Origin of the sequence: Mesorhizobium sp. LCM 4576 (assembly GCF_001854815.1) — a bacterium.
Lineage (GTDB): Bacteria > Pseudomonadota > Alphaproteobacteria > Rhizobiales > Rhizobiaceae > Mesorhizobium > Mesorhizobium plurifarium.
Map to the genome: position 1 here is coordinate 1 of NZ_MDDT01000020.1, position 115,343 is coordinate 115,343.

At 64.8% G+C, this 115,343-nt stretch carries 109 protein-coding genes (1 of these 109 running past the window's edge); 40 read left to right on the top strand and 69 right to left on the bottom strand.

What is annotated here, in order from left to right:
* A partial coding sequence (locus tag LCM4576_RS11015; RefSeq protein WP_071032139.1) for a hypothetical protein occupies positions 1-1,116 on the top strand: 1,116 nt, incomplete at its 5' end.
* A 17-nt stretch (positions 1,117-1,133) separates the two neighbouring features.
* On the opposite strand, the gene LCM4576_RS11020 is transcribed toward LCM4576_RS11015, so the two are convergent.
* From LCM4576_RS11020 to LCM4576_RS11050, 7 genes are all read right to left on the bottom strand, one after another.
* Positions 1,134-1,637 carry a gluconokinase gene (locus tag LCM4576_RS11020; RefSeq protein WP_071032140.1) on the bottom strand — a complete coding sequence of 168 codons (504 nt, stop codon included), beginning with the start codon at positions 1,635-1,637 and terminating at the stop codon, positions 1,134-1,136.
* Between the two features lie 44 nt (positions 1,638-1,681).
* On the bottom strand, positions 1,682-2,668 hold the full coding sequence (locus LCM4576_RS11025) for an ABC transporter permease (protein WP_071032141.1): 987 nt from the start codon (positions 2,666-2,668) through the stop codon (positions 1,682-1,684).
* Entirely contained in the window at positions 2,665-3,645 is a 981-nt protein-coding gene (locus LCM4576_RS11030) for an ABC transporter permease (protein ID WP_071032142.1), read from the bottom strand. The genes LCM4576_RS11025 and LCM4576_RS11030 overlap by 4 nt, the downstream gene beginning before the upstream one ends.
* Positions 3,642-5,186 (bottom strand): sugar ABC transporter ATP-binding protein, encoded by a 1,545-nt coding sequence (locus LCM4576_RS11035; protein ID WP_071032143.1) that lies wholly within the window; start codon positions 5,184-5,186, stop codon positions 3,642-3,644. The genes LCM4576_RS11030 and LCM4576_RS11035 overlap by 4 nt, the downstream gene beginning before the upstream one ends.
* A gap of 73 nt (positions 5,187-5,259) precedes the next feature.
* A complete protein-coding gene (locus LCM4576_RS11040) occupies positions 5,260-6,387 on the bottom strand; it encodes a sugar ABC transporter substrate-binding protein (protein ID WP_040984125.1) in 1,128 nt (375 codons plus the stop codon).
* 453 nt (positions 6,388-6,840) lie between these two features.
* Positions 6,841-7,869, bottom strand: coding sequence for a LacI family DNA-binding transcriptional regulator (locus LCM4576_RS11045; RefSeq protein ID WP_071032144.1), 1,029 nt, complete (start codon positions 7,867-7,869; stop codon positions 6,841-6,843).
* Positions 7,870-8,132: 263 nt separating this feature from the next.
* Positions 8,133-9,359, bottom strand: a complete 1,227-nt coding sequence (locus tag LCM4576_RS11050; RefSeq protein ID WP_071032234.1) for an MFS transporter — start codon at positions 9,357-9,359, stop codon at positions 8,133-8,135.
* Between the two features lie 155 nt (positions 9,360-9,514).
* On the opposite strand from LCM4576_RS11050, the gene LCM4576_RS11055 reads away from it, so the two are divergent.
* Positions 9,515-9,802 (top strand): DUF3175 domain-containing protein, encoded by a 288-nt coding sequence (locus LCM4576_RS11055; protein ID WP_071032145.1) that lies wholly within the window; start codon positions 9,515-9,517, stop codon positions 9,800-9,802.
* A 250-nt stretch (positions 9,803-10,052) separates the two neighbouring features.
* Here LCM4576_RS11055 and LCM4576_RS11060 read toward each other — a convergent pair whose 3' ends face one another.
* The gene (locus LCM4576_RS11060; RefSeq protein WP_071032146.1) at positions 10,053-10,829 is read right to left on the bottom strand and encodes a FadR/GntR family transcriptional regulator; all 777 of its coding nucleotides are present in this window, start codon (positions 10,827-10,829) and stop codon (positions 10,053-10,055) included.
* 102 nt (positions 10,830-10,931) lie between these two features.
* Complete coding sequence (locus tag LCM4576_RS11065; protein ID WP_071032147.1) at positions 10,932-11,828, bottom strand: NAD(P)-dependent oxidoreductase; 897 nt, start codon at positions 11,826-11,828, stop codon at positions 10,932-10,934.
* Between the two features lie 150 nt (positions 11,829-11,978).
* Between LCM4576_RS11065 and LCM4576_RS11070 the strand changes: the two genes are divergently transcribed.
* Positions 11,979-12,917 (top strand): NAD(P)-dependent oxidoreductase, encoded by a 939-nt coding sequence (locus LCM4576_RS11070; protein ID WP_071032148.1) that lies wholly within the window; start codon positions 11,979-11,981, stop codon positions 12,915-12,917.
* A gap of 76 nt (positions 12,918-12,993) precedes the next feature.
* On the opposite strand, the gene LCM4576_RS11075 is transcribed toward LCM4576_RS11070, so the two are convergent.
* Positions 12,994-13,983 (bottom strand): sugar-binding protein, encoded by a 990-nt coding sequence (locus LCM4576_RS11075; protein WP_071032149.1) that lies wholly within the window; start codon positions 13,981-13,983, stop codon positions 12,994-12,996.
* 450 nt (positions 13,984-14,433) lie between these two features.
* Between LCM4576_RS11075 and LCM4576_RS11080 the strand changes: the two genes are divergently transcribed.
* The 11 genes from LCM4576_RS11080 to LCM4576_RS11130 all read left to right on the top strand — a co-directional run bounded on the left by LCM4576_RS11080 (position 14,434) and on the right by LCM4576_RS11130 (position 24,655).
* Positions 14,434-15,177: an ATP-binding cassette domain-containing protein gene (locus tag LCM4576_RS11080; protein WP_071032150.1), complete on the top strand. Its 744-nt coding sequence runs from the start codon at positions 14,434-14,436 to the stop codon at positions 15,175-15,177.
* Positions 15,178-15,219: 42 nt separating this feature from the next.
* On the top strand, positions 15,220-16,218 hold the full coding sequence (locus tag LCM4576_RS11085) for an ABC transporter permease (RefSeq protein ID WP_071032151.1): 999 nt from the start codon (positions 15,220-15,222) through the stop codon (positions 16,216-16,218).
* 189 nt (positions 16,219-16,407) lie between these two features.
* The gene (locus LCM4576_RS11090) at positions 16,408-17,235 is read left to right on the top strand and encodes an AraC family transcriptional regulator (RefSeq protein ID WP_071032152.1); all 828 of its coding nucleotides are present in this window, start codon (positions 16,408-16,410) and stop codon (positions 17,233-17,235) included.
* 105 nt (positions 17,236-17,340) lie between these two features.
* Positions 17,341-17,784 carry an SRPBCC family protein gene (locus tag LCM4576_RS11095; protein ID WP_071032153.1) on the top strand — a complete coding sequence of 148 codons (444 nt, stop codon included), beginning with the start codon at positions 17,341-17,343 and terminating at the stop codon, positions 17,782-17,784.
* Positions 17,785-17,799: 15 nt separating this feature from the next.
* Positions 17,800-18,594, top strand: coding sequence for a xanthine dehydrogenase family protein subunit M (locus LCM4576_RS11100; RefSeq protein ID WP_071032154.1), 795 nt, complete (start codon positions 17,800-17,802; stop codon positions 18,592-18,594).
* A gap of 56 nt (positions 18,595-18,650) precedes the next feature.
* Entirely contained in the window at positions 18,651-19,133 is a 483-nt protein-coding gene (locus LCM4576_RS11105) for a (2Fe-2S)-binding protein (protein ID WP_041012187.1), read from the top strand.
* A gap of 11 nt (positions 19,134-19,144) precedes the next feature.
* Positions 19,145-20,512, top strand: coding sequence for a xanthine dehydrogenase family protein molybdopterin-binding subunit (locus LCM4576_RS37490; protein ID WP_071032155.1), 1,368 nt, complete (start codon positions 19,145-19,147; stop codon positions 20,510-20,512).
* A gap of 1 nt (position 20,513) precedes the next feature.
* The gene (locus tag LCM4576_RS37495; RefSeq protein ID WP_071032156.1) at positions 20,514-21,518 is read left to right on the top strand and encodes a xanthine dehydrogenase family protein molybdopterin-binding subunit; all 1,005 of its coding nucleotides are present in this window, start codon (positions 20,514-20,516) and stop codon (positions 21,516-21,518) included.
* Positions 21,519-21,526: 8 nt separating this feature from the next.
* Complete coding sequence (locus LCM4576_RS11120) at positions 21,527-22,408, top strand: MoxR family ATPase (RefSeq protein WP_071032157.1); 882 nt, start codon at positions 21,527-21,529, stop codon at positions 22,406-22,408.
* A gap of 226 nt (positions 22,409-22,634) precedes the next feature.
* A complete protein-coding gene (locus LCM4576_RS11125; protein WP_071032158.1) occupies positions 22,635-23,768 on the top strand; it encodes a VWA domain-containing protein in 1,134 nt (377 codons plus the stop codon).
* Positions 23,768-24,655 carry an amidohydrolase gene (locus LCM4576_RS11130; protein WP_071032159.1) on the top strand — a complete coding sequence of 296 codons (888 nt, stop codon included), beginning with the start codon at positions 23,768-23,770 and terminating at the stop codon, positions 24,653-24,655. The genes LCM4576_RS11125 and LCM4576_RS11130 overlap by 1 nt, the downstream gene beginning before the upstream one ends.
* A gap of 42 nt (positions 24,656-24,697) precedes the next feature.
* Here LCM4576_RS11130 and LCM4576_RS11135 read toward each other — a convergent pair whose 3' ends face one another.
* From LCM4576_RS11135 to LCM4576_RS11160, 6 genes are all read right to left on the bottom strand, one after another.
* Positions 24,698-25,105 carry a carboxymuconolactone decarboxylase family protein gene (locus tag LCM4576_RS11135; RefSeq protein ID WP_071032160.1) on the bottom strand — a complete coding sequence of 136 codons (408 nt, stop codon included), beginning with the start codon at positions 25,103-25,105 and terminating at the stop codon, positions 24,698-24,700.
* Between the two features lie 389 nt (positions 25,106-25,494).
* The gene (locus tag LCM4576_RS11140) at positions 25,495-26,991 is read right to left on the bottom strand and encodes a sugar ABC transporter ATP-binding protein (RefSeq protein ID WP_071032161.1); all 1,497 of its coding nucleotides are present in this window, start codon (positions 26,989-26,991) and stop codon (positions 25,495-25,497) included.
* Positions 26,991-28,040: a hypothetical protein gene (locus LCM4576_RS11145; RefSeq protein WP_071032162.1), complete on the bottom strand. Its 1,050-nt coding sequence runs from the start codon at positions 28,038-28,040 to the stop codon at positions 26,991-26,993. Before LCM4576_RS11145 ends, LCM4576_RS11140 begins: the two co-directional genes overlap by 1 nt.
* On the bottom strand, positions 28,037-30,160 hold the full coding sequence (locus LCM4576_RS11150) for an ABC transporter permease subunit (RefSeq protein ID WP_071032163.1): 2,124 nt from the start codon (positions 30,158-30,160) through the stop codon (positions 28,037-28,039). The genes LCM4576_RS11145 and LCM4576_RS11150 overlap by 4 nt, the downstream gene beginning before the upstream one ends.
* 81 nt (positions 30,161-30,241) lie before the next feature.
* Positions 30,242-31,267, bottom strand: coding sequence for a sugar ABC transporter substrate-binding protein (locus LCM4576_RS11155; RefSeq protein WP_071032164.1), 1,026 nt, complete (start codon positions 31,265-31,267; stop codon positions 30,242-30,244).
* Positions 31,268-31,355: 88 nt separating this feature from the next.
* A complete protein-coding gene (locus LCM4576_RS11160) occupies positions 31,356-32,342 on the bottom strand; it encodes an ABC transporter permease (protein ID WP_071032165.1) in 987 nt (328 codons plus the stop codon).
* A gap of 517 nt (positions 32,343-32,859) precedes the next feature.
* On the opposite strand from LCM4576_RS11160, the gene LCM4576_RS11165 reads away from it, so the two are divergent.
* Positions 32,860-33,861, top strand: a complete 1,002-nt coding sequence (locus LCM4576_RS11165; protein ID WP_071032166.1) for an ornithine cyclodeaminase family protein — start codon at positions 32,860-32,862, stop codon at positions 33,859-33,861.
* Entirely contained in the window at positions 33,858-35,354 is a 1,497-nt protein-coding gene (hutH, locus tag LCM4576_RS11170) for a histidine ammonia-lyase (RefSeq protein WP_071032167.1), read from the top strand. The genes LCM4576_RS11165 and hutH overlap by 4 nt, the downstream gene beginning before the upstream one ends.
* A 6-nt stretch (positions 35,355-35,360) precedes the next feature.
* Here hutH and LCM4576_RS11175 read toward each other — a convergent pair whose 3' ends face one another.
* From LCM4576_RS11175 to LCM4576_RS11240, 14 genes are all read right to left on the bottom strand, one after another.
* A complete protein-coding gene (locus tag LCM4576_RS11175; RefSeq protein WP_071032168.1) occupies positions 35,361-36,164 on the bottom strand; it encodes a 3-methyl-2-oxobutanoate hydroxymethyltransferase in 804 nt (267 codons plus the stop codon).
* Positions 36,165-36,192: 28 nt separating this feature from the next.
* Positions 36,193-36,507 (bottom strand): MocE family 2Fe-2S type ferredoxin, encoded by a 315-nt coding sequence (locus LCM4576_RS11180; RefSeq protein WP_071032169.1) that lies wholly within the window; start codon positions 36,505-36,507, stop codon positions 36,193-36,195.
* 40 nt (positions 36,508-36,547) lie between these two features.
* The gene (locus tag LCM4576_RS11185; protein WP_071032235.1) at positions 36,548-37,633 is read right to left on the bottom strand and encodes a fatty acid desaturase family protein; all 1,086 of its coding nucleotides are present in this window, start codon (positions 37,631-37,633) and stop codon (positions 36,548-36,550) included.
* Between the two features lie 82 nt (positions 37,634-37,715).
* Entirely contained in the window at positions 37,716-38,897 is a 1,182-nt protein-coding gene (locus tag LCM4576_RS11190; protein ID WP_071032170.1) for an aldose 1-epimerase family protein, read from the bottom strand.
* A gap of 4 nt (positions 38,898-38,901) precedes the next feature.
* Positions 38,902-39,675, bottom strand: coding sequence for an ATP-binding cassette domain-containing protein (locus LCM4576_RS11195; protein ID WP_071032171.1), 774 nt, complete (start codon positions 39,673-39,675; stop codon positions 38,902-38,904).
* Between the two features lie 5 nt (positions 39,676-39,680).
* Complete coding sequence (locus LCM4576_RS11200) at positions 39,681-40,685, bottom strand: ABC transporter permease (protein WP_071032172.1); 1,005 nt, start codon at positions 40,683-40,685, stop codon at positions 39,681-39,683.
* 62 nt (positions 40,686-40,747) lie between these two features.
* Complete coding sequence (locus tag LCM4576_RS11205) at positions 40,748-41,692, bottom strand: substrate-binding domain-containing protein (protein WP_071032173.1); 945 nt, start codon at positions 41,690-41,692, stop codon at positions 40,748-40,750.
* A 69-nt stretch (positions 41,693-41,761) separates the two neighbouring features.
* Positions 41,762-42,676 (bottom strand): sugar phosphate isomerase/epimerase, encoded by a 915-nt coding sequence (locus LCM4576_RS11210; RefSeq protein WP_071032174.1) that lies wholly within the window; start codon positions 42,674-42,676, stop codon positions 41,762-41,764.
* A 55-nt stretch (positions 42,677-42,731) separates the two neighbouring features.
* Positions 42,732-43,817, bottom strand: coding sequence for a Gfo/Idh/MocA family protein (locus LCM4576_RS11215; RefSeq protein ID WP_071032175.1), 1,086 nt, complete (start codon positions 43,815-43,817; stop codon positions 42,732-42,734).
* A 35-nt stretch (positions 43,818-43,852) separates the two neighbouring features.
* The gene (locus LCM4576_RS11220; RefSeq protein WP_071032176.1) at positions 43,853-44,914 is read right to left on the bottom strand and encodes an ABC transporter ATP-binding protein; all 1,062 of its coding nucleotides are present in this window, start codon (positions 44,912-44,914) and stop codon (positions 43,853-43,855) included.
* A 3-nt stretch (positions 44,915-44,917) separates the two neighbouring features.
* The gene (locus LCM4576_RS11225) at positions 44,918-46,003 is read right to left on the bottom strand and encodes an ABC transporter ATP-binding protein (protein WP_071032177.1); all 1,086 of its coding nucleotides are present in this window, start codon (positions 46,001-46,003) and stop codon (positions 44,918-44,920) included.
* Positions 46,000-46,959 (bottom strand): carbohydrate ABC transporter permease, encoded by a 960-nt coding sequence (locus LCM4576_RS11230; protein WP_071032178.1) that lies wholly within the window; start codon positions 46,957-46,959, stop codon positions 46,000-46,002. Before LCM4576_RS11230 ends, LCM4576_RS11225 begins: the two co-directional genes overlap by 4 nt.
* The gene (locus tag LCM4576_RS11235; RefSeq protein WP_040984053.1) at positions 46,956-47,816 is read right to left on the bottom strand and encodes a carbohydrate ABC transporter permease; all 861 of its coding nucleotides are present in this window, start codon (positions 47,814-47,816) and stop codon (positions 46,956-46,958) included. Before LCM4576_RS11235 ends, LCM4576_RS11230 begins: the two co-directional genes overlap by 4 nt.
* 80 nt (positions 47,817-47,896) lie before the next feature.
* On the bottom strand, positions 47,897-49,510 hold the full coding sequence (locus tag LCM4576_RS11240; RefSeq protein ID WP_071032179.1) for an extracellular solute-binding protein: 1,614 nt from the start codon (positions 49,508-49,510) through the stop codon (positions 47,897-47,899).
* Positions 49,511-49,862: 352 nt separating this feature from the next.
* On the opposite strand from LCM4576_RS11240, the gene LCM4576_RS11245 reads away from it, so the two are divergent.
* On the top strand, positions 49,863-50,891 hold the full coding sequence (locus tag LCM4576_RS11245; RefSeq protein ID WP_071032236.1) for a LacI family DNA-binding transcriptional regulator: 1,029 nt from the start codon (positions 49,863-49,865) through the stop codon (positions 50,889-50,891).
* Between the two features lie 33 nt (positions 50,892-50,924).
* Here LCM4576_RS11245 and LCM4576_RS11250 read toward each other — a convergent pair whose 3' ends face one another.
* From LCM4576_RS11250 to LCM4576_RS11285, 8 genes are all read right to left on the bottom strand, one after another.
* Complete coding sequence (locus tag LCM4576_RS11250) at positions 50,925-51,989, bottom strand: ABC transporter ATP-binding protein (RefSeq protein ID WP_071032180.1); 1,065 nt, start codon at positions 51,987-51,989, stop codon at positions 50,925-50,927.
* Positions 51,989-52,777 carry an ABC transporter permease gene (locus LCM4576_RS11255; protein WP_071032181.1) on the bottom strand — a complete coding sequence of 263 codons (789 nt, stop codon included), beginning with the start codon at positions 52,775-52,777 and terminating at the stop codon, positions 51,989-51,991. The genes LCM4576_RS11250 and LCM4576_RS11255 overlap by 1 nt, the downstream gene beginning before the upstream one ends.
* Positions 52,777-53,646 carry an ABC transporter permease gene (locus LCM4576_RS11260; protein ID WP_071032182.1) on the bottom strand — a complete coding sequence of 290 codons (870 nt, stop codon included), beginning with the start codon at positions 53,644-53,646 and terminating at the stop codon, positions 52,777-52,779. The genes LCM4576_RS11255 and LCM4576_RS11260 overlap by 1 nt, the downstream gene beginning before the upstream one ends.
* A 28-nt stretch (positions 53,647-53,674) precedes the next feature.
* Entirely contained in the window at positions 53,675-54,739 is a 1,065-nt protein-coding gene (locus LCM4576_RS11265) for an ABC transporter substrate-binding protein (RefSeq protein WP_071032183.1), read from the bottom strand.
* Positions 54,740-54,778: 39 nt separating this feature from the next.
* A complete protein-coding gene (locus tag LCM4576_RS11270) occupies positions 54,779-55,753 on the bottom strand; it encodes a PfkB family carbohydrate kinase (protein ID WP_071032184.1) in 975 nt (324 codons plus the stop codon).
* Complete coding sequence (locus LCM4576_RS11275) at positions 55,750-56,781, bottom strand: ADP-ribosylglycohydrolase family protein (protein WP_071032185.1); 1,032 nt, start codon at positions 56,779-56,781, stop codon at positions 55,750-55,752. Before LCM4576_RS11275 ends, LCM4576_RS11270 begins: the two co-directional genes overlap by 4 nt.
* Positions 56,782-56,783: 2 nt before the next feature.
* Positions 56,784-57,509, bottom strand: coding sequence for a GntR family transcriptional regulator (locus tag LCM4576_RS11280; protein ID WP_071032186.1), 726 nt, complete (start codon positions 57,507-57,509; stop codon positions 56,784-56,786).
* Between the two features lie 171 nt (positions 57,510-57,680).
* Positions 57,681-58,451 carry an IclR family transcriptional regulator C-terminal domain-containing protein gene (locus LCM4576_RS11285; RefSeq protein ID WP_071032187.1) on the bottom strand — a complete coding sequence of 257 codons (771 nt, stop codon included), beginning with the start codon at positions 58,449-58,451 and terminating at the stop codon, positions 57,681-57,683.
* A gap of 102 nt (positions 58,452-58,553) precedes the next feature.
* On the opposite strand from LCM4576_RS11285, the gene LCM4576_RS11290 reads away from it, so the two are divergent.
* Genes LCM4576_RS11290 through pcaF form a run of 3 tightly spaced genes read left to right on the top strand, consistent with a single transcriptional unit; the run spans position 58,554 to position 61,417 of the window.
* Positions 58,554-59,411 carry a CoA transferase subunit A gene (locus tag LCM4576_RS11290; RefSeq protein WP_071032188.1) on the top strand — a complete coding sequence of 286 codons (858 nt, stop codon included), beginning with the start codon at positions 58,554-58,556 and terminating at the stop codon, positions 59,409-59,411.
* Positions 59,408-60,211: a CoA-transferase subunit beta gene (locus LCM4576_RS11295; protein WP_071032189.1), complete on the top strand. Its 804-nt coding sequence runs from the start codon at positions 59,408-59,410 to the stop codon at positions 60,209-60,211. Before LCM4576_RS11290 ends, LCM4576_RS11295 begins: the two co-directional genes overlap by 4 nt.
* The gene (gene pcaF / locus LCM4576_RS11300) at positions 60,212-61,417 is read left to right on the top strand and encodes a 3-oxoadipyl-CoA thiolase (protein ID WP_071032190.1); all 1,206 of its coding nucleotides are present in this window, start codon (positions 60,212-60,214) and stop codon (positions 61,415-61,417) included.
* Positions 61,418-61,430: 13 nt separating this feature from the next.
* Here pcaF and pobA read toward each other — a convergent pair whose 3' ends face one another.
* Genes pobA through pcaD form a run of 6 tightly spaced genes read right to left on the bottom strand, consistent with a single transcriptional unit; the run spans position 61,431 to position 66,235 of the window.
* A complete protein-coding gene (gene pobA, locus LCM4576_RS11305; RefSeq protein WP_071032191.1) occupies positions 61,431-62,603 on the bottom strand; it encodes a 4-hydroxybenzoate 3-monooxygenase in 1,173 nt (390 codons plus the stop codon).
* The gene (locus tag LCM4576_RS11310; RefSeq protein WP_071032237.1) at positions 62,603-63,655 is read right to left on the bottom strand and encodes a 3-carboxy-cis,cis-muconate cycloisomerase; all 1,053 of its coding nucleotides are present in this window, start codon (positions 63,653-63,655) and stop codon (positions 62,603-62,605) included. Before LCM4576_RS11310 ends, pobA begins: the two co-directional genes overlap by 1 nt.
* A gap of 11 nt (positions 63,656-63,666) precedes the next feature.
* Positions 63,667-64,281 (bottom strand): protocatechuate 3,4-dioxygenase subunit alpha, encoded by a 615-nt coding sequence (pcaG, locus tag LCM4576_RS11315; protein WP_071032192.1) that lies wholly within the window; start codon positions 64,279-64,281, stop codon positions 63,667-63,669.
* Positions 64,281-65,033: a protocatechuate 3,4-dioxygenase subunit beta gene (gene pcaH, locus LCM4576_RS11320; RefSeq protein WP_071032193.1), complete on the bottom strand. Its 753-nt coding sequence runs from the start codon at positions 65,031-65,033 to the stop codon at positions 64,281-64,283. The genes pcaG and pcaH overlap by 1 nt, the downstream gene beginning before the upstream one ends.
* Positions 65,026-65,430, bottom strand: a complete 405-nt coding sequence (gene pcaC / locus LCM4576_RS11325) for a 4-carboxymuconolactone decarboxylase (protein ID WP_071032194.1) — start codon at positions 65,428-65,430, stop codon at positions 65,026-65,028. The genes pcaH and pcaC overlap by 8 nt, the downstream gene beginning before the upstream one ends.
* Entirely contained in the window at positions 65,423-66,235 is an 813-nt protein-coding gene (gene pcaD / locus LCM4576_RS11330; RefSeq protein ID WP_071032238.1) for a 3-oxoadipate enol-lactonase, read from the bottom strand. Before pcaD ends, pcaC begins: the two co-directional genes overlap by 8 nt.
* A 92-nt stretch (positions 66,236-66,327) precedes the next feature.
* On the opposite strand from pcaD, the gene pcaQ reads away from it, so the two are divergent.
* From pcaQ to LCM4576_RS11370, 8 genes are all read left to right on the top strand, one after another.
* Positions 66,328-67,245 carry a pca operon transcription factor PcaQ gene (gene pcaQ / locus LCM4576_RS11335; RefSeq protein WP_071032195.1) on the top strand — a complete coding sequence of 306 codons (918 nt, stop codon included), beginning with the start codon at positions 66,328-66,330 and terminating at the stop codon, positions 67,243-67,245.
* 181 nt (positions 67,246-67,426) lie between these two features.
* Positions 67,427-68,743, top strand: a complete 1,317-nt coding sequence (locus tag LCM4576_RS11340) for an ABC transporter substrate-binding protein (RefSeq protein ID WP_071032196.1) — start codon at positions 67,427-67,429, stop codon at positions 68,741-68,743.
* A gap of 85 nt (positions 68,744-68,828) precedes the next feature.
* Entirely contained in the window at positions 68,829-69,503 is a 675-nt protein-coding gene (locus LCM4576_RS11345; protein WP_274534961.1) for an ABC transporter ATP-binding protein, read from the top strand.
* Entirely contained in the window at positions 69,500-70,228 is a 729-nt protein-coding gene (locus LCM4576_RS11350) for an ABC transporter ATP-binding protein (RefSeq protein WP_071032197.1), read from the top strand. Before LCM4576_RS11345 ends, LCM4576_RS11350 begins: the two co-directional genes overlap by 4 nt.
* The gene (locus LCM4576_RS11355) at positions 70,225-71,121 is read left to right on the top strand and encodes a branched-chain amino acid ABC transporter permease (RefSeq protein WP_071032198.1); all 897 of its coding nucleotides are present in this window, start codon (positions 70,225-70,227) and stop codon (positions 71,119-71,121) included. The genes LCM4576_RS11350 and LCM4576_RS11355 overlap by 4 nt, the downstream gene beginning before the upstream one ends.
* On the top strand, positions 71,118-72,179 hold the full coding sequence (locus tag LCM4576_RS11360; protein ID WP_071032199.1) for a branched-chain amino acid ABC transporter permease: 1,062 nt from the start codon (positions 71,118-71,120) through the stop codon (positions 72,177-72,179). The genes LCM4576_RS11355 and LCM4576_RS11360 overlap by 4 nt, the downstream gene beginning before the upstream one ends.
* Positions 72,180-72,181: 2 nt before the next feature.
* Entirely contained in the window at positions 72,182-72,967 is a 786-nt protein-coding gene (locus tag LCM4576_RS11365) for a coniferyl-alcohol dehydrogenase (RefSeq protein WP_071032239.1), read from the top strand.
* Between the two features lie 43 nt (positions 72,968-73,010).
* On the top strand, positions 73,011-74,456 hold the full coding sequence (locus LCM4576_RS11370; RefSeq protein ID WP_071032200.1) for an aldehyde dehydrogenase: 1,446 nt from the start codon (positions 73,011-73,013) through the stop codon (positions 74,454-74,456).
* 4 nt (positions 74,457-74,460) lie between these two features.
* On the opposite strand, the gene LCM4576_RS11375 is transcribed toward LCM4576_RS11370, so the two are convergent.
* From LCM4576_RS11375 to LCM4576_RS11395, 5 genes are all read right to left on the bottom strand, one after another.
* Positions 74,461-75,315: a sugar phosphate isomerase/epimerase gene (locus LCM4576_RS11375; protein ID WP_071032240.1), complete on the bottom strand. Its 855-nt coding sequence runs from the start codon at positions 75,313-75,315 to the stop codon at positions 74,461-74,463.
* A gap of 1 nt (position 75,316) precedes the next feature.
* Positions 75,317-76,093 (bottom strand): ATP-binding cassette domain-containing protein, encoded by a 777-nt coding sequence (locus tag LCM4576_RS11380; protein WP_071032201.1) that lies wholly within the window; start codon positions 76,091-76,093, stop codon positions 75,317-75,319.
* Complete coding sequence (locus LCM4576_RS11385; protein WP_071032202.1) at positions 76,090-77,076, bottom strand: ABC transporter permease; 987 nt, start codon at positions 77,074-77,076, stop codon at positions 76,090-76,092. The genes LCM4576_RS11380 and LCM4576_RS11385 overlap by 4 nt, the downstream gene beginning before the upstream one ends.
* Before the next feature lie 147 nt (positions 77,077-77,223).
* A complete protein-coding gene (locus LCM4576_RS11390; protein ID WP_071032203.1) occupies positions 77,224-78,213 on the bottom strand; it encodes a substrate-binding domain-containing protein in 990 nt (329 codons plus the stop codon).
* 60 nt (positions 78,214-78,273) lie between these two features.
* Positions 78,274-79,350, bottom strand: a complete 1,077-nt coding sequence (locus tag LCM4576_RS11395; RefSeq protein ID WP_040984007.1) for a LacI family DNA-binding transcriptional regulator — start codon at positions 79,348-79,350, stop codon at positions 78,274-78,276.
* 147 nt (positions 79,351-79,497) lie between these two features.
* Here LCM4576_RS11395 and LCM4576_RS11400 point away from each other — a divergent pair, with 147 nt between their 5' ends.
* The 8 genes from LCM4576_RS11400 (at position 79,498) to LCM4576_RS11435 (ending at position 88,435) form a co-directional block, all read left to right on the top strand.
* On the top strand, positions 79,498-80,529 hold the full coding sequence (locus LCM4576_RS11400) for a hydroxyacid dehydrogenase (RefSeq protein WP_071032204.1): 1,032 nt from the start codon (positions 79,498-79,500) through the stop codon (positions 80,527-80,529).
* 241 nt (positions 80,530-80,770) lie between these two features.
* Complete coding sequence (locus tag LCM4576_RS11405; protein WP_071032205.1) at positions 80,771-81,985, top strand: ROK family transcriptional regulator; 1,215 nt, start codon at positions 80,771-80,773, stop codon at positions 81,983-81,985.
* Positions 81,982-83,235, top strand: a complete 1,254-nt coding sequence (locus tag LCM4576_RS11410; protein WP_071032206.1) for a M20 family metallopeptidase — start codon at positions 81,982-81,984, stop codon at positions 83,233-83,235. The genes LCM4576_RS11405 and LCM4576_RS11410 overlap by 4 nt, the downstream gene beginning before the upstream one ends.
* 35 nt (positions 83,236-83,270) lie before the next feature.
* On the top strand, positions 83,271-84,329 hold the full coding sequence (locus LCM4576_RS11415; RefSeq protein ID WP_071032207.1) for a substrate-binding domain-containing protein: 1,059 nt from the start codon (positions 83,271-83,273) through the stop codon (positions 84,327-84,329).
* Positions 84,330-84,393: 64 nt separating this feature from the next.
* Positions 84,394-85,455 (top strand): substrate-binding domain-containing protein, encoded by a 1,062-nt coding sequence (locus tag LCM4576_RS11420; RefSeq protein ID WP_071032208.1) that lies wholly within the window; start codon positions 84,394-84,396, stop codon positions 85,453-85,455.
* Between the two features lie 43 nt (positions 85,456-85,498).
* Positions 85,499-86,470 (top strand): ABC transporter permease, encoded by a 972-nt coding sequence (locus tag LCM4576_RS11425; RefSeq protein WP_040983996.1) that lies wholly within the window; start codon positions 85,499-85,501, stop codon positions 86,468-86,470.
* Positions 86,471-86,482: 12 nt separating this feature from the next.
* Positions 86,483-87,682, top strand: coding sequence for an alanine racemase (locus LCM4576_RS11430; protein WP_071032209.1), 1,200 nt, complete (start codon positions 86,483-86,485; stop codon positions 87,680-87,682).
* 9 nt (positions 87,683-87,691) lie between these two features.
* Positions 87,692-88,435: an ATP-binding cassette domain-containing protein gene (locus LCM4576_RS11435; RefSeq protein WP_071032210.1), complete on the top strand. Its 744-nt coding sequence runs from the start codon at positions 87,692-87,694 to the stop codon at positions 88,433-88,435.
* Between the two features lie 15 nt (positions 88,436-88,450).
* Here the strand turns inward: LCM4576_RS11435 and otsB are convergent, their stop codons facing one another.
* The 4 genes from otsB to LCM4576_RS11455 form a co-directional block, all read right to left on the bottom strand.
* Entirely contained in the window at positions 88,451-89,233 is a 783-nt protein-coding gene (gene otsB, locus LCM4576_RS11440; RefSeq protein WP_041007688.1) for a trehalose-phosphatase, read from the bottom strand.
* A complete protein-coding gene (locus LCM4576_RS11445; protein ID WP_071032211.1) occupies positions 89,230-91,020 on the bottom strand; it encodes a trehalose-6-phosphate synthase in 1,791 nt (596 codons plus the stop codon). Before LCM4576_RS11445 ends, otsB begins: the two co-directional genes overlap by 4 nt.
* Positions 91,021-91,167: 147 nt before the next feature.
* Positions 91,168-93,330, bottom strand: a complete 2,163-nt coding sequence (locus tag LCM4576_RS11450; protein WP_071032212.1) for an amylo-alpha-1,6-glucosidase — start codon at positions 93,328-93,330, stop codon at positions 91,168-91,170.
* A 146-nt stretch (positions 93,331-93,476) separates the two neighbouring features.
* The gene (locus tag LCM4576_RS11455) at positions 93,477-94,535 is read right to left on the bottom strand and encodes a glycosyltransferase family 4 protein (protein ID WP_071032213.1); all 1,059 of its coding nucleotides are present in this window, start codon (positions 94,533-94,535) and stop codon (positions 93,477-93,479) included.
* Positions 94,536-94,755: 220 nt separating this feature from the next.
* Between LCM4576_RS11455 and LCM4576_RS11460 the strand changes: the two genes are divergently transcribed.
* Together LCM4576_RS11460 and LCM4576_RS11465 are read left to right on the top strand one after the other, a co-directional pair.
* Complete coding sequence (locus LCM4576_RS11460; RefSeq protein ID WP_071032214.1) at positions 94,756-95,961, top strand: ROK family transcriptional regulator; 1,206 nt, start codon at positions 94,756-94,758, stop codon at positions 95,959-95,961.
* Positions 95,962-95,964: 3 nt separating this feature from the next.
* Positions 95,965-96,462, top strand: a complete 498-nt coding sequence (locus tag LCM4576_RS11465; protein WP_071032215.1) for a peptide deformylase — start codon at positions 95,965-95,967, stop codon at positions 96,460-96,462.
* 10 nt (positions 96,463-96,472) lie between these two features.
* Here the strand turns inward: LCM4576_RS11465 and LCM4576_RS11470 are convergent, their stop codons facing one another.
* The 10 genes from LCM4576_RS11470 to LCM4576_RS11515 all read right to left on the bottom strand — a co-directional run bounded on the left by LCM4576_RS11470 (position 96,473) and on the right by LCM4576_RS11515 (position 108,239).
* Positions 96,473-97,270 carry an ABC transporter permease subunit gene (locus tag LCM4576_RS11470; protein ID WP_071032216.1) on the bottom strand — a complete coding sequence of 266 codons (798 nt, stop codon included), beginning with the start codon at positions 97,268-97,270 and terminating at the stop codon, positions 96,473-96,475.
* 2 nt (positions 97,271-97,272) lie between these two features.
* Positions 97,273-98,130, bottom strand: coding sequence for a 2-aminoethylphosphonate ABC transporter permease subunit (locus LCM4576_RS11475; RefSeq protein WP_071032217.1), 858 nt, complete (start codon positions 98,128-98,130; stop codon positions 97,273-97,275).
* A complete protein-coding gene (locus LCM4576_RS11480; RefSeq protein ID WP_083354747.1) occupies positions 98,123-99,271 on the bottom strand; it encodes an ABC transporter ATP-binding protein in 1,149 nt (382 codons plus the stop codon). Before LCM4576_RS11480 ends, LCM4576_RS11475 begins: the two co-directional genes overlap by 8 nt.
* Positions 99,272-99,302: 31 nt before the next feature.
* Positions 99,303-100,334, bottom strand: coding sequence for a 2-aminoethylphosphonate ABC transporter substrate-binding protein (locus tag LCM4576_RS11485; RefSeq protein WP_071032219.1), 1,032 nt, complete (start codon positions 100,332-100,334; stop codon positions 99,303-99,305).
* Between the two features lie 256 nt (positions 100,335-100,590).
* On the bottom strand, positions 100,591-101,601 hold the full coding sequence (locus tag LCM4576_RS11490; RefSeq protein ID WP_071032220.1) for a 2-hydroxyacid dehydrogenase: 1,011 nt from the start codon (positions 101,599-101,601) through the stop codon (positions 100,591-100,593).
* 5 nt (positions 101,602-101,606) lie between these two features.
* Complete coding sequence (locus LCM4576_RS11495) at positions 101,607-102,953, bottom strand: aspartate aminotransferase family protein (RefSeq protein ID WP_071032221.1); 1,347 nt, start codon at positions 102,951-102,953, stop codon at positions 101,607-101,609.
* On the bottom strand, positions 102,950-104,068 hold the full coding sequence (locus LCM4576_RS11500) for a TIGR03364 family FAD-dependent oxidoreductase (RefSeq protein WP_071032241.1): 1,119 nt from the start codon (positions 104,066-104,068) through the stop codon (positions 102,950-102,952). Before LCM4576_RS11500 ends, LCM4576_RS11495 begins: the two co-directional genes overlap by 4 nt.
* Positions 104,069-104,073: 5 nt before the next feature.
* The gene (phnY, locus tag LCM4576_RS11505) at positions 104,074-105,528 is read right to left on the bottom strand and encodes a phosphonoacetaldehyde dehydrogenase (protein WP_071032222.1); all 1,455 of its coding nucleotides are present in this window, start codon (positions 105,526-105,528) and stop codon (positions 104,074-104,076) included.
* A gap of 239 nt (positions 105,529-105,767) precedes the next feature.
* Positions 105,768-107,024 carry a phosphonoacetate hydrolase gene (phnA, locus tag LCM4576_RS11510; protein WP_071032223.1) on the bottom strand — a complete coding sequence of 419 codons (1,257 nt, stop codon included), beginning with the start codon at positions 107,022-107,024 and terminating at the stop codon, positions 105,768-105,770.
* A gap of 12 nt (positions 107,025-107,036) precedes the next feature.
* Positions 107,037-108,239, bottom strand: a complete 1,203-nt coding sequence (locus LCM4576_RS11515) for a 2-aminoethylphosphonate--pyruvate transaminase (protein WP_071032224.1) — start codon at positions 108,237-108,239, stop codon at positions 107,037-107,039.
* A 149-nt stretch (positions 108,240-108,388) separates the two neighbouring features.
* Here LCM4576_RS11515 and LCM4576_RS11520 point away from each other — a divergent pair, with 149 nt between their 5' ends.
* Positions 108,389-109,258 (top strand): LysR substrate-binding domain-containing protein, encoded by an 870-nt coding sequence (locus tag LCM4576_RS11520; RefSeq protein ID WP_071032225.1) that lies wholly within the window; start codon positions 108,389-108,391, stop codon positions 109,256-109,258.
* A 7-nt stretch (positions 109,259-109,265) separates the two neighbouring features.
* Here LCM4576_RS11520 and LCM4576_RS11525 read toward each other — a convergent pair whose 3' ends face one another.
* The 6 genes from LCM4576_RS11525 to LCM4576_RS11550 all read right to left on the bottom strand — a co-directional run bounded on the left by LCM4576_RS11525 (position 109,266) and on the right by LCM4576_RS11550 (position 115,180).
* Positions 109,266-110,612 (bottom strand): sorbosone dehydrogenase family protein, encoded by a 1,347-nt coding sequence (locus tag LCM4576_RS11525; protein WP_071032226.1) that lies wholly within the window; start codon positions 110,610-110,612, stop codon positions 109,266-109,268.
* Positions 110,599-111,051: a DUF2231 domain-containing protein gene (locus LCM4576_RS11530; RefSeq protein WP_071032227.1), complete on the bottom strand. Its 453-nt coding sequence runs from the start codon at positions 111,049-111,051 to the stop codon at positions 110,599-110,601. The genes LCM4576_RS11525 and LCM4576_RS11530 overlap by 14 nt, the downstream gene beginning before the upstream one ends.
* Positions 111,052-111,220: 169 nt before the next feature.
* Entirely contained in the window at positions 111,221-112,054 is an 834-nt protein-coding gene (fghA, locus tag LCM4576_RS11535) for an S-formylglutathione hydrolase (RefSeq protein WP_071032228.1), read from the bottom strand.
* Positions 112,055-112,164: 110 nt separating this feature from the next.
* Entirely contained in the window at positions 112,165-113,253 is a 1,089-nt protein-coding gene (locus LCM4576_RS11540) for an alpha-hydroxy acid oxidase (protein WP_244510778.1), read from the bottom strand.
* A gap of 64 nt (positions 113,254-113,317) precedes the next feature.
* Positions 113,318-114,409: an isocitrate/isopropylmalate dehydrogenase family protein gene (locus LCM4576_RS11545; RefSeq protein ID WP_071032230.1), complete on the bottom strand. Its 1,092-nt coding sequence runs from the start codon at positions 114,407-114,409 to the stop codon at positions 113,318-113,320.
* Positions 114,410-114,436: 27 nt separating this feature from the next.
* Complete coding sequence (locus LCM4576_RS11550) at positions 114,437-115,180, bottom strand: glucose 1-dehydrogenase (RefSeq protein ID WP_071032231.1); 744 nt, start codon at positions 115,178-115,180, stop codon at positions 114,437-114,439.
* 141 nt (positions 115,181-115,321) lie between these two features.
* Between LCM4576_RS11550 and LCM4576_RS11555 the strand changes: the two genes are divergently transcribed.
* Positions 115,322-115,343, top strand: the beginning of a protein-coding gene (locus LCM4576_RS11555) for an aldehyde dehydrogenase (protein ID WP_071032232.1). 1,475 nt of this gene lie beyond the right edge of the window; 22 of the gene's 1,497 nt are visible here — the first part of the coding sequence; its start codon is at positions 115,322-115,324; the stop codon falls past the right edge of the window.

Consider the following 115,343-nt stretch of genomic DNA (forward strand, 5'->3'; position numbering starts at 1 on the left):
AAATCCCGCAGGGCCAGCCGGCAGCCAACGTCGAACGAGATCTATCATACCGAGATCACCGCCGACGTGCCGGTGCCGGAGCGCAACGAGTCCGTTCGCTTCTTCAGTCGCAAGGTCATCCGCCCCGGAAAACTGCGCCGCTTCACCAACCGGGACCTGCGGGAGAGCCTGCTGTCCTGTTTCTATCTCGGCGTTGCGGCGATGCTGCCGGTCTCCTGGTGGGAACCCATCTGCGGTTGGGTGTCCAGGCTCCGGCGCAAGCGCCACCTTCGCAAGGAGTTCGCCCGCTATGACGTGGCGGTGAGGGCCGTGCTCGGCAATGCCGTCGACACGCGAGCGATGTTCGACGCGCAACTCGCCGCCATTCACCGCCGGCGGCTGACGCTTGCGGCGCATCTCGTCGCCGGCTGGCGCTGGTCGCCGGCGATCCGGCTGGAAGGCCTCGAGGCTCTGCAACAAGCCCTGCGCAACGGGCGCGGCGTGATCGTATGGTGCGACCAGTTCACGGCGCAGACGATCATGGGCAAGCGCGCCCTGCATGAGGCAGGCGTCGATACCCATCAGGTGAGCGCGCGGTATCACGGCTTCACCCCGAGCCAATTCGGCTTCCGCGTGATCAATCCGCCATTGGTCAAGGTCGAGAACCGCTTCTTGAAAAGCCGGATCGTCTTTGAGCGCACCGACGCCTATCAGGTCACCACGCGCGTCCAGAAGGCGCTGAAGGCAAACGGCGTCGTGCTGATGACCAACACCATCTATGCCGGCTCCGCCTTCGCCGAGGCTGCCATGGGCGAGCGCGGCTGGACCCACCTCGCCTCGGCGCCGGCAAACTTCGCCGCGCGCGCGGGTGCGGCGCTGTTTCATATGGCGACGATCGAGACGGTCCCCTTTCGCCAATATCGGGCGATCGTCGGCGAGCTGAGCGCGCGTCCAGAGGCACCTGCCAAGGACACGGCAGGGAAGAACCTCGTCGTTCAGGCGGGATTTATCCTGTCGAAGCGCGACCATATGCTGGAAACGCTCAAACTCTGTCCGGAGCAGATGATGGCCTGGTCGAGCGCCGTGCGGCTGACCGAGCGGCCGACCGAAGCCGCGATCGGCAACGAGGGGGCATGAAGCTCCGGCAATTGATGCTAGCCGACGATCTCTTTTAGAATCCCGGCAACGCTTCGGGTTCCGTCGACCGTCACCGCCCGCTCGTCCGCGGCGGGCTCTTCCAGCGTGGCGAACTGGCTGTCGACGAGGCTAGCGGGCATGAAATGGCCTTTGCGGTTGGCGACCCGCCGCCAGGCGGTCTCGCGATCGATCTTCAGATAGAGGAAGATGATCTCCGGACAAAAGCGGCTCAGCCGCTCGCGATAGGCCCGCTTCAGCGCCGAGCAGGCCGCCACCGCTTTGCGTTTGCCCGCAACTGAGGCCGTGATGTGCTCGCCTATGGCGTCGAGCCAGCCCTCGCGCAGCGCGTCCGTCAGCGGCTCGCCGCGTGCCATGCGCGCCACGTTCTCCGGCGGATGCAGCCGGTCTCCTTCGATGAAGTCGGCGCCAAGCGCCCCGGCGAGCGCCTCGCCGACGGCCGTCTTGCCGCAACCGGCAACACCCATCACGACGACGGYCGGCGCGGTCCGAAGATCGTTCATGCGAAGCTCCGGGATCTGCGGTCCTGCGCTTGCCTCATCCACGGTCAGCGRCTTGCCGGCGCGCGCCCGTAGAGCAGAAGCATGGCGACGATAACGACGCCATAGATGATCTGCCGTCCGGCCTCGGGCATCTGCATGACCGAGAGAATCGACTGCAACAGCGTGATCAGGATCACGCCGGCCACCGTCCCGAGATAGGAGCCGCGCCCGCCGAGGATCGACGTGCCGCCCAGCACGACGGCGGCGATCGACGGCAGCAGATAGGCGTCACCCATCGACTGCGCCGCTTTCGACGCATAGCCCGCCAGAAGCACACCGCCGAAAGCCGATAGGCCGCCGGAAACGGCGAAGGCGATCATCACGATGCGGCGCGTGTCGATGCCCGAGAGATAGGCGGCGCGCTCGCGGTTGCCGATGCCGTAGACGGCCCGGCCGAAGCTGGTGYGGGTCAAAACGAAGACCATCGCGGCGCCGATCAGCGCCCAGATGATGACGGCATTGGGAACGCCTGGAATGGTGAAGCCCGTCGCCAGATAGCGCATCGCCGCAGTCGCGGAATCCTGTGGCGAGAAACCGCCGGTATAGACCACCATCAGGCCTTGCGCGACGGCGTTGGTGGCCAAGGTGATGATCATCGAGGGAATGCGCAGATAGGCGACACCGATGCCRTTGACGATGCCGATCGCCACACCGCACAGCACGCCGAAGGGAATGGCCAAAGCGATGCCGACCGGYCCGTAGGCGGCCGCAGCGCAAGCCATCATGGCGCCTGCGGCGACGGACCATGGCACGGAGAGATCGATCTGGCCGAGCAGGATGACCAGCATCATGCCGGTGGCGATGACGCCGAGGAAGGACGCGACCTTCAACTGCTGCAGCAGATATTCCGGCGACAGGAAGCTGCGCGAATAGAGGCTGCCGAGCAAAAGCAGGATGACGATGCAGGCGAAGGCCGTGAGCACCGCCGGGTCGGCRCGGCGGATGAATTTCGGCATGCGGCCAGCGATGCCGCCAAGCGTTGTTTCGCTCACAGGAACCACTCCAACCGGTTGCGTACCCGAAACAGCGCGAAGGCGCCGAGGCTGACCGCGATCAGCAGGATAACGCCCTGGAACAGCGGCTGCCAGAGCGGATCGAAGTCGAAGACGAACAACAGGTCGCCGATGGTGCGGAAGGCGAGCGCGCCGAAGATCGCGCCGATGGCGCTGCCCTTGCCGCCGAAAAGCGAGACGCCGCCGAGCACGACCGCCGCGATCGAGAACAGCGTGTAGGAATTGCCGCTCGCATAGGCCGCCTCGCCCGTATAGGTGAAGAAGGTGAGGAACAGGCCGCCGACCGAGGCCAGCACGCCGGCCAGCGCATAGGCGATGAACTTGCCGCGCCGGATCGGCACGCCCGACATATAGGCAGCCGTTTCGGACGAGCCCGCGGCGTAAGCCGCGCGGCCGAATTCCGAACGGCTGAACGGCACCCAGACGACCAGCACGACGACGAGCAGCGCGACCAGCGAGGTCGGGATCACGTCGAAAAGCTTTCCCGTCAGCGCGTCGGCCAGGTCCTCATTGACCGATCCGCCCGGAAACGGCCGCAACAGGAGCCCGATGCCGTAATAGACAGCGCCGGTGGCGATCGTGGCGACGATCGGCTGCAGGCGCCCGTAGATGACGATGGCGCCGTTGATCGCCCCGCAGACCAGTCCCGCAGCGAGGACCGCGATCACGCCGAGCGTCGTCTCCAGCGGCGTGCCGACCACCAGCCAGGACGCCAGGYAATTGGTGAGAAGCAGGATCATGCCGACCGACAGGTCGATGCCGGCGGTGATCACCACCAGCGTCTGCGCCATGGCGACGAAGGCCAGAAGCACGCCCTTGTTGGCGGCCGTCTGCACGACATTGGCGGTGAACCCCGCGGGATGGTTCGTCGTGTAGATGATGAACATGACGATGAAGATGCCGAGCGCCAGCAGCGTTCCGCGCTGCTCGGCCAGTAAGTAGCGCCAGTCCTTCACGCGCCCGCTCCCTGCTTCATGTCGGCGCCTTCGCCATGGATATTGAGCGCGCTGGCGATCAGCGCGTGCTCGGTGATGTCGGCGCCGACAAGCTCGCGCTTGACGCTGCCGTCATAGAGCACGAGCACGCGGTCGCAGCAGCCGATCAGTTCGTCATAGTCGGTCGAATAGAACAGGATCGCGGCGCCTTGATCCGCCAGCTTGCGCATCAATTGGTAGATTTCCTGCTTGGTGCCGACATCGATGCCGCGCGTCGGGTCGTTGAGCAGGATGATGCGCGGTTGCCGCATCAGCCATTTGGCGATGACCACCTTCTGCTGGTTGYCGCCCGAGAGCGCGCCGACGGGAATGTCGAGCCCCGCCGTCTTGATCGCCAGCAGCCCGACCATGTCGTCGATCAGGCGCTGTTCGGCGGCGCGATCGATGATGCCGCCCTTGGCCAGCCGGTCGAGCGCCGCGAAGGAGAGGTTTTCGCGCACCGTCATCGGCAGCATCAGCCCCTCGGTCTTGYGATCCTCGGGGATCAGCGCCATGCCGATGCCGTCGTCGCTGGCTGCCTTCGGGCTGGAGATGGAAGCCTGCTTGCCGTCGATCAGCACCTCGCCGCGCAGGCCGCGCAGCACGCCGAAAAAGGCAAGCAGCAATTCGCGCTGGCCCTGCCCGTCGAGGCCACCAAGGCCGACGACTTCGCCGGCCCTGACGCTCAGCGAAATATTGTCGAGCCGGTCGGCCCAGGAGAGATTGCGCGCTTCGAGCACCGGCGTGGCAGCCGGTGCGGCAGCGGGTTTCGGCGGGAAGATGTGGCTGTATTCGCGGCCGATCATGAGCTCGACCACCTCATTGTAGCTTTTGGTTCCGGCCTTGTAGCTCGCGACATTGCGGCCGTTGCGGAAGACAGTGCAGTGATCGGCCAATTCGGCGATCTCGTTCATGCGGTGCGAGATGTAGAGCAGCGCCAGTCCTTCCGAGCGCAGCCGCTTCAGCACCTCGAAGACCTTGGCGACATCCGCTGCCGTCAGCGCAGAGGTCGCTTCGTCGAGGATCAGGATGCGCGGCTTGCGGGCCAGCGCCTTGGCGATCTCCACCATCTGYCGGCGCGACAGCGGCAGGTCCTTGACCAGGGCGCGGGGATGGATGTYGGAGGCGCCGGCGCGCGCCAGCGCTTCTTGCGCGATCTGCCGCTGCGCCTTGCGGTCGATCATGCCGAAGCGCTTCGGTGGATCGGAAATGACGATGTTGTCGGCGACGCTCAATTCCGGGATGAGCGACAGTTCCTGGAAGATGCAGACGATGYCGGCCTGGTTGGCGGCGGCCGGCGAGGCAAAACTCACCTCGCGCCCGTCCAGCGTCATGCGGCCTTCGTCGGGCGCCACGACGCCCGCCATGGTCTTGATCAGCGTAGACTTGCCGGCGCCGTTCTCACCGAGAATGGCGTGGATGCTGCCGGCGGTGACTTCAAGATCGGCCTTTTCCAAGGCTCTGACGCCGCCATAGCGCTTGGATATGCCTTCCATGCGGAAGAGCGGAACCGCACCGTCCATTGAGCCTCCAGGTAATATCTGCACGAAGCGGCGCCGCGGCTGATCCGCGGCGCCAAGCCATCGATTTGGAAGCTTACTGGTCCGCCTTGGTCTGGCCCATGATTTCCTGCGCGCTGAAATTGATGCCGCAGGTCGGGAAGGAATTGCCGACGAAGAAGTTGTCGGATTCCTTCGGGAAGTAGTCGGTCCCTTCCTTCATGTCCGGATCCGAGGCGATCGCCAGCGGCAGTTTCACTTCCTGCGGCACCACCTCGCCTTCCAGCGCCGCGATCGCGGTCTTGATGGCCACCGCGACCTGCGCCGGGCCGGAGCCGGCCGAAGTGCATTTCAGCCCATCGGCCGAATGCTGGGCGCAGAATTTGCGGAAGCCGTTCTCGGTCTCGCCRCCGAACGGCACGAAAGGATGCTTGGCGTCGATCATCGCCTGCACGATGCCGGTATCGCCGCCCTGGCCGGTGATGCCGTCGAACGGGCCGTTGGTCGCAATGGCGTCGGCGGTCACTTTCTGCGCCACGCCGTCATCCCATTTGCCGGCCACTTCGGTGACGTCCCACTTCTTGCCGGAAGCATCCAGCACCTCATGGATGCCGTTGTGGCGGTCGGTGTCGACCGAGGTGCCGGCGACGCCGCGCACTTCGAGGATCTTGCCGCCGTTCGGCACCTTCTCGACCAGCCACTTGGCCCACAACTCGCCGAGACCCTTCTGGTCGACATTGACGTTGATGGCATCCTTGGTGTCGAGGATGTTGTCGAAGGCGACCAGCACGATGCCGGCTTCCTTGGCGCGCTTGATGACCGGGCCGAAGGCGGTCGGGTTCTGCGCGTCGGTGACGATCGCGTCATAGCCGGAATCGATGAAGTTGTTGATCGCCGAGATCTGCGCCGGCACGTCCTCGCCGGTCGAGACCACCTTGAATTCCTTGATCTTGGCCTTCACGTCCGGCTGCGCCGCATAGGCCTTTGCCGTCTGCACCATCTGGATGCGCCAGGTGTTGGCGATATAGCCGTTCGAGAAGGCGATGCGGAACGGACCTTCCTTCTTGGGATATTTGAAGAATTTGGTGTCCGCCGACCACGGCGCGAAGCAATCCGGCTGCGCGGCGGGACCGGAGACGACTTCCGGTCCGGCGGCCATTGCGGCCGAATGGAGCATGACGAATGCAGTGGCGGCAACGACGCCRCCAACGAGTGACTTGATCATCGGTATTCCTCCCAAATGGTGATCAGCTGAACTGTGAAGTCCTGATGCTGTCGGCGGCACCCTCCTGCCCAACCGAAGCACTTGCCGGGCGACGTGAGTCGCTCTGCTTTCTCCTCTCCCCTCTTCCTCCGGGGCATTCAGAAAACTATCATATTATACATAATAAACAAGCATGAGCTGTTGCTTATGTATAATAAACAGACCTGACCTTTGCCGGATGTTGATTTTACAGACAAATGGTAGCGCTACCATCCAAGGCTGTAAAGCGCCGCCTTCGTCATTTTTCCGTGTTCTTCAGAGCGCTTCAAGGAACCCTGCGCAGCGGTTGGCCCGGCGTTCCGCCGCAGCCCTGAAGCGCGTCGCGATCTTTCAGATTCGCTCCATGCGCTTTAGGTTTTGATCTTTACGCATGTCTTTGTCCCGAAACCGGTTTCCACTTTCGGGAGACATGCTTTAACGCGCGGTGCTCTCGCGCCGAATGAGCTCGAAACCGAGGTCGACGATCCGCTGGTCCGGCCGGTTCCCGGCGATCGCCGCCAGCRCCATGGCGACGGCGCGCGTGCCGATTTCATAGCGATGCGTACGCACGCTGGTGATCGAAGGAAACGACACCTGCATCATGTCGAGATCATTGAAGCCGACAATGCCGATCTGCTTCGGCACGTCGAGCGATGCCCGATGGCATTCGAACAGGACGCCGAGCGCGATATCGTCGTTGTTGCAGAACACGCCGTCGAGCGTCGGCATCTTGGCCAGCGCGTCGCGGAACAGCTCGCGTCCGAGGCTCACGCTTGACGGCACCGGCGTCGTGGTGATCAGGCGCGGATCGAATAAGCCCGCGGCTTCCATGGCAGCGCGATAGCCGGCAAGGCGCCGCTGCGAGCGCGGATCCATCCTGGCGCCGATGAAGCCGATCTTGCGGTATCCGGCTTCAAGGAGGTGCTCGGCGGCCGTCCTGCCGCCATCGAGATGCGAGAAGCCGACCATCATGTCGACCGGGTCCGGCCCGGTCTCCATCACCTGCACCACCGGACAGCCGGCGTTCTCCAGCAGTCGCCGTGCGCTGGGCGTCTGGTCGATGCCGGCCACGATCAGCGCCGCCGGGCGTTGCGATCCGAAGACCTGCAACAGCCGCTCTTCCTCGAGGCCCGAATAATGGGTGTTGCCGATCTGGATGCGGAACGGACTGTCGGAAAGACTGTCATAGATGCCGCGCACCACCTCGGCGAAGACGTTGTTGGTGAGCGAGGGCACCAGCACGCCGAACACCTCGGCGCGCGCCGAGGCAAGCGCGCGGGCGTTCGGGTCGGGCACGTAGCCAAGCTCGTCCACCGCGGCCTGTATCTGCCGTCGAAGATCCTCCGACACCCGCCCGGGCTCGCRCAGCGCGCGCGACACGGTGATGGCGCCGACACCGGCCTTGCGCGCCACATCGGCGATCGTTGGACGGCCGCCGCCGCGACGGGAGCGCGGCTTGCTCAAGGGCGAGCCTCGCGCGGCAAACCCCGCCCGCTGCGCGCCTGCAATGCCATTGACCCTGGTGTCGCCATCCCGCAGGCCTGTACCGCGTTCATCAAAGCATGTCTCCCGAACCGGTTTCGGGACAAAGACATGCGCAGAATCAAGAGCCTAAAGCGCAGAGAGCGAATCTGAAAGATCGCGACGCGCTTTAGCCTTGGCGTCGCGCAGCCGCGATTTGTTGTCAAGCCGAAGCGTCTTCCTGGAAAAGCGCCGGCGCGAGCTCGTCAGGCCATGGCGACGCCGCCGCGCCTTGCTTTCCAGAACACCAGAACCATCACCAGGATGTTGAGCAGGTTCCAGGCAATCCCGTTCAGGAAGGCGGCCGAATAGGAACCAGTGAGGTCGTATATCCAACCCGACATCCAGCCACCGATAGCCATGCCGAAAATGGTCGCCATGATGACGATGYCCACGCGTTGGCCGGCCTCTTTGGCGGGCATGTATTCCCGCACGATGATCGCATAGCAAGGCACGATGCCGCCTTGCGAAAGGCCAAACACCAGCGAGACGGCGTAGAGCGAGGCGAGCCCGTCGAAGGGAATGTAAAAGAACAGCGACAGGCATTGCAGCACCGAACCGATCAGCAAGGTCTTCACCCCGCCGATCCGATCGGCGACGAAGCCGGAAGCGAGGCGGCTGACGACGCCGGCGGCCATCATGATCGAAAGCATGTCGGCGCCATGCGCGACGCCGTAGCCGAGGTCCATGCAATAGGCGACGATATGCACCTGCGGCATCGACATCGCTACGCAGCAGCCCAGGCCGGCTATCACCAGCAGCATCTGAAGTGCCGCCGGCGACAATGCAATCGGCTGGACCGGGCGCGTGCCTGGCGAGCCTGCCACAACCACTGGAGCACGACGGCGCAGCATCAGGACCAGCGGCACCATCGTCACCAGGCACGCGATGCCGATCGCCAGATAGCTGAAGCGCCAGCCCTCCGCCCTCATCAGCGGCGGTATGATCGCCGGCCAGACCGTTCCGGCGAGATAGCTGCCGGACGCAGCCGCAGCCACCGCAACGCCGCGCCGACGATTGAACCAGTGCGAGATGTCGGCGATCAGCGGTCCGAAAATCGCCGATGTCCCCAACCCGATCAGCAAGCCTTGAGCGAGCGTGAATTGCAGGATCGAACCGGAGAGCGACGCCAGCAGGAAGCCGGCAGCCAGCGCCGTCGAGGAAACAAGCGCCGGGATCCAGTAGCCGACACGATCGATGGCGCGCCCGACCAGCACATTGCCGGCCGCGAAGCCGACCATGGTCGCGGTGTAAGGCATCGAGGCCGCGGCGCGATCGATGCCGAACTCGGCCTGGACCGCCGGCAGGACGACGACCACCGCCCACATGCCGACGCCCCCTATGGTCGCCAACAATACGGAAATGGCCAACCTCGTCCAGGCATAGCTACTGTCTATGCCTGGGAGCGCTGCATTGCTGGAGATCGTCGTCAAGGCGTTCCTGTCCGCTGTTCTCGAAGTCGGCGGTTCGGCCTCCACTATCGGCGCATTTGCCGAGCCGAGCAGCGCCAGGACGCACAATTCGGTGACTCCAGAGCCTGGAACCCGTCTCTCCTCCTGGAGTTTTGCCTTGAGGAAGGAGTTTTGCCATGACCGCCAAAAAGAAATGGTCGGCCGACGTGACCGAGCACAGCGATGCGCTGGATCTCGAGGAGCACGTCTTCGAATCCGACGACGCCAAGAAGATCGCCGCCTCGCTCAAGCRCTCGGCCGAGCACAGCGACCGCCGCAAGGCCGAGCCGTTCCAATCCGCTATGTCGATGTTGAATTTCTACATCAACCGCGCCGGCAGGAACCTGCCCGAAGAGCGCAGAAAAGTGCTGGAGAAGGCGAAGGACGAGCTGCGCGTCGCCTTCGGCCGCGAGAAGCAGGATTGAGGGTTGCTGAAACCGGCTGGCACCAGTTCCTCAACACAGGGATCTGGAAAGATCGCAGGCTTGTCGGGTAAGGCTATCAACGTCCGTTTGGGGTAGTCAGCGCAAACGCTGGCGATGACGTGAAGGCTCCTGAACCTCGTCATTCCAGGGCGATAGGCGTCTTAGCCAATCGCMAAGGCATGGGGTCTGCCAACGCACGCATGGGCGGCGGCAAAGTTTCTGTGCTGGACAACTGGCCCGGTAGAAGGCCTTAACGCGACTGGATCACGTCGTCCGTATTGGCGAGCAGCTTGCGGACAGCGCTGCGCGCAGCATCCGGCCTTTGCAGGCGGATATTCCTCTCGATCGCCTCATGCAGCTTCTGGGCATGCTGCAGATTGTCGAGCTCGCGGGTCGTGTAGGTGAAGAGATGGTCGAAGGCGGATTCGATCAGCACGCCGAGCGGCACCAGCAAGTCGTTGCCCGAGGCCCTGAGGATGGCGAGATGGAAGCGCGTGTCGGCGCGGGTGCGCTCCTGCAGGTTGGTCGCTTCCCCCATCTCGCGGCAGGCCTGGCTGATTTCGGCCATCTGCTCGTCGGTGCGCCGCATCGCCGCGAAGGCTGTCGCCTCCGGCTCGATGATGTGGCGGAACTCCTGCACAGTCCTGAGGAAAACCTCGCGGTCCGGCGACGTCGCGTACCAGGACAGCACGTCGCGGTCGAGCAGGTTCCAGCGTTCCTTCGGTTCGACCCAACTGCCGATCTTCGGCCGCGACGCCAGCAGGCTCTTGGCCATCAGCATCTTGATCGCCTCGCGCACCGCGGAGCGGCTGACGTCGAAGGTCTCCGACCATTTCGCTTCATTGGGCAGAATGGTGCCCGGCGGATAGTCGCCGCGCACGATGCGAAGCCCGATTTCGCTGGCCAGAGACGTGTGCACGCTGGCGCCCGGGATGCGTGGCGCGTCGGCCCGGCGGAARCCGGCTGGACGCTCCGCAGCCGTCGTCTTCGTCGGCTTTTTTTCGTTGTTCGGCTTCGCGTCCCGCATAGGTCCAGAAAATCCGGTTTTCAGAGYCTGTCAAGCACGGCAGGCCCGCTTTGCCGCAACCTGCGCAGATGTGCACAGCTCAACCGGCATTTGGGCGTCGCCTCAGGCCGATTTGACGTATTTGCGCCAGCTATGCTCAGGTCGGAAGCCGAGCATGTCGCGCGCCTTGCGGTTCGACAGCAGCGTCTCATATTCGCCAAGCTCGGCCTTGACCGGCACGCCCGGATAAAAGCGCTTCAACAGTTCCGCCGTCGGCAGGTCGGACGAGGTATCGTCATTGGCCGCGTTGAACACCTGATAGCCCAGGCCATCCTTCTCGATGGCCCGCAGGGTGATCTGGCCGAGATCGCGCGCGTCGACGTAGCTCCACGCGATTCGCTTGCGGAAGCCGGGATCGGCGAACCATTTCGGGAACAGCGAATATTCGTGCGGCTCGATGACGTTGCCGATGCGCAGCGCGTAGATGTCGGCGCCGCTGCGCAGCGCGAAGGCCCGGGCCGTCTTCTCGTTGACGATCTTCGACAGCGCGTAGGAGTCCATCGGGTCGACATCATAGTCCTCGTCGAGCGGAAAATGCGTCGGATTACGCGGCTCGTTGGCGAAGACAAGGCCGTAGGTGGTCTCGCTGGAAGCGATGATCACCTTGCGTATGCCGAGCTTCACCGCCGCCTCGACGACGTTGTAGGTGCCCATCGCGTTGATGCGGAACACCTCGTTGTCCGGCGTGATCATGATGCGCGGGATCGCCGCGAAATGCACCACGGCGTCGACCGGCTGCGCCCGCAGCGACGGGTCGAACTCGTGCAGGCCCATATAGCTCGACAGCGCATTGAACACCTGCCCGCTGTCGGTGATGTCGGTGATCAGAGTGCGCACCTTCGGATTGTCGAGCGGCTTGGTGTCGATGTTGAGCACCTGACAGCCATGTTCGACCAGATACTGAACGACATGCCGGCCGGCCTTGCCGCTGCCGCCGGTGAACATGATCCGCTTCGTCATTTTACTCTCCACAAGGCTCGGGAATTATGTGTATTGTCAGACAATATGGCATTCCGCAATCGCCCGCCACCCGCGATCCGCGGAAACCTTCTCGACAATCGCCCGCCGCGCGGGCGCGCCCATCACCATGAAAGACAGGGAAGAGACGACATGAGCACCACCGCTGCCCGCGAAAAAATCGGTTTCATCGGCCTGGGCCTGATGGGGCACGGCATCGCCAAGAACATCGTTGACAAGGGCTATCCGCTCACCTTCCTCGGCCGCAAGAACCGCAAGCCCGCGGAAGACCTTCTGGGCCGCGGCGCCAGGGAAGCGGCCACGTCCAGGGATGTGGCGGCGGCATCCGACATCGTCTTCATCTGTGTCACCGGCTCGCGAGAGGTGGAGGCGATCATCCGCGGCTCCGGCGGGCTGAAGGAGGGCCTGAAGCAAGGTTCGGTCGTCGTCGATTGCTCGACCTCCGATCCGGTCTCGACCGTGGCGCTGGCCGCCGAGCTCAAGACGCTCGGCGTCGACTATGTCGATGCCCCGCTCAGCCRCACGCCCAAGGAGGCCTGGGAAGGCACGCTCGACGCCATGGTCGGCGCGCCGGACGCGGTGTTCGCCAGGCTGAAGCCGGTGATCGAGACATGGGCCGGCCGCATCGTCCATATCGGCGACACCGGCGACGGCCATCRCATGAAGCTGCTCAACAACTTCGTCTCGCTGGGCTATGCGGCGATCTATTCGGAGGCCCTGGCGCTGGCGCAGAAGGTCGGCATCTCGCCGCAGCGCTTCGACAGCGTCATCCGCAACGGCCGCATGGATTGCGGCTTCTACCAGACCTTCATGCGCTGGACGCTGGAGGGCGACCGCGACGCGCACAAGTTCACCATCGCCAATGCCTTCAAGGACCTTACCTATCTGGAATCGATGGCAGGCGCCGCCGGCATCGCCAACCCGCTCGGCAACGCCACCAAGAATTCGTTCGCGACGGCGCATGCCACAGGCCCTGCCGAGCAATATGTGCCGATGCTCGCCACCCATATCGGCAAGCTCAACGGCGTTGACCTGATGCCCTCGAAGGACGGCGTGAAGCAGAAGATCTGACAGCAATTCCATGAAAAGTGCAGGGGGCGCCTTGTGGGCGCCCCCTGCTTTTCGATGGCCCGGATGCAGCCTCCGCCTACTTCTGGATGCAGGTGTCGGCCGTTTCCTTGGTGCATTCGTCGAGGCCGGTGAAGACTGGATCGTCGACCTTCTTGTTGCCGATGAGGTCGAGCATCACCGACGGCGCCTTGTAGCCCATTTCGAACGGCCGCTGGCCGACCAGCGCGGTCACCAGGCCTTCCTTGGCGATCGCCACCTCGTCGCCGATCGTGTCGGCGGCGCCGATGACGAACTCGTTCTTGGCGATCTTGTCGGCCATCGGCTTGAACAGGTCGCGATAGGGTTGCGGGGCGCCGAACAGCGGCCAGCCGCCCATGATGCCGAAGGCGTCGAGCTTCGGATTGGCGGCGAGGATGTCGGTCATCGCCTGCACGCCCTTGGCGCCGTCGTCATTGGTGAACACCGGGCATCCAGGGGCTTCGGTCCAGCCGCCCTCGCCTGCCAGCGCCGCGAGGCCTTCCTTGCCCGACAGCGCATCGCGCATGCCTTGCGCGCGGCGCAGGATGTTGTCGGCCGCCGGATTGCCTTCGATGGTGCAGATCGTRCCGCCATTCGGCTTGGCCTTCTTGATGTATTCGCCGATCTTCTTGCCCATCAGGTAGTTGTYGGTGCCGAGATAGGTCTTGCGAAGGGCGGCATCTTCCTTGGCAAGGTCGGCGTCGACCGTCATGATCGGGATCGACGGATTGGCGCTCTTGATCGTCTGCGCGATCAGCGGCGCGTTCGACGGCGAGATCGCCATCGCCGCCGTATCGGGCTTGCTCAGCATGTCCTGCACGATCTGCGCTTCGCCGGCTTCGTCCGAGGTCGATGCCGGACCAGTGTAGAAGCATTCATATTCCGAGCTGGCGTTCTCCTTGTTCCACTTCTCGCAGCCCTGGTGGATGGCTTCGAAGAATGGATTGTCGAGACCTTTCACGACGATGACGAGCTGTTTCTTGGCCAAAGCCGGCCCGGCGCCCAACGCCATGGCGGCGACGGCGGCAAGCAAAAGTGTTTTCCTCATATCAKTCCTCCCTTGAAACAGACGGACACCGCGTGCCCGCCACACCGATCAGACCGGATGCGCAAGACCCATGACGAGCACTCRTGATGTTCGCGTCCTGCGCCGGGCTGATAAGCATTTGCCGATCCGTTTGCCCCAATACTGGCGCAGCCGGATCCTTGACCTTCAAACCATTTGCCCGCCTCCGCCTGATAGACGGACGATGGGCAAAGTCTTCCTCCGAGACTTAGCTAATATCGGCTTTTCGCCAGCGTCAATTCCTATTTGTCCTACAAAACCGATTTTTCGTCGAGTCTCGAAATTAATCGTCCGACAATTGATTGACGCCCCTGTCCGCTTTTGCCTAAATGCGTCAACGCGCCGTTCAGGAGGAGATGGACGGAGCAAAGRCGCAAGAGGCGCCGGCCAGGCTGGCGACAAATGCGCAACAAATGGGGAGGCTTAAGGCTGGTGCCGGTTCTCGAACTCGCCAACATCTCGAAGCATTTCGGCGCCATCCAGGCGGTCAACGACGTCTCGTTCTCGCTGGAGGCCGGCGAGGTCGTCGGCCTGATGGGCGACAACGGCGCCGGCAAATCGACGCTGGTCAAGATGATCGCCGGCAATTTCCGCCCGAGCCACGGCACCATTCATCTGGACGGCAAGGAGCTTGTCATGCACAAGCCGGCCGATGCGCGCCAGCACGGCATCGAAATCGTCCATCAGGACCTCGCGCTCTGCAACAACCTGACGGCTGCGGCCAACGTCTATCTCGGCCGTGAGCTGCGCAAGGGCGTAGGACCATTCCGCATCCTCGACTATGGCGCCATGTATAAGCGCGCCKGGCAGCTCTTCGCCGAGCTGAAGTCCGAGACGCGGCCGCGCGACCTCGTCAAGCAGATGTCGGGCGGCCAGCGCCAGGCGGTGGCGATTGCTCGCACCATGCTGTCGCAGGCCAAGATCGTGCTGATGGATGAGCCGACAGCGGCGATCTCGGTCAGGCAGGTGGCCGAGGTGCTCAATCTCATCCGCCATCTGCGCGATCAGGGCATCGCCGTGGTGCTGATCAGCCACCGCATGCCCGACGTGTTCGACGTCGCYGACCGCGTCATCGTCATGCGGCGCGGCCGCAAAGTGGCCGACAAGAAGATCGCCTCGAGTTCGCCCGAGGAAGTCACCGGGCTGATCACCGGCGCCATCGAACAGGTTGCGTAGTCGTGTGGACCGAACCGTCCAGCGCCTTAGGAAAGGTCGATAATGGCAGTCACCCTTGACCAGACGATCGCGCAGAAGCAGCACACCTTCCTGTCGCGGCTCTTCGCCAACCAGACCTTCTGGGTGGTGATCGCGGTCATYCTCGCCTGCCTCTTCCTGTCCGTCRCCACCGATTCCTTCGCCACGTCGAAGAACCTCTTCAACATCACCCGCAACGTCACCTTCACCGCTATCGTGGCGCTCGGCATGACCTTCGTCATCATCACCGGTGGCATCGATCTGTCGGTCGGCTSGGTGCTCTGCCTTTCCTCGATGGTGCTGGCCGTCACCATGCATGCCGGCTATTCGATCGAAGTGGGCATCCTGGCCTCGATCGCCACCGCGCTGGTCGTCGGTGCCTTCAACGGCGTGCTCATCGCCTATCTCGGTTTTCCGCCTTTCGTGGTCACGCTCGGCATGCTGTCGGTGGCCCGTAGCCTGGCCATGGTCGCGTCGAACAACACAGTGGTATTCCAGTTCGGACCGGACCATCAGAAGCTTCTGGCGCTCGGCGGCGGCGCCTGGGTGTTCGGCATCGCCAATCCGGTGCTCTATATGATCATCCTGGCGCTGATCACCGGCTTCATCCTGCGCTGGACCAAGTTCGGCCGGCACATCTTCGCCATCGGCGGCAATGAGCACGCGGCAACGCTGACCGGCGTTCCGGTCAAGCAGATCAAGGTCGCGGTCTATATGATCTCGGCGCTGTCGGCCGGGCTCGCCGGTATCATCCAGACCGGCTGGCTGGGTGCGGTCACCACCAATCTCGGCAACGGCATGGAGCTGCAGGTCATCGCCGCCACCGTCATCGGCGGCGCCAATCTCGCCGGCGGCGTCGGCACCGCGCTCGGCGCCATCGTCGGCGCCGCCCTCATCGAGGTGATCCGCAACAGCCTCGGCCTGCTTGGCATCAACGCCTTCTGGCAGGGCACCTTCATCGGCGGCGCGATCATCCTGGCGGTACTGTTCGACCGCATCCGCAATTTCCGCAGGAGTGACTAGAGCCTCTTTCTTCCTTCTCCCCTGTGGGAGAAGGGGTCGCCGCCCCTATCGCTCAGTCTGAAAATCCGTCCCGCTGGCCGCTCCCCAAACGTCCCTCATCATTGCTCGCCTTGACGCCACCGCAAAGTCAGCCGCACTATTCCCCGGCAGGCGAAGGGAGGCCAGTCGCCTGCGGGAGGAACGATACCCATGACGGACGCGATCAGGCTCTACTGGGGCCGGTTCGGACATGTTTCCGTGCTGAATGTCGCCAACGACTTCGTCACCCATGCCCATGGCGAGGCGCATCTCATCATCTGGCTGGAAGGTACGGCTGGCGAAATGACGATCGGCCGCGAGACGGTGCGGCTCGGGCCTGGCACCGCGGCCGGCATCAATTCGTTCCAGCCGCACAGCCACGCCCTTTCCCGCGACGGCAAGCCCGGCCTGTTCCTGGCTTTCTACATCGATCCGGACTGGGCGCGCCGGCGCCGCGACCTGCCTTCCTCGGCGCCGCTCTTCACGCAAGCCGCGATCACACTGGAGCCCTGGCTGCATCAGGCGGCGGCGAACCTGCTCGACCATCTCACCGACAATGAGAGCATCGACGACGTCGCCAATTACGAGATCGAGCGCTTCATCGACAGCGTGCTCGATGCCGCGGACGCCTCGGCGCCGCAGGCGGCGCGAGCGCGCATCAACACGATGCTCGACTTCCGCGTCCGCAAGGCGATCCAACTGATGAAGGCCAATGTCTGCGAACGCATCTCCTTCGATGACGTCGCCCGTGCGGTCGGGCTCTCCCGACCGCATTTCTTCGCGCTGTTCAAGGAACAGACCAACCTGACGCCGAACGTCTACTGGAACACGCTGCGCATGGAGGAAGCCGTGCGGCAACTACAGTGGTCGCAGGAACCGCTGATTTCGGTCGCCTGCAATCTCGGCTTCACCACCCAGGGCAATTTCTCGCGCTTCTTCCGCGACCATGTCGGCGTGCCGCCGACGCTCTACCGCGAAGCCGCGCGGGCTACAGCCTGAGGCGCCTGTTTTTCCGACTGGTTGATACGCGCTCAAGACGCATTGATAAGCGCAAGCTGACCGACCGCCCTAACCTGCTCCCGATCTTTGCAAGGGAACCAGTCTATGGCGAAAGTCACCATTTCCAGCGTCATCGACGCGCCGGTCGAGCAGGTCTGGGCGCGCATCCGCGACTTCAACGGCCTGCCGGGCTGGCACCCGCGCATGGTGGAAAGCCATATCGAGGCCGGCAAGGACGCCACCACGATCGGCTGCGTGCGCAATTTCAAACTGGTCAGCGGCGCGACACTGCGTGAAAAACTGCTCGACTTCTCCGACGAGAATTTCCTGGTCAGCTATTCGATCCTCGAGACGCCGCAGCCGCTCACCAATCACAAGGCGACGCTGCAGTTGCGCCGCGTCACCGACGGCAACCGCACCTATGCCGAATGGACGGCGAGCTTCGACGCAGCACCGGAGGACGCCGACAAGCTGGCCGAGGGCATGGGTGCCAATGTCTYCCAGGGCGGCTTCAACGCCCTGAAGGCCCATTTCGCCGGCAACAATTGAACCGGGGAGCGCGCCATGTCGCTTGCGCTGCAGACTTTTTCGAGCGTGAAAGACGCCAACACTGCGTTGCGGGCCCCTGGCACGCGCTATCTCGGCGGCGGCACGCTTGTCGTCCGCGCGGCCAATGAAGGCGACGTCTCCGTCTCCAGCCTCGTGCGTGTCACCGATCCCGCCCTGTCGCAGTTCGCGGTTTCGGGCGGCAAGGTCCGGCTCGGCGCTTCGGTCACCATGGCGGCGATTGCCCGCCACCCCGAGCTAACCGTGCTCACACCGGCGGCGCGCGCTGTCGGCGGGCCGGCGATCCGCAACATGGCGACTGTCGGCGGCAATCTGTTCGCCCCTTCCCCTTACGGCGATTTCGCGGTGGCGCTGCTGGCGCTGGACGCGACCATCGTCACCGAAGAGGGCGAACTGCCGATCGAGACTTTCCTGGCCGGTCGCGACACCAGCCGCGCCATAGTGACGGCGGTAAATATTGCGCTGCCCAAAGCCGAGAGCTTCCGCTTCCTGAAAGTGTCGCGCGTCAAGCCGAAGGGCGTGTCGGTGCTGAGCATCGCCGCACTCCTGCGACGCACGGAGGACGGCACAGTGACGGCAGCGCGGATCGCGCTCGGCTGCATGGCCGATCGGCCGATCCGCGCTTTAGCTGCCGAGAAAGCGCTGCTCGGCTGCAAGCTGACGCCGCAGGAGGTCGCGCCGGCACTGGTGGCCGCGAGCGAGGGCATTGCGCCGATCACCGACCCGATCGCCAGCGCCTGGTATCGCGCCGAGGTCCTGCCGGTCCATCTCGGCCGGCTGTTGTCGAATTGATCCATGGGGGACGCGCGTCTGTCCGACCGATCCGGGCAGGCGCGCAGGGAGGAAAGATGGCGAAGGTACCTGTTCAATTCACACTCAACGGCTCGGAGAAAGCCGAGTTCGTCGAAAGCGGCACGACGCTGCTCAACGCGCTGCGCGACAAGATTGGCGACACCTCGCCCAAGGGCGGCTGCCATCAGGGCACCTGCGGCGCCTGCTCGGTCATCGTCGACGGCGAATTGCGGCTCTCCTGCCTGACACTGGCCGAGACCTGCGGCGGCGCCGACATCAAGACGACCGCCGGCCTCGCCGAGGGCGGCGTGCTGCATCCGCTGCAGCGCGCTTTCCTCGATGCCTTCGCCACGCAATGCGGCTTCTGCACGCCGGGCATGATCATGGCAGCAAAAGTGCTGCTCGACCGCACGCCGAACCCCAGCCGCGAGGACGTGGTCGAGGCGCTGTCCGGCAACATCTGCCGCTGCACCGGCTACGAGCCGATCATCCAGGCGGTGCTGACGGCCGCGCGCGCCAACTCGCAGAACGCCGCCTGAGGAACCGAGCCATGGAACTGCGCAAGGATTATTTCGCCGATGTCCGCAAGGACGGCCTGCAYGAGATTGGCCATCCGCGCCCACGGCTCGATTCGCCGGGACACGTCACCGGCAAGACCGCCTATTTCGCCGACCGGAATTTTCCGGGCATGCTGCATCTGAAGATGGTGCGCAGCCCGCACCACCATGCCCGCATCCGCTCGATCGATACGTCGGAAGCGGAGAAGCACCCMGGCGTCGTGCGCGTGCTGACCGCCAAGGACGTGCCGCACAATGTCTACACCATCCTGATCCTTATCCAGATCGGGCCGGAGGACGAAACCGTGCTCGCCGACGGCAAGGTGCGCTGGAAGGGCGAGGCCGTGGTGGCGGTGCTGGCCGAGACCGAGCGCGCCGCGCAGGAGGCCGCCGCCAAGGTCAAGGTCGACTACGAGGTGCTCCCCGCGGTCTTCGACATGGAGGAGGCGCTGAAGCCCGGCGCGCCTTTGGTCAACGAATATCACGGCCAGAACTACTATCTCTATGACAGCGGCGAATGCCGAAAGGTGCGCTTCGGCGACGTCGAGGCCGGTTTTGCCCAGGCCGACCACATTCTCGAACAGTCCTATCAGTCCTCGCCGATCGAGCATGCGCCGACCGAGACCACCGGCTGCGTGGTGGCGCCCGAGGGCAATGACCGCTTCACCTGCTACACCAATACGCAAGCGATGTTCTTCACCCTCGACAACACATCGATCATCCTGCAGATGCCGGGCTCGAAGCTGCATTTCGTCGGCGGTACGGTCGGCGGCGGCTTCGGCGGCAAGGTCGACGTCATCGTCGAGCCGATCGCCATCCTCGGCGCCAAGCTAACCGGACGCCCGGTCTGTTTTATCTACAGCCGCGAGGAGGAGATGCAAATCTCCTCGCCGCGCGCGGCCGAGAAGGTGGTGATCAAGGACGGCCTCATGAAGGACGGCCGTATCGTCGCCCGCAAGGTGACCGGCTACACCGATGCCGGCGCCTATTCCCGCCACTCGCCCTATRGCGCGCAGAAAGGCGCCGCGCATTATCCCGGGCCCTACACGATCCCGAATGTCTGGATCGACACCTATTGCGTCTACACCAACCGCACCCCTTCGTCGGCCATGCGCGGCTTCGGCGTCACCATCGGCGACTTCGCGCTGGAGGTGCAGATGGACAAGCTGGYGCGGCTAATCGGCATGGACCYGCTCGAATTCCGCTTCATCAACGCCTATCGCGACGGCGACATGAAGGCGCATCGCCAGCCGACCGAGGGGGCGGCGCTCATCGAATGCATGCAGGAGGCCTCGCGCGCTGCCAATTGGCCGGTGGCCGAAAAATACATGGCGATGTCCTCCTACAGGAAGGGAGCCTGAGATGGCGATCCGGCGTGGACGCGGCGTTGCCGCGATCAACTAWCCGACCGGCATGAACCTCGGCGGCGACCCGACCCAGGCGCTRGTGCATTCGACGCCGACCGGCAATTTCATGGTCACGCTTTCCAGCGTCGATCTCGGCCAGGGCATGAAGCAGATCATGGCGCAGATCTGCGCCGAGACGATCGGCGTGCCGACGGACCGGGTCATCATCGACACCGCCGACACCGACACCGGCCCGCACTGCATGGGCACCTTCGCCTCGCGCGGCACGCACCGCGCCGGCAACGCGGTCATCCAGGCGGCCAAGGAAGCGCGCCAGGTGATGCTGGAAGTGGCGGCCGAAGAGCTGGAGGTGAACGCCTCCGACCTCGAGACCGACGGCCAGGGCAACATCCAGGTGAAGGGCGCGCCGCAGAAATCGATCTCCATCTTCGATGTCGCGCTGTCGGCGCATTTCAAGCGCGGCCGCTCGATCTCGGGCCGCGGCATGTTCCTGATCCCGCGCTCCTACCCGGAGAAGGAAACCGGCGCGATGAAGCCCTCCACCTGCTACGCCCACGCCTGCACGGTGGCCGAAGTCGAGGTCGACGACGAGACCGGCGAAGTGACGGTGCTCACCGTCAAGAACGTTTTCGAGATCGGCCGCGCGCTCAACCCGAAGATGGTCGAGCAGCAGCTGGTCGGCGGCTCCTGGATGGGCATCAGCCACGCGCTCTACGAAACGACCGAGCCTTATTATCCAAACCGCGATCACGGCGGCACCGATTTCAACCAGTATCTGATGCCGGGCCCCGGCGATCTGGCCGAGACCGAGATCATCGTGCTGGAGCGTCCTTCCGCTGACGGTCCGTTCGGCGCCAAGGGGCCGGGCGAGATGTGCGCCAACCCGCAGATACCGGCMGTCGCCAATGCCGTCTTCGACGCCGTCGGCGTGCGTATCGACACGCTGCCGATCACGCCGGAGCGCATCCTGCGCGCGCTGAAGGCGCAGGCCGCGGGCTGAGCGGGAAGATGGCAAACACCGACGCCGTGGAGGTCGCCGCTTCGCCTGGGGCGATAGCCGAGCGCCTTGCCGCTTCGCGCTATCTGGCCGACGACAGCCTGGCCACCGCGATCTTCCTCGCGATCCGCCTGGGCAAGCCGCTGTTGCTCGAAGGCGCGCCGGGAGTCGGCAAGACCGAGGCCGCGAAGGCGGTCGCCGAACTGCTTGGACGCGAGTTGGTGCGCCTGCAATGCTACGAAGGCATCGACGCCGGACATGCGCTCTACGAATGGAACTACCAGCGCCAGCTGCTTGCCATCCGCCACGCCGGCGAGCACGAGATCGACATCTATGACGACCGTTTCCTGATCGCCCGGCCGCTGCTGCAGGTGCTGCGGGCGCCGGAGCACCGCGTGCTTCTGGTCGACGAGATCGACCGCTCGGACCACGAGTTCGAAGCGCTGCTGCTCGAATTCCTCTCCGACTTCCAGATCAGCATCCCGGAACGCGGCACGATCCGCGCGGCAAAGCAGCCCATCGTCATCCTGACCTCGAACCGCACCCGCGAGCTTGCCGAGGCGCTGCGCCGACGCTGCGTCTACCACTGGATCGGCTACCCCGACGCCCAGCGCGAGGCCGAGATCATCATGATGCGCTCGGGTGACGTCGCCGAAGCGACGGCGCGCGCGGTGGCGAATGCCGTGCAGGAGATCCGCGCCCGCCCGCTGGCCAAGCCGCCGGGCATCGCCGAAGCGGTCGAATGGGCGAATGCCGCCACCATCCTCGAAAAAGGCGGCAGCCCTTGGCCGGAAGCCTTCCGCCGCGCCATCGGCGTGCTRATCAAGGACGAGGAGGATCTGTCGGCGATCGCGCCGGAGCTGGGGAGGATTGTCGAGGAGGCGCTGGGGTGATGAGCAATCGCAACACGCTGGCGCGATACCCCAAGGCTAATGCGCGACGCTGGCGGGACAGCACCCCCCTCTGTCCTGCCGGACATCTCCCCCGCAAGGGGGGAGATCAGCTGTCGCATCGGCTTTCGCCAATCGCCGACGCCGCTGGATTGAGCGGTGCGCCCAAGCTACCAATCTCCCCCCTGGTGGGGGAGATGTCCGGCAGGACAGAGGGGGGCGCGAAGGAATGAGGCGTCCGCAAAACCTGCGCCCTGCCGCCGCCGCTTTCCTCGGCTTCGCCCGTTTGCTCCGTGATCACGCTTTCGCCATCGCTCCAGAACAAATCGCCAGCTTCATGCAAGCGGTCACCCTGCTTGGTCCGCGCTCGATGACCGACATCCGCGAGGCGGCGCTCGCAACGCTCGCGCCCTCGCCCGATCGCCGCGGCGAATTCGAGGCGCATTTCCGCAGCTATTTCTACGGCGACGCCAAGCCCCCGATCGAAGGCGAAGAGGACGAAACCCGCGTCAAGGACGATCGCGGCACGCGCGAGGAAGAAAACCAGGTCGCTCGCCAGGAAAAAGGCGGCGAGCTCTCCTCGGCGCTTGAACAACTGAGCAGGCGCGATTTCCAGCGCGATGCCGACGGTCTCGGCCAGTTCCGCCGCAAGCTCGCGTCCGCCCTGCCCGCGCGCCGTTCCTTCCGCACTGCGCGCACCCGCTCGCGCGGCACGCTCGACCTCAGGCGCTCGCTGAGCGAAATCGTCAGCGCCGACGGCGACATCCCCTCGCCGCTGCTGCGCCGCCGGCAGGCCGTGCCGCGAAAGCTGCTCCTGCTTATCGACGTTTCCGGCTCGATGAAGCTGCACACTTCCGATTACCTCAAGCTGGCTCACGCGGCCGTGCAAGGCGCGGACCGTGCCGAAGTCTTCACCTTCGGCACACGCCTGACCCGCGTCACGTCCGCGCTGCGAATCCGCGACCGTGAGCAGGCACTTGCGCGCGCCGCAACGCTTGTCGACGATTGGGACGGCGGCACCCGCATGGGTCCGACCTTGCTCGCCTTCCTTGCGGTGCCACGCTTTTCYGCATTTGCGCGCGGCGCCTGCGTCGTCATCCTGTCCGACGGCCTGGAACGCGGCAGCCATACCGAACTGGAGATCGCGATGCGCCGCTTCAGCGCCCGCGCCTTCCGGCTGTCGCTGGCAACGCCCCTCGCCGGCGATCCGCGCTTTCGCCCAGCGACAGCCGCACTTCGCGCCGTCCTGCCGGTGCTCGACGACCTGGTCGATGGCTCATCGGTGGGGAGCCTGACCGATTTCATCCTGTCGCTCGCCCGCCCCGCTCCGGCGGCCGCTTCCATCTGGAAAAGGGTATCGTGATGCAGAAAGCCATCGACGCGCATTTCCACATCTGGCGCCAGAAGGACCAGCCCTGGCTGGTCGGGCCGATGGTGCCGCGCATCTTCGGCCCCTACGAGCCGATCCGCCGCGACTATCCGATCACGGAGTTCCTCGAGGACCAGCAGGGCTCGGGCGTCGAGAAGGCCGTCTACGTGCAGACCAACTGGGCCAAGGAGGATTTCGAAAAAGAGGTCGCCTTCCTGCAGAAGACCGCCGATGAGACCGGCTGGCCGCACGCCATTGTCGGCTATGCCGACATGACGGTCGACGACGTCCGACTGCAGATCGACCGGCTGATGAAATATCCCTTACTGCGCGGCGTGCGCATGCAACTGCACTGGCACCAGACGCCCGCTTTCCGCTTCGCCRCCTCGGCCGACCAGGTGATCGATCCGAAGGTTCGCGCCAATGTGGCGCGGCTGAAGGACTACAGCCTCTCCTTCGACCTGCAGCTCTTTCCCGCGCAGATGAAGGATGGACTGACGCTGGTCGGCGAAAACCCTCAGACGAATTTCATCCTCACCCACGCCGGCATGCTGACCGGCATGGAGCCGGAAACCACCGAAACGTGGAAGGCGGGTCTCCGCACGCTTTCGGCGGCACCCAATTTCTACGCTAAGCTCTCGGGACTCGRCACCTTCGTTCACCGCAACGACCCGGATCTCATCGCCTATATCGTCGACAACGCGATAGAAATCCTCGGCAGCGACCGGCTGATGTTCGGCTCGAACTTCCCGATCGAAAAGCTGTGGACCARCCACGCCAAGCTGATCAAGGCGCACCGCGCGGCAATCGCCAGGTACGGCGCCAAAGCAGAGGCAAACATCTTCTGGAACACGGCGGAGAAAGTGTATCGGCCGGCGTAGCGCGGATTCCCCTTCTCCCCTTGTGGAGGAAAAGCCGGCGCCTCACTTCACCTCGAACTGCGGATCGAGCGGGATCTGCATGGCGGTGACGAGATGATTGGTCTGGCCGGCCAGCCCAATGATCGACACAAGCTCGCCATGCTGCGCGTCTGTCATGCCCTTGGCCCGCGCGGCGGCCGTATGCGAATGGACGCAGTAGGAACAGCTGTTGGCGGTCGAGACAGCGATATAGATCATTTCCTTGGTCAGCGGGTCGATGGCGCTGTCRGCGACCATCACCGCCTTGAGCTGCTCCCACACCCGCTTCAGCGACGCCGGATCGTTGGCCAGCCCGCGCCAGAAATTGTTGACGAAGTCGGATTTCCGCGTAGCCCGGATATCGTCGAACACGGCCTTCACCGCCGGGATCTTTTCGACCTCGGCATCGCTGAGCAGTTTTGTGGTGGCCATGGTTTGGTCCTTTCGTTTGAATCGTTGAGGGAATTCGTTGAATCAAGCGTTGCGCATAGACGGCTAACCCGTTTGTCCGATTCAGTTTTTAGCTCAAGACAACACGCGGCCGCGAGGTTAGCCAAAGCGCCTCAGCATCGTCATTCTAGGGCGGAGCAAGGAGCGAAGCGACGCGCGCAGACCCTAGAATCCATTCCGTGACCTCGCGCGAAGGGCGCAGCCGAGCAGAATTCTGGGCCGTTGCGGCGCCTAAAAGTAACGGCATGGATCCTCGGGTCTGCGCGCGTCGCTTCGCTCCTTGCTCCGCCCGTAGATGACGAAATGACAGACGCCCCGGCTAATCTCCATGTATTCGATCCAACCGCGCGATCATCCGCCGTCGCCACACCCTAGTGCACCGCCGCATACATGATCTTCTCCTCTGTCGCCTCCGCCGGCGAAAACTCCTCGACGATGCGGCCCTGGCGGCAGACGAGAATCCGATCCGACAGGTTCATGATCTCCGGCAGGTAGGACGAGATGACGACGACGGCGAGGCCCTCGTCGGCCAGCCGGTTGATGATCTGGTGGATCTCGGCGATGGCGCCGACGTCGACGCCGCGCGTCGGCTCGTCGAAGATGACGATGCGCGGCTGCTGCACCAGGMCCTTGCCGATCACCACCTTCTGCTGGTTGCCGCCGGAAAGCTCGACCACGCGGGCATTGTCGTTGATCGCCTTGATGTTGAGTGTCTTCGTCCATTCGGCGGAAAGCTGCCGCATCTCCTGCTGGTTGATCACCCAAGCCTTTTCCCGGCCGGCGGCCAACAACCCGCCGAACAGGTTCTCGGCGATACCCATCGTCTCGAAGATGCCTTCGCTCTTGCGGTCCTCGGTGACATAGACGATGCCGTCGGCCACCGCTTCGCTTGGCACCAGGTAGCGCACCGGCTTGTCGTCCAATTCAATCGCGCCGCCGCGAAGGAAGTCGCGCTTGTAGATGCCCGAGACGATCTTGAAGGTCTCGGTGCGGCCCGACCCGATCAGGCCGAACACGCCGGTGATCTGGCCCTCGAAGATCGAGAACGAATTGTTGCGCACGATGTTGCTCATCGAGATGTCCTGCACCGAGAGCACCTTCTTGCCGGCCTTGCGCAATTTCGTCTCGTCGCGCTGGCGGTAGATCTGCCCCGTCAGCGAGCGRCCGACCATGGCGGCGACGATCCTGTCGCGATCAAAGGCCGATGTCTCGTCGGTGATCACCAGTTCGCCGTCGCGCAGGATGGTGATGCGGTCGGCGATCATCAGCGCCTCTTCCAGCGCATGGCTGATGAAGACGATCGACACGCCGCGCGCCTTAAGCCTCCGGATCAGCGCGAAGAAATGGCGCTTCTCCTCCGGCGTCAGCGTCGCCGTCGGTTCGTCGAAGATGATGATCTCGGCATTGTGGTGGACGGCGCGCGCGATCTCGACCATCTGCCGCTTGGCGGCGCCAAGCGTGGCCACCATCGCGTTCGGGTCGACCGGGAAGTTCAGCGACTGCAGGAATTGCTGCGCCGAGATGTAGGTGCCRCGCAGCCGGTTGAGGAATTTCTCCGTGCCGAGATAGAGGTTCTGCGCCACCGTCATCGACGGCACCAGGCTGGTCTCCTGGAACACCATGGCGATGCCCGCTTCAAGTGCTGCATGCGGCGAGGCGTAAGCCGTCTCGACGCCCTTGTGGAACATCCTGCCCGAAGTGGCGTCGACGACGCCGGCGATGATCTTGGTCAGCGTCGACTTGCCGGCGCCGTTTTCGCCGAGCAGGGCATGGATCTCGCCTTTCCTCAAATCGAACGTGACGTTCTTCACCGCCGGCACGCCGCGGTAGGTTTTCGTCACGTCCTCCAGACGAACGATCGGTTCCATCAGAAACCTCCCGTGATTGCGTCGAGCGCCAGCACGCAATCGCCGCCCTTCGAGCCGACGAACAGGCGGCCGTCCTTTTCCGCGACGCTGCAGATGCCGTGGCGCGTGCCGTTGGCGCGGCTGTGCAGGCTGAATTGCGGCTGCATGTCCCGGTCGAGCCTGACTACGAGCCCGTAGGAGCGGCTGGGCGACCACGGCTTGTGGATGCCCATGGTACGGATGCCGCCGCATTGCAGCGGCTCGAGGAAGCTGCGGTTGGAGGCCAGCGCCGGCGCGATCCAGTAGGCCGGCGGCACCTGGTCGATCATGTCCTGGCGATAATRCGTTTCCTGCAGCACGAATTCGATCAGCCGGTTGCGCGGCGCAAACAGCGTCAGCCACGCCCCGCCGTCGCCGGCCGGCGCCAGTCGCGACGGATAGCCGGGAAGATGCGTCAGCACCGTGGCGCGATTGCCGGTCGCGCTGAAGCGGACCAGCTGATGGCGCCAGCTCTCGCTGACCACCACATCACCGCCGGCAGGATAGAGCCCGTATGGGAAAGCGATGCCGTCGGCCGCCTTGCGAAAATCTCCGCCGGCCGGCCGCGCCCAAAGCGAGCCGGACGCGCCCTTCTTCATCAAGTCGGCCGCCCATTGCGACGGCGCGTGCTCACTGGAGCCATTGGCCAGCCACAGCGTGCCGTCATCCGCATAGGCGAGCGCCGTGATGCAGCGGATCCCGGCCGGCAGCGAAACCTCCTTGCCGGCAATGAGCAGCTTGCCGCTTTCCAATCCGACCGTGAGTTCGCCCGCTGGCGACAGCGCCAGCGCGGTGACGGAAGATTGAAAGGTCTCGACCACGATGGGCTCGGAACCGGCCGCAACAGTCAGGATGGCGTTGCCGCTGGAGACAAGCAGACGCCCGCCGGCCGCCAGCAGATTGTCCGGTTCCGTCAGTTCGGCGAAAGCAGGCAGGTCGTCCAGCCGCGTGTTGGGACGGAAGGCGCCGTCGAGCGGCGGTATGGTGACCGCCTTGCCGCGGAAGACATCCAGGATCGGATCGAGGATCATGGCTTCGCCCCCCAATAGGAAGCGGGGCTTGTCCAGTTCGGGTCCGCGCCGGCGATCTTGTAGCGCCCGATGCGGTTGTTGAGGATGCCGCCGACGAAAAGATAGCCCTTGTGCTCGCGCATCGAGGTCACCATCGGATGCGCGTTGCCGGAAAGATCGCCGAGCGTCTCGACGATGCCGCCCTTTTCGTTGAACTTCACCACGCCGCCGGTGTTGATGTTGGGAAACAGCCATTCGTCCTTCGGCAGGCGCCGCGTCATGCGTTTGCGCATGTCGGGATGGCGCAGCGACAGGTCGAAGCTCGGTGTCCGCATGCCGAGCCATGCCATCCAGTAATTGCCGTCCGACGCCCGGTTGATGTTATCGGGATAGCCCGGCATGTCGCGGATGACGCATTCGGCTGTGCCGGCCTTCGGCCCTTCCAGCCAGTAGCGGTGCACGCGGCAGGCCCAGCTTTCGGCGAAGAACAGCGACTTGCCGTCATGCGCCATGCAGACACCGTTGGTGTAGCGATAGCCGTCGAGCAGCGTCTTGGTCGAACCGTCCTTTGGGTCATAGACCAGAAGGCGACCGGTGGCGCGGTTCTCGATCGAGTCGAGCGCCCAATCGTGGGCGTCGTACCGCTTGGTGGAATCCGTGAAATAGATGCGGCCGTCGGGGGCTATGTCGCAATCGTTCGGGTCGCGCAGGCGCGCATCGTCGACGATCGAGGTCCAGGAGCGCGCCGTCTCGGCCGACAGCCGCTTCACATCCCGGTCCGGCGAGACGGAATAGAGCCCCATGGCGCCGACACAGCTGATCAGGTTGCCGTCCCGGTCGAAGRCCAAGCCCAGCGGAAAGCCGCCGATATGGGCAAAAACCTCGGAGCGCTTGTAGTCCGGCGCGAAGAAGCGGACGATCTCGCCATGGCGGGTGCCGCAATAGAGATGGTCGTCGCGGTCGAGGATGACGTCCTCGGGCCCTTCCAGCTCGCCCAGCCCGATATGGTCCGCGGCCGAGAGCCGATTGTCGAGTTCGTAGGATGTGYCGGAGCCGGGCGCRGCCGATTGCGTCTCGCCCATCTTGAGGTAGACCGGCGCGACATAGACCTCGTTCAGCACCTTATGGCGGTTCTTCAGCCAGCGGATGTCGATGGTGACGGCGACGGCCAGGAGGATGCCGAGCACCATCTGGTTGGTGCCGGTGCCGTAGCCCAGCCGAATCAGGCCGTTGGTCATGGTGAGCACGATGATCGCGCCCATCAGGCCCTTGACCACCGAGCCGCGTCCGCCGCCCAGGCTGACGCCRCCGACCACCGCCGCCGTCAGCGCCATGATTTCCAGATTGAGGCCGGTGCCCGGCCCTGCCCCGCTCAACCGGCAGGCGATGAGGAATCCGCCGATCGAGGCGCAGAAGCCGGAAAAGACATAGGTCATGAACACGGTGYGGCGCACCCGGATGCCGGCATTGTGCGCCGAGCGCCGGGAGCCGCCCACCGCCAGCACATGCCAGCCCGGCCGTGAGCGGGTCAGCGCGACATGCGTGACGATGGCAAGGATGATCGCCAGCCAGACCGAAACCGACAGGCCCCAGAACGTGCCGTCGCCGATGAAGTCGAGCACATCGGAGCTCGCTTGGGAAAGCTGCACGTCGGCGGCATAGGCAGTGACGAGGATGTCGAACAGCGCCCGCCCGAAGATGAAGGTGACCAGCGTGGTGAGGAAGGCGCGCAGCCTCAGATATCCGACCAGGTATCCGTTGATGGCGCCGAAGACGAGCCCGGCCGCAAGCGCCGCGGCCAGCGCCAGCCAGATGGATTGCTCGAGGATGAAGAAGACGTAGACGGCTGAGAAGCAAGACAGCGCGAAGATCGAACCGACCGAAAGGTCGATGCCGCCGCCCAGCATCACCACGGTCATGCCGATGACGACCAGCGAGAACTCGCCGAGCTGGCGGGTCGATTCCTGCAGCGAGGTGAGCTTGAAGAAGCCCGGAATGATCGAGCCGAACACGCCAAGCGTCGCCACCAGCGCCAGGAATGGGATGGCGTTGTCGGTCCAGCGTTTGGTCAGGATCTCGCCGACCAGATGGTCGGGCACGAGATTGTAGCGCCAGGCCTGGAGGCGTTCACGAAAAGTCATCGGCTACTGCTGTCACTCAATGGGAAAAGAGGTGGCCGGACCGATCCGGCCACCTCGTGGGATGCTCTCGGGCGGCGCGGCTTATTTCGCCGCCGCTTCGGCCTGCAGCGCCTTCAGGTCCCAGCAGCTGTCGGGCTTGAGATCGGCCTTGGTCGTCGCCTTCTCCAGCGTGTAGATGTAGGTGTGCGAGGTGCCGGCCGGCTGGCCGCTCTGCAGCAGGAACTTGATGATGGCGTTCATGTCGCCCGACTGGCGGGCAAGGTCGGTCATCACCACGGCGCCATAGGTGCCGTCCACGAGCTTGTCGCAATCGGCGGCCTTTTCGYCGCCGCCGGTGGTGACCAGGAACACCTTGCCGTCGAGCTTGGCGTCGCGGATCGCCGCCGAGGCGCCGGTGGCGTCGCCGTCCCAGAAGTCGATGATCGAGCAGATGTCGGGATGCTGCTGCAGCATCGTCGTCGTCACGTTGCGCGAGGTGGTCGCGTCCCAATTCGAATCCGGCTTTGCCACCACCTGGAAGTCGGGATGCTTCTCCAGCACTTTCATGATGCCGGCATACTGGTAGAGGCTGGACGAGTTCGCCTGGTCGCCCTGCACCAGCCCGATCTTCTTGGACGAATTCTCGCCGCAGCCCTTGATCGCCGCTTCGGCCTCGAGCTGGCCGAGCTTGTCCCAGTCGCTGCCGACAAATGCGTCGGCCGGGAAATTGGCCGGGTTGTCGACCAGCAGTACATAGGTGCCGGCGGCCTGCGCCTTCTTCATCAGCTTCGAATAGGAGTTGAGGTCCGGCGCGTGGATGATCAGAACATCAGGCCGGGTGTCGGAAGCGATCGCATCGGTGATCGCCTGCGCGCCGGCATCGACGACCCAGTTCGGGTCGCGGGTCTCGAACGTGCCGCCCCAGGCCTCCACCTCCTTCTTCAGGTAATGCGCCCAGCCCTGCGCCAGGTCGAAGCCCATCGCCAGCGGCACCAGCATGACGCGCTTGCCGTTGAGCGCCTTGGCATAGGCTGCGGGGCCCGGATCGTCGGCGGCAAAGCTCGGCGCCACGAAGGCGGTAACGGCGAGCGCCGTGGCGGCCGCCATCAATGTTCTGAGTAGTTTCATGTCACATCCTCTGGTTCGGTTTTCATTGCCGGCCGATCGTCGCGATCGCTCCGGGTACCCCCAGAGCAGATGGGCTGGCCCATCTGCTCTAAATGTCGCCTTGTTGCGCGGTCTGTTCGTCGCGCGGATTGRTGATGCCGTCGACGATGATGGCCCCGAGCAGGATCGCCGCCTTGATCAGGTTCTGGTAGAGCAACGGAATGTCTATGATGGTCATGGCGTTGAGCAGGATGCCGATCAGCGCCGCCCCCACCAGCACGTTGCGCACCCCGCCCCTGCCGCCCGAAAGGCCGATGCCGCCGATCACCGCCACCAGCACGATGTCGTAGAGCAGCGTCGAGTTGACGATGCGGGTGTTGATCGAATGCAGGCTGGCCGCCGTCAAAAGCCCGGCGATCAGGGCCACAAAAGCCGAGAGCACGTAGCGCAGCACCAGCATGGGCCGCACCGGAACGCCGATGTTGCGGGCGGCGACCGGATTGTCGCCGGCGAAATAGATGAAGCGGCCCCATTTGGTGTAGCGCAGGAACAGGAAGACCAGGAAGGCCAACCCGGCGAAGACGAACACCTCGACCGGAATATCGAGGAAGCGGACGCCGCCGAGCAGCTCGACCCAATGTCMCCCAGGCACCGGCACGGCATCCTGCGTGATCAGTTGCGAGCRCACATAGCCGAACACGAAGGAGCCGGTGGCCAAGGTCACGAAGATCGCCGGCACGTCGGCATAGGCGACGAGGAAGCCGTTGAGCAGGCCGATGGCTAAAACGCCCGCCAGCACATAGAGGAAGGCCAGCCCATCCGAGGTTCCGGTGTTGAGCAGTTGCAGATACCAGGCGACCGACATCGCCATGATCGCCACGGCCGACAGGTCGATGCCGCGGCCGATGATGACGACCGCCATGCCGAGCGCCAGAATGCCGAGCACCGAGACCGAACGGACGATGGCGACCAGATTGTCGGCGGTCAGGAACCCGGGCAGGCCCAGCGCAGCGGCGGYGAACAAAAGGATGGCGATGGCAAAGACGATGCCCTCCTGATTAAGGCGCCTCCAGTTCGGCCAGCCGATCGCATTCATCGCTTATGTCTTTCGCCCCGATGGCAAGGCCTTGGCGGCCCCCATCCCGCACGAAAGCTAATCGGCTCAACAGCGGCTCGTCAAATGAATCCGCGTTCAAGACCCGCGCCTCTCCGACTATTTTCCGAGTGGACGCATCGATTGCCGTAACTGGCGCAATAGGCGGAAACTCTTGCGCTTTTTGGCAATACGTTGCCGCGATCGCGCGGCCGGCGGAAGAGCCTGTTCGACGTCGGCGGAGCCGACGCAATTTAACTCCGCGAAATACGCCCGGCGCGACGTCATTCGTTCGTGGAATGACTTGAAACTTCGGCCCGGATATCGGCCGGCAGAACCCGGAGAGGCATCGCCGCCGCGCGGAATTTGCGGGTTGGGACACGGCTACGTTGTCGGGAATGTTGGTCATGACGCTTTGGTTGAATAGCGTAAGGCCGAACCAGCTCAGAGCTTATCCAACAAACTTTCGTGTCGCCTCGCCGCCTGTTATGGAAGAGCGCGGGCCGGCCGAGGGAGATGCATGAAGCCCATCTATATCGACTACCTCAATGCTCTCGACATCGAGGCACTTGCCATGACCGACGCCGAGATCATCGGCGCCGTCGAAGCCGGTCTCATCGCCCAGGGCAATGGCCGGACCGTTATCGAGCCGCGCGTCCATCTCGAGYCGGATCCCTCCTTCCGCGGCCATTTCAACGTCCTGCGCGGCTATGTGGCGCCGCTCGACGCCGCCGGCGTGAAGATCGTCGGCGACTATGTCGACAACTACATGCATGGCCTGCCGTCGGAATTCGGCATCCTCAATCTTTTTGATCCGCGCACCGGCGCGCCGCGCGCCATCCTCGACGCCACCGTCATCACCGACATGCGCACAGGCGCCGTCACCGCCATCGGCGCCAAGCATCTGGCGAAGAAGTCGTCAAAGGTGCTCGGCCATATCGGCGCGCGCGGCACCGCCTACTGGAACGTGCGCCTGCTCGACCATCTCTTCGATTTCGACGAGATCCGCGTCCACTCACGCCGGCCCGAAAGCCGCGATAGCTTTGTCGCGAGGCTGGCCGCCGACCTCGGCAAGCCGGTCATGGCCGTGGCTGACTGGAAAAGCTGCGTCGAAGGCGCAGACATCGTCGTCGAAGCCTCGCGGCTGCCGGAACCGCAGCCGTTGCTCAAGACCGAATGGATCAAGCGCGGCGCGCTGGTCGTGCCCTACGGCACGATGAGCGCGGTCGAGCTGTCGCTTACCGACATCATGCAGAAGATTGTCGTCGACGACTGGGGCCAGTGCAAGGGCGGCAAATTCGGCTCGCTGCGCGCCCATGTCGAGACGGGGCGGCTTAGCGAGGCGACGCTGCACGCCGAACTCGGCCAGATCGCCGCCGGCCTCAAGCCAGGCCGGCAAAGCGATGGCGAGACGATCCTGTTCTGGCATCGCGGCCTCTCGCTCTCCGACATCGCGCTCGGCAAGGCCATGCTCGCCAAGGCCGGCGAAAACGGCATCGGCCAGAGGCTGCGCTTCGCATGAGCCCGCTCGTTCTCACCGGCGCCGGCGTCAGCATCGAGGATGTGGTTGCGGTCGCACGCAACGCCTGCAAGGTCGAGGTCACGCCGGCTGTCCTCGAAAAGCTCGACAAGGCTCGCCAGATCCTCGATGCCGCCGCGGCCGGCGGGCAACAGATCTACGGGCTGAACAGGGGCCTCGGCGCCAATCTCGTCACCGCGGTAGAAGGCGACGCGAGCGCCTTCCAGCGCCAGCTGATCGAAGGCCGCAGCGCCGCGGTCGGCGAGGTCCTGCCCGTGCCGGTGGTGCGTGCGGCGATGTTCGCCCGCCTTGCGATGCTCGCCGCCGGCGGCTCGGGCCTGTCGCCGCGCGTGTTCACGGCACTGGTCGAAGCGCTCAATGCCGGCGTGCATCCCGTGATGCCGTCGCTGGGCTCGATCGGCGCCGGTGACCTTCTGCTGATGACGGCGATCGCCCGCGTGCTGATCGGCGACGGCGAAGCCGAGTATCAGGGCCGCCGCATGCCTGCCGCCAAGGCGCTGATGATGGCGCGGCTTGCGCCCGTCACACTCTCGCCGAAGGACGGCCTATCGCTGATCAACGCCTCGGCGGTTTCCACCGGGACCGGAGCGCTGGCGCTCACCGATGCACTGTCGGCGCTCGACCAGCAGCAGCAGGCCGGCGCGCTGACGATGGAAGGCATCGGCGCCAACCGCACCATCCTCGACCCGCGCCAGCACCAGGCGCGCCCGGGCGCCTGCCAGCAGCTTGCGGCGAAGGCCCTGCGTGACCTGCTGGCGCGCGATGAAGCGCCGGCGCCGACCACCATCCAGGACCCTCTGTCGATCCGCTGCATGCCCTCGATCCACGGCGCGCTGATCCAGGCGATCGACCATGCCAGGCTTGCCGTCGAGATCGAGCTCAACGCCGCCGCCGACAATCCGCTTGTGCTGGCCGAGGACGAGCTGGTCATGTCGACCGGCAACTTCCACACTGCGTCGCTGTCGCTCGCCTTCGAGACGCTCGGCCTGGCGATCGCGCAATGCGCGGCGGCGTCCGCCGCGCGCTTCGTCCAACTCACCGGCTCGACCCGCCACGGCCTGCCGAAATACCTCTCGCCGGTTGGCGGCGCTTCTRCCGGCTTCGTTCCGCTGCAGAAGACGGTGACGGCGATCCTGGCCGCGATCCGTCACAAGGCCAATCCGGTGATGCTCGATTTCCTGCCGGTGTCCGAGGGCGTCGAGGATCACGCCACGCAGACGCCGCTCGCCGTCGCCAAATGCGCCGAGATGATCGTGCTGTGGCGGCGGCTGATCGCCTTCGAGCTGATGGCTGCGGCGCAGGCCGTCGATTTGCGCGAGGGACTGACGCTCGCGCCGGCCACGGGCGCGATCCACGCGGCCGTGCGCTCGCATGTGGCGATGCTCAAGGAAGACAGGCCGCTCGGCATCGACGCCGAAGCCCTTTATGCCGCTCTCGTCAGCGGAATTTGGCAAAGCCCACCGGCAACCGGTTGAAAATATTCAGGGCTTTGCATCCACCTTCTTCATGAAGAGGGTGAGCTCGTCCGGATCCATGTGCACGATGTGCCTGTCTTCCGGATAGGCGCCGCTGTTGACGTCGGCGACATATTCGGAAAACGCCGCGATGCGCTCCTGCTGCAGCCGGYCATATTCGGCGGCGAAGTTGYGGTAGACCTTCGAATGGCGCGGCATGTGACCGCGATTGGCGCCGAGAATATCCTCGGCGAACAGATATTGCGCGTCGCAGCCGGTRCCCGCGCCCATCGACAGCATGATCAGCGAAGTGCGCTCGGAGATCGCCTTCGCCACCTCCACCGGCACTACCTCGATCTCGGCGCCGATCGCGCCGGCAGCCTCCAGTTGCTTGACCGCGTCGAACACCTGCATGGCGGTGTCCGCGGTCTTGCCGACCGCCTTGAAGCCRCCGGTCCAGGTCGCGCGGGAAGGAATGAGGCCTACGTGACCAATCACCGGGATGGCGTCGTCGGCCATGCGCTTGATCGTCGCGTAGCCGGCGCTGCAATAGACGGCGTCGGCGCCGGCCTTGTAGAGCCGGAACGACCAGCGCACGAAATCGTCCGCCGTGCCGATCTCGAAGAAGTTCTCGCCCGGCATGGTGAAAAGGCTGGGCGCGGCATCGCGGTATTGCGGGTTGAGCACCAGTTCYGGCGGCACCGAGACGATGTCCACCCCTGCCCGCTCGGCGGCCTCGGCTTCCTCCAGAGTCAGCACGCGCAGCATTGTAAGCTGCCGCTTGCCCTTCATGGCGCGCAGATCGGCAACGGTCGGTCTCTTTCGGCTCATCGGTACATCCTGTTTTGTCTGGCGGCTTTCAGCCGATATCGATCATCACCTTACCGGCCTCGACCCTGACCGGATAGGTCTTGAGGTTGACGCAGACGGGCGCGCCCTTGGCCTCGCCGGTCTTGTAGTTGAACCGGCCATTGTGCTTGGGGCATTCGATGATGTCGTCCATCACCAGCCCGTCGGCGAGATGGGCCTTTTCATGCGTGCAGTACCCGTCGGTAGCGAAGAAGCCATCGTCCGGCGAGCGGTAGATCGCGAAGGTGCGGCCGCCATGATCGAAGCGGATCACATCCTCCTCGTCCACGTCGTCCACCGCGCATGCTTCGATCCACTCCGCCATCGTCCTTCTCCGGCCTTTCTTTTGGATTGCCGCGCGACGCCTATTCGGCGGCCGCGGCCGTTATGTCGAGATCATGGAATTCGCCGCGATAKGGCTTGGCCGTCGGCGGCAATTCACGCTTGAGATAATAGTCCTCATATTTCAGCTGCCTGAGCAGCACCGGCCAGACCTCGCGATAGGCATGCCACATCGACGGGTTCGCCACCGGCAGATCGTGCTTGATCAGTTCATGTAGCTTCGGCAGCGCGTGGTAGGGGACCATCGGGAACATGTGGTGCTCGACATGGTAGTTCATGTTCCAGTAGATGAACCGGCTGATCGGATTCATATAGACGGTGCGGGTGTTCAGCCGGTGATCGGTGACGTTGTCGGCGAGCCCGATATGCTGCAAAAGCCCCGTCAGCACCATGTGCCAGGTGCCGTAGAGGCGCGGCAGGCCGATCAGCACCAGCGGTATCCATGATTTAAGCGCGATCGCGACAGCGATCGTCGCGACGTATACCGCCATGTGCCAGCGCGCCGCGGTCACCGCCTTGTGCTGCTCCATCTCTGGGATGTAGCTCTTCTCGTCGTCCGACAATGTGCCGAAGGCCTGGCGCACCAGCGTCGGCAGCGAATAGCGGAAGTCGAGGATGCCGGTGAAAGCCAAAGCCGCCTTGATGAGGTCCGGCGGCCGCATCACCGCGATCTCGGCGTCGCGGCCGACGATGATGGTGTCGGTGTGGTGGCGCGCATGGCTCCAGCGCCATTGCACCGGGTTGCGCATCAGCATGAACGAGGCGATGTGATAGACGACGTCGTTCATCCAGCGCGTGCGGAAGGCGGTGCCGTGGCCGCATTCATGCCAGCGCGAGTCGCTCGACGAGCCGTAGAGCACGCCGTAGACGAACAGGAACGGCACGATCCACCAGCTGCCCCAGAACCAGATGATGCCGGCCGCCGAGCCTAGGATCGCGGCGATCCAGATGATGGTGTCGCGGATCGCCGGCCCGTCGGAGCGCTGCATCAATTCCTTCATGGTCTTGCGCGCCACGTCGGTGTGGTACCACTCGGCCGACGCAAGTCCGGTCTCGATCGCCCGGCGCGTGCTTTCGCCGACAAGGCTGTAGTCGCGCTTCTTCGCCATCGTCACATCGGCCTCCAATCTTCACTGAGCGCTGGCAATCCGGTCCGCCGGCCGGAGGGCTTGCTATGGATAAATGTCGCGCTCATGCCCTGCCCGCCAGTCTTGGGAAATTGCCGGAGGGCTGAGGATAATCCTGCTCGGGCTGGCGGGCGATGGCCGCGATCCTTCGTTCCGCATCGGCAATCGCATCCTTGCCGTCGAGGACGCGGAACACCGCGTCATAGGCGCGGGTCTCGCCATGCTCCAGCCAGATCATCTCGCCGCGCTCGCGCGCGGCTAGATTGCCGAGCACATGGTGCGTCGAGGGCTCGATGCCAAGCGCATACTGCCCAGCCTCGAAATTCTGCCACTCATAGCAGCAGGGCAGTTGGTCCTTGCGGGTGACGACCTCGAAGCCGAGGCCAAGCCGGTCGTTGACGACGGCGACCGGCACCTCGCCCTTGCTGTCGGCGCCCATCTCATGCTGCCAGACCTGCTCGCTGAAGCCCAATTGCGGCGCCGGCACCGTGCGGTAGCCAACCTTCTGCGCTTCGTAGCGCTCGCCGGCATGCGCGGCCCAGACCACGTCGCGGATCGGCGCCAGATAGCGCGAGCCTTCGTCGAGCAGCGGATGCCCGACATTGACATGGTAGAAATACATATGCGGCGTGCGGTGGAAGCCGTGGTTGACGACGCGGTCCGAGAGCCGGATCTCGCTGCCGCCGACATCGGCCTCGATGCGGCGGATGAGATGCAGGTCCTCGCCGAACACGCTCGCCTGCTGGACGATCCCTTCCGCCCATAAGACGCAGCGGTCGCCGTCCCAGCTTTCGCCATAGCCGGAGAGCCGCGCCGGAATGGTGYCGATGCGCCCGTGCAGCGAATGCGTCACGGTCTTGCGTCCGGGATAATTGTAGTTTTCGGCCGGCACCTCGTTGCGGCCGAGAATATGGTCGAGGCCGCAGGTGACCAGCAGTCCGGAAAAGGACCGCCCCCAGGCGAAGCCGTCCTCGCCTTCATAGTCATGCAGGCCGGGGTTGCGGAAACCGCTCGGCGAATGCCAGCCGATCGCCTGGCCCTTGTACTCGCAATCGGCGATGTCGAGCGCGCGATCGACCAGCACGGTGAAGCGCAGCCCAGAGCCCGTCCGGAATTCGAGCATGYGGATGCCGCGCTCGACGCCGTCGCCGAGTGTCATCAGCCGCACCCCGGCGAATTGCGACAGCATGCCGGAGCGTTCGGCGACCTGCYGGCGCGAAAGCGTCTGACCGTAGAGCTTCACCATGCCGTCACTGCGCCCTTTTCATCAGGGCCGAAAGGTCGGCGCCGGTTATCAGGCTTTCCACGGTCAACAGGTCGGTGTCGGCGACGGTCTGCTCGGCGACGATCTCGCCGCGGCGCATGACGATGATGCGGTCGGCGACCTCGAAGACATGGTGGATGTTGTGGGTGATCAAGAGCACCGAATGCCCGGCCTCGCGCATCTCCTTGACGAAGCGCAGCACGCCATGCGTCTCCTCGACGCCGAGATTGTTGGTCGGCTCGTCGAGGATGATCACCTTGGCGGCGAACTGCATGGCGCGCGAGATGGCGATCGACTGCCGCTCGCCGCCTGACAGCGTCGAGACCAGGGCGTCGGCGTCGAGCTTCTTGGAGATGCCGACGCGCTTCAGCAACGCCGAGGCCRCGTCGCGCAATTTGGCGAGGTCGAGCGGCGCGAAGACGCCCAGCCATTTGAGATTGACCGGCTCGCGGCCGAGGAACAGGTTGCGCGCAATGCTGAGGTCGGGCGCAAGCGATGTGTCCTGATGGATGGTCTCGATGCCGAGGTCCATCGCCTCGCGCGTCGAGCGGATCGAGACCTTCTCGCCGCGGACATAGATATCGCCGCGATCGATCGGGAAGACGCCCGAGATCGCCTTGATCAGGGTCGACTTGCCGGCGCCGTTGTCGCCGAGCAGCGCCACCACCTCGCCTTCCTTGAGCGTCAGCGAGGCATTCTTCAGCGCGCGCACGCTGCCGAAGGATTTTTGCAGGTTCTGCAGCCGGAGCACTTCCTGCATCGTCGTCAGCTCCTTGCGGCGTTTTTCTGCAGCAAAGCGTGCAGGATGAGCATGGCGAGGATGATGACCCCGACGAAGATGTTGTAGGCGAGCCCGGGCACGCCGACGAGCACGATGCCGTTGCGGATCGCGCGCAGCATCAGCGCGCCGACGATGGTGCCGAGAATCGTGCCGCGCCCGCCCGTCAGCGCCGTGCCGCCGACCACGACCATGGCGATCACCTCGAGCTCATAGCCGGTTCCCGCCACCGGCGAGGCCGCCGAGATGCGGAAAGYGCTGATCATGCCGGCGAGACCGGCGAGCACGGAGGTCGCGATGAACAGCCAGATCTTGACCGCATCGGCCGGCACGCCGCGCGCCACCGCCGCGTTGCGGTTGGAGCCGATGGCGCTGATCCAGTTGCCGAGCTTCGCATAGCGCAGCACATAGACCGCAAGCAGCGAGAGCCCGATGAACCACCAGAGCGAGGTGTAGAAGCGGAAAGCGCCGATATTGAAGCTGCCGGCGAGCAGCGTCACGAAGAAGCCGGGCTGGTCCCAGGACTTCAGCGGAAAGCCCTGCGTGATGTAGAGCGCGGCGCCGCGCACGATGAGCAGCATCGATAGCGTCACCAGGAAGGAGGAGATGCCGATCTTGGTGACGATCACGCCATTGATCGCGCCGATCGCGATGCAGAGCAGCAGCCCTGCGAGCAGCGCCACGCCGATATCGACCCCGGTATTCTGCACCAGCAGCATCACCATCACCGGCGCCAGGCCGAACACCGCGCCGACCGACAGGTCGAATTCGCCGGCGGTCAGAAGCAGCGTCATGCCGAGCGCGATAATGCCGAGCTCCGGCAGGAACGCCATCATGTTGGAGATGTTGAGCGGCGACAGGAAATTGCCGTCGGCGACCGCGAACACCACCAGAAGCACGACGAGGATGACGAAGGAGGAGAATTGCGGCGAGCGCATCAGGCTCGACCTRCCTTTCGCGCGCCCCGCGCCATCTTCCGCTGTAACTGTCATGACTTGCTGAACCATGCTTTTCTGCATGGCGCCCGACGCTCGMGCGACGGGCGCCAGTTCTCTCACTTCTTGTCGTAGAGCTTCAGGATCGGCTCGACGCTGGAGGCGTCATAGAGGCCGAATGTGTGGATGTCGTAGCCGATCGGTTCGCCCGAAGCGGCGAGCCCGAGCAGCGCGACCGGCATGAAGCCTTGCGCCGAGGGGTATTGCCAGGCGGCGGCGTTGACGAACCCGTCCTTGACCGCCTGCGCCGTCTCCTTCGAATTGCCCCAGCCGACGACCGGGATCTTGCCGGCCGGGATGCCGGCGCCGTCGAACACCCGCTTGACGCTCGCCGCCACGGAATCGCCCAGCGCGATGATCGCCGGCGGATTGTTGGCGACCATGTAGTCGGTCATCTTGGCGATGATGCCGGCCGGATCGGTGCCGCAATCGACCACGTCATATTTGATGCCGAGCGGATCGAAGACGCTGGCGATGCCTTCCGTCTCGAGCTGCTGGTAGCTGGCGCCGGGCACCTCGACCGGCAGGAACACCTTGGCGCCCTGCTTCACCATCTTATGGTCGACGAGATATTTCGCCCAGATCGCGCCGGCTTCCCTGAGGTCGGCGCCGACATAGGCCTGGCGTCCGGTGGCCGGGTCGTCCGTGTTGAAGAACACGATCGGGATGCCGGCAGCCTTGGCGGCCTTGACCTCCTCGGTCCACAAGCCCGGTTGCGCCGAGGTGGTGGCGATGCCGTCCGGCTTGGCGGCAAGCGCCGAATTGAAAGCTTCCTTCTGCGCCGCCATATCGCCGCCGCTGAAGGAGATCTTGCAGGTCACCTTGAGCTGGTCACAGGCCTTCGTGGCGCCGGCGTTCCAGTCGATCCAGAACGCGTCGGACGGGCCGCCATGCGACAAGAGATAGAACGTCTTCTGGCCATCCGCGGCCTGCGCCGCCGAGCCGAACGCGACGCCCGCGAACACGGCCGCCGCGGCCGCCAGCTTCAATCCGAATTTCAACATCTCGTTTCCTCCACTCCCTATCTTGCGAATGCGGGCGCCGCCCCCGAAACGGGGCGGCGCCCGGCGATCTTAGAGGCCGTTGGCGCGCAGCTTCCCGTCGAGGAACTTCTTGGCGCGTGGCACGTCGTCTTCCGACAGATGCTCGATGATCATCGGGATGTTCGGATGCTTTTCGGCGAGACGCTGGAGGTAGAGGTCGTAGTTCAGCGAGCCGAGGCCCGGAGCCGGTAGCTCGATCTCGCCGACACCGCGGAAGGTGTGGCTTTCCATCGCGTCCGCATCGCCGATATCGGCATGCTTCTCGGACTTGTCGTCGCCGGAACGCTTCACGTCCTTGGCGTGCGCTATTTTGATCTTGTCGGTCAGCGTGTCGAAGACCTGGTTCAGGATCTGGTCCATCCGGTCGATGTTGTGGGTCTCGAAATAGTTGGTCGGGTCCATCAGCAGGCCGAGGCCGGGGTGGTCGACCTGCGCGAACATCTTCACCGTCTCCTCGACCGAGCCGACGACGTTGTTGACATAGGTTTCGAGCAGGAACACCGCGCCGTGGTCGTAAGCCGTCTGGGCAAGGTCGGCGATCACCTTGCGGCACTCTTCAAAACCTTCTTCGGTCTTGTTCTTCGGGTGATGCACCCAGTCGGACTCGGTGTTGTAGGTGCCGGTCTCCGAGATCACGTAAGGYGAGCCGAAATGGCGCGCGTTGCGGATGATCTCCTTGAGATAGYCGACGCGCTTCTCGCGCTCCGCCTTGTCCGGGTGGATGATGTTCGTATAGCCCGACACGYAGCAGACCGGCAGGTTGTGGTCGCGGAAGGTGTCGCGCACCTTCTTCGCCTTGTCCTTGGTGATCTGGCCGGCCGACAGATCGATATCCTTGAAGTGCAGATCGAGCTGCACCGTGTTGAAACCAAGCCCGCGGATCTTCTTCGCCGTCTCCTCGAGGCCGTACGGGAAATAGCCCGTGAAAATACCTGCCTGCATCATGGTGTGAATTCCTCCCTGTAAGCGATTCAGTTGTCTGGTGTTTCGGTTGCGGTGATCAGATAGAGATTTCGGAAAGCTTGACCGTGCGGCCCGCCGCCATCGAGCGATAGCCTGCCTCGACCAGCGCCATGGTCTTGACGTTGTCTGCGACGGAGAGCGCCGGCGGCGTACCGGTCTTCACCGCGTGCTGGAGCTGCTCCATCACGCCGATGAAGGCATGCGGGAACCACATCGTCTCCCAGCTCGGGCTCATCCACTCGCCGCCAGTCGTCTCGGCCGAAGCGTAGGTCAGCGTCGAGGCCGCACCGGTCGGCCAGCCGATCGTGCCCTTGGCGACGCCCTTGGTGCCGTCGACGCGCCAGTTGATGTGCTGGTCGTCCTTGTAGCCCTCCTGGCGGGGGCCGGACCAAACGTCCTCCAGCGACACCGCAAGCACGCCCGACGGGAAGCGCAGTGTCGACACGGTGATGCCGTCGGAATGGTCGAACCGAGTGCGCGGGTCCTTGCGCGTCAGCGTCGTGATCTCGTCGGGATCGCCGAACAGGAAGCGCAGCACGTCGAGGTGGTGCACGCTCATATTGGCTAGCGTCAGCCGGTCGTAACCTTGAAGGAAGGTCTGCCAATGCGGGATCGCATGCATGTCGATCTGCGCGAAGACGATGTCGCCGAGCGCGCCGCTGTCGATGATCTGTTTCAGGACACGCATCGACTGGTCGTAGCGCATGTTCTGGTTGACCGAGAGGATCTTGCCGGACTTCGCCGCTTCGTCGCGGAGCTTGACGGCTTCCTCGACCGACAGCGCCAGCGGCTTCTGCGCCAGGATCGCCTTGATGTGCTTCTGCTTCAGCGCATGGCGGATCAGCGCCGGCTGCTGGTCCGGCGGAAAGGCCAGATCGATGATCTCGACGCTGGGATCCTCGATCAGCTGTTCCGGCGTGTCGTGAACGGTCGCAATGCCCCAGCGCGTCGCCACCTTCTCGGCATTCGCCTTGGTGCGGGAGGCGATCGCTACCACCGGGAAACCGGCTTCCTTGTAGGCCGCCAGATGGCACTCGGCCATGATCATGCCGGCGCCGACGCAACCGATCCGGTATTCCCTGGTGCGAACCTTGACGTCCGGCTCGAAGCCTTTTTCTGCCATCACTTCCTCCCGAAATTCTGTCCTTGCGGCCGCCGTCACAGCGCGCCTCCGTCCTGGTCGAAATAATGCACGCGACCCGGCTCGCAGGATATCGCCACCATCGCATCCGGCCTGATGTCGGRCTGGCCGCGCAGCAATGCTCTCAGCCGCGCCTGCCCGGCTTCTATGGTCACCACGGTGTAGCCGCCGAGCGGCTCGACCCCGAACACCCGCGCCGGGCGGCCGTCCTTCGTCCCGTTGTCCGTCCAGGGCCGGACCTTGATGTCCTCGGGCCTGAGTCCGATCTCGATCGCCTCGGCCGGCGCTTTGTCATCGGCGATGCGGATTGCGCCCTCGGCCGCTTCGATCGCACCCGCACCGCGCACCGACGGCAGGATGTTCATCATCGGCGAGCCGAGCATGCGCGCTACATAGGCGCTTGCCGGACGGTCGTAGATCTCCGCCGGCGCGCCGATCTGACGGATCCGGCCGTTTTCGAGGATGGCCATGCGGTCGGCGACCGACATCGCCTCTTCCTGGTCGTGCGTGACATAGATCAGCGTCTTGCCGAGCTCGCGCTGGATGCGCTTCAGCTCGACGCGCGTCTCCTCGCGCAGCCTGGCATCGAGCGCCGAGATCGGATCGTCCATCAGATAGGCGGCCGGGTCGCGCACCAGGGCGCGCGCGATCGCCACGCGCTGCCGCTCGCCGCCGGAAAGCTGCGCCGGCGGCTTGTGCAGGATATGGCCGATGTGAAGTTTTGTGGCGACGTCCGCCAGCCGCTTCTCGATCTCGGCTTCCGCCACTTTCCGCTCGACCAGCGGGAAGCGGACATTGTCGCGCGCGCTCATATGCGGGAACAGCGCCAGGTTCTGGAACACCATGGCGACGTTGCGTTCGGCCGGCGAGACGCTGTTGACCGGCTTGCCGCCGATCAGGATCTCGCCCTGATCCGGGGCTTCCAGGCCGAGCACAAGGCGCAGGATCGTCGACTTGCCCGACAGCGGCGGGCCGAAGAAGCAGAAGAACTCGTTGTCGTTGACGGTGAAGGAAGCATCGTCGACGGCAAGCGTGTTGCCGTAGCGTTTGGTGACATTGCGGAAAACGATATCGGCCATGGCTCAGCCCGCCTTCACTGCGAGGCCGGTGGAAGCATCGAAGACGCGCACCGACGAGGCCGGCGGCGCAAAGGTCGCCGTCTGCCCGACCGACAGCCCGACATCGTTCTCGAACACCGCCTTCACCGCGCTCTCGCCTTCGCCGAGATGGACGATGGTGCGCGCGCCTATGCGCTCGACGAAGCTCACCGGCATCGAGAGCCCGCGCTCGGCAAGCGCCACTTGCTCGGGCCGGAAGCCGTAGAGCACGTCGCCGCGCGCCGCGCGCACGGCCGAAGCCAGTTCACCCGGCAAGGGCGGCGTGACGCCAAGCGGTCCGAGATCGATCACCAGTCCGCGGTCACTTTCCGCCGGGCTGCCCTTGAGCAGGTTCATGCCCGGTGCGCCGATGAAGCGCGCGACGAAGACATTGGCCGGATTGTTGTAGACCTCGAGCGGCGTGCCGACCTGCTGCAGCACGCCATGGTCCATCACCGCGATGCGGTCGGCCATGGTCATGGCCTCGAGCTGGTCATGCGTGACATAGACCATCGTCTGCCTGAACTGGCGCTGCAGCTGCTTGAGCTCGGTGCGCATCACCGCGCGGAAGGCGGCGTCGACATTGGAGAGCGGCTCGTCGAGCAGGAAGATCGCCGGCTCCATGATCGCCGAGCGGCCGATCGCCACGCGCTGCAGGATGTTGACCGACAGCCTGTCAGCCTTGCGGTCGAGCAATGGCGTCAACTGCAGCATCTCGGCGATGGCGCCGACGCGGCGGTCGATCTCGGCCTTGGCGGCGCCACGCATCCTGGGCCCGTAGGCCAGGTTCTGCCGCACCGTCATATGGGTGAAGATGGCGTAGTTCTGGAAGACGAAGCCCACGCCGCGCCGTCCCATCGGCACGCCGGCCATGTCGCGCTCGCCGAACAGGATCTTGCCGCTGGTCGGCTCTTCCATGCCGGCGATCATGTTCATCGTCGTCGATTTGCCGCAGCCCGAAGGTCCGAGCAGCGCCATGAACTCGCCATCGGCGATCTCGAGGTCCATCGTCTTCAGYGCGGTGAAGTCGCCGAACTTCTTGACCAGGTTTTGCAAGTGGATCGCGCTCATGCCGGCTCCTCCCGGCTCTTCGACATGCGCTTCATGGCGTAGACCGCGACGATCGAGAGCACGATCAGGATAGCCAGCGCGATCGCCGCCACATAGCCCCAGATCAGGTCCTGCGTGGTGACCTTGTAGATATAGACGGAGATCGTCTCGGTGGCGACGCCGGGGCCGCCGCCGGTCATGATGTAGAGCGTGTCGAATATCTTGAAATTCTCGATCACCCGGATCGCCAGCGCGATAATGATGATCGTCTTCATCTTCGGCAACACGATCGTGGTGAAGCGCTGCCAGGCATTGGCGCCGAGCAGCGTCGCGGCCTTCATCTGGTCCTCCGGCACGCCGACCAGGCCGGCGAGCAGAATGAGGAACATCAGCGGCGTCCACTGCCAGATGTCGGYGATCATGACGGCRATCAGCGCCAGGGTCGGAYCCGACAGCCAGGCGATGGTGACCGGCGCGCCAACGATCCGTGACAGGATGTCGTTCACCGGACCGCCCGACTGGAAAAGCATGAAGAACATGTAGCCGGCGACCGCGGGCACGACCATCATCGGCATCAAGAGGATCGAATAGAAGATGCGCTTGCCGGGAAAATCGTCGGCGAACAGCGTCGCCAGCGCGAGGCCCAGCAGGAACTCCGCCGGCACGCAGACCAGCATGACGATCGCGGTACGCTGCAGCGCGCTCCAGAAGCGCGTGTCGGCCGCGAGGTCTGTGTAGTTGGCGAAGCTGTTCCACATCTCCCAGGCGTTCCACCAGCCGACACCCGACAGCGGCGACCAGTCGGTGACGCTGATGTAGAGCTGCATCAGAAGCGGAAAGGCCGAGATGAACAGCACCAGGATCTGCGCCGGTAGGGTCAGGCGAAAGCCCAGCCGCGCGCCCTCGTCCCGCTGGGCCGGCTTGGCATGCACGGCGCCCATCTTGTCCTCCGCAATCGTCGCCGTCACCGCGCTCATTGCTTGAGCGCTCCGAAGGTCAGCCCACGCACCAGGTGACGCTGGATGGCGATGCCCATGATCACCGGCGGYACCGCCGCGATCAGGCCGAGCGCGGCCTTGGCGCCGTAGAGCTGTCCAGTCATCGAGGAGGACAACGACGCCATATAGACGGGGATCGTCACCCATTCGCGCGTCGTGAGCAGCAGCGCGATGAGATAATCCGACCAGTTGAGGATGAACACGAAGAGCGCAGCGCTTGCCAGAGGCGCGCGCATCATCGGCAGCGTGATGCGGGTGAAGACGCGCAGCCGCGAGCAGCCCTCGACGAGGGCCGCCTCCTCGATCTCACGTGGCATGTCGTCGAAGAAGGTCTTCATCAGCCAGAAGGCGAAGGGCAGCGTGACGATGCCGTAGATCAGCGCCAGTCCCCACCACGTGTCGTTGAGATTGAGGAACGCCCACATGATCATCACCGGGATCATGACGGCCATCGGCGGAAACAGCCGGAGCTGGATCAGCGCCAGCGGCAGGTTCTGGCCGGAGCCGAAGCGCGACAAGCCATAGGCTGCGGCGGTGCCCGCCGACATGGCGATCACGGTTCCGAACACCGCCGACAAGAGCGACGACAGGATCGGCTTCACCGCCGTGTGGTCGAGCGCGACGATCAGGTCGTTGGTTGAGTGGCCGAACACGAACTGGAAATTGGCAAGCGTCGGCTGCTTCGGCCACCAGGTCAGGTCGGCGCCCGTCGCCGACCACTCGCCGATCGGCTTGAAGGCCATCGACACCATCCACAGGATCGGCACCAGCGTCACCGCCATCGCCGCGAGGATCGCGGCGTAGCGGAATATCTCGAAAGGAACGGAACGCTTCATCTGGCTGCTTTGCTGGTGGCGTTAGGAAGGAGGGGAAGAGCTGACGCCCCTCCCCTCCGGTTCTGATCCAGGGAGGCGGATCAGCTGATCGGATCGAGAACGGTCGGCCAGGCCTCCTTGTTGGTCTTGATGGCTTCGAGGAGCTTGTCCTCGCCGATGCGGCGCGCGATCTTCTTCCACTCCCGCTCTGTGTCGGCCATCGCTTGCTCCGGCGTCTTGGCCTTGGTCAGCGAGGCCACGAGGTTCTCGTCGAGCGCATTGTGGAAGGCGGTGGYGCCGGGATAGTTGATGGTTGGCACCGTGCGCGCCACCGTCTCGCGCACCACGTCCATGTGGTAGGCGTGATAGGTCTGGCGTACCAGCGGATCGGCGAAGTCCGACAGCCGGAACGGATCGAGATAGCCGCCGGGATTGGCGCTCATCCAGGCATAGATGCGGGCCGAGCCGAGCCACTGCAGCAAGAGATAGGCCGCCTCCGGATTCTTCGACTGCGACGAGACCATGCCGGTCAGCGAGAACCAGAGCACCGAGCGGCTGATCAGCTTGCCGTCGATCTCGCGTCCCGGCGGCAGCATCGAGCCGATCTTGCCGGTGACGGCGGAATCCTTGTTGCYGGCATTGTCGAGGAATTTCGGCAGGTTGGAGAAGGCGCAGGTCATCGCCGCACCGCCCTYGGCGAAATTGCCATACTGCTCCGGYCAGCCCCACGAGATCGCGTCCGGCGAATGGTGCGCCAGCGAATCCACATATTCCTTCGTCGCCGCGATGCCTTGCTCGGAATTGATCAGCGGCTTGCCGTCGTCGCCGAACAGGAACTGGTTGGGCGAGGCCATCGAGACATAGCGCTGGTACCAGTTGGTGTAGCCCCAGCCCTGGTTGCGCAGATCGGTCGAGCCGAACAGGCCCTTGTCCGGCCGCTGGAAGAAGGCCGCGACATCGCCGTGCTGCTTCCAGGTCTTCGGCGGCGCAAGATCGTAGCCGTATTTGTCCTTGAACGCCTTCTGCTCGGCGGCGTCGCCGAACAGATCGGTGCGGTAGACCCAGGTCTGGAAATCGCCGTCCAGCGACACGCCATAGGTCGAGCCGCGATACTGGTTGAGCAGCGACACGCCCTTGGCGCCGTTGACGTAGCCCTGCTTCGGGTCGTCCCACTCCGGCTTGTGCTTGGCGACGAAGTCGTCGAGCTTGGCGATGCCGCCGGTTTCGGCGAGATCGCCAAGCCGGTTCCATTCGGTCGAGTAGATGTCGTAGGCCCCACCCTTGGTGGAGATGTCCTGCATCGTCTTGGTGAATTCCTGGCCGTTCGGCAGGCCGACGATCTCGATCTGGATGCCGGTTTCCTTTTCCCAGAGATCCTTGATCGACGGCGCGCCGGCCGGGAACGRCTTGGTCAGCTGGCCGATCGAGCCATCGGACAGGCCGAGCACGATCTTCGCCGGCGCCTTGCCGGCCGCCTTCAGCGCCTTGGCCGCCTCGACCGCTCGCCCTTCAGGCGTGTCGGGTCCGTACTGGTAGCGTTCGGCGCCGTCGAAGCCGGTCGGCCCGCCGATCATGCCGGGCGCCAGCGCATCAGCCGCGAAGGCGCGGCCGGGACGAATGAACTGCGGTGCAATACCGGTCGCGGCGACGAACACCGCGGCCTTTCCTCCGGACGCCAGCAGGCGGCGCCGCGACATGCGGATCAAATGAGACATCGAATTCCTCCCTCGGGGCCTGTTCCTCCATGGCCCGCGTGAGGGATATTGACGACAGCGCGTGAAGCCTGTCAACATCATAAATACTCAAAATACGTCATAAGATCGCAAATGAGGGAGAGAATGCAGTCCAACATACCCGGCACCTCGCACCTATTGCTTGGATTTGAGGGGTTCTTGCCGCGATCCGACCGGCTTGGCCCGACCTTCGCCGCCTTGTGTACCGCGCCGGCTTGCGCGCAAGCCAAGGGCGGTTACATCATTTCACATCAGAATCGCGGTCGCTGCTGAGGCGTTTTCCGGAACTGAGTGGACGCTGCGTGATTTTGATGCTTGCGATGAGGTGCTCGACGTGCGGTCAACCCTGACAGACATAGCCCGCGAAGCCGGCGTTTCTCCGGCCACGGTCGACCGTGTGCTCAACAACCGGCCGGGCGTGCGGGCCCGCACGCGCGAGATCGTCATCGAGATGGCGCAGCGCCTGGGCTACATCGCCGAAACGCCGAACGGCGCGCCGCAACGAACCGTGCCGGGGCAGACGATCCGGCTCGACTTCGCRCTGCCGGCCGGCACCAACTCCTTCATCAAGCTCTTGCACCGGCACATCGAGGCTCAGGCGTTGACCCGACCCGATCTCGACGTCCGCGTGACCACCATCGAAGGCTTCAACCCCGACCGGCTTGCCMGTTTGCTGCAGGATCTGCACGGCCAGACGCAAGGCGTCGGCGTCATCGCGCTCGACCACCCGACGGTGCGTGAGGCGATCCGCTCRCTCTCGGCGAGCGACATCAAGGTCGTGACCATCGCCTCCGACATCCTGCATGTGCCGCGGGTCGCCTATATCGGTATCGACAACCGCGCCGCGGGCCGTCTGGCCGGTTATCTCCTCAACCGCTTCATGGGCGCCGGACATCCGGGCAAGGTCGCGCTGTTCGCCGRCTCGCTTGCCTATCGCGGCCATGAGGAGCGCGAGATGGGCTTTCGCCATATCGTCGCCGAGGAATCTCCCAACCTCGAGATCGTCGAGATGCGTGAAATGYTCGACGACCGCGAAAAGGCTTATTCGGAAGCCTCGGCCCTGCTCGAACGCCACCCTGACCTCGCCGCGATCTACAATGTCGGCGCCGGCAACACAGGCATCGCCCGCGCGCTGAAGGAGCGCGGACGCGCGAAGGAGATCATCTTCCTCGGCCATGAGGTGACGGACGGCACCAAGGAGCTTCTGCTCGACGGCACGCTCGACGCGGTCATCGACCAGAACCCGCGCGTCGAGGCCAGGGAAGCGCTCAACATCCTCGCTCACTCCGTCAGGGGATTGCCCTACGAGCTCCACCAGCCGCGGCTGYAAGTGATTTTCCGCGAGAGCATCCCGGAGATTTGAGCCGCCTCTGCCTGGCTTCGAGCATCGGCGTGCTCAGGCCGCAATCAGCACCGTGCTGTCCGGCGACCAGCTGAGCACCACCGGCTGGCCCTCGGCCAGCCGCTCGGCGCCGGTGTTCTGCACGATCACCTTCAACGTCTGGCCATCGCGGTCGACGAAATAGGTGCTGTTGTTGCCGGCGAAGATGCGCTTCGAGACCTGGCCCTTGAGTGTGTTGGCATCGGCTGGATCGGGCTTCGCCCCGCCGGTTGAAATCCGGATGCGCTCGGGCCGGACTGCGCAGCTCGCCTTGGCGCCGGCCGGCACCGATGCGCCTGTCGAAGCCGCGATCGTCGTGCCGTCCGGCAGCTTGATCCCGGAGCCGGTGGCATTGCCGCGAAAGATGTTGGCGTCGCCGAGGAAGGTCGCGGCGAACTCGCTTTGCGGCCGGTCGTAGATCTCCTCCGGCGGCCCTTCCTGCACCAGCCTGCCGTCGCGCAGGATGCCGATGCGGTCGCTCATCGTCAGCGCCTCTTCCTGGTCGTGGGTGACAAAGATGGTGGTGATACCGATCTCGCGCTGGATGCGCTTCAGCTCGATCTGCATATCGACGCGCAGCGCCTTGTCGAGCGCGCCGAGCGGCTCGTCGAGAAGCAGCACGCGCGGCTTGGTGACGATGGCGCGCGCCAGCGCCACGCGCTGCCGCTGGCCGCCTGAGAGCTGATGAGGCTTGCGGGCGCCGAGCTTGCCGAGCTGCACGAGATCGAGCGCGCGTTGCACCTCCGCCGCGATCGCCGCCTTGGCCTCGCCGCGCACCGAAAGGCCGAAGGCGACATTGTCGGCGACGCTCATATTGGGAAACAGGGCATAGTTCTGGAACACCATGCCGATGCGGCGCTTCTCGACCGRCACGCGCTCGACGCTCTCGCCGCCGATGGCGATGCGGCCGGCATCCGGAAAATCGAAACCGGCGATCTGACGCAGCAGCGTGGTCTTGCCGCTGCCGGACGGACCGAGCAGCGCGTAGAAGCCACCATCGGCGAAATCGATCGAGACATCGTCCAGCGCCTTGTGCGCGCCGAAACTGCGGGAGACGTTCGCGACCTGGACGCCAGCCATTATTTCTCTCCGCCGAATTTGAAGAAGCGTGCCGTGAGCAGCATCAGCGCCATCGACACGACAATGATGATCGTCGAGACCGCATTGATCTCCGGGGTAAAACCCTTGYGGATCGCGGCATAGATCTCGACCGGCAATGTCGTCTGGCCGGGCGTCGACAGAAAGTAGGAGACGACGAACTGGTCGAACGACACGGCGAAGGCGAACAGCCCGCCGGCGATCACGCCGGGCATGATCCAGGGCAGCGTCACGCGCATGGTCACCTGCCACTGGTTGGCGCCGAGCGAGCGCGCGGCTTCTTCGAGCTCCGGCGCGAAGGTCTGCAGCCGCGCCGACACCACGACGATCACATAGGGCAACGCCAGCGCGACATGGCCGAGCAGGATAGCGATGAGCCCGCGGCCGATGCCGACGCCGAAGAAGAAGATCAGCATAGCCGTGCCGGTGATCAGCCACGGAATGGCGATCGGCRGGAAGAGCAGCACCTGCAGGACTTTCTTGCCGCGGAACTCGTAGCGGTAGAGCGCCAGCGAAGCCATCGAGCCGAGCACGGTCGAAATCAAAGTGGTGATGATGGCGATCTCGATGCTGTTCCAGGTCGCCGCGATCAGCTGGTCGTTCTGCCAGAGCGAGGCGTACCAGTCCGTCGTCCACTCGAACGGCAATTGGTAGAAGGGCGAGGCGTTGAAGGACATCGCCGCCATGATGATGATCGGCAGATAGAGGAAGCCGAGCAAAAGCACGATGTAGAAACGCCCGAGCCCTTCGAGGATGCGCGTCGTCGCCATCAGCCGGCCCTCCGCAGCACAGGTGCTGCCAGCGCCAGGATGATCAGCACGACCGCGAGCAGAATGAAGGAAAGTGCTGCGCCCAGCGGCCAGTTGAAGACGGCGACGAACTGGTCCTCGATGACGGTGCCGTAAAAAGTGCCGGTGCGGCCGCCCAGAATGCGCGGCTCCATGAAGGAGCCRACAACCGGCACGAAGATCAGCGCGGCACCCGCGATCAGCCCCGGCATCGACAGCGGGATGATCACCCGCCAAAGCACCTGCCGCCGCGAGGCGCCAAGTGAGCGGCCGGCTTCGATCAGCGAGTCGTCAATGGYCTGCAGCGTCAGATAGCAGGTCAGCACCATGTAGGGCACATAGGAGTGCACCAGGCCGATGATGACGGCCGGATAGGAATACATGAGGTCGATGTTGATCTTGAACGGCAGCACCGCGTTGAGCGCGGTGTCGAGGATGCCGCCTTCGCGCAGCACCATGGCCCAGGAGAAGATGCGCACCAGCCCGTTCGACCAGAAGGGCAGGATGACGAGCAGGAAGATCGCCTCGCGGCTGCGCCCTTTCAGCACCTTGGCCAGCACATAGGCCGCCGGGTAGCCGATGACGACGCACCAAAGTGTCACCTCGAGCCCGAGCCGCAGCGATGAAAGCAAAAGCCGCGAATAGAGGCTTTGTGAAAAGAAGGCCGCGTAATTGCCGAGCGTGAACGACCACTCTTTGCCCGCCAGCGGCAGGTCGGTCATGAAGGAGAAGAACACCATGGCCGACAGCGGCAGGAAGATCGCCAGCGTCAGCCACAGATAGGCGGGAAGGAGAAGCGGCAGCGCCGGCTTCAGTCCGCTTCGCGAACCGATCGCAAGCTCGTCAGCCATTCTGCCTCTCCTCCCCGAAAGACATCGATTACTTCACGTTGACCTTCAGCTCCTGCCACAGCGCCAGGTACTTTTCGCGCTGCTCGTCGGTGATCGGCGCCTGGAACTGGATGCGCTTGGCGACCTCGGGGCTGCCCATGACCTTGCGGTTGAAGGCATCCTCCGGCAGYGAGTCCACCGCCTTGGTGTTGGCCGAGACCGGCGCGCCGACCTTGGTGACCCATTCGACATAGAATTTCGGGTCGATCATGTAGTTGATGAAGGCCTCGGCGCCGGCGACGTTCTTGGAACCGACGGGGATTGAGAAGGCGTCGAGCCAAGCGACGGCCCCTTCCTGCGGAATGACCAGCGAGACCGGCAGCTTGAAATGCGTCTTGGCGCGGTCGGCCGAGCCGCTCCAATAGGTGCCGATATCGATCTGGTTGGAGGCGACCATCTGGTTCCAGTCGTTCTCGGAGCTCCAGAAGGTCTTGATCTGCGGCATCAGCGAGGTGAGCTTCGCCTTGACCGCGTCCATATCCTTGATGTCGTTGATGTTCTGACCCGAGGCGATCGCGCCGAACTGCACCGCCTCGACGGYGTCGTCGCGGATGATGACGCGGCCCTTATGCGCCGGGTCCCACATTTCGGCGATCGACGTCGGCGGCTTGTCGAAGGACTTGTCGTTGATGGCCAGAGCCGTCAGGCCCCACACCCACGGCACGCCATAGACCTTGCCGTCATGGTTGAGCATCGGCGAGCCGGCCTTGTCCTTGGCGATGTCGGCATAGTTGGAGAGCTTCGAGACGTCGATCGGCTGGATCAGCTTGYCGGCCATCGCCTGGTCGTTGAAGGCGRCATTGATCATCACGACGTCGTAGAGGCCGGGATTGGTGCGGATCTTGGTCAGCATCTCCTGTTCGGAGTTGAAGAAGTCGTTGACCACCTTGTAGCCGGTCGCCTTCTCGAAATTGGCGACCGCCCACGGCTCGTCGGCRCCATAACCTTTCCAGTTGAGCACATGCACTTCCTCGGCGGCTTGTGCTGCCAGCGTGAAGGCGGAGACGAAGACGGCGGTGGCCGTCAGGAAAGCGGTCAGTCTGGGCATGCGCATGTTCTTTTCCTCTCATTGTTCGCCCGGTTGACGGGCTTGTTAAGTTGCGGTCGTTTCCCCCCGGCCAGGCGCGGTCATCGCTTCGCCGCGCTCGGCCAGGAATTCGAGGATGTCCATGTCGGTCGGCGCCGAGGACCCGCCATGGCGGGTGACCGAAAGCGCGGCGGCCGCATTGGCGTAGCGTGCCGCCTCGCAAGGGGACATGCCGCGCGAAAGGYCGCTGACGAAGGCGCCGATATGCGTGTCGCCGGCCCCGTTGGTGTCGACCGCCTCCACCTCGAAACCCGGCACCGCGCGGGTGCCGCCGTCGGCCATGCGCACCAGGCAGCCATGCGCGCCGGCGCGGATGACGACGCCTTCGGCCCCCGTGCAGTGCTCGGCCAGCAACCGGATGGCCACGGTCTGGGCATCGCCGGCGCCGGCGATCTCGGCGGCCTCGTTGGTGTTGCAGCTCAGCCAGGTCGTGCGCGCCAGCACCCTGTCCAGGATCGGGCGCGGAATATCCGCGATCACCGGCGTTGGATCGAAGACGAAGGGAATGCCTGCCGGCAACGCTTCGATCCAATCGGCGAGCGCATCGCGGCTGCCGGGATAGCTCAGCGTGTAGCCCGAGGTGAAAACCCAATCGCCTGGAACGGCTTGCACCGGCTTCATCATGTCCGGCGTGAGCCGGCTTTCGGCGCCCGGCCAGGAGACGAAGGTGCGCTCCGCGTCACCGCTGATCATGGCGACGCAATTGCCGCTGTCCATCAAGGGCGACGGCGGCATCAGCGTCTCGATGCCTTCGGCGGCGAAGGCGGCGCGCAGGAAGTCTCCGTCCGGCCCGGTGCCGAGCTGGCCGCCGAACACCACCTTCATGCCGGTGCGGCCTGCCGCGACCATCATGTTGAAGCCGCCRCCGGCGACGCGAGCATAGCTCGACGCGGTCTTTTCCGTGCCGGCCGCCGGCAAGGCGTCGATACGGTAGACATAGTCGACCACCGCGCTGCCGACATGGACGAGCCGCCCGCTCACGCCGCGTCCTCCTTGCCTGAACCAGCCTTGGAGCGGCGCGCCGCGACCAGATCCTCAGCCAGCGCACGAACCTCCGCGATGTCGATGCCCTTCAGTTCCGCAATGCGATCCTGCGGCAGCTCCGACAGGCCGGCGCAGGCGCCGGCCATGCCGGCGGCAATCGCCCCGATCGTGTCGGTATCGCCACCGAGATTGGCGGCGATCACGGCAGCCCGCCAGGCATCGCCTTGCGCGACCTCCAGCACCGCGAATGCCGCAGGCACCGATTCCTGGCTGGCGACGCCGGTGCCGACGAGGTCGACGATCAGCTTGATGGCTTCCTTCTCCGCCTTGCCGCGGACAAGCTCCTGCGCCCAGAGGATGCGCGCGGYGATATCGCCGCCGGTGACCCAATGGCCAAGCGTGGCGCCAAGTCTCGCGGCCGCGACCCCATGACCGGAAGCGGCGCGCCAGTCGCTGCCCGAAATGCCAAGGCTGACTGCGGCGGCAACGGCACTGGCGGAAGCGATCGCGATGGATGTGTTGTGCGTGGCCCGGCAGGTTTCCGCCACCTTGGCGACCAGTGCCGCGAGCGGCTCCGGCGGCATCATGATACCGACCGGCGCGATGYGCATCGCAGCGCCATTGGTGTCGCCGCCGCGCCCGGCCTCTTCGGCCGGCACGCCGCTGTTGATGGCGTCGATGGCGCGCTTGGTCGACGGTCCAAGCAGGTCGTAGCTGCCGCGCGCCTTGACGTCGCGCTCCCAGTCGAGCAGCGCGTTGACCCAGCGCGCATGGTCGAAGCGGTCGCCGGACTCGACGAGGATGCGGCCAAGCAGCAGCGCCTGTTCGGTGTCGTCGGTGATAGCGCCGGCCGGCAGCCCCTTCGACACCGGGTGATCGGCCCTAGGCGCGACGAAACCCTCGACATGGCCGTAGAACGCGGCAATGCGGGCCGGCGAAAGCAACTGCGTCGGCATGCCCAACGCATCGCCAAGCGCCCCGCCGACCAGCGCGCCCATTGCACGATCCATCGCGTCAGCCGCCATGCTCAGAACTCCAGATGCAGCGCGAAATGCGCGGGGTTGAGCAGGCTGGTAACGAATTCGATGGCGCGTCCGTCGGCGGCGCGCGTCAGGCGACGCGTGCGCAGGAACGGCGTGCCGGGCGCGCAGGCGAGGATTGCCRCATCGGCCGCGCTCAGCATCTCGATGTCGACCCACTCCTCGCCATGGTCGGGAACAAGCCCTGCGCCGCGCAGCGTCTGGTGCAGCGTGCCTTCGCGCAGGCCGCGCAGGGGAATGTCCTCCAATTCGGGCGACAACGGCAGGCGGCTGCGCTCGATCGAGATGGCGTGGCCGTCATCGGCATTGGTACGGGCGCGGTCGACGGCGATGAAGGACGAACTCTTGACCCCGAGCCTGGCCGCCAGCTCGGCGTCCTCGATAATCTCGAGCCGCAGGGTGCGGGTCTCGGCATTGGCGCCCGCATTGGCCAGCGCGCGCGACCAGCCGATCGCGTCATCGACCGGCATGCCGTCGAAGGTCACGAAGGAGCCGATGCCGACCTTGGTGGTGATCAGCCCGCGGCTCGACAGTTCTTCCAGCCCCTTGCGCACCGTGTTGCGGCTGACGGAGAAGCGCTGGACGAGCTCGTTCTCGCTCTGCAGGCGGTCGCCGAAGCCAAGCACGCCGGAGCGTATCTCATGCTCCAGTACCGTCGCGATCTGCTCGGGCTTGCCCGTGCCGGGTGAGAGCTGCATCGCGCGACGGGCCATATCGATACCTGTCCAATGAACCTGTATAATCCTGTTCAATATCGTATCCGAAATGAAGCGTCAACGGTTAGCTCCTTCTCCCCGTCTCTATACGGGGAGAAGGTGGCGGCAGCCGGATGAGGGGCGGCGCCGATCTAAGACAATTGGCCGGCTACCGACGACGATCGCGGATCAAACGAAGAAGAATTCCTCCACCCGCCGCTTGGCCYGCCGCAGCACCGGCAGGATGTCGCGCTCCATCGCCTCGACCGAGAAACGCGCCGACTGCGTCGAGACRTTGAWGGCGGCGACGGYACGGCCGCCGCGATCGGCGATCGRCACCGCGATCGAACGCAGGCCGAGCTCCAACTCCTCGTCGACGATAGCGAAGCCGTCCGCCCTCGCCCTGTCGATGGCTTTGCCAAGCGCGGCGCGGCCGGTGATCGTCTTCGGCGTCCGCCGCTCGATGGACGCTTCGGCAAGGAAGGTCTTCAACTCATCCGCCGGCAGGCCCGAAAGCAGCACCCGCCCCATCGAGGTGCAATAGGCTGGCAGCCGCGTGCCGACATCGAGCGCAACATTCAAGATGCGCCGTCCGGGGATGCGCGCGACATAGACAACGTCCTCGCCCGACAGCACCGCAGCGTTGCAGGCTTCGTCGAATTTCCCCGCCACCTCGCGCATGATGGGTGCGGCAAAGGTCCACAGCGATGCGCCGCCGAGCCATGTCCGCGCGACTGTCAAAAGACGCGGCGACAACGAAAACAGCCGGCCGGACTGCGTCGCATAGCCCGTGGCGACCAATGTCAGCAGGAAGCGGCGGGCGCCCGCGCGGGTGAGGTCAGCCTCTTCGGCCATCTCGGTCAGCGTCATGCCGCCCGGATGGCGCGCGAGGATTTCCATCACCGCCAAACCGCGTTCCAGCGAGCCGACATGGTCGCGTGAAATGGATTCCTCTTCCACGAACCTCTCCAGGCCAGCGTTGACTCAATCCAGAGGTTGGAGTTAAAAGTATCTCATATAAAACAGATGTTCGCAATACGAACTTTTTCACGGAGCCTCGAGATGGTCAAATTCCTGCCGCTGAAAGAGGCGGTCGCGGAAAATCTGCACGACGGTGATACGGTCGCCTTCGAGGGCTTCACCCATCTGATCCCGACCGCCGCCGCGCATGAGGCGATCCGCCAGGGCTTTCGCGACCTGACGCTGATCCGCATGACGCCCGACCTGATCTACGACCAGATGATCGGCATGGGCATGGCGAAGAAGGTCGTCTTCTCCTATGTCGGCAATCCAGGCGTCGGCCTGCTCAGGCGCGCCCGCGACGCCATCGAGAACGGTTTTCCGCGCTCAATCGAGGTCGAGGAGCACARCCACGCCGGCATGGCCAATGCCTATGAGGCGGGCGCCGCCGGCCTGCCCTGCGCGGTGTTCCGCGRCTATCGCGGCGCCGGTCTCGCTGCGGTCAATCCCAACATCAAATCGGTCACTTGCCCCTTCACCGGCGAGGTGCTGGCCGCCGTTCCGGCGATAAGGCCGGACGTCACCTTCATCCACGYGCAGAAGGCGGACCGGAAAGGCAACGTGCTGGTCGAGGGCATTATCGGCATCCAGAAGGAGGCGGTGCTGGCGGCAAAGCGCGCCGTCGTGACGGTCGAGGAAGTGGTCGACGATTTCGACGACCTCCACCCCAACCTCACCGTGCTGCCAAACTGGACGATCGCGGCGATTTCCATTGTGCCGGGCGGCTCGCATCCCTCCTACACGCATGGCTACTATGAGCGCGACAACGCCGCCTATCTCGAATGGGACGAGATCGCCGCCGACCGCGACCGCTTCCAGGCGTGGATGCAGAAGAATGTCATCGAGAGCGGCGCGGACGACTTTGCCGGCCGCGTCGAGCGTCTGAGGAAAGCCGCATGAGCGACGCGAAGGATATGGGCTTCACCCCGAACGAGATGATGACGATCGCCGCCAGCCGCGCCTTGAAAAGCGACGATGTCTGCTTCGTCGRCATCGGCGCGCCGTCGGCCGCCTGCAACGTCGCGCGGCTGACGCACGCGCCCGACATCACCTTGATCTACGAGAGCGGCACCATCGGCACCGCGCCCGACGTGCTGCCGCTCTCGATCGGCGACGGCGAATTGTGCGAGACCGCGGTCGCCACCGTCGCGGTGCCGGAGATGTTCCGCTACTGGCTGCAGGGCGGCCGCATCTCGATCGGCTTCCTTGGCGCCGCCCAGCTCGACAAGTTCGGCAACATCAACACCACCGTCATCGGCGACTACGCGCATCCCAAGACCCGCCTGCCCGGCGGCGGCGGCGCGCCGGAGATCGCCACCTCGTCGAGGCAGGTCTACATCACCATGGCCCAGTCGAAGCGCGGCATGGTCGAGAAGATCGACTTCTTCACCTCCTTCGGCCATGGCGACGGCGGCGATCATCGCAAGCGCCTCGGCATCGACACCGCCGGGCCGACGCTCTTGATCACCGACCTCGCCATCTGGAAGCCCGACCCGGTGACCAAGGAGTTCACCGTCGTCTCGTTGCATCCGGGCGTCAGCCGCGAGCAGGTGCAGGAAACCTGTGGCTGGACGGTCAAGTTCGCTGAGGCCCTTGACGAGACGCCGGCGCCGACGGAACTCGAGCTGAAGACATTGCGCGACCTGCAGGCCCGCACCAAGGCGGCGCATCAAGGGACCGCCAAAGGGAAAGCTGCATAAATGACTGAAGCCTTCATCTGCGACTACATCCGCACGCCGATCGGCCGCTTTGGYGGTTCGCTGTCCTCCGTCCGCGCCGACGATCTCGGCGCCATCCCGTTGCGGGCGCTCGTGGAACGCAACAAGGGCATCGATTGGGCAGCGATCGATGACGTCGTCTATGGCTGCGCCAACCAGGCCGGCGAGGACAACCGCAACGTCGCGCGCATGGCACTGCTGCTTGCCGGCCTCCCGCAGGACATTCCCGGTTCGACGGTCAATCGCCTGTGCGGTTCCGGCATGGATGCCGTCACCATCGCCGCGCGCRCCATCAAATCAGGCGAGGCGGAGCTGATGGTCGCCGGCGGTGTGGAATCGATGAGCCGGGCGCCCTTCGTCATGCCGAAGGCCGACACCGCCTTCTCGCGCAATGCCGAGATCTACGACACCACCATCGGCTGGCGCTTCGTCAACCCGCTGATGAAGAAGCAGTATGGCGTCGATTCCATGCCGGAGACCGGCGAGAACGTCGCCGAGGATTTTTCCGTCTCCCGCGCCGACCAGGACGCCTTCGCCGTGCGCAGCCAGGACAAGGCGGTGGCCGCGCAGGCCAATGGCCGTCTGGCGAAGGAAATCACGCCGGTGACCATCCCGCAGAGGAAAGGCGACGCGGTCGTCGTGTCGAAGGACGAACATCCCCGCGCCGGCACGACGGTCGAGACGCTGGCCAAACTGCCGACGCCGTTCCGCCAGGGCGGCACGGTGACCGCTGRCAATGCCTCYGGCGTCAATGACGGCGCGGCGGCCCTCATCGTCGCTTCGGAAGCGGCTGCGAAGAAGCATGGGTTGACGCCGATCGCCCGTATCCTCGGCGGCGCCGTCGCCGGCGTTGCGCCGCGCATCATGGGCATCGGACCGGCGCCGGCCACCAAGAAGCTTTGCGCCCGCCTCGGCCTGACGCCGGAACAGTTCGACGTCATCGAATTGAACGAAGCCTTCGCCTCCCAGGGCATTGCCGTGCTCCGCCAACTCGGAATCTCCGAGAAGGCGGAGCATGTGAACCCCAATGGCGGCGCGATTGCGCTGGGTCATCCGCTCGGCATGTCCGGCGCGCGCATCACCGGCACGGCGGCGCGCGAGCTCAGCGAGCGCGGCGGCAAACTGGCTCTGGCCACCATGTGCATCGGCGTCGGCCAGGGCATCGCCATCGCGCTTGAGCGCGTCTGAGCACGGCGGCCGATCAGTAAGGCAGACCGACGTAGTTTTCGGCCAATGCCGTGGAAGCGGCCTTGGAATGTACCAGGTAATCGAGCTCGGCTTCCTGGATGCGCTGGCCGAATTCGCCTGTCTCCGGAAAACGGTGCAGCATCGTCGTCATCCACCAGGAAAAGCGCACCGCTTTCCAGACACGCGCCAAAGCCTTGGCTGAATAGGCGTCGAGCCCGGCTTGCGACCTCTCACGGTAGAATTCGCGAAGTCCGGCAAAGAGATAGCGCACGTCGCTGGCGGCGAGGTTGAGGCCCTTGGCGCCGGTCGGCGGCACGATATGGGCGGCATCGCCGACCAGGAACAGTTTTCCGAAGCGCATCGGCTCGGCCACGAAGGAGCGCAGCGGCGCGATCGACTTCTCGAAGGACGGCCCGATGATGACGGCGCCCGCTATATGCGGCGGCAGGCGGCTGCGCAACTCGTCCCAGAAGCGGTCGTCCGACCAGTCCTCGACGCGTTCGTCRGCAGGAACCTGCACATAGTAGCGGCTGCGCCGCGGCGAGCGCATCGAGCAGAGCGCAAAGCCTCGCTCGTGATTGGCATAGACCAGCTCATGGTCGGCCGGCRGCACTTCGGCCAGCACGCCCAGCCAGCCGAACGGATAGTGCCGCTCGAACGTCTTCAGYGCGCCTTCCGGCACCGACCTGCGGCTGACGCCGTGATAGCCGTCRCAGCCGGCGATGAAGTCGCAGTCGATGCGGTGCGTGAGGCCGTCCTTGTCGTAGGTGACGAAGGGCGCAGCGCCGTCGAAACCATGCAACGCGACATTCGAGGTTTCGAAGAAAGTCACCAAGCCCGCCGCTTCGCGTTTCTGCATCAGATCGAGCGTCACCTCCGTCTGGCCATAGACGGTGACATGCTTGCCGCCGGTGAGCGCGGTCATGTCGATGCGATGCGCGCGGCCGTCGAAGGCGAGCGAGATGYCGGCATGCTGCAGCCCCYGCGCATGCAGCCTGTCCGCCGCGCCCGCTTCGCCGAGCAGGTCGACCGTGCCTTGTTCGAGCACGCCGGCGCGAACGCGGCCGAGCACATGCTCGCGGCTGGATCGCTCGAGGATGATCGTCTCGACCCCGATCGCGGCGAGCAACTGGCCGAGCAGCAGGCCGGACGGCCCCGAGCCAACGATGACGACCTGCGTGCGCATCAGTGTCCGAGGCTCTCGATCTGCGCGCTCAGCTCGGCCGCAAGCCGCAGCGCGGCCGCGGTCGCCACGACCATTTGCGGCAGGATGAGCCATTCCAGCGTCCAGGCCGCGCCCGAGCGCTCCTGCTCATGCAGCAGCGCCTGGTGCATGCCGGAAAGCTGGACGGCATTGAAGCGCGCCAGCGCCACCAGCGCCTCCGCCTTCACCGGATTCTGCTTGTGCGGCATCGCCGACGAACCGCCACCGCCGGACAGTTTGATCTCGGACCCCATCTGCGCCATCAATGCGACGTCCTGCCCGAATTTGCCGAGGCTTCCGGTAACCAGCGACAGCCAGGAGGCGAACTCGGCGAGCGCGTCGCGCTGGCTGTGCCATTGCGGCGCATCGGCAAGACCGAGCTTCGCGGCAAGCGCGGCGCGGACGGCGGCGGCTTTGTCGCCGAGCTTTTCCAGCGTTCCGGCGGCACCCCCGAATTGCAGCACCAGCAGCCGGCCGGAGAGCTCYTTCAAGCGTTCCTGGTGACGTTCGAGCGGCGCCCGCCACGAAACGATCCGATCCCGTGCGGTTATTGGAATTGCCGGCTGCATGCGCGTCATCGCCATGAGTTCCAGGTTTTCGAACTCCAGCCCCAGCCCGGTGAGGCGCACGACATTCTCGCCGAGCAGCAGGCCGATATGGTCGACGACCTGTCGCAAGCGCAGCACAAGCGAGGTGTCGATGACATCCTGACTGGTGGCGCCGAAATGCACATAGGCATCGTGCGGCGTACCGACCGCGGTTTTGATCTGCCGAACCAGTTCCGGCACCACGACGCCATCCCTGGCGACACCGGCACGCAGCTTCGCCGTATCCGGTCGGAACGATCCCAAGGCTTTCGCAATCGCCGCCCCCGCATCACGCGGGATGACACCCAGCTCCGCTTCCACCTCGGCCAGCRCCCRCTCGAAACCGAGYATCGCGGCGATGTCGGCTTCGACGGAAAAATGCCTGRCCGCCTCCTCGTCGCCGAGCAGGCCGGAAAGCAGCGGATGATCGAAGGGCGAAACGGTCATGGCGGCCACGGTCAGCTGTCGAAGAAGACCGTCTCCTTTTCGCCCTGCAGGTGTATGTCGAAGACGTAGGCATCGCCCTGGCGCTCGGCGATCAGCGTCGGCACGCGCAGGCGATGTTCGATGCAGGCAAGGATCGGGTCCTCGGCATTGGCCTTTTCCTCGTCCGAGAAATAGAGGCGCGTATGCAGGCCGAGATTGATGCCGCGCGCCACGATCCACAGCGTGATGTGCGGCGCCATCAACCGGCCGTCGCGGAACGGCACGCGACCCGGCTTGATCGTCTGGAACAGGCAGACGCCCGTTTCCATGTCGGTCGGCTGCCGGCCCCAACCCAAGAAGTTCGGATCGGCCGTGCCGCGCAACTCGGCGGGCGAATTGTACAACCCGGCGGCATCCGCCTGCCAGATCTCGATCAGCGCGTCCTTGAGCGGCGTGCCGGTGCCGTCGAGCACGCGGATACGCAATTCGATGCGCTCGCCCCTGGTCTCACCGTTGAGCATCGTCGAGCCGAGGTCGCTCGCATAGACACCGCCGATGCCGCAGAAATTGGGTGTCAGCCCGATATGCACATAGGGGCCGGCGGTCTGCGAAGGGCTCTCCTTCAACCGGTCGAGCGACTGCGCCATCAATTGCCCTCCGGCCTGTTCTCGAACAGCGTCGAGCGGCGCCCGCGCAGCACGATGTCGAACTTGTAGGCGAGCGCGTCCATCGGGATGGTCGACTGCATGTCGAGCGCAGCGATCAGCGCCTCGATCGCTTGCTTGTTGGAAATTCCGCCGACGATCGGGCAGCGCCAGATCAGCGGATCGCCCTCGAAATACATCTGTGTGATCAGCCGCTGCGCGAAGCCGTGGCCGAACACCGAAAAATGGATATGCGCCGGCCGCCAGTCGTTCGGACCGTTCGGCCAGGGATAAGGCCCGGGCCTGACGGTGCGAAAGGCGTAGCCGCCGTCCTCGCCGGTGATCGTGCGGCCGCAGCCGCCGAAATTCGGGTCGAGCGGGGCGAGATAGCCGTCCTTCTTGTGGCGGTAGCGGCCGCCGGCATTGGCCTGCCAGAATTCGAGCAGCACGCCGGGGACACCGTTGCCGCGCTCGTCCAGCACACGCCCATGGACGATGATGCGCTCACCGAGCGCGCTCTCGCCGGCTTTGGCGAAATTGTGGATCAGGTCGTTGTCGAGCTCGCCGAGCATCGTGTGCCCGAACACCGGTCCGGTCAGTTCCGACAGCGTGTTGTCGAACGACAAAAGCGCCTTTTGCGGCGAGCGCAGCACCGAGCTCTTGTAGTTCGGCGTGAAGGCCGGCGGATGCCATTGGCGGTCGCGCTGGAAGAAGGCACCGGTTTCCGGCGCCCGGTTGGTTCCTCGCTCAGCCATGGGCGGTCTTGGCTCCGTCCATCTGCGCGAACACCTCCTTGGCGATCTTGAAAGCGCGGTTGGCGGCCGGCACGCCGGCATAGATCGCGACATGCAGAAAGGCCTCGCAGATATCGTCGCGCGTGGCGCCCGTGTTGGCGGTGGCGCGCACATGCATGGCCACTTCCTCGTCATGGCCGAGCGCCGCAAGCAGCGCCAGCGTCACGATCGAGCGCTCGCGCTTCGACCAGCCGGGCCGTGCCCATACCGTTCCCCAGGCGGCTTCGGTGATCAGCTGCTGGAACGGCCGGTCGAAATCGGTCRCGGTATCCTCGGCGCGGTCGACATGGGGATCGCCGAGCACGGAGCGGCGAACCTCGAGACCGGTCCGGTAGCGGTTCTTCGTGAGATCATCCATGAGCAGACTTTCCCTCGGGCAACGAGGCGACGAAATCGCGGATCAAGCTRACGAGCGCTTCGGGCTGCTCGATGCACGGGATGTGCGCGGCATCGCGGATCACTTCGAAACGCGCGCCGGGGATCAGGCCGGCCAGCGAGCGGACAAGATCGGGCGGCGTCGAGCCGTCCTGGTCGCCGACGGCGCAGAGYGTCGGCACAGCGATGCGCCGCGCGCTATCGGTGAAATCTGCATCGCGCACCGCCATGCAGGTGCCGATGTAACCAGGCAGCGCCTGCCGGGTCAGCATGTTGCGGCAGCCGGCCAGATCGGCCGCGCGCGCGGCGTGGAATTCCGGCGTGAACCACACTTTCATGATGCCGTCGGCGATCGCCTCGATGCCGTCGCGCTCGACGGTTGCGATACGCGTATTCCAGCTCTCGGCCGTGCCGATCTTATGCGCGGTGTCGCTGAGGATGAGCGCCTCGACGAGTTCGGGCCGGCGGGCGCAAAGCCGCTGCGCGACCATGCCGCCGACGGAGAGGCCGAAGAGCACGACCTTGTTGAAGCCGAAGTGGTCGATGAGGCCCGCAAGATCGTCGACATGGTCGTCGATGGAACGCGCGCCGCTGCCGATATCCGACAGACCATGGCCACGCTTGTCGTAGACCAGCATCGGCATTTCACCGGTGAGCTTTGCCACGACGTCGTCCCAGATGCGGAAGTCGGTGCCCAGCGAATTGATGAAGATGATCGGACGCGACGTGCCCGTCGCCTTGATGAAGCGGTGATGCAGCGTGACGCCGCCTATGCTGACGAATGGCACGATTTCGATCCTCCAAACCCACATTGCACGAGCAGTTTGGTTCGGTAAAATGATATTTTGCGGCGTTTCATTAACTCTGAGGTTATCGAACCATGGCCGAAAGCCGAATCCGCTTCCGCCATCTGCAGGCGTTTCTCGCGGTCGCGCGGCAAGGCAGTGTCGCGCGCGCCGCCGACTTCCTGCATGTCAGCGCACCGGCCGTGACCAAGACCTTGCGTGAGTTGGAAGAAGCGCTCGGCGTCGCGGTGGTCGAGCGCGACGGCCGCGGCATCCGCGTCACGCGTCTCGGCGAGATCTTCCTCGGACATGCCGGCTCGGCGATCTCGGCGCTGAAGCGCGGCGTCGATTCCGTGCGCCAGGACGGCGCCCTCAACCGCGACCCGATCCGCATCGGCGCGCTGCCGACCGTATCGGCGCGTGTGATGCCGCTCGCCATGAACCTGTTCCTCGAGGAAAACACCGGCGCCGCGCTCAAGATCGTCACCGGCGAGAACGCGGTGCTGCTCGAGCAGTTGCGCGTCGGCGCGCTCGACCTCGTCGTCGGCCGCCTCGCGGCCCCGGAGCATATGACCGGCTTCTTCTTCGAGCACCTCTATTCCGAGCAGGTGCTGTTCGTGGTGCGGGCAGGACATCCCCTGTCGGAACCAGGAACAGACATCTTCGCGCGGCTCGACGACTTCCCCGTCCTGATGCCGACGCGGGAATCCGTCATCCGGCCTTTCGTCGACCGGCTCTTCATCACCAATGRCATGACCGCGCCGGCCACGGAAATCGAAACCGTTTCCGATTCCTTCGGCCGTTCCTTCATGCGCCAGAGCAACGCCGTATGGATCATCTCGGCCGGCGTCGTCGCCAACGAGATCGCCAGCGGCGCCTTTGTCGCCTTGCCGGTGGACACGGACGAGACCAAGGGGCCGGTGGGCTTGACGATGCGCACCGACACAGCGCCCTCGCCTGCCTTCACCATCCTCTTGCAGACGATCCGCGAAGCGGCGCGGCACCACGCCTGACGATCGGGTCGGCAGTCCGAATTTCACTAACCCATAGGTTAATGAAACACCGTAAAATATCATTTTACCGAACCAAACCGCTAGTGCAATGTGACCTCCGGAGGATCGAAAGCCGTGCTGTCCGGCCGCAAGCGGAAGACCCGTTTGCCGTCGTGTCGAACGGCGACTGAGGGAGGAGCAGATGTCTCATAGTATCGGCAGCAAGCCCGCCATATCGGGCATTTCACGACGCCAGTTCATCGCCACGTCGATGGGCGGCGGCGCGGCACTTGCATTCGGCCGCGGCAAGGCCTTCGCGCAGGCCGCCGACACGCTCAAGGTCGGCTTCGTCAGCCCGCGCACCGGCCCGCTTGCCGGCTTCGGCGAGACCGACGGCTATGTGCTCGACCTCGCCCGCAAGGCCCTGGCCAGCGGCATCGAGCTCGGCGGCAACAAATACAGCGTCGAGATCCTCGATCAGGACACGCAGTCGGATCCGTCGCGCGCGGGCCAGCTCGCCAAGGACCTGATCAACAACCAGGCGATCGACCTGATGCTCGCGGTCTCCACGCCGGAGGTCATCAATCCGGTCGCGGACGCCTGCGAGGCCGCCGGCGTGCCCTGCCTGTCGACGGTCATGCCCTGGGAGGCCTGGTATTTCGGCCGCGGCGCCAAGCCCGGCGCGCCCTCGCCGTTCAAATGGACCTATCATTTCGGCTTCGGCGTCGGCGAATTCTTCAAGACCTACATTTCGCAGTGGAACCTGATCGAGACCAACAAGAAGGTCGGCGTCATGTATCCCAACGACGCCGACGGCAACGCCATCCGCGCAAACCTGGCGCCGCTTCTGGCCAAGCAGGGTTTCACGATCGTCGATCCCGGCGCCTACGAAACCGGCACTACCGACTATTCCTCGCAGATCGCGCTGTTCAAGCAGGAAGGTGTCGAGATCTTCAACTCCTTCCCGATCCCGCCCGACTTCGCCGCCTTCTGGCGTCAGGCCGCGCAGCAAGGCCTGACAAGGCAGATCAAGATCGCCCAGGTCGCCAAGACCGGCCTGTTCCCCTCGGACATAGAGGCGCTCGGCGATCTCGGCATGAAGATTTCCAGCGCCGCCTATTGGCACAAGGCCTTCCCGTACAAATCGCCGCTGACCGGCGTTTCGGGAACGGAGCTTGCCGACGGCTATGAGGCGACAAGCGGCAAGCAGTGGACGCAGCAGCTCGGCGCCTCGATGTCGCTGCTCGACGCCGGCTTCGAAGCGCTGAAGGCGAGCACCGACGCCAAGGACAAGGCAGCGGTCGCCAAGGCGCTGAGCACGCTGAAGACCGAGACGATGATCGGCAAGGTCGATTTCACCAGCGGCCCGGTCGCCAATGTCTCGCCCGGCCCGATCATCGGCACGCAATGGGTCGCCGCCAAGGAAGGCTCGAAGTTCCCGCTCGACTATGTCGTGACCGAGAACGCCACCGACCCGAACGTGCCGGTCGGGGCCAAGCTCCAGCCTTACAACGGCTGATCAAGTCGAGGACCGCATCGTGAACGCCACGCCCAACGGTGCGATCCTCAGCGCCGCCGGCATCCACAAGCGCTTCGGCGCGCTTGTGGTGCTCGACGACATCGACTTCGCCATGGGCGCCGAAGAAGCGGTCGGCATCGTCGGCCCCAACGGCGCCGGCAAGACGACGCTGCTCAGCGTGCTCTCCGGCGCCTATCCGCCAAGCGCCGGAACGATTGCCTTCAAGGGCGATGACGTGACGGCGCTGCCGGCAACGCAGCGCTGCCGGCTGGGCCTCGTCCGCACGCACCAGGTGCCGAAACCCTTCGGCGGCATGACCGCCTTCGAGAATGTCTTCGTCGCCGCCTCGCACGGCGCCGGACTCGGCCGCGACGAGGCTTACGAGGAAGCGCTCGGCTCGCTGAAGCTCTGCGGCATGCTCAGTGTCGCCAACCGCCGTGCCGAGACGCTCGGCCTGCTCGACCGCAAGCGGCTGGAGCTGGCCCGCGCGCTCGCCGCGAAACCGACCCTGCTTCTGCTCGACGAGATCGGCGGCGGCCTTACCGACGGCGAGGCCGGCGAGCTCGTCGAGACCATCCGCGAATTGCGCCGCCGCGGGATAGGCATCGTCTGGATCGAGCATATCGTCCACGTTCTTTTGCAGGTGGCCGAACGGCTGATCTGCATGGATGCCGGGAAGATCATCGCCGATGGCGAGCCGCAAGCGGTGATGGCCGACCCGCAAGTGATCAGCGCCTATCTCGGCGGAGGCCCGAAATGAGCCTGCTGTCAGTCGAGGATCTGGTCGTCCGCCATGGCCTGCTGCAGGCGGTGCGCGGCGTCAGCTTCGACGTCGCACGCGGCGAGACGCTGGCGCTGGTCGGCGCCAACGGCGCGGGCAAGACCACCTTGCTGCGCGCGATCGCCGGCGCGCATCAGGCAGCCTCGGGCCGCGTGGTCTTCGACGGCGCCGACCTTTCCGGCGTGCCCTCGCATGAACGTGTCCGCAAGGGCATCGCCTTGGTGCCCGAGGGCCGGCGCCTCTTCGTGCAGATGACGGTGGAGGAAAACCTTCTGCTCGGCCGCAGCGCCGGYCGCGCCGGCGACTGGAGCGTCGAGCGCGTGCTCGAAACCTTCCCCAACCTCAAGCCCCGCCGCCATGCCAGGGCCGGACATCTCTCCGGCGGCGAGCAGCAGGCGACCGCGATTGGCCGCGCGCTGATGAGCAATCCCGACCTGCTCCTGCTCGACGAAGTCTCGCTCGGTCTCTCGCCGTTGATCGTCGACCGCGTCTATGCCTCGCTGCAGGAGCTGATCAGTTCCGGCACGACGATCATCCTGGTCGAGCAGGATCTCAACCGCGCGCTCTCTGTCTCCAGCAAGGTCATCTGCATGCTGGAGGGCCGGAWCGCGCTCGCCGGCGACAGCATGACCGTTTCGCGCGACGAGGTGACCAAAGCCTATTTCGGCCTGCACCGGAAAGGCGCCGGAGGCGTGCCGGCATGATGAACCAGATCGTCCAGGGCATCCTGCTCGGCGGCTATTACGCGCTGATCGCCTGCGGCCTCTCCTTCATGTTCTCGGTGATGCGCATCATCAACCTTGCGCATGGCAGTCTCGCCGTGCTGTCGGCCTTCGCGCTGTGGCTGCTCGCCTCGCGCTTCCACATCCCGCCCTTCCTCGGCCTCGCCATCGTGCTGCCGTTGATGGCGGTGATCGGCTGGGCCTTGCAGCGATTCCTGCTCGAGCGCAGCGCGCGCGGCGGCGCGCTGCTGCCGATCCTCACCACCTTCGGCCTTGCGATCGTCATCGACAATGTCCTGTTCGAACAGTTCGGCGCCGACACGCGCTCGCTGGCGCCCTTCATCGGCAGCCTGTCCTACGATTCCTGGGAATGGCCAGGCAGCCTCTATGTCGGCAAGCTTGCGGTGATCATCTTCGTCACCGCCGTCGTCCTGCTCGGCGGACTGCAACTGTTCCTCACCCGCACCGGCCTCGGCCGCTCGATCCGCGCCACGTCGGAAGACCCGGATACGGCAGGCCTGGTCGGCGTCGACGCGCGCCGCGCCAACGCCGTCGCCGCGGCCATCGCCATGGTCACGGTCGGTCTTGCCGGCGCCTTCCTCGGCATGCGCGCTACCTTCGATCCCTATGCCGGCGCGACGCAGCTACTGTTCGCCTTCGAGGCGGCCGTCATCGGTGGCGCCGGCTCGCTCTGGGGCACGCTGATCGGCGGCATTGTCCTGGCGCTCGCCCAGACGCTCGGCGCGAAGATACACCCGCAAGGCTTTCTCATCGGCGGCCATGTCGCGTTCCTGATCGTACTGTTCATCCGCCTCTATACCTCCGGCCTCGGCCTGCGCGGCTTGCTGCGCCTCTCCACCGGGAAGGCGTCATGAACGCCGCCTCCCCTGTCATCGAACGCGGCACCGCCGCCTCGCGCATCGCCGGCATCGGTGTCGTTGCCATCGTCCTGCTGCTCGCCCTTGCGCCGCAGTTCCTGTCGGCGGGCGCTGTCGATCGCATGACCGCGCTGTTCATCTATGTCATCCTCGCCGCGATGTGGAATGCGCTGGCCGGCTTCGGCGGTCTGGTCTCGGTCGRCCAGCAGGTGTTCTTCGGCCTCGGCGCCTATTTCGCCATCCGGCTTGCCAATGCAGGCCTCGACCCGTTCGTCGCGCTCTTCGTCTCGGCGGTCATCGTCGGCGCGGTCTCCTGGCCGATCTCGCTGTTCATGCTGCGCCTGAAGAACGGCGAATTCGCCATCGGCATGTGGGTGATCGCGGCGCTCACCCATCTCCTCGTCAATCTCGACCGGCTGATCCAGGGCGAGACCGGCACGTCACTGATCTCGCTCAACGTCTACGATGCATCGACGCGCAGGCTGACCATCTACTGGCTGGCGCTGGCGTCGATGATTGCGTTGCTTGCGATCCTGTTCGGCCTGCTGCGCGGAAGCACCGGCGCCGCCATCCGCGCCATCCGCGACAACGAGGATGCGGCAGCCTCCGTCGGCGTGCGCGTCATCGGCACCAAGCGGCTGCTCTTCGTGCTCGCGGCCTTCGGCATCGGCGTCGCCGGCGCGCTATGGCTGGYGACCGCCATCACCTTCCAGCCCAAAACCTATTTCAACGTGCAGTGGACCGCCTACATGATCTTCATGGTGCTGGTCGGCGGCATCGGCACCTTCGAAGGCGCCATCCTCGGCGCGCTGCTCTTCTTCCTCATCGAGACCTGGTTCGGCGGCACCGGCGTCTGGTACCTGATCGGGCTCGGCGCCACGGCGCTGGTCTTCTCGCTGCTCTTGCCGCGCGGTCTCTGGGRCACGCTCGAGGAACGCTTCGGCTGGCGCCTGCTGTCTGTCGGCTACCGCGTCAGGCTTCCCACCAGCGTGGCGGATCCGACCGGCGAGACCATTTCACCAGCACCCACTGYGGCACACAGGGAGAAGGCATGAGCATGCTGTTCGGCAAGACGATCCTCATCACCGGCGTCGCCTCGGGCATCGGCGCGCGCACGGCGGAACTGGCGGGCCAGCTCGGCGCCGATGTGATCGGTGTCGATCTGCGCGAGCCGGCCGGGCGTCAAGGCGTCTTCGTCCAGGCCGACATTTCGTCAAAGGCCGGCGTCGACGACCTCGTCGCGCGGCTGCCGCAGCGCATTGACGCGCTCTGCAACGTCGCCGGCCTCTCCGGCAACACAGGTGCGGCGCCGACGCTTGCCGTCAACTTCTACGGCCTGCGCGCGCTCTCCGAAGCGATGGCGCCGAGGCTTCGAGAAGGCGGCGCCATCGTCAACGTCGCCTCGATCGCCGGATATGGCTGGCGCGCCAATCTGAACCGCGCCGCCTCGATGATCAGCGTCGAAGGGTTTCCCGATGTGGCCAAGGTGATTGCCGACCACGCGGTGAAGAACGAGGAAGGCTATCCCGTCTCGAAGGAGCTCTTGCTCCTGTGGACCTTCCGCGCCGCGCACCAGGACCTGTTCAAGAGCCGTGGCATCCGCGTCAACGCAGTCAGCCCCGGCCCGGTCGAGACGCCGATCCTGAGACAGTTCCGCGCGGTCCTCGGCGATTCCAAGGTCGACAGCGATATCGCCCGCGTCGGCCGCGCCGGCACGTCGGGCGACATTGCGCCGGCCGTGCTGTTCCTGTGCTCGGACGGGGCGCGTTGGATCAATGGCGCCAATGTGCCCGTTGACGGCGGCCTCGAAGCGTCGATCAACGCGGAAGTGCTTGGCTTCTAACATCCAGTTTGCAACGCTTCATTGGGAGCGAGGGGAGAAACCCATGGACATTGGACTTCTGATCGACGGCGACGAGCGGGCGGCAACGGGCAAAGCCTCGTATGAGCGCCTGGATCCCTTCACCGGCAAGCTCGCGACGCGCGCCGCCGCCGCAAGCATCGCCGACGCCAACGCGGCCGCCGATGCCGCGGCCGCTGCCTTCGACGCTTGGTCGAAGACCGGGCCTGGCGAACGCCGGGCGCTGCTCTTGAAGGCGGCCGACGTCATGGCTTCCAAGGTCRGCGAGTTCACCAAGCTGATGATGGAAGAGACCGGCGCCACCGGCCCCTGGGCCGGCTTCAATGTCATGCTGGCGTCCAACATGCTGCGTGAGGCGGCCGCGATGACCACGCAGATTGCCGGCGAGATCATCCCGTCCGACAAACCCGGCACGCTCGCTATGGCGATCCGCCAGCCGGCCGGCGTCTGCCTCGGCATCGCGCCGTGGAATGCGCCGGTCATCCTCGGCACGCGTGCGCTGGCGATGCCGCTCGCCTGCGGCAACACGGTGGTGCTGAAGGCGTCCGAAATGTGCCCCGGCACGCATCGCCTGATCGGTCAGGCGCTGGTCGAGGCCGGCCTGCCCAAGGGCGTGGTCAATGTCGTCACCAACGACCCGAAGGACGCCGCGGCAATCGTCGAGGCGCTGATCGCGCATCCGGCGGTGAAGCGCGTCAACTTCACCGGCTCGACCAAGGTCGGCCGCATCATCGCCGAGCTCTCCGGTCGCCACCTCAAGCCGGCCCTGCTCGAGCTCGGCGGCAAGGCGCCGCTCGTCGTGCTTGACGACGCCGACATCGATGCGGCCGTGAATGCCGCTGTTTTCGGCGCCTTCATGCACCAAGGCCAGATCTGCATGTCGACCGAGCGGCTGATCGTCGACGAGACAATCGCCGACGAGTTCGTCGCCAAGCTCGCCGCGCGCGCCGCACAATTGCCGGCCGGCGACCCGCGCGGCCATGTCGTGCTCGGCTCGCTGATAAGCAGCCAGGCGGCGGATAAGATGGAAGAGCTGACCGCCGATGCGACCGCCAAGGGTGCCAAGCTTGCCGCCGGCGGCAAGCGGACCGGCACGGTCGTGGAAGCCAYGCTCCTCGATCACGTGACGCCCGCCATGCGCGTCTATTCGGAAGAGTCCTTCGGCCCGGTGAAGCCTGTCATTCGCGTGAAGGGCGAAGACGAGRCCGTGCGCGTCGCCAACGACACCGAATACGGYCTGTCCTCCGCCGTCTTCAGCCGCGACATCCGCCGCGCTTTTGCCGTTGCCGCGCGCATCCAGGCCGGCATATGCCACATCAACGGCCCGACCGTCCACGACGAGGCGCAGATGCCGTTCGGCGGCGTGAAAGGCTCCGGGTAYGGCCGCTTCGGCGGGAAGGCCTCGATCGCCGAATTCACCGACCTGCGCTGGGTGACGATCGAGGATCCGGGTCAGCACTACCCGTTCTGACACTTCAGCCCAGCGTCAACCCCGCCTTCCTCGCTTCCTCGCGCAGGAACGGCAGGCCGACCTCGATGACGTCGCGCGGATCTTCCGCCACCGGCCGCCACACGGCGAGCCCGCCGGCGATGTCGACATCGACATGGTTCATGCTTTCGAGCGTGATCGCGCCCTGATAGCCGATGTCGGCGATCGCCTTCATGCAGGCCACCCAGTTGAGCATGCCGCGCCCCGGCACGCCGCGATTGGCTTCCGACACATGCACATAACCGAGATAGGGCGCTGCCGCCTCGAAACCGGAAGCAAAACTCTCCTCCTCGATATGCATGTGGTAGGTGTCGAGATGGATGAAGATGTTTTCGGCGCCGACCCGCTCGATGATCCGCGCCGCGTCGATGCCGCGGTTGATCAGATGCGTCTCGTAGCGGTTGCAGGGCTCGATGCCGAGCTTCAGGCTGCGCGACTTCGCCGATTTCGCCGCGCGTTCGAGGAAGYGGCACATGCCGTCGATCTCGCGCTGCGTCRGCGCCCGTCCGGTGGTCTTGCCGATCGTGCCGTAGGTGACGCCGCCCAGCGCCTCGGCGCCCACCTCGTTGCAGACCTTGAAGGCCGGCTGCAGGAAATCGAGCGCTTCGTCCGGCCGCTCGACCACGTCAAGCGCGCGCGGCAGGCCGAGCGACGGGATAAGCTCGACGCCATAGTGGTTGGCAAAGCCGCGCGTGCGCTTGGTGTCGATCTCCTCGGGACGCAGCAGCGGGATCTCCATCAGGCCGATGCCGAGCTCCTTCAGTCTGTCCATCTGCGGCTCGATGCGGGCGAGGTCCCAGACCGGAGCGATGGCGAAAGTGTGCAGTCCGAAGGTGTTCATGTCAGCCTCGTTGTTCATGCGCCGCCGCTGCGGCCGTATCGCCGCCGCCGACGATGCGGCTGACGACTTCGTTCATGTTGGTGTTGGCGGTGACGAGATCGGCATCCGCCCGCCCGTGGCGCAGCACCACGATACGGTCGGTGACTGACAGCACGTCGTTCAGCCGGTGCGAGATCAGGATGACGGCGATGCCTTCCGACTTCAGCCGCCGGATGAGGTCGAGCACACTCTGCACCTCGCGCACGGCAAGTGCTGCGGTCGGCTCGTCCATGATGACGAGCTTGGGATTGAAGGTGAGCGCACGCGCGATCGCCACGGTCTGCTGCTGGCCGCCGGAGAACGAACCGACCGACCGGTTTATCGACRGCAGATGCGCGCCCAATCGCTCGATCATCTTCGACGCCTGGCGATCCATCTCGCTTTTGTCGACGAAGCCCGGGAACAGGCCGAACAGCCGCTTCGTCGGCTCGCGCCCCAGGAAGATGTTGGAGGCCACGTCCTGCTGCTTGGCCAGCGACAGATCCTGGTAGATCATCTCGATGCCGAGCTGGCGGCGCTGGCCAGGGTCGAGGGCAAGAATGTCCTTGCCGTCGAATTCGATCGAGCCCGAGTCGGCACGGTAGATGCCGGTGATGGTCTTCATCAGCGTGGATTTGCCGGCGCCGTTGTCGCCGACCAGTCCGACCACCTCGCCGGCCGCGACGGCGAGATCGACGCCATGCAGCACGTCGACCGCGCCAAAACTCTTGCGGATGCCGCGAAGCGAAAGCAGGGTCATACGCGCGACTCCTTCCGCACCTGGTACTGGTCGATGAAGACGGCGAGGATCAGCAYGGCACCGATGGCCATCTGCTGGTAGTAGGATTGCACCGCAAGCAGCGTCAGCCCGTTCTGCAGCACGCCCATGATCAGCGCGCCGATCATCGTGCCGAGGATCGAGGCGCGGCCGCCGAACAAATTGGTGCCGCCGATGATCGCCGCCGTGATCGCGGTAAGCTCGTAGTTGATGCCGGCGGTCGGGTCGCCAGCGTTGACGCGAGCGGTGAAGAGCAGGCCCGCGAGGCCGGCAAGCGCGCCCGAAAGCGTGTAGATGATGCGGCGGTGGTGCTCGACGCGGATGCCCGCGGCACGCGCCGCACCCTCGCTGTCGCCCAGCGCCAGCGTGTGGCGGCCGAAGCGCGTATAGGCGAGCACCGCATGCGCCACGATCGCCGTCAGCACGAAGATAATCACCGGCATCGGAATGCCGAAGGGCCGCCCCTGGCCGATATAGACGATCTCGGGCGGCAGGCCGTAGATCGCCCTGCCCTGCGAGATGACCAGCGCCAGGCCGCGCGCCAGGCCCAGCATGCCGAGCGTGACGATGAAGGCCGGCACGAAAGCGCGGGTGACCAGTTGCCCGTTGATGTAGCCGGCGATCGCGCCCGCGAGGATRCAGGCGATCACCGCGAAGACCGACGGCCAACCGAGATTGACCGCCACGAAAGCGCCGGCGACGCCGGCCAGACCCATCACCGAGCCGAGCGACAGGTCGAGCCCGCCCGAGCCGATGACGAAAGTGGCGGCAATCGCCAGCACGCCGATCGTCGAGGTGGCCAGCAGGATGTTGAGGAAATTGCTGAGCGACAGGAAATAGGGCGACAAAAGCGCCATCGCCGTGCCCAGCGCAAGAAGCACCACCAGTGACTCCAGCCTGATGTGGAGCCTTTCGACGGATGCGCGTTGCACCCGAGCCCAGAAGCCGGGCTGTTCAGAAGCCATGTCTTTGCACCTTCGAGAGAGGGCGGTAAGGCAGTAGGCAGTAGGGGTTAGGCAGTAGGGAAAATATGGGAGCGATCCGAGCGGTCGAACCCGCGTGCTTCCCCCTACTGCCTACTGCCTACTGCCTATTCCCTATTCCCTATTTCCTCACTTCACATATTGCAGCATCGGCTCCTTGCCGGCGTCGATCACGTCCTTGGTCAGCACCAAGGTCGGCACCGCGATGCTGTCCTCGACCTTGTCGCCGGCGAGAGCCTTCTTGACGTTCTCGACCGCCTGCTTGCCGACCAGATAGGGAAGTTGCGCCACCGAGGCGTTGAGGCGGCCTTCCTTGATCGACTTCACCGCGTCCGAATTGCCGTCGACGCCGATGATCGTCACCTGCGGCCCTTTGCCGGCGGCGTAAACCGACTCCACCGCGCCAAGCGCCATGCCGTCATTAGCGCAGAAGATGGCGACGAGATCGGGATGCGCGGTCAGCGTGTCGGTGGCGATCGAGGCGGCCTTGCCGCGATCCCAGTCGCCCGGCAGCGAGGCGACGATCTCGAGGCCCGGCGCCAGTTCCTTCAGCTTGTCGGCGAAACCCTTGGCGCGCTTCTCGCCGGTGATGTTGCCGGAGAGGCCTTCGATGACCAGCACCGGACCCTTGGCGTCCTTGCCGAGCTTGTTGGCCAGATATTCGGCGCCCTGCGCGCCGGCGGCGATGTTATCGGAGCCGATGTGGAAGGTGACCTTGACGCCCTCCTTGTCGAGCACCGCCTGGTCGAGATTGTTGTCGAGGTCGACGATCTTGATGCCGGCCTCCTGCGCCGACTTCAGGCAAGGCAGGAGATTGGTCGAGTTGATGGCGGCGGTGATCATCGCCACCGGCTTGCGCTCGAGCATCGTGTTGCAGAGATTGAGCTGCGGCTCGGCCGCCTGGTCGCTCTCGGCCGCCTGCTGGAAGTACTTCACCCCGGCTTCCTTTGCGCCGTCCGCGACGCCCTGCGCCATCGCGCCCCAGAACGGATTGGCCAGCGTCTTCATCAGCACGCCGTATTCTCCGTCCTCGGCCTTGGCGGCGCCGACGGCGGAGAACGCAAGCGCGACGCCCACGGCAAGTGTAAATCGATTTATCTTCAAGAAATGCGATATCATTCGATCCTCCGTTGATCCTTGGCGCCGGATGCCTCGGCCAGGGCCGGCGCATGCTTCCGTTCACGACAATGGGGGCTGTTGTCGGTCTCCTCCCCCGGAATGCGGGCCGCTGCCTGGCGAGCCAACGGATTCCCGCATCAACACCTGGCAGGGTTCGAGCCGCGCCGTGGGTGGTCCCACGGCGCCCTCGACCCTGCGAAACAAAAGGTTCATCGCCTCGCTGGCGATCTGGCGCACCGGCTGCACCACGGCCGCGATCGCCGGCCATGTCACCTGCATCCATTCCGCATCGTCGAAGCCGACCAGCGAGATGTCGTTCGGGCAATGCCAGCCGCGCCGGCGGAACTCGGACAGCGCGACAAGCGTGCCCTTCAAAAGCAGCGAATAGACGGCGGTCGGTCGCTCTCCCCTGGCAAAGTAATCGCGCAGCGAAGCCCTGAGCGGCTCGACGCTGACTTCCGAGGTGATGACATCGATGCGCACCGACGGGTTGAGCGCCAGCGCCTGTGTGCGAAACCCTTCCAGGCGCGCCCGCACCGTCGCTGCCTGCTCGGCAAGGCCGATGACCAATATATGGCTGTGCCCATTGCCGACCAGCATCCGCGCCACTTCGGCGCTGGCGGCGGCGCTGTCGGCCGATACCGTATCGAAGGCGTCATCCGAGAGCACGCGGTCGATCAGCACGCCGGTCATGCCGTTGGCTTTCATGAAATCGGCGGCCGGTCCGTGCTCGTTGCGCACCGGCGCCAGCACCACGCCGGCGACGCGCCAGTCATGCATGCGGGCTAGGATCTCCTTCTCGCGCGCTTCCGATTCACGGCTCGACGCGGCGACCAGCGTGTAGCCGCGCTGCTCGGCAAGGCCCTCCAGCTCGGTGACCATCGAACCGAAGAATTCGCTTTCGAATTCCGGCATGATGGCGCCGATGATGCGGCGTTTGGCGCGRCGCATATCGGAGGCTAGAGGATCGACGCGGTAGCCCAGGCGTTCGACGGCATCGAAGACGCGCTGCGCGTTTTCAGGCTTCACGGTTGTGACGCCGGCCAGCACCTTGGAGACGGTGGCTGCCGACACGCCGGCATGGCTTGCCACGTCGTGGATCGACGGACGCCGCTGCCGAACTTCCTGTTGCGCCATTGACCTCCTCCCGAGGGCAGGCAGCCGATTTTGCTGCCTCGCTAATCTAATCGATAAATCGATTTTTCGTTCTTGTAAATCGTTTCACCGGGAGTAAGACTGGAAAGATGCGATTGACGCGATCCAATCGTGTCCCGGGAGGAAAACATGTCCGACAAGACCTTGCCGCTGGTGATCAGCGCGCCCGAACCACGCACGCTCGACCTGATCTTCACGCCGCCGCAACTGGCGCTGTTTCGCAGGAAATATCGCATTGTCGAGACAACGCCGGAAGGCCTCGCAAAGTTGCCGCCGGATGTACTGGCCGAAGCGCGCTACATCGTTGGCCAGCCGCCCATAGCCTCGGAAACGCTACAGAAAATGACGGCGCTGCGCTGCATCTTCAATGTCGAGACCAACCTCCTCAACAACATGCCCTACGAGACACTGTTCGCGCGCGGCATCCATGTCGTCACCACGGGCCTGGTCTTTGYCGAACCGGTAGCCGAACTCGGCCTCGCCATGGCGCTGAACCTCGCGCGCAACATCGTTGATGCCGATCTCGCCTTCCGGCAGGGCGAGGAATTGTGGGGCGGCGACGGCAACCAGACCGCGCGCCTACTTTCGGGTGCTGATGTCGGCATCATCGGCTTCGGCGATCTCGGCCGCGCCCTCAACCGCCTGCTGACCGGCTTCCGTACCCGCACGAAGGTCTATGATCCGTGGCTGCCGCCGTCGATCCTGGTCGACAATGGCGTCGAGCCGGCCTCGCTGGACGAGGTGCTGTCGCAAAGCGATTTCGTATTCGTCGTCGCTTCCGTCACCAGCGAGAACCAGGGTTTTCTCGGCGCCGATGCTTTCGCCAAGATGCGCAAGGGCGCGGCCTTCATCCTGCTCAGCCGCGCCGGCGTCGTCGATTTTCCGGCGCTGATGAAGGCTGTGAAAAGCGGCCACATCGTTGCGGCGAGCGACGTCTTCCCGGAGGAGCCGCTGGCAAAGGACCATCCCGTCCGCGCCCTCCCCGGCTTCCTGCGTTCGGCGCATCGCGCCGGCGCGCTCGACATCGCCTTCAAGCGCATGGGCGACATGGTGCTGGAGGACATGGACCTCGTCGACCGCGGCTTGCCGCCGCTGCGCTCCAAGCGCGCCGAACGCGAGACCGTGTCGCGCATGCGCTCCAAGCCGGTCGACAGGAATTAAGGCTGGCTCGACCACCGACCAGCCAGCACGCACGTGTTCGGAACCGGCTGGATCGTTCGCTTCCGCGGCCCGAACCATGAGCAAACTCGGTTTCGCCGCGGTTGCAGGGTGGGTGCGGCAGCTGGCAGCCAAGTAAATCATCCCTTCCGATTGCGGTCTCCGACAATTCAACGTGATCGTTGACAAGGGTGCCAGTTCAGTAATAAGTTCGGTGACAGAACGAATTAATCAGAGGCCCGATGTGAGCGACCTGCCGCGCATTTCCCGCCAGTTCTCGCAGCGCTCCGTCATGGAGGCGATCGTCCAGGGCGGGCCCATATCGCGGGCCTCGATCTCCAAGCTCACCGGCCTGTCGAAGCAGACGATCTCGGAAATCGTGCGCGGCCTCGAGCAGGAAGGTTGGGTGCAGGAGACCGGGCGCACCAGCGGCCATGTCGGGCGCACCGCCGTCACCTACGAGCTTGTCCACGACGCCGCCTACATCATCGCCGTCGACCTGGGCGGCACCAAGGTGCGCGTAGCGCTGACCGACCTCGCCTGCCAGATCTTCGCCGAAGCGGCGACGCCGACCGATCCGCGYGGCGGCCAGTTCATCATCGACCAGATCGCGGCGCTTGCCTTCCAGGCAGCGGCCAGGGAGCGCATCCCGCGCAAGAAGATCCGCCTTGCCGTCATCGGCGCGCCGGGCGCGCCGGACCCCGCGACCGGCCGCATCCTGCTCGCGCCCAACATCGCCGGCTTCGACGCCATGAATGTGCTCGACGCGTTCGAGAAGGCGCTCGGCGTCGCGGTGATGATCGAGAACGACGTCAACCTCGCCGTGCTCGGCGAGAATTGGYTGGGCCAGGGCCAGGGCATCGACAATCTCGCCTATATCGCGCTGGGCACCRGCGTCGGCAGCGGCCTTATGCTCGGCGGCCATCTGGTGCGCGGCGCCACCCATGCGGCGGGCGAAATCGGTTTCATGYCGATCGGCGCCGATCCGTTCGCGGCGGAATCGCTGCGCACCGGCGCTTTCGAGCGGGCGGTGGCGACGCACGCGATGACCGAGCGCTACAGATCCCTGACCGGCGCGCAGGTCACGGTTCCCGCGATCTTCGAGAACGCGGCAATGGGCGACAAGGCCGCGCTCGCCGTGCTCGACGAAACGGCGCGCTATCTGGCGCAAGGCATAGCCGCGATCGCCGCCGTCGCCAATCCGGAAAAGGTCATACTGGGCGGCTCGATCGGCCTCAGGCCCGAGATCCTCTCACGCGTCAAAGCATTGATATCGCTCTGCTTCCCCTACCCTGTCACGGTCGAGGCCGGCGAGCTGGGCGCGCGGGCGGCACTCATCGGCGCTGCCGCGATCGGCCTTGGCCAGCTGCACAACACGCTGTTCGGCGTCGACGCGCCGGATGGCCGCATTTCACTTCCCACCGCCCAGGCGGCTGCCCTGAAGGAGGTCGTGCTGTGACCAGCGACATCACAACCCGGCTGCGCGCCGTTCTCGATACCGACCAGGCGCTGGCTCTGTTCAGGGGCGCGATCGGCCGCGAGAGCATCACCGGCAACGAAGCGAACTTCGTCGGCTTCCTCGAAGCGAAGATGCGCGAGCTGGGGCTGAGCAGCTTGAGCCGGACGGATTTCCTGCCTGGCAGGCCGAACATCTGGGGCGAGCGCAAGGGAACTGGCGAAGGCAAGCGCCTGCTCTTCATCGGCCATACCGACACCGTCCACGTCGACGGCTGGCGCGAGCATTGGGCCGGCACCGAGCGCGAGGACCCGTTCGGCGCGCCCATCATCGACGGGGCGGTCTGGGGCCGCGGCTCCGGCGATCTCAAGGCAGGCATCACCGCCTCGCTGGCGGCGCTCTCGCTGCTCGACAAGGCCGGCATCCGCCTCAAGGGCGACGTCGCCTTCGCTTTCGTCGGCGACGAGGAAAGCGGCCAGCCCGGCACCGGTGTCTCCGCCGGCATCAAGCATTTTGTCGGCCGCATCGAAGCCGGCGAGGTCGCGGCGCCCGATTTCACCGTCTATGTCGAGCCAACGCGGCTTGCCGTCTACGCCGCGCAGATCGGCTTCTTCATCACCGACATCACGATCACCGGCAAGTCGGCCTATTTCGGCGTGCCGGAGCTCGGCAAGGATGYGTTGCGCGCCGCGCATGCCGCCATGACGGCGCTGTGGAAACACTCGGATGAGGTGGCGGCCCGCGCCGAGCATAAGCACATCGGACGCGGCTTCCTGCTGATCACCGGCCTTACCGGCGGCGGCTATATCGCCGTGCCCGAGCGATGCACGCTGTCGCTGATCCGCAAGCTCCTGCCGGGCGAGGACCTCGACACGGCCGCCGCCGAGATCGAGGCCGCGGTGCGCGGCGCCATCACCGATCCGGAGATCACCGTGGAGTTCGCCTATCCGGCAGGACGCGATCACKGGCTGGGCGGCACCGCCGCCGAGATCGACGAGACGCGTGCCGAAGTCGCCATGCTTTCGCAGTCGATGGCAGGCGCCATGAGCGGACGCGGCGTGATCGAGGGCGCGCCCTTCTGGTCGGAATCCTCGTTCTTCGTCAATCGTCTCGGCATTCCCGCCGTCTATTGCGCGCCGGGCGACATCCGCAACTGCCACACTTTCGAGGAGCACGTCGATGTCGAGGAATACCTCGCCGGCATCGTCGGCTTCGCAGCCTTCATGGCCCGCTATTGCGGCGTGGCCGACTGAACGTCCAACGAAGCAGAAAATGGGAGACTAAGAACATGCTGATGAAGAAATGGATTGCCGCCTTGGCAGGCGGATTGATGCTCGCCGCCGGCGCGGCTCACGCGCAGACGGTCGGACCGCAGGGCGAGACCGCCACCCCGAGCTCCGGCGTGACGCTGAGCGATGCCGACATCGCGGCGCTGAAGGACAAGGGCTACAAGGCAGCCCTCCTGTGGCACACCTCTTCCGACTTCACCAATGCGGTGACCGCGGGCGCCACCGACGAGTTCGCCAAGGCCGGCATCTCGATCGCGGTCAAGACCGACGCGCAGTTCGACGCCGCCCGCCAGCGCAGCGATATCGAGACCGCTTTAGCCGCCAAGCCGAACATCATCCTGGCCCTGCCRCTCGATCCGGTCACCTCGGCCGAAGCCTTCCGCCAGGCGGTCAAGGACGGCGTCAAGCTGGTGTTCCTGTCGAACCTGCCCAAGGATTACAAGCAAGGCGCCGACTATGCCTCGATCGTCACCGACGATCTCTACCAGATGGGCAAGCAGGCGGCCGACGCCATGGCCAAGGCCATCGGCGGCAAGGGCAAGGTCGGCTACATCTTCCACGACGCCAACTATTACGTCACCAACCAGCGCGACCAGTCCTTCAAGAAGACCATCGAGAAGGACTACCCCGACATCAAGATCATCGCCGAACAGGGCATCTCCGACCCGGCCCGGGCCGAGGAACTGGCCAATGCCATGCTGCTGCAACATCCCGATCTCGACGGCATCTACGTGACCTGGGCCGAGCCGGCCGACGGCGTGCTTTCGGCGCTGCGCGGCGCCGGCAACAAGCATACCAAGATCGTCACGCTCGACCTTGCCGAGCCGGTCGCGCTCGACATGGTCAAGGGCGGCAACGTCGCCGCACTTGTCGCCGACAAGGCCTATGAGCTCGGCCGCGCCATGGCCGCCTCCGGCATGAAGTCGCTGCTTGCCCAGCAGACGCCGGCCTTTGTCGTCGCGCCGGCGCTGACCGTGACCAAGGAGAATGTCTCCCAGGGCTGGAAGGACTCGCTCAACCGTGACGCGCCGCAGTCGGTGCTCGACGCGGCGAAATGAAGCCGACGCCCCGGCCCGGCTTGCCGGGCCGGGGCTCTCTTCCTGAACAAAAAGGGGAACCGACATGCGCAAAGCATTGAGCATTATGACTGCATTGGCGAGCCTGTTCGCCGCTCACGCCTTCGCCGCCGAAGGCGTCACCACCGGCCCGAACGGCGAGAAGCCGGTTCCGGCAGCCTCGCTGACGCTGACGGCGGCGCAGGAGCAGCAGATCAAGGACGGCAAGTTCACCGCGGCCCTCGTCTGGCACGAGATGAGCGAGTACACCAACGCCGTCAACGCCGGCGCGCGCGACGAGTTCAAGCGGCTCGRCATCGAGGTGGTGGCGCAGACCGACGCCGGCTTCGACGCCGCGCGCCAGAAGGCCGATGTCGAGACGGTGATGGCCAAGAAGCCGTCGATCATCCTGTCGCTTCCCGTCGATCCGGCRACTGCGGGCTCCGTCTACGATCCGGCCCGCCAGGCCGGCGTCAAGCTCGGCTTCGTCGACAATTGCCCGGCCGGCTATAAGCAGGGCACGGACTACGTCGCCATCGTCTCCGACGACCTCTTCCAGATGGGCAACAAGGCCGGCATCGCCATGGCCGAGGCGCTCGGCAAGAAGGGCAAGGTCGGCTACATCTTCCACGACGCCGATTTCTACGTCACCAACCAGCGTGACGGCGCCTTCAAGAAGACCATCGAGCAGGATTATCCCGACATGAAGATAGCCGCCGAGGCCGGCATGGCCGACCCGGCGCGCTCAGAGGATATCGCGCAGGCGATGATCACCCAGCATCCGGACCTCGACGGCATCTATGTCACCTGGGCAGAGCCGGCGCTGAGCGTGCTTTCCGCGCTGCGCGCCGCCGGCAACACGCACACCAAGATCGTCACGCTCGACCTCAACGAACCGGCCGCGCTCGACATGGTCAAAGGTGGTAACATCGCGGCCCTTGTCGCCGACGAGGCCTACTCCATCGGCGTGACGCTGGCGCGCGCCTCGGCGGGTTCGCTGGTCGGCCTGAAAGCCGAGCCCTTCTACGCGGTCGATTCCATCGCCGTCACCAAGGGCACGGTAAAGGACGGCTGGAAGAAGTCGCTCAACAAGGATGTGCCCGCGACCATCGCGGACGCCATGAAGTAAACGGCGTGGCAGGCTGCGAAGCACGCACCATCGGAGATCGAACATGACCAGCGCCAACACCGGCACCGAGGTGGGCAGCTTCGCCAGCCGCTTCAATCTGCAGCAATATGTCGTCTACCTCGGCTTCCTGGCGATCTTCCTGTTCTTCGCCTTCATGCTGAAGGACAGCGGCTTCCTCACCGTCCGCAACCTCTCCAACATCGTGCTGCAGACGGCCCCGGTGACGATCATGGCGATCGGCCTCGTCTTCGTCATGTCGGCCGGCGAGATCGACCTTTCGATCGGCTCGATCGTGGCGGTATCGGCGCTTGCCGCCGCCGTCACCATCGCCTCCTACGGGATGGCGGCGGGCATCGTCGCCGGCCTGGGCGCCGGTATCCTGATCGGTCTCATCAATGGCGCGCTGGTCGCCTATGTGAAGCTGCCGTCCTTCCTGGTGACGCTGGCGACGATGGGCCTGTTCGCCGGTGTCTCGCGCTCGATGACCGATCTGCGTTCGATCTCGGTCACCAATGAGACCTTTACCGGTTTCTTCGGCTCGGGCTCGCTGCTCGGCGTGCCGTCGCTCATCTGGTGGACGGTGATCGCCATCGCCGTCGGCCACCTCGTCTACCGCGAGACGCGTTTCGGCGCGCATGTGCTGGCAACCGGCGACAATGCCCGCGCTGCAAGCGTTTCGGGCATCAGCGTGCCGAAGATCCGGCTCGCCGTGCTCACCATCAGCGGTGGGCTCGCGGGACTCGCCGGACTGCTTTACGCGGGCCGCCTGCAGGCGGCGAAATACACGCTTGGCGAAACGGACCTGATGACGGTGATCGCCGCCGTCATCGTCGGCGGCACGCTGCTCAACGGCGGCAAGGGCTCGATCGTCGGCGCTCTCGTCGGCTCGCTGATGATGGGCATGCTGAACAACGGGCTGATCCTGATGGGCCTTTCGGTCTCCGACCAGATGATCGTGCGCGGCCTGATCATCCTCACCGCCGTCGCCGTGTCGCTGCGCGACAAATCCCGCTGAAGGAATCCTTCCATGTTTCTCGACGTTCTGCGCCGCCGCAACCCCGCCTTCATCGAAGCGGCGATCGGCCTTCATCAGCAAGGCAAGCTGCCGGCCAACGCCTATGTGCTCGATCTCGATATGGTCGAGCGCAACGCCAAGGTCCTCAAACAGGAAGCTGACCGGCTCGGTCTGAAGATCTTCGCCATGACCAAGCAGGTCGGCCGCTCGAGCTCATTCTGCAAGGCGGTGATGCGCGGCGGCATCGAGCGCGCGGTTGCGGTCGACATGGCTTGCGCGCGCGCCACGTATAAGGCCGGAATGAAGCTCGGCCATCTCGGCCATCTGCAGCAGATCGCGAAATTCGAAGCCGATGCGGCGGCAAGGACCTTCAAGCCAGACTACTGGACCGTCTTCAACGACATCAAGGCCGAGGAAGCAGGCAGGGGCGCCAAGGCCGCCGGCTATGTCCAGGACTTGCTCGCCCGCATCGCTGCCGAAGGCGACATTTTCTACCGCGGCCATGAAGGCGGCTTCGACGCAGGCGAGGTTGTCGCCGTCGCCGACCGGCTCGATGCCATTCCAGGCGGCCGCTTCGCCGGCATAACCACCTTCCCTGCCCTGCTCTTCGACCACGCCGCGCGAAAGGTGCTGCCGACGCCCAATCTGGCGACCTTGAGCAAGGCCGCCGAGGCGCTCGCAAAAGCGGGCCGCAAGGAGATCGAAATCAACGCGCCGGGCACCACGTCGAGCGTCATGCTGGCCGCGCTGGCGGAAGCCGGCGCTACGCAGTGCGAGCCCGGCAACGGCCTGCACGGCACTACGGCGCTGCATGTCATGGAAGACCTGCCGGAATTGCCTRCCGTGCTCTACCTCACCGAGGTCTCGCATCTGTCGGGCGGCAAGGCCTACTGCTTCGGCGGCGGCTTCTATATCGACCCGATCTTCCCCGACTACGACGTCAAGGCGATCGTCTCGGCCGAGCCGACCACCGCCGCCTCGGCGCTCAGAAGCGTCGAGGTGCCGCCGCCCTCGGCGATCGACTACTACGCCATGATCGACGCCTCCGGCGCAGGCGCGCCGAGGCCAGGCGACAGCGCCGTCTTCGGCTTCCGCGGCCAGGCCTTCGTCACCCGCGCCTATGTCGTCGGCGTCTCCGGCATCTCGAAGGGCAAGCCTGTGGTCGAAACCATCGAGAACGGCTTCGGAGAAGCCTATGCCTGGCCCGTTTAGGAGAGTGCGATGAACGCGAGCGCGCCAATCCTGCAGCTTCAGGACATCCGCAAGAATTTCGGCGGCCTCACCGCGATCGAGAATTTCTCGCTCGAGGTCTTTCCGGGCGAGATCGTCGCGCTGGTCGGCGACAACGGCGCCGGCAAGTCGACGCTGGTCAAGATCATCTCCGGCGTGCACCCGCCCTCCTCCGGCACGATCACGATCGAAGGCAAGCCGGTGACGATGTCGAACGCCACGATGGGCCGCGCGCACGGCATCGAGGTTGTCTACCAGGATCTCGCTTTGGCCGACCAGCAAACGGTCTACATGAACATGTTCCTCGGCCGCGAGCCGCTGAACCGCCTCGGCCTGCTCGACCGCCGCCGCATGATCGACGAGACGGAAAAACTGGTGAAGGAGCTCGACGTGCGCATCCCTTCCGCGCACGCCACCATCCGCGACCTCTCCGGCGGTCAGCGCCAAGGCGTCGCGATCGCCAGGGCGACGCATTGGGCGAGCAAGYTGATCCTGCTCGACGAGCCGACGGCCGCGCTCGGCGTCGCCGAGACCGCCAAGGTGGAGGCGATCGTTCAGTCGCTCAAACAGCGCAATGTCGGCATCCTGATCATCAGCCACAGCCTCGACCAGGTGTTCAAGCTGTCGGACCGCATCTGTGTCCTGAGGCGCGGCAAGCAGATCGGCGTGCGCGAGACGAAGAAAACCGACAAGAACGAGATCATCGCCATGATCACGGGCCTGCAGCAGCAGTAGCCGCCAGCGCCTTGTTTAGGCGACGAGATTGCGGCTGGCCGTTTGCGTGGCCGGCTCGCCGAAATTGGCCTCCAGCCAGGCGAGCGCGCTGGCGACATCTTCGATGGCGAAGCGGGCAGCCGTCTCGCCCTGCGGCTTGACGCGGATCGAGATCCCGCCCGCGGCATTGACGGTGTCGAAGCCGTTCTCGTCGGACGTGTCGTCGCCAAGGAACACCGGGCGCCTGCCGGTGAAAGGATCAAGCTGCATGAAGCGCCGGATCGCAGCGCCCTTGGCGGCTTCGAGCGGCATCAGCTCGACGCCGGCATTGCCGGCGATCACGCGGTAGCCCTGCGGCAAGCGCGCGAGCGCCGCCTCGACCAGCTCCGTCGCCCGGGCCAGAAGCTGCGGCGCGGCTCTGGTGTGGATGGCGAGCACCGGTCCCTTGCGCTCGACATAGACGGCCTTGCTCGCCAGTTCCAGTTCGATCTCGTCGGCAAGCGCCGCCATATCCGCCGGCTCGTCGGCGGCTTCGATCTTTCCGTCCGGCAGAAGTCTGTGCTCCAGCCCGTAGAGGCCCGCGATCCGCAGTTTCAACGGGTCGAACAGATGATCGACGGCCGCGATCGAGCGGCCGGTGATGAAGGCAAGCGCGCCGTCGAGCCGCCGCTCGATCCTCTGCAGGAGAACACGGAGCTCCTCGCTGACCGAAACGGCGTCGGGATGCGCCGCGTGCTCCAGCAAAGTGCCGTCGATGTCGAGGAAAAGCGCCCACCGTCCCTCGGGAAGCGGCGGGGTGAGGTCTGCCTGGATGTTCATCGGAATCCGACTGCCTGTTTGCGTTCGAACATGGAGACGACATTGTCGCYAGTGGGGGCATTCGGCCGCTCGTATAAGGCCGTGACCCGATCCAGGTCGCCGCGCTTCCTCAGGCGCGCCGCGTCGAGCAGCATGCTGCCTGCCCAGCGATAGACATTGTTGTCGCGCACGATCTCGCGCATGCGTCGCATGCGCTCGCGTTGCTCGTCCGGCCCCATCGTCAGCGCCTGCAGCATCGCCTCGCTCATCATCGCCGCGTCGTAAGGATTGACGATCAGCGCCTCCAGCAGCTCGCGCGAAGCGCCCGCGAAGGTGCTGAGCAAAAGAACGCCCTGCTCGTCGTCGCGCGACGCGACGAACTCCTTGGCGACGAGGTTCATGCCGTCATGGAGGCTGGTGACGAGGCAGATATCGGCCGCCCGATAGAGCTCGTAGACCGCCGCCTGCGAATGATGCTCGGCCACCATGACCACCGGCTGGTAGGAGTCGCTGCCGTAGCGCTGGTTAAGTTCCTCGGCACAGCGCAGACATTCCTCGTGGAGCTGTTTGTAGGCCGGCAGCGTACCTCGGCTCGGCGCCGCGACCTGCAGGAACACGACTTTGCCCACCATTTCGGGGTGGCGAATGAACAGCTCCTCCAGCGCGTGGAAGCGGTCGAGGATGCCCTTGGTGTAGTCGAGACGCTCGACGCCGACGCACAGCTTGGCGCCGGCCGGAATCCTGAACCGCTTGCGCACGCGCACCCGGCACTCCTCGATGTTGGGGAGGGCTTTCAGGAGCTCGACCGGCCATTCGATCGAGATCGGATAAGAATGCACCAGCGTCACCTGGCCGCCATAGGAAATGGCGGCATCGGCGCGCTCGATGCGGCTTTCCATGAAGCGATCGACACTCTCGGTGAAGTTGTTGGCGTKGTACTGGGTATGGAACCCTACGATCGAACTGCCGAGCAGACCGTCCAGGATACGCTCGCGCCACGGGCATATGCTGAACACTTCAGAGTTCGGCCAGGGGATATGCCAGAAGGTAATGACGATCGCCTCGGGCAGACGCTCGCGGATCATGCGCGGCAGAAGCGCAAAGTGATAGTCCTGGACGAGCACGATCGGTCGCTCGTTGCGAGCCTCGGCAACCACGGTGTCCGCGAACTTGCGGTTGACGGCTTCATAGGCCTCCCAGTCCGACTCGCGGAAGATCGGCCGCGTGAAGGCGATATGGCAGAGCGGCCACAAGCCTTCATTGGCGAAGCCGAGATAGTAGCCTTGATATTCCTCGTCACTGAGCCAGACCCGGCGCAACGTGTAGGAGGGATGGCCAGGCGGCACCTGCACACGGTCGTTCCTGTCGACCACCGTCTGATCGGCGCTGCCGCCRCCATAGGCGATCCAGGTGCCGGCGCAGGCGCGTGTGATCGGCTCGAGCGCCGAAACCAGCCCGCTCGCCGGCACGACAAGCTCGACGCCGCCATCCTTGGTTTCGTTGTGGATATAGGGCTCGCGATTGGAAACGACGATCACCTGCGCATCCGGCAGCTCGTCGGCCAGGATCTTGCGCAGCGTGTCGGGCGACCATGTCACCAGAGCCGCGTCGACCGATTGGCCGTTCTTCTCGAACTCGCGCAGCACCGTTCGCGCCGCCTCGGTGGCAACGTCCTCGCCGGAACCCGGCAAAGCCGATGCCCTTGGGTGATTGCGGCGGTACCGGGATATTGAAATAAAGATCGCGAATGCGGAAAGTCCAAGGCTTGCAAAGATAAGGACCAGTAACAGGACGCCATATTGTGTCATTGAAATGCCAGGTTGCCTCCGGCCATCCGTTCATTGTTGTCGTTCTTGCCGGCCGCAGACGGGCAGACCGGATAAGGTTTTGAACGCGCAAACAAGCGATCAGTTCCGACATTTTCGACTGTTGAACGCAGGGTTGCGGCGCTTTGTTCACGTGCGCACGATGAGCGGCACCTGGCCTTCATGCCGGTMGGACAGGAAGGCGCCGACACGATCGCCGACCCGTTGGAAGGTAAGATCGATCGTTCTGTCGCCGACCGTCAGGTGCCTGATCGTGAGCGTGTCTATGCCGATCGGCAGCCTCGGGCGCGTGACATGCAATTCACCTTGCCAGCCATCGATCTCCAGCCCCAGGCATGCTTGCATCAGCATGAATGTGGAGCCGGCCGACCAGGCCTGCGGCAGGCAGGCCACGGGATAGGCGATCGGCGCCTCGCCGGGCGCCCGGGCGAAGCCGCAGAACAGCTCCGGCAGCCGCATGTTGAAATGCACGGCCGACTCGAACGTGCCGCTCATCAACCGCACCACGCTGTCGCGCTCGCCGTAGCGCGCCATGCCCACGGCGCAAAGCGCGGTATCGTGCGGCCAGATCGAACCGTTGTGGTAGGACATCGGGTTGAAGAAAACTGCGTCGTCGGCGAGCGTCCGCAGGCCCCACCCGGAATGGAAGGAGGCCGACAGCAATTGGTCGACGACCAGCTTGGCGCGTTCGGGCTGCGGCAAGCCGACAAAAAGCAGGTGCCCGGCATTTGACGTTCGCACCTTGCATGGCTGGCCCTCGCCATCGATGGYCAGGGCGTAGAAGTTCATGTCGTCGAGCCAGAAGTCGCGTTCCACGGCGACCCGCATTTCCTCGGCGCGGCCCTCCCAGTGCTCGGCGTCGGCGAATTCGCCGCGGCGGCGCGCGAGCGCCGCCATGCCGCGGAAGGCGGCAAAGACATAGCCCTGCACCTCGACCAGCGCGATCGGTCCCTTGGGAATGCGCCCATCGGCATGGAAGACGGAGTCAAAACTGTYCTTCCAGCCCTGGTTGGCAAGGCCCGACTCGGCGGCGYGCTGGTAGGTGACGAAACCGGTGGCGCGGCTCGCCTCTTCTGTCYACTCGGCGGCGGCCTTGAGCGAGGGCCACAATGTGTCGATGAAGGCCATGTCGCCGGTGCGGTCGGCATAGGCGGATGCCAGATGGATATAGAGCGGCGTGGTGTCGACGCCGCCATAATAGCGGCCGAAGGGAAGCTCGCGCAGCGCCGCCATCTCACCCTTGCGCGTCTCATGCATGATCTTGCCGGGCTGGGAATCCCAAAAGGGCGACGTTTCGGTCGCCTGGTGCTCGGCCAGAAAAGCCAGCACGCCCCGCGCCAGGCCGGGGTTGAGCCAGAGCATCTGCAGGCTCGAGATCACGCCGTCGCGGCCGAATGCCGTCGAGAACCACGGGATGCCGGCATAGGGATAGGGCCCGGTCGGAAGCTCCGTGGTAAGCAGCGCCACATCGGCGCGGGCGCGCTCGACCCAATCGTTGAAGACGCGGCCTGAGCTGTGCACCGTGGCGCCATGCCTGCGCTTGGYGCGCATGCCGAAGCGGGCCCGTGCCGCCGCGGCGCGGAATCGGTCGCGATCGGGCGGATCGGCGACCTCGGGACCAACCTCGATATAGAGCACTTTTTGACTGCGCTTGGTCACCGCGATAAGGAAATCGGCGCGATTGTCACTCAACTGGTCGGGCGCCTGCGAAAAGGAGATCGCGGAAAGTCTCGGCAGACCGTCGAGGCCGTCATAGCCGAGCAGCACCGAGGTCTTGTCGGTCTTGGCGACATGCGTCGTGCCACGCTTCACCCGCGTCGTGCCGCGCACCTCGAACATGTCGCGAAAGTCGGCGGCAAAATGCAGCGAGGCGGTGATGGTCGAATGCTCGCGGCTGTAGTTGGAAAGCGTGATCCGCTCGAACAGCCTGTCCTGCCAAATGAGCCTGACGCGCTCGATGTGGATCGCACCCTGCGGGATATCGCGGCCGGCCGCGCTCTGGATCGGTAGGTTGGTGAGGTTGGACGTGAACAGCACATTGTCCTGGCTGAGCGAGGCGCCGAGCAGCGACATCGGCCGGCCGCCGATGGTCAGGCGGAATTCGGAAAGCACGCGCGTGTCGTCGCGGRAGAAGCCGTCRCCCGACCCTCTGATGTCGCCATAGGCGTCGGCCACCGCGAAGCAGTCGCCCTGCTTGAGGGCAAAAAGCCGGTGCGGCTCCCGCGGCGCCGTTTCGTCGAGTGAGGAAAGCGCCACGGCGGGATCGAGCTTGCGCTCGTCGAGCTCCATCATTGGTCACCTCTTTGTTTGCCCCGCCCTGGGCATGATGCCGAAAAGTGTGAAGCGGCTTTCGGGCGACATCATGCTCTATCTTTTTAGAGCCGGATTTGAATTTCAGGTCGAACAGACCTGAAATCATCCGACTCCAGGCATCAAGGTCAGGAGGCTTTGGCCTCCGGCGTGCCGGTCAGGCGCATATAGGCAGCAAGATAGTCGCGCGCCATTCTTGTCGCCGAGAACCTTTTCTCGAAGGCTGCCCTCACCTGCCGCCGGTCGAGATCGAGAAGCGCTGGCACCGACGCGACCGCATCGTCCACGCTGTCCACGACGAAGCCGGTGACGCCGTTATCGACGATCTCCGGCAGGGCACCCTGGTTCCACGCAATCACCGGCGTGCCGCAGGCCATGGCTTCGATCGCGACGAGGCCGAACGGCTCCGGCCAGTCGATGGGGAACAAAAGGCCCGCCGCATTGCCGAGAAATCCGGCCTTCTCGTCTTCCGTGATCTCGCCGACATAGTCGACGCGGTCGCCATCGATCAGCGCTTCGATGTTGTCGCGGAAATAGGYGCGGTCGTCGTCGCCGATCTTGGCCGCCAGCTTCAGCTTCAACCCGGACCGGCGCGCGATCTCGATGGCGCGGTCCGGCCGCTTGTCGCGCGACAGGCGTCCGAGGAAGGCAAGATACGGCTCTTCCGCCTCAGGTTCATAAGTCGGTTGGTAGGCATCGAGCGGCAGTCCGTGATGGATGGTGGCCAGCCAGTTCGCGTCGGGCAAGCCGCGCTTCTGGCTGTGCGAGATCGAGATCATCGGGAAACGCGGGAAGCGTTTATAGGCCGGCGCCAGGTCGACATAGTCGAGCCGGCCATGCGGCGTCGTCACCGTCCGCCCCGCGATCTCTTCGAAGAACGGAAAATGCACGAAGTGGCTAAGATGGAAATGGATGACATCGAACTCGCCGACGCGCGCTCGCACATCGGCAAGCATCGCCAGATGCGCCGCGATCTCCGATTTCTTCGGCCGCGGGTCGAGGCGTATCGCCTGGTCGCGCCCGGGCACCAGCCGCGCCGAGGTCTCGCTGTCGCCGCTCGCGAATAGCGTCACATCGTGGYCAAGCCCGACCAGCGCCTCGGTGATATAGAAGACGATCCTCTCCGTCCCGCCATAGAGTTTCGGCGGCACGGATTCGTAGAGCGGCGCGACATGAGCTATGCGCATTTGGTCCCTCGGCTGTTGACGCGAAGCAAAATGCGTCAACCGCGAGATCGTTCCTGTCCAATTGACCGCAGGTGCTGTTGAGATCCGTTCGACTGGCGCGACAAGTCAGCCAGGCCTTCAACCTTGCCGCGCTCTGAGCCCGATGCCGAGCGCTAAACAATTAAATCAACTTGATTTTCTAAAGTGGCGATCTACAGTTTCCGTGACTGGCAACGATCGCATGACCCTCAAGAAAGTCATCTCCGGCACAAATCTCGAGCAGGCGAAATCGCACAACCGGCGTGTGGTGATCGAGGCGATCCGCACCAACGGCACGCTGTCGCGGGCGGCGATCGCCAGGTTGACGGCGCTGTCGTCGCAGACCATCTCCAATATCGTCGAGGAATTGGAAGCGGCCGGGCTGTTACGCCCGGAAGCAACGCTGAAAGGCGCGCGCGGCCAGCCGGCGGTCCCCTATTCCATCAACCCCGATGGCGGCTATTCGATCGGCCTGCAGCTCGACCACCAACTGGCCGTCGGCGTCGTTACCGACCTCTCCGGCGCGATGCGCGCGCGCATCGAGAGAAATGTCGACCAGCCCACTCCCACAGAGGCCATGCCGCTGCTTGCCGCGATCTCGAGCGGCCTCATCGCAACCTCTCGACTGGAGCGGCAAAGGTTGCTCGGCATCGGGATGGCGATGCCCGGGCCGTTCGGCGTCGAAGGCATGACCTCGGTCGGCCCGACCGCCCTTCCCGGCTGGCAGGATTTTCCGGTAGCCGAAGAGCTGGAACAGCTGACCGGCATCGCCGTCACCGTGGAGAACGACGCCACCGCGGCAGCCATAGGCGAGCGGCTCTATGGCGTTGCCCGCAAGCTCGGCAGTTTCGTCTACCTCTTCATCGGCACGGGCCTCGGCGCCGGGCTTTTCCTCGACGGCCATCTCTACAAGGGCAGCCGCCACAATGCCGGCGAGATCGGCCACGTTATCGTGCGGCCGGGCGGCCTGCCATGCGATTGCGGCAAGCGCGGCTGCCTGGAGCGCTACGTCTCGCTACGCGCAGCCTATGACAGGCTTGGTCTGGCCGATCCCGACCATGCCTCTCCCGAACTGCTGGAACAACTGCTGGCAAATGGCGACAGCCGCTTCGAGGCCTGGCTCGCCGAGGCGGTCGAGCCGTTGCGGCAGGCGATTGACATCCTGGAAATGGCGCTCGATCCCGAAACCGTCGTGCTCGGCGGCTTCATGCCGCTGCCGGTGATCGAGGCTTTGGCCAGCCGGCTGGAGCCGCTCCATCTCTCGGTGAGCTCGACCAGCGCCCGTACCACACCGCGCGTCATGGTCGGCGCCGCGGGAAAGGACACGTCCRTCCTCGGCGCCGCGGCTCTGCCGATATTCTCGGAAACCAACCCGCAATTCGACGTGCTGCAGAAGCCGGTGGGCTGACGCATGGCGGTCCGGCCGATCATAAAATTCCCCGATCCCCTGCTGCGCACCGTCGCGGATCCCGTAGAACTTTTCGACAGCGATCTGCGCAACCTGGCCGGCGATCTCATCGACACCATGCACGCGGTGCCCGGGATCGGCATAACCGCCTCGCATATCGGCATCATGAAACGCCTTGTCGTGATCCAGGTGCCTCCCGCCGCAAAGCCTTCGATCTATGTAAATCCGTCGATTGTCGAGGCCTCGACCGAGATGATCCGTCACACGGAAGGCAGCGTCTCGATGCCTGGCGTGACGGAAGAAATCGAACGGCATGCCCGCGTTAGGATTCGCTACCAGGATCTGGAGGGCAAGGAGCGGTTCGAGGACGCCGAGGGCCTGCTGGCGGTCTGCCACCAGCACGAGATCGACCAGCTCGATGGGCTTTTCTGGACGCAGAGGCTGTCGCGCCTGAAGCGCGATCGCCTGATCAAACGCTACGGCAAAGTGCGGTCGTCCTAGACTTGCGAGGCTACGACCTCGTCTGGCGGCCGACGACGCGTTCGAGCCCGAGCAGCAGGATGAGCGTCACGGCGACGAGCACCATGGTCAGCGCAGCGCCGGCAAAGACATCGCCGCGATCGGTCAGGCTGAAGATCGACACCGGCAGCGTCACCCAGCCCGGCGGATAGACCATGACGGTGGCGCCGAGCTCGCCCATCGATAGCGCGAAGCTCAGGCCGAAGGCTGCGACCAGGTAAGGCGTGAGCAACGGCAGCGTGACATGCCAGAGCCGGTAAGCCGGGCGCGCTCCGAGGCTTGACGCCACCTGCTCGAAATCCGGCGAAAGCCGCGCCAGCCCGGCCGAGACATTGCCGAAGGTGAAGGCCGAGATCAGYACGAAATGCGCCACCATGACGATGGCGATGGTGCCGTTGAGCAAAAGCGGCGGATGGCTGAAGGCCACCAGTAGGCCTAGACCGACGGACACCGAAGGCACCGCGCTTGGAATGAAGAACAGCACCCCGAGCACCCTGGCCAAAGTTGCGTCCTGGATACGCAGCGCAAGTGCTGCCCAAGTGCCGCTGACCAGCGCCAGCGCGCTGGCCAGGAAGCCGGTGACGAGGCTCGCCTTGACCGCTTTCCAAGCCGCCCCTTGCACGACATCGCTGTAGTGCTCTGTTGTCAGGCCGCTRGGCAGCACGCCGTTCCACTGGTCGGCCAGGCTGGAAAGCAGGATCACCGCGAGAGGGGCCAGGAACAGCACGCCGAACAGCAGYGCGAAGACTGCCCAAATCAATATGCGACCGGGGCGCGACCAGACCAGCATCCCTATGCTCCCAGCCTGCCGGCGGCGAACCGGTAGAGCCCGAACAGCCCGAGCGACAGCGCGATGTTGATGACCGCGATGATGCAGGCGACCTGATAGGCCGACTCCTGGATCGCCTTGCTGTAGATGAGCAGCGGCAAAGTGATGACGCCCTTGGCGCCGATGAACAGCACGATGCCGAATTCGTTCACCGTCAACAAAAGGCAGAGGCTGCCGCCGGCAATCAGCGCCGGAACGGCGGCGGGCAGGATCACCTGGCGGACGATGCGGAAGGGCCGCGCGCCGAGCACGCTTGCCGCTTCGATCTGGCCGCGGTCGACCAGCGAAAAGGCGGCGAGCAGCGGTCGCAGCACGAAGGGCGAGTAGACGGTGACCTCGGCCAGCACCACGCCCCAGGTCGAGTAGAGGAAATCGACTGGCGGCGCCTGCAACGAGAAAATTTCCATCAGCCCGGCATTGAGCATGCCGGCCGAGCCGTAGAGGAAGGTGAAGGCAAGCGTCACCAGAAAGGTCGGCAAGGCGATGAAGGTGTCGATCAGCCGGGCGATGACGCCGCTGCCGGGAAACGGCACGAAGGCGAGGATCAGCCCCAGCACCAGCCCGACGATCAGGCATCCGGCCGTCGCCGCGACGGAAATGGTGATGGTGTTGATGAGCGCGTTGAGGAAGAAGCGCGCATGCAGGACACGAACGAATTCGGYGACGTTCGCCATGCCGCTGTCGTCGGTAAAAGCCTGCTGGACGATCAGCACCAGTGGATAGAAGAACAAGAGCGCCAGCAGCGCCGCCGGCGGCACGATCCAGAACCGGCCGGGCACCTTTCTGGTTATCGGGGCGTGAAGGACGGCCGCGTCAGCCACGGACGTCTTCCGGAACGAGCGACGTGTCGCCGGGCGCGAAGAAGAGCGGCATGGCCGAGCCCCGTTCCGGCAGGCTCACTGGCAACCTGGTCGCCGAGACGCGCACCGGCGTGCCGTCGACATCGAGCACCAGATGGGTGAGCTCGCCTTGCCAGTGCACTTCCTTCAGCGTGCCGACGATCCTGTTGGTATGCTCCTCGTCGCCGGTGAGGCTGAGATGCTGCGGCCTGATGCAGAGCAAGGTCTTGTCGCCGGGCTTCTCGCCGCGTGCGGCGCCTGCGAGCACGGCATCGCCGAGCCTGGCCTTGGCGAGGCCTTTCGGACCGGCAGCACCTTCGGCAACCGTGACCGGCAACAGGTTGGCGCGGCCGAGGAACTCGGCCGTGAAGCGGTTCGGCGGCCGTCGGTAAAGCTCGGTCGTCGGCCCGTGCGAGGACACCCTTCCGTCACGCATGATGGCGATCTTGTCGGCAAGCGTCAGAGCCTCGGTCTGGTCGTGCGTGACATAGAGGATCGTCAGTCCAGGCAGGTCGCGATGCAGCTTGGCGATCTCCTCGACCATGTTGCGCCTGATCTGCGCATCGAGCGCCGAAAGCGGCTCATCGAGCAGAAGCACGCGCGGCCTGACCGCCAGCGCCCGCGCGATGGCGACACGCTGYTGTTGGCCGCCGGAAAGCTCGCGCGGATAGCGCTTGGCAAAGCCCGACATCCCGACCGTCGCAAGCGAGTCCTTGACGCGCTCGCCGATCAGCGCCTTGTCGGCGCCTTGGGCCCTGAGACCGAAGGCGACGTTGTCCTCGACCCGCATATGCGGGAACAGCGCGTAATTCTGCACCACCATGCCGAGCCCGCGCTCATAGGGCGGCAGATCGGTGACGTCGGTGGCGCCGATGCGGATGCGGCCGCTTGCCGGCCTGACGAAACCGGCGACGGCCCGAAGCGCCGTCGTCTTGCCGGAGCCGGAGGGCCCGATCATCGCCAGGATCTCGCCGGGCGCGATATCGAGCGTCAACGGATGCAGGACGACATGCGCGCCATAGGCGACGCTGACCTTGTCGAAGTGGACGTTGGAGCCGGCGCCGCGAATTTTCGCGGCGTCGACGTCCATGACATTGCTTCCCGTAAATGCGGGCACCGACATGGCTGCTCCTCCGGATTTGCTCACCAGGAGATCAACTTCCCGTCGCTTCGTTCCACTTCTTGACATAGTCGGGCAGCTTGGTGAGCGCTTCGTCCCAGTTCGGCGCCCAGATGGTCACGCCCTTCATCGCCTCCTGCGCCTTGGCGAAATTGGCATCGTCCGGCTTCACATCCTTGCGAGCAGGCAGGCCGAGCGCGACGGAGCTTACCGTCGACTGCGCTTCCTTGGAGAGCAGGAACTCGATCAGCTTCTTGCCGTTGTCGGAATTGGGCGCGCCGGTGACCAAGCCGATTTCGTAGGGCAGCGCGAAGGTGGAGCGGGTGCCGTCCGGACCGGCGGGCCAGAACACCTTGATGTTCGGATTGTCGGCCATCTGCGACAGGTTCATCTGCAGGTCGCCATTGGCGACATGCAGCTCGCCCTTGTTGACCAGCGCGGTCAGCTTGCCGGTCGAGGCGGACGGGCCGACATTGTTGTCCTGCAGCTTCTTCATGAATTCGAAGCCGGCATCCTCGCCGCCGAAGGCGTGGATGATCTCGAGCATGACGGCGGTGCCGTCGCCGGCCTGGCCGGGTGTCGAATACTGGATCTTGCCCTTGAACTTCGGATCGAGCAGGTCGTTGTAGCTCTTCGGCGCTTCCGAGAGCACCGAGGCGTTGTAGATAAAGTTCATGTAGTTGTTGACCAGCGGCCGGTACTTGTCGGTGCCGCCGTCGATCTGGTCGGAGCCTTCCGGCTTGAAATCCTGCAGCAGGCCGTCGGCGGCGGCGCGCTGGATGAAGGGCGGCAGCGTCACCAGGACGTCGGCCTGCGGGTTCGACTTCTCCTTGGCGACGCGCTCGACGACGCCGCCCGAGCCGCCCTCGATATACTGCACGGTGATGCCGGTGGCCTTGGTGAAGGCGGCAAACTCGGTCTCGTACCAGCTGCCGTTGCCGTCATGCAGGCCGTCGGCCGAATAGATGGTGACGACGCCGTCGGCGAAGGYCGGCGCGACCAGCGCCGAGGAGCCGAGCAGCGTCGCGGCGAAGGTTACAGCTATGGCAAGATTTCGCGATTTCATGGTCAGTTCCCCTGTGATGGAAGGCACATCCTGCGACGCACTCGTGGTCGCGCTGAACTGGTTCCGCCACGGGCGGTTAGCGCTGGTGCATGTCGTCGTTGTGTCAACTTTGAGGGTCGCCAATCGATAAGTAAAATCTATTTATTTTATGACTGACAAGCCTGAGCTGATATTTGTCATGAAACTGTCGCATGGTCTCTGCAGGCGTGTCCTCCTGCACGCCCGGTTGCGGTTCCTCACGCAAATGACGGATTTTTCAGCGGAATTCGACGCCTGTAGTCTGCGCGCGCAAGCGCGGGTCGCGCGAACGAACCGTCACAGGCCGGCCGTCGAGCACTTCGAAACAACGGGCTAAAGTGTCGTCCTCGAGCCGGCGCATCGCCTCATGCGTGAAGAAGGTGAGGTGCGGAAACAGGATCACATTGTCGCGATCGAAAAGCGCGCTCATCGGATGGCCGGACCTCGCCAGTGGCTCCAGCGAATAAACGTCGAGTCCCGCTCCGGCGATGCGCCCGGCGACGATCGCGTCGACAAGCGCTCCTTCGTCGACGATGGCTCCCCGCGAGACGTTGATGAGGATCGCCGAAGGCTTCATGCAAGTGAGCTCTTGCGCGCCGATAAGGCCCCGCGTGTCATCGTTCAGAACGCAGTGGATCGAGACGAAATCGCAGACCCGCAGCATCGCTTGCAGATCGTCGGCCTTCTCGATGCCGGCGGCCTGCATCGTTGCAGCGTCGACGCCGGGATCGAAGCCGAGCACCTTTGCACGGAACCCCTGCCCCGCCATGCGCGCCATGCTACGGCCAATCTTGCCGCAGCCGACCAGTCCGAGCCTCGATCCGGCGATGTCGCGGCCCAGCCAGCGCTGTTCCGGCCAGAGCCAGCCATCGCGCGAAACAGCCGCGGTGATCGCCGGCAGCCGCTTCGCCAGCGCGATCATCAGCGCGAAAGCGCCTTCGGCGACCGTCTCCTCGGCATACTCAGGAACATTGACGACGGGAATGCCACGCCGCATCGCCGCCTTTATGTCGATGGCATCGATGCCGACGCCGTATTTGACGATGCCCTTGAGTTGTCGCGCCGCTTCGATGACGCGCGCGGTGATCGGCGTGTAGCACATCAGGATGAGATCGGCATTAGTGATCGCCGCCATAAGCTCGGTCTCTGGGATGCCGTCCGGCAGCGTGACGAGCTCGACGCCGCGCGCCCGAAGGCCGGCGTCGATGCCCGGACATTCGAGCTCGCGATCGGTGCGAACCGCCTTCACCGGGCTCAGGCCGCCAGCACGGCGGCCTCGACGATGTCGAGCGCCCGGTCGAGATCGGCGCGCGCAATCACCAGCGGCGGCGACAGCGTCAGCACGTTGCCTTGGCTGATCTTGAAGCTCAGCCCCTGGTCGAGGCAGCGATAATAGATCTTCTCGGCAAGCGCGCGCGCCGGCGCGCGGCTCGCCTTGTCCTCGACCATCTCGACGCCGAACATCAGCCCCCTGCCCCTGACGTCGCCGACGAAAGGCGAGCGCCGCATGRGGTCGTTCATGCGGGCGAGCGCATGGGCGCCAAGCTCGGCCGAGCGCTCGACGAGGCCTTCCTCGCGAATGATGGCGATGGTGGTCAGCGCCGCGCGGGCCGTCACAGGGTTCTTCTCGTGGGTATAATGGCCGATCGCATAGTCGCCGGCCACGTCGAGGTCGCGCCGCGCGATCACCGAGGCGATCGGCAGGATGCCGCCGCCGAGCGATTTGCCGAGCACGATGATATCGGGCGTGACGCCATCATGCTCGGAGGCGAAGAACTTTCCGGTCTTGCCGAGACCGGTCGGGATCTCGTCGAAGATGAGCAGCGTGCCGTGCCGGTCGCAGGCTTCGCGCACCGCTTTCCAGAAGCCCGGCGCCGGCACCAGCGGCGTCGCGCGCATCGGCTCGGCGATGAAGGCGGCGAAATCGCCTTCGCGCCCCAGCACGTAAGCGATCATGTTGGCGCAGGCCCGAGCCGACTCCTCCAGCGAATTGGTGCCGTAGGGACAATTATGCGGCGCCCAGGGCGCGACATGCTCGGTGCCGGGCAAGAGCGGCCCGGCGATGCCGGATCGGAACGTCGCCTCGCCGCCGACGCTGGAAGCGCCGAAACCGGCGCCGTGGAAGGCATCCCAGAAGGACAGCGTCTTGAACCGGCCGGTCGCCGCGCGCGCCAATTTCAGCGACACCTCGATCGCGTCGGACCCGCCGGTCGTGAACAGCACCTTGCCGAGATCTCCCGGCGCCAGCGCGCGAAGCGTCTCGGCAAGCTCGACCGCCGGCTCGCAGGTGAAACGCCGCGGCGCGAAGGGCAATTCGTCCATCTGCTTGGCGATCGCTTCCTTGAGCCGGGGATGGCCGTAGCCGATATGGTGGACGCTGTTGCCGTGGAAATCCATGTAGCGGCGTCCGGCCTTGTCCTCGATCCAGATGCCTTCGGCCTTGGCTATGGCAGAGACGCAGGGGCTGGACAGGCTCTGGTGCAGGAAGGCTTCGGCGTCGCGGCGCAAAAGCTCCTGCGAGGGCGCGTGGCTTTGCCTGGCGCTCCATTCCTGGCGCGCCGCGGCCTTGTTGGATTCGCCTTCGGTATGGACGAGCGTCATTGGCCGAACAACTCCACGATGGTCGCCTCGCCAAGCCCAAATCCGGTGCTGGCGCCGGTGCCGCTGGTGACGATCACCAGCCGCACGTCTTCATGCGGGGTATCGCGCAGCACGGCATTCTTCGCCGAAGCGTAATATCCCGTCCAGCGCGCGAGCACGTTCGGCGCCTTGCCGAACAATGTCTTGAACTCGCCGAGGATCAATTGGTCGACGGCTTCCGACCCGAACGGATCGAGCGTCAGCCCGTAATGATGGGAATCGCCGACGACCAGCGAACCATCCGCGCTCTGCACCACGATCAGGTGAACGCCGTTGGCCAAGGCGGCGCCGGGTTCCTCACTCAATTTCGCCCGCAACGCGCCGGCTTCCGGCAATGCGGCGAAACCGCCATAACGCAACAGGCTGAGATCGGACATCAACGCGGACGAAAGCCGGAAGCCGGGATCGGCGAGGCGCAGCATCTGCAGCTTGCAGCGCTGCACGCCGTGCTTGCCGATCAGCCCCGGATAGAGCGAGCTGAAATCGTCGCCGGGACAGACGACGACCTTTTCGGCGTCAACACGTCCCGCGCTGGTTTCGACGAAGGGCGGCGCGATTTCGGTCACCGACACGCCGGTGCGGAACACGACGCCATGCTTCTCAGCCAGGAACGATGCCAGCCGCGGCAGCACTTCGCGCGACTCCACGCGCAACTCGAAAGGGCTATGGAGCCCGCCGATGATCGCGCTCTGGTCGAGGCCGGCCTGCTGCGCGAGCACCTCACGCGCGGTCAGAAGCTTGCACGCGCCGCCATGCTCGCCGGCCTTGAACGTCTCGAGCAAGGCCAGCGCTTCCGGGCGCTGCGCCGCGATCAGCTTGCCGCGATGCAGGATCGCGATGCCCGCCTCATTCGCCAGCTCGAGCCAGATTTCCCGGCTGCGTTCCGCCAGCCGGCGCGACAGGCCCGGCTCCTGTCCGGTGACGACGACGAGACCGAAATTGCGGATCGAAGCGCCGTTGGCCTTCTGATCGCGATCGATGACGACGACACGCAAGCCGCGCCGTGCCGCAGCCAAGGCATGGGCCAGCCCGATGATGCCGGAGCCGACAACGGCAAGGTCGAAACTGTCCTTCACGGCGCCTACCACGGCAAGGAGAAGGTCTTGACGTTGGTGTAACTCTTCATCGCCTCGATGACGCCTTCCTTGTAGCCATTGCCGGAATCCTTGATGCCGCCGAAGGGGCTCATCTCGATGCGGTATCCCGGCACTTCCCAGATGTTGACGGTGCCGACCTTCAAGCCGGTGATGTATTTCTGCATGCGGCGGAAGTCGTTGGTGYACACACCGGACGACAGGCCGAATKCCGTCGAGTTCGACAGCGTGATCAGCGCCTCGTCATCGTCGGGCGCGCGCACGWTCGGCACGATCGGCCCGAAAGTTTCCTCCATCACCAACTCGGACTGGTGCGGCACGCGGTCGACGACGATGGGAGGAAGCAGCGCTCCCTTGCGGCCCGGATCATAGAGCACTTCCGCGCCCTGCTCCGCCGCCATGTGGACGCGCTTCTCGAACAAGGCCGCCGCCTTCTCGTGCACCACGGTGCCAAGCTGGGTGGCCGGATCGCGCGGGTCGCCGAAGCGGATCGCCTTGGCCCGCTCCAGCACCATCGGCACGAAACGATCCGCGACCTTTTCCTGCACCAGGATGCGCTTCACCGCCGTGCAGCGCTGGCCGGAATTCTTGGTCGCGCCGGCAACCGCAAGATCGGCCRCCTTGGCGAGGTCATCATCCGAAAGATCGTTGAGCACGATCAGCGGATCGTTGCCGCCGAGCTCCAGCACCTGGCGCTTGTAGCCGGCCTTGGACGCAATCATCTTGCCGACCGRCACGCCGCCGGTGAAGGTGATGAGATCGATATTGGGATTGGTGATCATCTCGTCGCCGATATCGGCCGGCCATCCGGTGACGACTGACAACATTTCCGGCGGCAGGCCGGCCTCATAGAGGATGTCGGCAAGCATCAGCGCAGTGATCGGCGTCAGCTCCGTCGGCTTGACCACGACGCAATTGTTGGTGGCGATCGCCGGCGCCACCTTGTGCGACACCATGTTGAGCGGATGGTTGAACGGCGTGATCGCCGAGATCGCGTTGAGCGGCTCGCGGAGGGTGAAGATCTTGCGCTGCTTGCCATGCGGGGTGAGATCACAGGAGAAGATCTGTCCGTCGTCCTGGATGGCCARCTGGCCGCTGAGGGTAAATACATCGAAGGCGCGTCCGACTTCGTAGAGCGAGTCCTGCTTGGAGATGCCGAGCTCCAGCGTGATGAGATCGGACAATTCGTCCTTGCGGGCGTTGAGCAGCTCGGCGGYCCTGAGCAGGATCTTCTGCCGCTCATAGCGCGTCAGCTTCGGCTGGTAGGCAGCCGCGATCTCGAAGGCGCGCCGCGCATGCTCCGCCCCGCTCGCCGGCACGGTGCCAATGACGGTGTCGTTCCAGGGAAACCGGACCTCCAGCCGGCGCTCGGCGTCGACCTTCTCGCCGGCGATGCGCATCGGCTCGTGGCGGACCTTGATGGCGGGATCGAGTTGGGTCATCGGTTGGTTCCAGTCTTGGATATGTCGCGGGGTCGACCCCCACTCCGGCCCTTCGGGCCACCTCTCCCCCGATCGACGGGGGAGAGAAGATCAGTCGGCGTCGGCGCTTGATCCTCCGCGGTCCAAAGCGTCCAGCCCGAAGCGCGGCAAAAATCGGTTTGGCGCCTTTCCTCTCCCCCGTCGATCGGGGGAGAGGTGCCGGGCGAAGCCCGGCGGAGTGGGGGTCGATGGCGCCAACCCTATGCCTGCGCCGCCGCCATCGTCGCGTAATAAAACGCATCGAAATTGCGCAGCACGGGCTCGTTCGGCAGATCCGGCAGCACGCGGTTGACGATGAAGGGCACCTCCTGCTCGGTCAGCCCGCCATGCGAGCGCAGCGGCTCGTCGAGYGCCGCCAGATTGTGCCTATGCTCCGAAGTGCCGATCGTCTTGTTCTCGCCCGAGATCAGGATGATGTCGCCCATGCGGTCCTCGGGCARCTCGAAGCGGGTGCAGCCTTCCTCGCGGCCGAGCACCAGGATGATGTCCTCGACCTTGCGCAGCTTTTCCATCACTGCCTCGCGGTCGGCGCTCTTCGGAAGGTAAGCGGTGGCGAAGGAGCCCAGCGCGCCGTGATGCACGACATAAGGGTCGGTGATCGGCAGGATGACGCGTGCGGCGTCCTTGCCCAGCCATTCGTCGAGAAGATCCTGCWCATAGACCACATTGGGCGAGCCGTCGRCATGGTGCTTCGGCTTCATGCCATGGTCGGCGGTGACGACGATCGCCGCGCCCAGTGCGTCAAGCTCGGTGAGATATTTGTCGAACATTTCGTAGAAGGCGTTGGCCTGGGGCACGCCCGGCGCGTATTTGTGCTGCACATAGTCGGTGGTGGTGAGATACATCACGTCCGGCCGGAACTCCTTCAGGAGTTGCACGCYGGCGGCGAAGACGAATTCCGACAGCTCTGCCGAGTAGACCTCCGGCACCGGCAGGCCGAAATGCTTCGATGCGTTGTCGATGCCGTGCTCGGCTTTCGTCGTGGTGTCCGACTTCTCGGCCGAGAAGCACATCGCCCGGCCATCCTCGAACTTCAGCCCCTTGCCGAGCAGTGCCCTGAGCTTGTCCTTGGCCRTCACCACCGCCACCTTGGCGCCGGCGTCATAGAAAGCCTGGAACACAGTCGGCGCGCGCAGGAACTTCGGGTCGTTCATCATCACCTCTTCGCCCGTCTGCGGGTTGTAGAGATAGTTGCCGCAGATGCCGTGCACCGCCGGCGGCCGGCCGGTGGCGATCGACAGATTGTTGGGGTTGGTGAAGCTCGGGATCACCGAATGGGCAAAGCGCACCGTGCCCTTCTTCTTGATCCTTTCCAGCGCCGGCATCAGCCCGGCTTTGATCGCTTCATCGAGATAGGCCGGCTCGCAGCCGTCGAGACAGATGGCGATGGCCGGCACGCGCGGCCAGGCATAGGAACGGCCATTGGCCGTGACGTTGACGGGAGACATCTGGTTCATCTCAAGGACCTTTCAGGCGGCGAGCTTGGCGCGCTCGGCGATAGCGGCGGGGGACGGGGCGGCGGTGTCGACGCCCATCTCGTTCAGCGACTGTGCGGCTGCTTCGACCACGCGGCGCATGACATGCTCATCCATCTGGCCGATGCAGCCGATGCGGAAGGAGTCCACCACCGTGAGCTTGCCCGGATAGATGATGAAGCCCTTGTCCTTCATCAACTCGTAGAAGCGGTCGAAGGCGAAGTTCGGATGCGCCGGATTGAAGAAGGTGACGATGATCGGCGACAGCCAGCGATCCTTGAGCAGCGTTTCGAAACCGAGATCGCGCATGCCGGCCACCATGACGTCGCGGTTCAGCGTATAGCGCGCGYCGCGTCCAGCGACGCCGCCCTCGGCCTCATGCAGCCGCAGCGCTTCGAGAAAGGCGGCGACCACATGCGTCGGCGGCGTGTAGCGCCACTGCCCGGTCTTGTTCATGTTCGCCCATTGCGCATGGACGTCGAGCGACAGCGAATGGCTGCGGCCCTTCGCGGCTTCGAGCTCGCTCTTGCGGGCGATGACGAAGCCGAAACCCGGCACGCCCTCAATGCATTTGTTGGCTGACGACACCATCGCCTCGTAACGGATCTCGTTGACGTCGAGCGGGATGGCGCCGAAGGCGCTCATGGAATCGACCAGCAGTTTGCGGCCGTTGGCATAGACGGCTTCCGATATCTCCGCGACCGGGTTGAGGATGCCGGAGCTGGTCTCGCAATGGATGGCGATCACATGGGTGATCGCGGGATCGGCCCTCAGCGCCGCCGCCACCTCCTCGCCGCGCGGCGGCAGGTAATCGCCCTTGTCGATCAGCGTGTAGGCGCGGCCGATATATTGCATCGTCTGCGCGGCGCGCAGCCCGTAGGCGCCATTGGCCAGAACCAGCACCTTGCCGTCCTTCGGCACGAACGAGCCGAGCATGGCCTCGACGCAGAAGGAGCCGCTGCCCTGCATCGGTACGCAGTCGAATTCGTCTCTGGCGTCGCCGGTCAACACCAGAAGGCGGCGGCGCAGGTCGGCTGTCATGGCGCGGAAATCGCCGTCCCAGGAGCCCCAGTCGCGCAGCATCGCCTGCTTGACCGCGTAAGCCGTGGTGAGYGGGCCGGGGGTAAGCAGATAGGGTTCGCCGAGCGCCGGCGCATCCAGCGGCTTGGTCGCCGCAAATTTCGTCTCAGCCAGCATGCTGCCCTCCCACTTCGATCCTGTCATTGGAATATGACAACCATTCTGAGCGGGCATGACATATTTGTAAAATCGTTATTTTGTATTGATGTATCGATCTGATCGATGATAAGAATCAAGCCAGAAGCGACGCTAGGGGAGCCAAGCGAATGCGCTATGTCCAGCTCAGGGCATTTCACCAGGTCGCCATTTCCGGCGGCTTTTCGCGCGCGGCCGAAGCGCTCTTCCTCACCCAGCCGGCGATTTCGGACCAGGTGCGCAAGCTTGAGGAAGAATATGACGTGCTCCTGTTCAACCGGAACAAGAAGCAGGTAACGCTGACCACGCAGGGCCAGAGGCTGCTCGAGATCACCCACCGCATGTTCGAGACCGAGCAGCAGGCGCTGGAACTGTTGACCGAGTCGCGCGCGCTGCGTTCCGGCACGTTGCRCATCGTCGCCGACGYGGCGCATCATCTGCTGCATATCCTCGGTGCCTTTCGCGCCCGTTACCCCGGCGTCCAGGTGTCCCTGCGCTCCGGCAATACGGAGACCGTGATCAGCAGCCTTTACAGCTACGAAGCCGATATCGGGGTTCTGGGCGAAATGCCCGCGGGGCGTGATTTCGAGATGCTCAAGCTCAACTCGACGCCGATCATCGCCTTCGTGTCCGCCGATCACCCGCTGTCCGGCAGGAAATCGCTGACGCTCGGACAGCTCGCGCAGGAACCRCTGGTGATGCGCGAGCGCGGCTCGAAAACACGCAAGAAGCTGGAAGATCTCGCCATGGCTTCGAATGTCGAGCTGAAGCCCGCCATCGAAGCCGAAGGCCGTGAGGCCGTGCGCGAGATCGTCGCCTCCGGAGCTGGTGTCGGTTTCGTCTCGGCCGCCGAGTTCGGCCACGACTCGCGGCTGGTGCCGATCGTGATCGACGCGCCGGAAACGCTGATGGACGAAGCGCTGATCTGCCTGCGCGAACGCAGCGGCGGCAAGCTCGTGCGCGCCTTCCTCGATATGGCCCGCTCGATGTCGGGGGATTGAACTCGATTTACGTCGATCCCGGCGCCGCCGCGGTCACCCGCCACACCGTGTTGCCGACATCATCGGCGATCAGCAGCGCGCCGGATTTATCGACGGCAACGCCGACCGGGCGGCCCCGCGCCTCGCCCCTGTCGTTGAGGAAGCCGGTGACGACATCTTGCGCCATGCCGTTCGGATGCCCGCCGCTGAACGGCACGAAAACCACCTTGTAGCCGTTGAAGCGAGTGCGGTTCCAGCTGCCATGCTCGCCGATAAAGGCGCCGCCGCGATAGGATTGCGGCAGGTTGCTCGCGGTGTAGAAGGCGAGCCCGAGCGGCGCGACATGCGAGCTCAGCGCATAGTCCGGCGGGATGGCCTTGGCCACCATATCGGGCCGTTGCGGCATTACGCGCGGATCGACATGCTGGCCGTAATAGCTGTAGGGCCAGCCATAGAAGGCGCCGTCCTTCACCGAGGTCATGTAGTCCGGCACGAGGTTCGGGCCGAGCTCGTCACGCTCGTTGACCACCGTCCAAAGCGCCTTGCTTTCCGGTTCGAACGACAGGCCGTTGGGATTGCGCAGCCCRCTGGCGAAGATGCRCCAACRGCCGGTGGCGCGGTCGACTTCCCAGATCGCGGCGCGGTCCTTCTCTGCCTGGATGYCGTTCTCGGTGATGTTGGAGTTCGAGCCGACGCCGACATAGAGCAGCGAGCCGTCTGGGCTCGCGACCAGGCTCTTGGTCCAGTGGTGATCGATCGGCCCGCCCGGGAGTTCGGTCAGCACCTTGCCCGCCGCCGTGATCTTGGTGTCGCCCGGCTGGTAGGGATAGCGCACGATCGCGTCCGTGTTGGCGACATAGAGATCGTTGCCGACCAGCGCCACGCCGAAGGGCGAGTTGAGATGGTCGAGGAACACGCCCTGGTAATCCGGCTTGCCGTCGCCATTGGTGTCGCGCAACAGCGTGATGCGATTGCTCGGCCCGGTGTCGCCGCCGGAGGTGACCCAGCTCTCGACCAATCCCATGATGATGTCCTTGGGCCGCTTGACCGATGCTTCGTTCGGCGCCGTCGATTCCACCACCAGGATGTCGCCATTGGGCAGCACATAGAGCGAGCGCGGATGCTGAAGACCCTTCGCCATCGCCTCGATCTGCAGGCCTTGCGCGACGGTCGGCTTCTCATCGTTTTTCCAGCCGACCACCGAGGCCAGGTGCATCGGCGGGAACAGATATTGATTTATCTCCGGCAGTTTTGGATTCGGACCGATCTGCGCGTTCGGATCGGTGTTGTCGTCGCTGCAGCCGGCAAGACCCAGGGCCATCGCGCAGCAAAGAGCTGCGATCGGCCATCTGATCGCGCTGTCAAACCGTCTCATCGGCCACTCCTACATGATGGCGATAGACCAGCCCCCAGCCGAGCCAGCCGGTGAAGAGCAGGATGATCACCACCAGCGCCGAGAGGATCAGCCCGGTCGGCACCACGGATGTCCAGGCATCGCGCGTGTGGACCAGCATGTTGAAGAAGGACAGAACAAGCGCGACGAGATTGCCGRCCATATGCAGCCATGCGGTCGGCTGAGCGCGTATCTCGCGATCGCCAAGAAAGTCGGTCARCCCCGCGATGGCAGCCAGAATGCCGACGATGACGCCGACGGTCAGCAGCCAAGCCGAGAAGTTCGCCCAAGTCATTTCGGCCGTCCGCCAGTAGGCGATATCGGTGAGCAAGGTCCCGACGAAACAGGCGATCGGGATGGTGACGAGCATGGGATGTATGGGATGGCCGGCTATGCTTGCCGTGGATCGCGGATTGTCCATGCGTAAGCTCCTTCCCGCGCTGCTGCTCAGGCCTAACAGCGCGAAAAGAGGAATGTTCCGCTGGAAATTCTCGCGCTCACCAGAAGGTGAACGCTCGACTCTCAGCCACGGCCGACGCGGAATAGGCTGTTCAAGGGTGACCGGGGGCGCACTTTATCAGAGACGATAATCACGCAAGCCGCGCGGCATGCCACTTCAGATGATCGTCCATGAAGGTCGAGATGAAATTGTAGGAATGGTCGTAGTTTTCCTGCATGCGCAGGGTGAGGTCGATCCCTGCCTTCTTACATGCTTCTTCCAGCAGCCATGGGCGAAGACCGTCCTGCAGGAAACCGTCCGCCGTGCCTTGGTCGACCAGGAATTCCGCAAAACGCCTGCCATCCTCGATCAGCAGCGTCGTGTCATAAGCACGCCAGCTCTTTTCGTCCGATCCGAGATATTTCTCGAAGGCCGGCCGCGACCAGCCGGCCGTCGATGGCTGCACGATCGGCGCGAAGGCCGAGCAGCTCCGGTAGCGTTCCGGATTTTTCAGCGCGATCGTCAGCGCGCCATGYCCGCCCATCGAATGACCGAAGATGGCCTGGCGCGACAGGTCGGCCGGAAAATTGGCGGCGACGAGCGCCGRCAATTCCTCGGCGATGTAGGAATACATGCGATAGTTCTTCGCATAAGGCTCTTGCGTCGCGTCGAGGTAGAAGCCGGCGCCGCAGCCGAACTGCCAATTGTCCTTCTCATCGGGGACGTCAGAACCGCGAGGGCTGGTGTCGGGACAAACGACGATGAGCCCGRGCTCGGACGCCAGGCGCCGGTACTCGCCCTTGTCCATGACATTTGCGTGCGTGCAGGTAAGCCCCGACAGGTACCACAGGACCGGGAGCGGCCCGTCCTTGGCCTGGGGCGGCACGAACACCGCAAAGGTCATGTCGCAGGCGCAGACCTCCGAAGCGTGCGAATAGACGCCCTGGACGCCGCCATGCGATTTCGATGTGGAAACGACCTTCATCGGTTCTGCCTTTCGTCAGGAAATCTTGATCCGGCATAACCGCCGGCCGGGGCTCGTGCAACCTTGCGCCTCGGCAAACTACACGGGCGGTGCGACGAAGCTACGTCCGGCTAGCCCGCCGGAGCAATCAGGTCCGGGCCAATTTGCTGAAAACCGGGCACACCGCAAAGCTTCAGGCCGGTTGCGATTTCCTCAAGCAAAATATCCAGCACCCGCTCGATGCCGGCCTGTCCCGCCACCGCGCCGAACAGCGCGGCCCGGYCGATTGCCRCTGYCGCCGCTCCGCGTGCTTTTGCCTTGATGACGTCCATGCCCGTTCGGATGCCGGAATCGATCAGGATCGGAGCCCGGCCGCCGACGGCCGCGTGCACGGCCGCGGTTGCATCGACGCTCGCGATCGCGCCGTCGAGCTGCCGGCCGCCATGATTGGACACCCAGATCCCGTCCGCGCCCTCCCCGATCAAACTGACGGCATCGTCCGGATGCAGGACGCCCTTCACGATCAGCGGCCCCTTCCACCAGTCGCGGATCGTGCGGAAGTCGGCCCAGTCGAAACCCGCATGGAGATTGCGGCCGACGCGCGCGGCGATCGTCAGCCCCGCGCTGGTGTCGCCGAGATAGCCGCGGACATTCTCGAACTGCGGCAAGCCGCCGCGAAGCAGGCGAAACGACCAGCCCGGATGCGCAATCCCTTCGATCATGTGTCGCAGCGAGGGCCGCAGCGGGATCGAAATCCCGTTCCTCAGATCCTTCTCGCGCTTGCCGCCCGCCTGGAGATCGACGGTCACGACCAACGCCGAATAGCCGAACTCTTCAGCCTGCCGCACCAGTCGGCGGTTGAAATCGAAATCCTTCAGCACATAGAGCTGGAACCAGAGCGGTCCCTCGACGTCCTTTGCCATTCGCTCGATGCCGGTCGTTGCCATGGTCRACAGCGTGTAAGGGATGCCGCGCGCCGCCGCCGCTTTGGCGATTGCAATGTCGGCGCCGGGGCGCACGAGCGCGCAGGATCCCATCRGGCTGATCACCAGCGGCGTCGGATAGGTCCTCGACCACATCGAGGTGGTCAAGTCCGGCTGCGACACATCGGTCAGCACGCGAGGCAGCAGCCGAATACGTTCGAAGCCGGCGCGGTTGTCGCGCAAGGTCAGTTCCTGACCTGCCCCGCCGTCGACGAACTCGAAGACCGATTTCGRCAACCGACGGCRCGCCAGCCGGCGAARATCCTCCACCGATACGCAGCGATCGAGCCGCCCCATCGCCTCAGGCCGCGAGCCGGTCGCAAACGGTCCCGGTGATCTCGGCGGTCGATGACCTCCCTTTGAGATCCGCGCTGAGCAGCCCGTTTGCCAGGCACGCTTCCGTCACGCGGCGAATTTGTTCGGCGGCATCAATCAGCCTTTCGTCGTCATGTCCGCGGCCGAGCCAATCGAGCATGGCCGCCGCCGACAGGATCGTGCCGTAGGGGTTTGYGATCCCTTTGCCGGCAATGTCCGGCGCGGAGCCGTGGGCGGCCTGGAAGAAGCCGTTTGCGTCGCCGACCTCCGCCGAGGGCGCCATTCCCATTCCGCCGACCGTCGCCGCCGCCAGGTCCGACAGGATATCGCCGAACATGTTCTCGCTGACGATGACGTTGAAATGGCCGGGCTTCAGCACGAGGTGCATGGCCATGGCATCGACCAACGCATGTTCCGTCGCGATGTCGGGATAATCCTTCGCCACCTCATCGAACACCGAGCGGAAAAAGGCATAGCTGCGCAGCACATTGGCCTTGTCGCAGCAGGTCACCCGGCGTACGCCGTCGCGCGGCGCGCCGTTCGACTGTCGCGCCAGTTCGAAGGCCTTGCGCACGATGCGCTCGATGCCGGTGCGTGTCTGCACGAGCGTGTCGACCGCCACCTCGCCGCGCAGCAGCGCCCCTGCCCCGCGCGCCGCGTAAAGCCCTTCGCTGTTCTCGCGCAGGATGACGTAGTCGATGTCGCCGGCCTTCACACCGCTGAGCGGGCTCGTCACGCCCTCGAAGAGCCTGATGGGGCGGATGTTGGCGTAGAGGTCGAGCTCGAAACGGAGCCTCAGAGTGAAATCCAGACCCGCTTCCGTGCCGTCCGGATAGACCACGCCGGGCAGGCCGCCGGCTCCGTGCAGGATCGCATCCGCCGCGCGGCAGGCCTGGAAGGTCGGCTCGGGAAAGCTCTGCCCGGTCTTCAGGAAATGCTCCGCCCCGGCGGGATATTCGGTGAACTGCAAAGGGCAGCCCGACCCGAATGCCGCCTTCACCACCTCGACTGCCGCTGCGCAGACCTCGRGGCCGATGCCGTCGCCATGGACGACCGCGATCTGGTAGACATCCTTCATCGCCAATCCTTCAGGAACCGCAAACAGTCAGATGCATTTGCCGCCGTCGACATTGAGGTCGACGCCGGTGATCATGCTGGCTTCGTCGGAGCAGAGGAACGCGGCGGCGTTGCCCATGTCCTGCGGCGTCGACAGCCGGCCGATCGGAATGGTGGCGACGACGCGGGCGCGGTTTTCCTCGCCGGAGCCGATGAAAGTAGACAGAAGCGGCGTGTCGCCGGCGACGGGGTTGATCGCGTTGACGCGGATGCCGAAGGGCGCGAGTTCCACCGCCATCGCCCGGGTGGCGGCGATCGCCCAACCCTTCGAGGCGTTGTACCAGGTGAGGTTCGGGCGCGGCGATACGCCGCCCGTGGAAGCGACATTGAGGATGGCGCCCGATTTGATCGATTTGAAGTGCGGCACCACAGCCCGAGCGCCATTGTAGATCGAGCGCATGTTGACATTGGCGATGCGGTCGAACAGGCCTTCGTCCATCGTCTCCAGCGGCAGCGGCGGCTGCGCGACGCCGGCATTGTTGACCAGTATGTCGAGGCCGCCGAAGGCAGATCGCGCAAGGTCGGCGGCCGCTGCAAAACTCTCGAGTGTCGAAACGTCGCCCGTGATCGGTCGCACCTTGTCGCCGGCTTCGCCGCTGACGCGCGCGGCCGCCGCCTCGTCCCGGTCCATCAGCACGACCGATGCGCCTTCCTCGACGAACTTCTTGACGATGCCTTCGCCAAATCCCGACCCACCACCCGTGACGATGGCAACTTTGCYAGCAAGTCTCATATCCGTTCCTCCGTTGCCGGAACCATCGGGGARGACGCGCGCCTTGCACAGTCCGATTATCTGAACGCCCTTTTAGCTTTCCTTGTTTGAGGTCGCCGGCAGCGGGAGTAATAGTCGCGTCGGAATCGTGAGGAGGAGACGATGACGCTGAACTTCGACCCGA

Excerpts from the sequence above, each read along its gene's own strand:
- LCM4576_RS11365 (WP_071032239.1), top strand. The coding sequence starts at position 72,182 with ATGCTGTTCGGCAAGACGATCCTCATCACCGGCGTCGCCTCGGGCATC.
- LCM4576_RS11205 (WP_071032173.1), bottom strand. The coding sequence starts at position 41,692 with ATGTTGAAATTCGGATTGAAGCTGGCGGCCGCGGCGGCCGTGTTCGCG.
- LCM4576_RS11100 (WP_071032154.1), top strand. The coding sequence starts at position 17,800 with ATGTCGCTTGCGCTGCAGACTTTTTCGAGCGTGAAAGACGCCAACACT.
- LCM4576_RS11390 (WP_071032203.1), bottom strand. The coding sequence starts at position 78,213 with ATGATATCGCATTTCTTGAAGATAAATCGATTTACACTTGCCGTGGGC.
- LCM4576_RS11180 (WP_071032169.1), bottom strand. The coding sequence starts at position 36,507 with ATGGCGGAGTGGATCGAAGCATGCGCGGTGGACGACGTGGACGAGGAG.
- LCM4576_RS11340 (WP_071032196.1), top strand. The coding sequence starts at position 67,427 with ATGTCTCATAGTATCGGCAGCAAGCCCGCCATATCGGGCATTTCACGA.
- LCM4576_RS11105 (WP_041012187.1), top strand. The coding sequence starts at position 18,651 with ATGGCGAAGGTACCTGTTCAATTCACACTCAACGGCTCGGAGAAAGCC.
- LCM4576_RS11090 (WP_071032152.1), top strand. The coding sequence starts at position 16,408 with ATGACGGACGCGATCAGGCTCTACTGGGGCCGGTTCGGACATGTTTCC.
- LCM4576_RS11215 (WP_071032175.1), bottom strand. The coding sequence starts at position 43,817 with ATGGCAGAAAAAGGCTTCGAGCCGGACGTCAAGGTTCGCACCAGGGAA.
- LCM4576_RS11355 (WP_071032198.1), top strand. The coding sequence starts at position 70,225 with ATGATGAACCAGATCGTCCAGGGCATCCTGCTCGGCGGCTATTACGCG.
- LCM4576_RS11465 (WP_071032215.1), top strand. The coding sequence starts at position 95,965 with ATGGCGGTCCGGCCGATCATAAAATTCCCCGATCCCCTGCTGCGCACC.
- pcaH (WP_071032193.1), bottom strand. The coding sequence starts at position 65,033 with ATGGCTGAGCGAGGAACCAACCGGGCGCCGGAAACCGGTGCCTTCTTC.
- LCM4576_RS11065 (WP_071032147.1), bottom strand. The coding sequence starts at position 11,828 with ATGACGAAGCGGATCATGTTCACCGGCGGCAGCGGCAAGGCCGGCCGG.
- otsB (WP_041007688.1), bottom strand. The coding sequence starts at position 89,233 with ATGAACATCCAGGCAGACCTCACCCCGCCGCTTCCCGAGGGACGGTGG.
- LCM4576_RS11425 (WP_040983996.1), top strand. The coding sequence starts at position 85,499 with ATGACCAGCGCCAACACCGGCACCGAGGTGGGCAGCTTCGCCAGCCGC.
- pcaG (WP_071032192.1), bottom strand. The coding sequence starts at position 64,281 with ATGGCGCAGTCGCTCGACCGGTTGAAGGAGAGCCCTTCGCAGACCGCC.